The organism is Ruegeria sp. HKCCA0370 (assembly GCF_013033705.1).
Taxonomy (GTDB): domain Bacteria; phylum Pseudomonadota; class Alphaproteobacteria; order Rhodobacterales; family Rhodobacteraceae; genus Ruegeria.
The window spans coordinates 1-114,363 of sequence record NZ_WQEP01000008.1; the positions used below are offsets into that span (position 1 = coordinate 1).

The 114,363-nt window shown below is 56.6% G+C and carries 106 protein-coding genes, 1 tRNA gene, 1 pseudogene and 1 riboswitch (1 of these 109 only partly in view); of the genes and pseudogenes, 49 read left to right on the top strand and 59 right to left on the bottom strand.

Annotated features, from left to right (window positions below; translation table 11 throughout):
- Positions 1-41: 41 nt before the first annotated feature.
- Complete coding sequence (locus GOW31_RS15915) at positions 42-395, bottom strand: hypothetical protein (protein WP_171171362.1); 354 nt, start codon at positions 393-395, stop codon at positions 42-44.
- Between GOW31_RS15915 and GOW31_RS15920 the strand changes: the two genes are divergently transcribed.
- From GOW31_RS15920 to GOW31_RS15935, 4 genes are all read left to right on the top strand, one after another.
- On the top strand, positions 394-633 hold the full coding sequence (locus GOW31_RS15920; protein WP_253282527.1) for a potassium channel family protein: 240 nt from the start codon (positions 394-396) through the stop codon (positions 631-633). The genes GOW31_RS15915 and GOW31_RS15920 overlap by 2 nt on opposite strands.
- A gap of 176 nt (positions 634-809) precedes the next feature.
- Positions 810-1,889 (top strand): AI-2E family transporter, encoded by a 1,080-nt coding sequence (locus GOW31_RS15925; protein WP_152459503.1) that lies wholly within the window; start codon positions 810-812, stop codon positions 1,887-1,889.
- Positions 1,886-2,950: an HlyD family secretion protein gene (locus GOW31_RS15930; protein WP_171116978.1), complete on the top strand. Its 1,065-nt coding sequence runs from the start codon at positions 1,886-1,888 to the stop codon at positions 2,948-2,950. The genes GOW31_RS15925 and GOW31_RS15930 overlap by 4 nt, the downstream gene beginning before the upstream one ends.
- A complete protein-coding gene (locus GOW31_RS15935) occupies positions 2,940-3,947 on the top strand; it encodes a DUF2955 domain-containing protein (protein WP_171171364.1) in 1,008 nt (335 codons plus the stop codon). Before GOW31_RS15930 ends, GOW31_RS15935 begins: the two co-directional genes overlap by 11 nt.
- 308 nt (positions 3,948-4,255) lie before the next feature.
- On the opposite strand, the gene GOW31_RS15940 is transcribed toward GOW31_RS15935, so the two are convergent.
- Positions 4,256-5,281, bottom strand: coding sequence for an AraC family transcriptional regulator (locus GOW31_RS15940; protein ID WP_171171365.1), 1,026 nt, complete (start codon positions 5,279-5,281; stop codon positions 4,256-4,258).
- 184 nt (positions 5,282-5,465) lie between these two features.
- Between GOW31_RS15940 and GOW31_RS15945 the strand changes: the two genes are divergently transcribed.
- From GOW31_RS15945 to GOW31_RS15970, 6 genes are all read left to right on the top strand, one after another.
- Entirely contained in the window at positions 5,466-6,827 is a 1,362-nt protein-coding gene (locus GOW31_RS15945) for an amidohydrolase family protein (RefSeq protein ID WP_171171367.1), read from the top strand.
- A gap of 167 nt (positions 6,828-6,994) precedes the next feature.
- Complete coding sequence (locus GOW31_RS15950; protein WP_171171369.1) at positions 6,995-8,284, top strand: amidohydrolase family protein; 1,290 nt, start codon at positions 6,995-6,997, stop codon at positions 8,282-8,284.
- Positions 8,285-8,350: 66 nt separating this feature from the next.
- Entirely contained in the window at positions 8,351-9,742 is a 1,392-nt protein-coding gene (locus tag GOW31_RS15955; protein ID WP_171171371.1) for an amidohydrolase family protein, read from the top strand.
- 73 nt (positions 9,743-9,815) lie between these two features.
- Positions 9,816-10,577, top strand: a complete 762-nt coding sequence (locus GOW31_RS15960) for a DUF3299 domain-containing protein (RefSeq protein ID WP_171171373.1) — start codon at positions 9,816-9,818, stop codon at positions 10,575-10,577.
- Positions 10,578-10,601: 24 nt separating this feature from the next.
- Positions 10,602-11,003, top strand: coding sequence for a hypothetical protein (locus GOW31_RS15965; protein ID WP_171171375.1), 402 nt, complete (start codon positions 10,602-10,604; stop codon positions 11,001-11,003).
- A 25-nt stretch (positions 11,004-11,028) separates the two neighbouring features.
- Positions 11,029-12,312 (top strand): carbohydrate porin, encoded by a 1,284-nt coding sequence (locus GOW31_RS15970; RefSeq protein WP_171171377.1) that lies wholly within the window; start codon positions 11,029-11,031, stop codon positions 12,310-12,312.
- Positions 12,313-12,802: 490 nt separating this feature from the next.
- Here GOW31_RS15970 and GOW31_RS15975 read toward each other — a convergent pair whose 3' ends face one another.
- Positions 12,803-13,450 (bottom strand): class I SAM-dependent methyltransferase, encoded by a 648-nt coding sequence (locus GOW31_RS15975; RefSeq protein ID WP_171171379.1) that lies wholly within the window; start codon positions 13,448-13,450, stop codon positions 12,803-12,805.
- Between the two features lie 96 nt (positions 13,451-13,546).
- On the opposite strand from GOW31_RS15975, the gene GOW31_RS15980 reads away from it, so the two are divergent.
- On the top strand, positions 13,547-14,446 hold the full coding sequence (locus GOW31_RS15980) for a LysR family transcriptional regulator (RefSeq protein ID WP_171171381.1): 900 nt from the start codon (positions 13,547-13,549) through the stop codon (positions 14,444-14,446).
- A gap of 16 nt (positions 14,447-14,462) precedes the next feature.
- Positions 14,463-14,954 carry an ATP-binding protein gene (locus tag GOW31_RS15985; protein ID WP_171171383.1) on the top strand — a complete coding sequence of 164 codons (492 nt, stop codon included), beginning with the start codon at positions 14,463-14,465 and terminating at the stop codon, positions 14,952-14,954.
- 465 nt (positions 14,955-15,419) lie between these two features.
- On the opposite strand, the gene GOW31_RS22105 is transcribed toward GOW31_RS15985, so the two are convergent.
- A complete protein-coding gene (locus tag GOW31_RS22105) occupies positions 15,420-15,578 on the bottom strand; it encodes a hypothetical protein (protein ID WP_254441739.1) in 159 nt (52 codons plus the stop codon).
- Positions 15,579-15,597: 19 nt separating this feature from the next.
- Between GOW31_RS22105 and GOW31_RS15990 the strand changes: the two genes are divergently transcribed.
- Together GOW31_RS15990 and GOW31_RS15995 are read left to right on the top strand one after the other, a co-directional pair.
- Positions 15,598-17,448 carry a bifunctional 2',3'-cyclic-nucleotide 2'-phosphodiesterase/3'-nucleotidase gene (locus GOW31_RS15990; RefSeq protein WP_254441740.1) on the top strand — a complete coding sequence of 617 codons (1,851 nt, stop codon included), beginning with the start codon at positions 15,598-15,600 and terminating at the stop codon, positions 17,446-17,448.
- Between the two features lie 351 nt (positions 17,449-17,799).
- Positions 17,800-19,743: a DUF3604 domain-containing protein gene (locus GOW31_RS15995; RefSeq protein WP_171171387.1), complete on the top strand. Its 1,944-nt coding sequence runs from the start codon at positions 17,800-17,802 to the stop codon at positions 19,741-19,743.
- Positions 19,744-19,872: 129 nt separating this feature from the next.
- Here GOW31_RS15995 and GOW31_RS16000 read toward each other — a convergent pair whose 3' ends face one another.
- Positions 19,873-20,295, bottom strand: a complete 423-nt coding sequence (locus tag GOW31_RS16000; RefSeq protein WP_171171389.1) for a GFA family protein — start codon at positions 20,293-20,295, stop codon at positions 19,873-19,875.
- A gap of 278 nt (positions 20,296-20,573) precedes the next feature.
- Here GOW31_RS16000 and GOW31_RS16005 point away from each other — a divergent pair, with 278 nt between their 5' ends.
- The 3 genes from GOW31_RS16005 to GOW31_RS16015 all read left to right on the top strand — a co-directional run bounded on the left by GOW31_RS16005 (position 20,574) and on the right by GOW31_RS16015 (position 23,512).
- Entirely contained in the window at positions 20,574-22,136 is a 1,563-nt protein-coding gene (locus GOW31_RS16005; protein ID WP_171171392.1) for an arylsulfatase, read from the top strand.
- A 126-nt stretch (positions 22,137-22,262) separates the two neighbouring features.
- Positions 22,263-22,637 carry a DUF4345 domain-containing protein gene (locus GOW31_RS16010; protein WP_171171393.1) on the top strand — a complete coding sequence of 125 codons (375 nt, stop codon included), beginning with the start codon at positions 22,263-22,265 and terminating at the stop codon, positions 22,635-22,637.
- A 17-nt stretch (positions 22,638-22,654) separates the two neighbouring features.
- A complete protein-coding gene (locus GOW31_RS16015; protein WP_171171395.1) occupies positions 22,655-23,512 on the top strand; it encodes a DUF302 domain-containing protein in 858 nt (285 codons plus the stop codon).
- 141 nt (positions 23,513-23,653) lie between these two features.
- Here GOW31_RS16015 and GOW31_RS16020 read toward each other — a convergent pair whose 3' ends face one another.
- The 4 genes from GOW31_RS16020 to GOW31_RS16035 form a co-directional block, all read right to left on the bottom strand.
- Complete coding sequence (locus GOW31_RS16020) at positions 23,654-24,286, bottom strand: tyrosine-type recombinase/integrase (RefSeq protein WP_171171397.1); 633 nt, start codon at positions 24,284-24,286, stop codon at positions 23,654-23,656.
- A gap of 104 nt (positions 24,287-24,390) precedes the next feature.
- Positions 24,391-25,554, bottom strand: coding sequence for a site-specific integrase (locus tag GOW31_RS16025; protein WP_171171399.1), 1,164 nt, complete (start codon positions 25,552-25,554; stop codon positions 24,391-24,393).
- Positions 25,555-26,203: 649 nt separating this feature from the next.
- Positions 26,204-26,449: a hypothetical protein gene (locus GOW31_RS16030; protein WP_171171401.1), complete on the bottom strand. Its 246-nt coding sequence runs from the start codon at positions 26,447-26,449 to the stop codon at positions 26,204-26,206.
- Between the two features lie 1,065 nt (positions 26,450-27,514).
- Positions 27,515-29,428: a DUF3604 domain-containing protein gene (locus GOW31_RS16035; protein WP_171171403.1), complete on the bottom strand. Its 1,914-nt coding sequence runs from the start codon at positions 29,426-29,428 to the stop codon at positions 27,515-27,517.
- A 271-nt stretch (positions 29,429-29,699) separates the two neighbouring features.
- On the opposite strand from GOW31_RS16035, the gene GOW31_RS16040 reads away from it, so the two are divergent.
- On the top strand, positions 29,700-30,599 hold the full coding sequence (locus GOW31_RS16040; protein WP_254441741.1) for a hypothetical protein: 900 nt from the start codon (positions 29,700-29,702) through the stop codon (positions 30,597-30,599).
- Between the two features lie 198 nt (positions 30,600-30,797).
- Here the strand turns inward: GOW31_RS16040 and GOW31_RS16045 are convergent, their stop codons facing one another.
- From GOW31_RS16045 to gntH, 3 genes are read right to left on the bottom strand one after another with little or no spacing between them, the layout of a single operon-like run.
- Positions 30,798-32,081: a HupE/UreJ family protein gene (locus GOW31_RS16045; protein ID WP_171171404.1), complete on the bottom strand. Its 1,284-nt coding sequence runs from the start codon at positions 32,079-32,081 to the stop codon at positions 30,798-30,800.
- Positions 32,074-33,885, bottom strand: coding sequence for a hypothetical protein (locus GOW31_RS16050; protein WP_171171406.1), 1,812 nt, complete (start codon positions 33,883-33,885; stop codon positions 32,074-32,076). The genes GOW31_RS16045 and GOW31_RS16050 overlap by 8 nt, the downstream gene beginning before the upstream one ends.
- 9 nt (positions 33,886-33,894) lie before the next feature.
- Positions 33,895-35,088, bottom strand: a complete 1,194-nt coding sequence (gntH, locus tag GOW31_RS16055; RefSeq protein WP_171171408.1) for a guanitoxin biosynthesis MBL fold metallo-hydrolase GntH — start codon at positions 35,086-35,088, stop codon at positions 33,895-33,897.
- A 124-nt stretch (positions 35,089-35,212) separates the two neighbouring features.
- Between gntH and GOW31_RS16060 the strand changes: the two genes are divergently transcribed.
- Both GOW31_RS16060 and GOW31_RS16065 read left to right on the top strand, forming a co-directional pair.
- Complete coding sequence (locus GOW31_RS16060; RefSeq protein WP_171171411.1) at positions 35,213-35,782, top strand: TetR/AcrR family transcriptional regulator; 570 nt, start codon at positions 35,213-35,215, stop codon at positions 35,780-35,782.
- A gap of 126 nt (positions 35,783-35,908) precedes the next feature.
- A pseudogene (locus GOW31_RS16065) lies at positions 35,909-36,667 on the top strand (IS5 family transposase).
- A 372-nt stretch (positions 36,668-37,039) separates the two neighbouring features.
- On the opposite strand, the gene GOW31_RS16070 reads toward GOW31_RS16065, so the two are convergent.
- Positions 37,040-37,116: transfer RNA gene (locus GOW31_RS16070), tRNA-Arg, on the bottom strand.
- A 115-nt stretch (positions 37,117-37,231) separates the two neighbouring features.
- On the opposite strand from GOW31_RS16070, the gene GOW31_RS16075 reads away from it, so the two are divergent.
- Positions 37,232-38,257: a LacI family DNA-binding transcriptional regulator gene (locus GOW31_RS16075; RefSeq protein WP_171116833.1), complete on the top strand. Its 1,026-nt coding sequence runs from the start codon at positions 37,232-37,234 to the stop codon at positions 38,255-38,257.
- The gene (locus GOW31_RS16080) at positions 38,254-39,474 is read left to right on the top strand and encodes a winged helix-turn-helix domain-containing protein (RefSeq protein WP_171171413.1); all 1,221 of its coding nucleotides are present in this window, start codon (positions 38,254-38,256) and stop codon (positions 39,472-39,474) included. Before GOW31_RS16075 ends, GOW31_RS16080 begins: the two co-directional genes overlap by 4 nt.
- A 3-nt stretch (positions 39,475-39,477) precedes the next feature.
- Here GOW31_RS16080 and GOW31_RS16085 read toward each other — a convergent pair whose 3' ends face one another.
- A complete protein-coding gene (locus GOW31_RS16085; RefSeq protein WP_171171633.1) occupies positions 39,478-40,176 on the bottom strand; it encodes a fumarylacetoacetate hydrolase family protein in 699 nt (232 codons plus the stop codon).
- Positions 40,177-40,784: 608 nt separating this feature from the next.
- A complete protein-coding gene (hpaR, locus tag GOW31_RS16090; protein WP_170345758.1) occupies positions 40,785-41,219 on the bottom strand; it encodes a homoprotocatechuate degradation operon regulator HpaR in 435 nt (144 codons plus the stop codon).
- A 232-nt stretch (positions 41,220-41,451) separates the two neighbouring features.
- On the opposite strand from hpaR, the gene GOW31_RS16095 reads away from it, so the two are divergent.
- On the top strand, positions 41,452-42,222 hold the full coding sequence (locus GOW31_RS16095; RefSeq protein ID WP_171171415.1) for an aldolase/citrate lyase family protein: 771 nt from the start codon (positions 41,452-41,454) through the stop codon (positions 42,220-42,222).
- Between the two features lie 4 nt (positions 42,223-42,226).
- On the opposite strand, the gene GOW31_RS16100 is transcribed toward GOW31_RS16095, so the two are convergent.
- Positions 42,227-43,369, bottom strand: a complete 1,143-nt coding sequence (locus tag GOW31_RS16100; protein ID WP_171171417.1) for a DUF3095 domain-containing protein — start codon at positions 43,367-43,369, stop codon at positions 42,227-42,229.
- 141 nt (positions 43,370-43,510) lie between these two features.
- Between GOW31_RS16100 and GOW31_RS16105 the strand changes: the two genes are divergently transcribed.
- The 5 genes from GOW31_RS16105 to GOW31_RS16125 all read left to right on the top strand — a co-directional run bounded on the left by GOW31_RS16105 (position 43,511) and on the right by GOW31_RS16125 (position 49,135).
- Complete coding sequence (locus GOW31_RS16105) at positions 43,511-44,683, top strand: MFS transporter (protein WP_171171419.1); 1,173 nt, start codon at positions 43,511-43,513, stop codon at positions 44,681-44,683.
- A gap of 23 nt (positions 44,684-44,706) precedes the next feature.
- The gene (locus GOW31_RS16110) at positions 44,707-45,741 is read left to right on the top strand and encodes a glycosyltransferase family 4 protein (RefSeq protein ID WP_171116821.1); all 1,035 of its coding nucleotides are present in this window, start codon (positions 44,707-44,709) and stop codon (positions 45,739-45,741) included.
- 111 nt (positions 45,742-45,852) lie between these two features.
- A complete protein-coding gene (locus tag GOW31_RS16115; RefSeq protein WP_171116819.1) occupies positions 45,853-46,875 on the top strand; it encodes an aspartate-semialdehyde dehydrogenase in 1,023 nt (340 codons plus the stop codon).
- Between the two features lie 151 nt (positions 46,876-47,026).
- Positions 47,027-47,953, top strand: a complete 927-nt coding sequence (locus GOW31_RS16120) for a DMT family transporter (RefSeq protein WP_171171421.1) — start codon at positions 47,027-47,029, stop codon at positions 47,951-47,953.
- 264 nt (positions 47,954-48,217) lie between these two features.
- Positions 48,218-49,135: an endonuclease/exonuclease/phosphatase family protein gene (locus GOW31_RS16125; RefSeq protein ID WP_171171423.1), complete on the top strand. Its 918-nt coding sequence runs from the start codon at positions 48,218-48,220 to the stop codon at positions 49,133-49,135.
- A 47-nt stretch (positions 49,136-49,182) separates the two neighbouring features.
- Here GOW31_RS16125 and GOW31_RS16130 read toward each other — a convergent pair whose 3' ends face one another.
- Positions 49,183-49,719 carry an SRPBCC family protein gene (locus GOW31_RS16130; RefSeq protein ID WP_171116813.1) on the bottom strand — a complete coding sequence of 179 codons (537 nt, stop codon included), beginning with the start codon at positions 49,717-49,719 and terminating at the stop codon, positions 49,183-49,185.
- A gap of 98 nt (positions 49,720-49,817) precedes the next feature.
- Complete coding sequence (locus tag GOW31_RS16135) at positions 49,818-50,468, bottom strand: carbonic anhydrase (protein WP_152459543.1); 651 nt, start codon at positions 50,466-50,468, stop codon at positions 49,818-49,820.
- A gap of 144 nt (positions 50,469-50,612) precedes the next feature.
- Between GOW31_RS16135 and GOW31_RS16140 the strand changes: the two genes are divergently transcribed.
- From GOW31_RS16140 to GOW31_RS16150, 3 genes are all read left to right on the top strand, one after another.
- Positions 50,613-51,002 carry a hypothetical protein gene (locus GOW31_RS16140; RefSeq protein WP_171171424.1) on the top strand — a complete coding sequence of 130 codons (390 nt, stop codon included), beginning with the start codon at positions 50,613-50,615 and terminating at the stop codon, positions 51,000-51,002.
- Between the two features lie 63 nt (positions 51,003-51,065).
- Positions 51,066-52,448: a M17 family metallopeptidase gene (locus GOW31_RS16145; RefSeq protein ID WP_171171426.1), complete on the top strand. Its 1,383-nt coding sequence runs from the start codon at positions 51,066-51,068 to the stop codon at positions 52,446-52,448.
- Positions 52,445-53,182 (top strand): NlpC/P60 family protein, encoded by a 738-nt coding sequence (locus tag GOW31_RS16150; protein ID WP_171171428.1) that lies wholly within the window; start codon positions 52,445-52,447, stop codon positions 53,180-53,182. The genes GOW31_RS16145 and GOW31_RS16150 overlap by 4 nt, the downstream gene beginning before the upstream one ends.
- Here GOW31_RS16150 and GOW31_RS16155 read toward each other — a convergent pair.
- The 10 genes from GOW31_RS16155 to GOW31_RS16200 all read right to left on the bottom strand — a co-directional run bounded on the left by GOW31_RS16155 (position 53,179) and on the right by GOW31_RS16200 (position 64,125).
- Complete coding sequence (locus tag GOW31_RS16155) at positions 53,179-53,529, bottom strand: DUF2794 domain-containing protein (protein WP_171171430.1); 351 nt, start codon at positions 53,527-53,529, stop codon at positions 53,179-53,181. The genes GOW31_RS16150 and GOW31_RS16155 overlap by 4 nt on opposite strands.
- Positions 53,530-53,602: 73 nt before the next feature.
- Complete coding sequence (locus tag GOW31_RS16160) at positions 53,603-55,267, bottom strand: iron ABC transporter permease (protein WP_171171635.1); 1,665 nt, start codon at positions 55,265-55,267, stop codon at positions 53,603-53,605.
- A 122-nt stretch (positions 55,268-55,389) separates the two neighbouring features.
- Positions 55,390-56,607: a phenylacetate--CoA ligase family protein gene (locus tag GOW31_RS16165; protein ID WP_171171637.1), complete on the bottom strand. Its 1,218-nt coding sequence runs from the start codon at positions 56,605-56,607 to the stop codon at positions 55,390-55,392.
- A 19-nt stretch (positions 56,608-56,626) separates the two neighbouring features.
- A complete protein-coding gene (locus tag GOW31_RS16170; protein ID WP_171171432.1) occupies positions 56,627-57,460 on the bottom strand; it encodes an ABC transporter ATP-binding protein in 834 nt (277 codons plus the stop codon).
- 109 nt (positions 57,461-57,569) lie between these two features.
- Positions 57,570-58,853 (bottom strand): ABC transporter substrate-binding protein, encoded by a 1,284-nt coding sequence (locus GOW31_RS16175; RefSeq protein WP_152459550.1) that lies wholly within the window; start codon positions 58,851-58,853, stop codon positions 57,570-57,572.
- Positions 58,854-58,927: 74 nt separating this feature from the next.
- Positions 58,928-60,004 (bottom strand): branched-chain amino acid ABC transporter permease, encoded by a 1,077-nt coding sequence (locus GOW31_RS16180; RefSeq protein ID WP_152459551.1) that lies wholly within the window; start codon positions 60,002-60,004, stop codon positions 58,928-58,930.
- 3 nt (positions 60,005-60,007) lie between these two features.
- Positions 60,008-60,265, bottom strand: coding sequence for a hypothetical protein (locus tag GOW31_RS16185; protein WP_171171434.1), 258 nt, complete (start codon positions 60,263-60,265; stop codon positions 60,008-60,010).
- A 3-nt stretch (positions 60,266-60,268) separates the two neighbouring features.
- Positions 60,269-61,255, bottom strand: coding sequence for a branched-chain amino acid ABC transporter permease (locus GOW31_RS16190; protein WP_171171436.1), 987 nt, complete (start codon positions 61,253-61,255; stop codon positions 60,269-60,271).
- 29 nt (positions 61,256-61,284) lie between these two features.
- A complete protein-coding gene (locus GOW31_RS16195) occupies positions 61,285-62,103 on the bottom strand; it encodes an ABC transporter ATP-binding protein (RefSeq protein ID WP_171116793.1) in 819 nt (272 codons plus the stop codon).
- 78 nt (positions 62,104-62,181) lie between these two features.
- Positions 62,182-64,125: an AMP-binding protein gene (locus GOW31_RS16200; RefSeq protein WP_171171638.1), complete on the bottom strand. Its 1,944-nt coding sequence runs from the start codon at positions 64,123-64,125 to the stop codon at positions 62,182-62,184.
- A gap of 313 nt (positions 64,126-64,438) precedes the next feature.
- Here GOW31_RS16200 and GOW31_RS16205 point away from each other — a divergent pair, with 313 nt between their 5' ends.
- Positions 64,439-64,867, top strand: coding sequence for a GFA family protein (locus GOW31_RS16205; protein WP_254441742.1), 429 nt, complete (start codon positions 64,439-64,441; stop codon positions 64,865-64,867).
- A 24-nt stretch (positions 64,868-64,891) separates the two neighbouring features.
- On the opposite strand, the gene mutT is transcribed toward GOW31_RS16205, so the two are convergent.
- Genes mutT through GOW31_RS16220 form a run of 3 tightly spaced genes read right to left on the bottom strand, consistent with a single transcriptional unit; the run spans position 64,892 to position 67,368 of the window.
- Positions 64,892-65,290, bottom strand: coding sequence for an 8-oxo-dGTP diphosphatase MutT (mutT, locus tag GOW31_RS16210; RefSeq protein WP_171171438.1), 399 nt, complete (start codon positions 65,288-65,290; stop codon positions 64,892-64,894).
- Positions 65,287-66,513, bottom strand: coding sequence for a bifunctional glutamate N-acetyltransferase/amino-acid acetyltransferase ArgJ (gene argJ, locus GOW31_RS16215; protein WP_171171440.1), 1,227 nt, complete (start codon positions 66,511-66,513; stop codon positions 65,287-65,289). Before argJ ends, mutT begins: the two co-directional genes overlap by 4 nt.
- A gap of 6 nt (positions 66,514-66,519) precedes the next feature.
- Positions 66,520-67,368, bottom strand: a complete 849-nt coding sequence (locus GOW31_RS16220; RefSeq protein WP_171171442.1) for a peptidylprolyl isomerase — start codon at positions 67,366-67,368, stop codon at positions 66,520-66,522.
- Between the two features lie 176 nt (positions 67,369-67,544).
- On the opposite strand from GOW31_RS16220, the gene secA reads away from it, so the two are divergent.
- The 3 genes from secA to GOW31_RS16235 all read left to right on the top strand — a co-directional run bounded on the left by secA (position 67,545) and on the right by GOW31_RS16235 (position 72,860).
- Entirely contained in the window at positions 67,545-70,262 is a 2,718-nt protein-coding gene (secA, locus tag GOW31_RS16225; RefSeq protein ID WP_171171444.1) for a preprotein translocase subunit SecA, read from the top strand.
- Positions 70,263-70,361: 99 nt separating this feature from the next.
- Positions 70,362-71,279: a hypothetical protein gene (locus GOW31_RS16230; RefSeq protein ID WP_171171446.1), complete on the top strand. Its 918-nt coding sequence runs from the start codon at positions 70,362-70,364 to the stop codon at positions 71,277-71,279.
- Positions 71,280-71,303: 24 nt separating this feature from the next.
- The gene (locus tag GOW31_RS16235; protein WP_171171448.1) at positions 71,304-72,860 is read left to right on the top strand and encodes a phosphate ABC transporter substrate-binding/OmpA family protein; all 1,557 of its coding nucleotides are present in this window, start codon (positions 71,304-71,306) and stop codon (positions 72,858-72,860) included.
- A gap of 3 nt (positions 72,861-72,863) precedes the next feature.
- Here GOW31_RS16235 and radC read toward each other — a convergent pair whose 3' ends face one another.
- The 14 genes from radC to dnaK form a co-directional block, all read right to left on the bottom strand.
- Positions 72,864-73,619: a DNA repair protein RadC gene (radC, locus tag GOW31_RS16240; RefSeq protein ID WP_152459563.1), complete on the bottom strand. Its 756-nt coding sequence runs from the start codon at positions 73,617-73,619 to the stop codon at positions 72,864-72,866.
- Between the two features lie 35 nt (positions 73,620-73,654).
- Positions 73,655-74,389: an ABC transporter permease gene (locus GOW31_RS16245; protein WP_171171450.1), complete on the bottom strand. Its 735-nt coding sequence runs from the start codon at positions 74,387-74,389 to the stop codon at positions 73,655-73,657.
- Entirely contained in the window at positions 74,386-75,114 is a 729-nt protein-coding gene (locus GOW31_RS16250) for an ABC transporter ATP-binding protein (RefSeq protein WP_171171452.1), read from the bottom strand. The genes GOW31_RS16245 and GOW31_RS16250 overlap by 4 nt, the downstream gene beginning before the upstream one ends.
- Positions 75,111-75,785 carry a thiaminase II gene (gene tenA, locus GOW31_RS16255; protein ID WP_171171453.1) on the bottom strand — a complete coding sequence of 225 codons (675 nt, stop codon included), beginning with the start codon at positions 75,783-75,785 and terminating at the stop codon, positions 75,111-75,113. Before tenA ends, GOW31_RS16250 begins: the two co-directional genes overlap by 4 nt.
- The gene (locus GOW31_RS16260) at positions 75,782-76,717 is read right to left on the bottom strand and encodes an ABC transporter substrate-binding protein (protein WP_171116773.1); all 936 of its coding nucleotides are present in this window, start codon (positions 76,715-76,717) and stop codon (positions 75,782-75,784) included. The genes tenA and GOW31_RS16260 overlap by 4 nt, the downstream gene beginning before the upstream one ends.
- 20 nt (positions 76,718-76,737) lie before the next feature.
- Entirely contained in the window at positions 76,738-77,703 is a 966-nt protein-coding gene (locus tag GOW31_RS16265; protein WP_171171455.1) for a HesA/MoeB/ThiF family protein, read from the bottom strand.
- Positions 77,700-78,296, bottom strand: a complete 597-nt coding sequence (locus tag GOW31_RS16270; protein ID WP_171171457.1) for a thiamine phosphate synthase — start codon at positions 78,294-78,296, stop codon at positions 77,700-77,702. Before GOW31_RS16270 ends, GOW31_RS16265 begins: the two co-directional genes overlap by 4 nt.
- Positions 78,293-79,057, bottom strand: coding sequence for a thiazole synthase (locus tag GOW31_RS16275; protein WP_171171460.1), 765 nt, complete (start codon positions 79,055-79,057; stop codon positions 78,293-78,295). Before GOW31_RS16275 ends, GOW31_RS16270 begins: the two co-directional genes overlap by 4 nt.
- A gap of 2 nt (positions 79,058-79,059) precedes the next feature.
- A complete protein-coding gene (gene thiS / locus GOW31_RS16280) occupies positions 79,060-79,254 on the bottom strand; it encodes a sulfur carrier protein ThiS (protein ID WP_152459571.1) in 195 nt (64 codons plus the stop codon).
- Positions 79,238-80,215 carry a glycine oxidase ThiO gene (gene thiO, locus GOW31_RS16285; RefSeq protein ID WP_171171462.1) on the bottom strand — a complete coding sequence of 326 codons (978 nt, stop codon included), beginning with the start codon at positions 80,213-80,215 and terminating at the stop codon, positions 79,238-79,240. Before thiO ends, thiS begins: the two co-directional genes overlap by 17 nt.
- Positions 80,212-81,015, bottom strand: coding sequence for a bifunctional hydroxymethylpyrimidine kinase/phosphomethylpyrimidine kinase (gene thiD / locus GOW31_RS16290; RefSeq protein ID WP_171171464.1), 804 nt, complete (start codon positions 81,013-81,015; stop codon positions 80,212-80,214). The genes thiO and thiD overlap by 4 nt, the downstream gene beginning before the upstream one ends.
- Positions 81,016-81,059: 44 nt before the next feature.
- Positions 81,060-81,165: riboswitch (TPP riboswitch) on the bottom strand.
- Positions 81,166-81,403: 238 nt separating this feature from the next.
- Entirely contained in the window at positions 81,404-82,552 is a 1,149-nt protein-coding gene (dnaJ, locus tag GOW31_RS16295) for a molecular chaperone DnaJ (protein WP_171116760.1), read from the bottom strand.
- Positions 82,553-82,555: 3 nt separating this feature from the next.
- Entirely contained in the window at positions 82,556-83,281 is a 726-nt protein-coding gene (locus GOW31_RS16300) for an FkbM family methyltransferase (protein WP_171171466.1), read from the bottom strand.
- Between the two features lie 180 nt (positions 83,282-83,461).
- Positions 83,462-85,369, bottom strand: coding sequence for a molecular chaperone DnaK (gene dnaK / locus GOW31_RS16305; RefSeq protein ID WP_152459576.1), 1,908 nt, complete (start codon positions 85,367-85,369; stop codon positions 83,462-83,464).
- Positions 85,370-85,581: 212 nt separating this feature from the next.
- Here dnaK and GOW31_RS16310 point away from each other — a divergent pair, with 212 nt between their 5' ends.
- Complete coding sequence (locus GOW31_RS16310; protein ID WP_171171469.1) at positions 85,582-86,184, top strand: alpha-ketoglutarate-dependent dioxygenase AlkB; 603 nt, start codon at positions 85,582-85,584, stop codon at positions 86,182-86,184.
- Here the strand turns inward: GOW31_RS16310 and GOW31_RS16315 are convergent.
- Positions 86,181-87,005 (bottom strand): ABC transporter permease, encoded by an 825-nt coding sequence (locus GOW31_RS16315; RefSeq protein WP_152459578.1) that lies wholly within the window; start codon positions 87,003-87,005, stop codon positions 86,181-86,183. The two genes, GOW31_RS16310 and GOW31_RS16315, sit on opposite strands and share 4 nt — an antisense overlap.
- Positions 87,006-87,127: 122 nt before the next feature.
- Between GOW31_RS16315 and cysQ the strand changes: the two genes are divergently transcribed.
- From cysQ to GOW31_RS16350, 7 genes are all read left to right on the top strand, one after another.
- Positions 87,128-87,925 (top strand): 3'(2'),5'-bisphosphate nucleotidase CysQ, encoded by a 798-nt coding sequence (gene cysQ / locus GOW31_RS16320; protein ID WP_171171471.1) that lies wholly within the window; start codon positions 87,128-87,130, stop codon positions 87,923-87,925.
- Positions 87,925-88,725 carry a manno-octulosonate cytidylyltransferase gene (locus GOW31_RS16325; protein ID WP_171171473.1) on the top strand — a complete coding sequence of 267 codons (801 nt, stop codon included), beginning with the start codon at positions 87,925-87,927 and terminating at the stop codon, positions 88,723-88,725. The genes cysQ and GOW31_RS16325 overlap by 1 nt, the downstream gene beginning before the upstream one ends.
- A 70-nt stretch (positions 88,726-88,795) precedes the next feature.
- A complete protein-coding gene (gene galE / locus GOW31_RS16330; RefSeq protein WP_171171475.1) occupies positions 88,796-89,779 on the top strand; it encodes a UDP-glucose 4-epimerase GalE in 984 nt (327 codons plus the stop codon).
- 7 nt (positions 89,780-89,786) lie between these two features.
- Positions 89,787-90,830, top strand: coding sequence for a glycosyltransferase family 2 protein (locus GOW31_RS16335; RefSeq protein ID WP_371813779.1), 1,044 nt, complete (start codon positions 89,787-89,789; stop codon positions 90,828-90,830).
- 184 nt (positions 90,831-91,014) lie between these two features.
- The gene (locus tag GOW31_RS16340) at positions 91,015-92,001 is read left to right on the top strand and encodes a glycosyltransferase family 2 protein (RefSeq protein ID WP_171171479.1); all 987 of its coding nucleotides are present in this window, start codon (positions 91,015-91,017) and stop codon (positions 91,999-92,001) included.
- A complete protein-coding gene (locus GOW31_RS16345) occupies positions 91,998-93,698 on the top strand; it encodes a beta-1,6-N-acetylglucosaminyltransferase (protein WP_171171481.1) in 1,701 nt (566 codons plus the stop codon). The genes GOW31_RS16340 and GOW31_RS16345 overlap by 4 nt, the downstream gene beginning before the upstream one ends.
- 6 nt (positions 93,699-93,704) lie before the next feature.
- Positions 93,705-95,132 (top strand): nodulation protein NodH, encoded by a 1,428-nt coding sequence (locus tag GOW31_RS16350; protein WP_171171483.1) that lies wholly within the window; start codon positions 93,705-93,707, stop codon positions 95,130-95,132.
- A gap of 7 nt (positions 95,133-95,139) precedes the next feature.
- Here the strand turns inward: GOW31_RS16350 and GOW31_RS16355 are convergent, their stop codons facing one another.
- From GOW31_RS16355 to GOW31_RS16390, 8 genes are all read right to left on the bottom strand, one after another.
- On the bottom strand, positions 95,140-95,658 hold the full coding sequence (locus GOW31_RS16355) for a murein L,D-transpeptidase family protein (RefSeq protein ID WP_171116742.1): 519 nt from the start codon (positions 95,656-95,658) through the stop codon (positions 95,140-95,142).
- A gap of 59 nt (positions 95,659-95,717) precedes the next feature.
- Positions 95,718-96,503: an ion transporter gene (locus tag GOW31_RS16360; protein ID WP_171171485.1), complete on the bottom strand. Its 786-nt coding sequence runs from the start codon at positions 96,501-96,503 to the stop codon at positions 95,718-95,720.
- A gap of 21 nt (positions 96,504-96,524) precedes the next feature.
- Entirely contained in the window at positions 96,525-97,754 is a 1,230-nt protein-coding gene (locus GOW31_RS16365; RefSeq protein WP_171171487.1) for a class I SAM-dependent RNA methyltransferase, read from the bottom strand.
- 39 nt (positions 97,755-97,793) lie between these two features.
- Positions 97,794-99,626 carry an ABC transporter ATP-binding protein gene (locus GOW31_RS16370; protein ID WP_171171488.1) on the bottom strand — a complete coding sequence of 611 codons (1,833 nt, stop codon included), beginning with the start codon at positions 99,624-99,626 and terminating at the stop codon, positions 97,794-97,796.
- Positions 99,623-101,461 carry an ABC transporter ATP-binding protein gene (locus GOW31_RS16375; protein WP_171171489.1) on the bottom strand — a complete coding sequence of 613 codons (1,839 nt, stop codon included), beginning with the start codon at positions 101,459-101,461 and terminating at the stop codon, positions 99,623-99,625. Before GOW31_RS16375 ends, GOW31_RS16370 begins: the two co-directional genes overlap by 4 nt.
- 191 nt (positions 101,462-101,652) lie before the next feature.
- Complete coding sequence (locus tag GOW31_RS16380) at positions 101,653-102,807, bottom strand: CCA tRNA nucleotidyltransferase (RefSeq protein WP_171171490.1); 1,155 nt, start codon at positions 102,805-102,807, stop codon at positions 101,653-101,655.
- Complete coding sequence (locus GOW31_RS16385; protein WP_371813780.1) at positions 102,804-103,400, bottom strand: CoA pyrophosphatase; 597 nt, start codon at positions 103,398-103,400, stop codon at positions 102,804-102,806. Before GOW31_RS16385 ends, GOW31_RS16380 begins: the two co-directional genes overlap by 4 nt.
- Positions 103,393-104,379 carry an Hsp33 family molecular chaperone HslO gene (locus GOW31_RS16390; protein ID WP_171171493.1) on the bottom strand — a complete coding sequence of 329 codons (987 nt, stop codon included), beginning with the start codon at positions 104,377-104,379 and terminating at the stop codon, positions 103,393-103,395. The genes GOW31_RS16385 and GOW31_RS16390 overlap by 8 nt, the downstream gene beginning before the upstream one ends.
- A 76-nt stretch (positions 104,380-104,455) precedes the next feature.
- Here GOW31_RS16390 and GOW31_RS16395 point away from each other — a divergent pair, with 76 nt between their 5' ends.
- Positions 104,456-104,899 (top strand): NUDIX hydrolase, encoded by a 444-nt coding sequence (locus GOW31_RS16395; protein WP_152459593.1) that lies wholly within the window; start codon positions 104,456-104,458, stop codon positions 104,897-104,899.
- Here GOW31_RS16395 and GOW31_RS16400 read toward each other — a convergent pair.
- The gene (locus tag GOW31_RS16400) at positions 104,896-106,170 is read right to left on the bottom strand and encodes a PP2C family protein-serine/threonine phosphatase (RefSeq protein WP_171171495.1); all 1,275 of its coding nucleotides are present in this window, start codon (positions 106,168-106,170) and stop codon (positions 104,896-104,898) included. The genes GOW31_RS16395 and GOW31_RS16400 overlap by 4 nt on opposite strands.
- Positions 106,171-106,333: 163 nt before the next feature.
- On the opposite strand from GOW31_RS16400, the gene GOW31_RS16405 reads away from it, so the two are divergent.
- On the top strand, positions 106,334-106,663 hold the full coding sequence (locus GOW31_RS16405; RefSeq protein WP_170345824.1) for an Hpt domain-containing protein: 330 nt from the start codon (positions 106,334-106,336) through the stop codon (positions 106,661-106,663).
- On the opposite strand, the gene ilvA is transcribed toward GOW31_RS16405, so the two are convergent.
- Positions 106,660-107,886: a threonine ammonia-lyase IlvA gene (ilvA, locus tag GOW31_RS16410; protein WP_171171498.1), complete on the bottom strand. Its 1,227-nt coding sequence runs from the start codon at positions 107,884-107,886 to the stop codon at positions 106,660-106,662. The genes GOW31_RS16405 and ilvA overlap by 4 nt on opposite strands.
- A 58-nt stretch (positions 107,887-107,944) precedes the next feature.
- Positions 107,945-108,676, bottom strand: coding sequence for a hypothetical protein (locus tag GOW31_RS16415; protein ID WP_254441743.1), 732 nt, complete (start codon positions 108,674-108,676; stop codon positions 107,945-107,947).
- A gap of 177 nt (positions 108,677-108,853) precedes the next feature.
- On the opposite strand from GOW31_RS16415, the gene GOW31_RS16420 reads away from it, so the two are divergent.
- The 4 genes from GOW31_RS16420 to msrA all read left to right on the top strand — a co-directional run bounded on the left by GOW31_RS16420 (position 108,854) and on the right by msrA (position 111,741).
- Positions 108,854-110,080, top strand: a complete 1,227-nt coding sequence (locus tag GOW31_RS16420; RefSeq protein ID WP_171171502.1) for an argininosuccinate synthase — start codon at positions 108,854-108,856, stop codon at positions 110,078-110,080.
- A 32-nt stretch (positions 110,081-110,112) separates the two neighbouring features.
- Positions 110,113-110,517, top strand: a complete 405-nt coding sequence (locus tag GOW31_RS16425) for a DUF1810 domain-containing protein (protein WP_171117259.1) — start codon at positions 110,113-110,115, stop codon at positions 110,515-110,517.
- Between the two features lie 79 nt (positions 110,518-110,596).
- A complete protein-coding gene (locus tag GOW31_RS16430) occupies positions 110,597-110,878 on the top strand; it encodes an SCP2 sterol-binding domain-containing protein (RefSeq protein ID WP_152459599.1) in 282 nt (93 codons plus the stop codon).
- A gap of 260 nt (positions 110,879-111,138) precedes the next feature.
- Positions 111,139-111,741 (top strand): peptide-methionine (S)-S-oxide reductase MsrA, encoded by a 603-nt coding sequence (msrA, locus tag GOW31_RS16435; RefSeq protein ID WP_371813783.1) that lies wholly within the window; start codon positions 111,139-111,141, stop codon positions 111,739-111,741.
- Here msrA and GOW31_RS16440 read toward each other — a convergent pair.
- The gene (locus GOW31_RS16440) at positions 111,738-112,610 is read right to left on the bottom strand and encodes a ribokinase (RefSeq protein WP_171171506.1); all 873 of its coding nucleotides are present in this window, start codon (positions 112,608-112,610) and stop codon (positions 111,738-111,740) included. The two genes, msrA and GOW31_RS16440, sit on opposite strands and share 4 nt — an antisense overlap.
- A gap of 3 nt (positions 112,611-112,613) precedes the next feature.
- Positions 112,614-114,363, bottom strand: partial view of an NADP-dependent malic enzyme gene (locus GOW31_RS16445; protein ID WP_171171508.1) — the 3' portion only. The gene runs 506 nt beyond the window's last position; 1,750 of the gene's 2,256 nt are visible here — the last part of the coding sequence; its start codon lies off the right edge, out of view; it ends in the stop codon at positions 112,614-112,616.

A 114,363-nucleotide genomic window follows, 5' to 3' on the forward strand; every position in this document is an offset into this window, starting at 1 on the left:
AAATTTAGGAATCACACACGCCGACCATCGTTGTTGGGCCTTTACAAACGGACCCAGCGGACGTCCGCTTTGTCCGCGAAGCAGTCGTTCACGCCGAGTGCACCGAATGACTCTGCCGAGCCCATTGCCGACTTTGCCGGGTGATTAAAAACAGAATTGACTTGAGTAATCCCGAAGCGATTGAGCGAGACATTGGTTAACATTCCTGCCGGACACGCGCGGTGGGAGCGCAACAGGCTTTTTGGAAAAATACGAGAAAATTCAAAAAATCCTATGTAAAAATAAATCCCTTGGTATTCTTTCTTTATGAATTCACTAACGAGAATTACGCGAGGTATAGGCGTCGCCTTTAAAGATGGCAGGGTGAAGGGCCTTCTAGCATTCACTACTGGCATGATCCTCTGGGCGTCGGTGTTTTACCGTTATGTCGAAGGTTGGAGCTGGCTTGACTCTATCTATTTTTCTGTTGTGACAATTTCGACCGTTGGGTTCGGTGACTTTTCTCCTGAAACAGCGGCAGGGAAAATATTTACAATTTTCTACATCATCGTTGGGCTCGGTATCTTCGTGACTGCAGCGACTACGGTGGCAGATACAATCCTGTCCCAGGACGACAAGCAAGAGGACAACTAGTTTTGCCCCGCCGAGCCTCTGCGATTTCATACGCAGGCAATACGTCGACCGAACAGCCCCTCTGAAATCCGGATTTGCGATATACTTCAAATGGTTGCAGGTTTTTTGGTATTTTAAATATACATATTAATTTTTTTGAGTGTAAAGTTTGAACAAACAAATGTTGGAGGGATGGTATGGAAAAGACTCAGGACGCGAAGATTGTCGATCTCGCGATTAGATTGCTGTTTCTCGGGCTATTCCTTTACAGCGCTTTGGTAATGGTGGCCCCGCTGGCAAGCGTGGTCATCTGGGCGACGATCCTGTGCGTCGCACTCTATCCGGTTTTCGATTGGCTGCAGTCCAGGTTGGGCGGAAGAAAGAAGCTTGCGACGACGATACTGGTATTGTTGGGCCTCGTTCTGACCTTGGGACCGGTCGCGACAGCGGTATCCGGAGCAGCCGAACTTGGGTCTGGATTTGCAGAACAAGCTGACAACGGCGAGCTAAAAGTCCCACCGGCACCCGATGGCTTAAAGGAGCTGCCGCTGGTCGGAAACAAAATTGCTGAAGTCTGGGGCTTGTTTGAACGAAACCTTGACGGCGCGCTTGCCAAATACGGCGCGCAGATTCTTGAGATCACCAAATCACTGTTCGGAAAGGTCGTAAGCATAGGGCTTGGGCTCTTGGCGCTGGCCCTGTCCGTCTTGATCATGGGGGCTTTGTTCAGTCCTGGTCCAAGTCTGGTGCAAGGCCTGCAGCGCTTTGCCAACCGTGTCTTTGCGCCCCGTGGCGGTGAGTTCGTTACACTTGCCGGCGCTACGATCCGCAATGTGACAAAGGGTGTGATTGGCGTGGCTGCGATTCAGGCGGTCGTGGTTTGGATATTGTTGGCGCTGTTCGGAATTGGCTCGGCCGCCACGCTGGCGTTTATCTGTTTGATCCTCTCGATTATCCAGATCGGGCCCGGCTTGGTTCTTTTGCCAGTGATTATTTACGCTTGGAGCACCATGTCCGGCGGTGCCGCGTTGATCTTCACAATCCTGGCTATTCCCGTTGCGATAATGGACAGCTTCCTAAGGCCTGTATTCATCTCAAAAGGCCTCGAAACACCAATGCTGGTCATACTCATTGGTGTTCTTGGCGGCATGATGGCCTATGGCTTGATCGGCATTTTTATGGGACCTGTTCTGTTTGCCGTGTTTTATGAGCTGTTCAAGGTCTGGATCGACGCCCCTGCAGAAGCTGAAAGCGCGGCTGAAGGAGCCACGAAATGAGAAAGACGATTTGGACCACTTTGGCCGTCATTCTTGTTTTTCTTATCTGGTATCTTGTCGCTGACCGAAAAACGCCGTTTACCGGGAATGCCAGAGTAAAGGCCATTGCGACCCAGATCGTTCCACAGGTCACGGGAACAGTGACCGAAGTTCTTGTCGAAAACGGACAGATCGTCTCGGCAGGCGATATTCTGGTTCGGATCGACCCCAGGCCCTACGAAATTCAACGCAACAAGGCGGAAGCTGATCTAGAAGCGGCAACGCAGGAGGTGGGTGCATCCTCGGCAGAGGTAAGAGCCGCGCAAGCCAAACTGGCGCGGGCCCAGAGCGATCTGGACACAATACGCATTCAAACAGAGCGTGTTTTTGCGCTGGAAAGAAAGGGATTGATCGCCGTCTCAAAAGCCGACGATGCCCGAGGTCAACTGGCAGAGTCCGAGGCAAATTATGAGAACGCCAAAGCGGATCTTGAAAAAGCAAAGCAGAGGCTGGGTGACGACGGGATCGAAAATCCAAAAATTCAGCGCGCGTTAGCTGCCTTGGCGGATGCAGAGCTAAACCTGGAATGGACTGAACTGCGTGCTCCGGCGACGGGTGTCATATCCAATCTGTTGATCGCACCTGGTACGTATGCACGGTCCGGTCAGGACCTTTTGACGTTCCTGGATGCAACCGACATATGGATAGAGGCGTATTTTACGGAAAACAACCTAGGCCGGGCAGGGGTGGGTTCTCCTGTTGATGTCGTGTTGGATATGCACCCCGGTCAAATTATCCCAGGTGTCATTGAGAGCTTCAGCGCGGCTGTATCCTTGAGCGGTGGCGATGAACCTGGCCAGTTGGCCAGCCCGCCAAGTACCAAGGGGTTTCTGCGCGAACCAGAACGGTTTCCCGTTCGGATCGTGCTGCCGGGATATGAGGCCGGAAACGCCAAAGACGAACTGCGCTTCCAACTCAACGGGCAGGCCGACGTGATCATGTATTTGAGCGACAATTCCCTGCTGAATGTGGTCGGCCGGACCTATATCCGTTTGGTCTCAATACTATCCTATGCCTATTGAAGATCGAAAATCCGTTATCCGGCTTGCGCTGGGTGTGACCGGCGTTTTCGCCTTGGGCTTGTTTCTTGGGTGGCCTTTGGCGGTTGTGGGGGCAGTTTTCACCGCGCTGTTCCTACAAGCGCCCACCGCGCTGCCGTTGGCGGCATTCGCAAAGCTGTTTGTTTTCTCTATAGGATTGATGTTCATCTCATTCCTGTTGTCGTCCGTTTTCGCACCCTATCCCGTGGTATTCCTTATTCTGGTTGCCATCGGGATCATCCTGTCCTTCATGTGGTCAGTTTCAGGGGCCGGTGTTCTACCCGGTGTCATAGCACTCATGGGGGCGTTGATGATCCCGAACCTTGTATTGCAATCGCAGGATCTGGCGCTTGTGCTAGTATTTTGGATACCGATTAACCTGCTATTTGCAGGTTTCGTATCTACGCTGATGTTTGTGCTGATCCCGGCGGAACCTCAAACAGTCGCCCAGAAAAAAGCCGACGCGCCACCAGACTTTGACCGGTACCGGCGGATCGTCAGAATGTCGCTTGTGACGCTTCCATTTGCCATGGTGTTTTTTGTGTCCGGCGCTTCTGCTTTGTTGGTTCTGTTCTTTGTCGCTCTTTTGAGCCAGCAGTTGGCCGCCATGCCGTCGATGGGCAAAGCCGTCGCCAAAGCTATGCTTACGGCAAACCTGCTTGGGGCAGCGGTGTCGATCATTTGTTACGAGGTAAACGTGATCGCACCGGTTATTCTGACGCCCATTTTGTTATGTCTGTTCTTCTGCTTCACCCTGGGAGCGCTTGGGAAATCTCAGGTCGCACTCGCAGCAGCAGCCGGTTCGGCGTTGACAACGGTTCTGATCGTTTACGGTGGGTCGGTTGCGCCGTTTTCGGATGAGGCTGACGTCAAAAGTATCACGCGCGTTTTGCAAGTTGCAGGGGCCGCTTTCTTCGTGATTGTCGCTTATGTCATAGTGGACGAGTTCTGGCCGGAGAGGGAAATGCAAGTTTCATGAGTTGCCTGAAGTAAAGCTTTCAGGCGTCCACTCCAGCATCAAGAAGAATGTGCTTCGAAATCAGTGTTACTATCCAAGCGCGCGTCGACAAATCGGGTTAATCCGTTGCAGATTCAACACTGTTCTTCCGAATTTGGCAAACACGGCGCGCTTTTATTGCGGGCAGAAACACGGTTGCGATCGTATAAACCATCGTCTGCCTAGCCCGCCAAGTAGACACTCAAGCAAAGCTCAGCGAAAGTCGGCAGTGCGGACGAAGCGGCCATTTGGTGAATGTCCGCTTTCTAGAAGTGGGTTTCAGTAGGGGGCTAAGCTTCCCTGTGCGATCGTTTGAAGGCTGCGGGGGACATCCCGGTCCATTTTCGAAATGCTCGCGAGAACGCTGTGGGGTCGGCGTAGCCTAGCCTTCGAGCTGTCTCGGCAACCGACGTATTACCTTCGATGAGAAGGCTTTCAGCGGCATCCTGTCGTAAACGCGCAATCACCTGCGAGGCCGTCAGACCATAGGGTTTCAGCCGGTTGTTAAGTGTTTCGCGATGAAAGCCACAAAGGTCGGCCAAGGCATCGACACCAAACCCCGGTTCGGTCAAATGTACCCGTATCAGTCCTTCCAGTCCTGCAAGAAAATCCAGCGGTGCGGCCAGATCATTGTCCTTGATCCTGAGGTCTGACGGGTTTTCCAATGCCTCCTGCGTCAGTCGGTAGCTTAACCAGTTTGACGGAAACCTGATCGAAAACCCCTGCGGCCCACAATGGATTGCCTTTACGCCATGAAACTGTTCGGGGAGCGCATCCGGATCGCTGACTTGCAGAATGATCTGGTGGGGGTCCCATCTGAAATCCAGAACCCGATGCAACAGGGATATCCAGACGCTGGCCAGAAAAGCGTCTGCCTGCGCCGGTGAAACAGAAACGGCAAAGTTTCGTCTGGCGCGGAAATACGCGTGCTCGTCTTCGACAAGGAGGGATTGGGTGACAGCATTGGATTCCTTGGATACCGCCTGTGTGAACCTTGTGAAGAAGTCTCCGAGAGTCAGAGCGTCCGCCAACATGTTGCCAAGTGGTAGAAACCGAACAAGGTCGACGGACTGACCGACTTTGGCGCAGAACACCGGTGATGTCGCGTCGGCGACAGCCTGAAAAATCTGGTAAACCGTGTCATGGGGAACGAAATTTTGCCGGTCCATCACCTGGGTTTCATTTAGTCCCAGACGATCGAGGACGAACGCCGGTTCGATGCTCACCTTGCGAAGGGCGGCGACAACGGGACCCGCAACGGACGCCCTGACGAGCGGCAGTGTCTTGTCCGATTTCTTGATACGTTCGCCGGTCATCGCGCCTCCTGTTCGTTGAAACTAGGACGGAGGCACCGGAAATTTCTACCGAAAACGCGCCAAACCTTGCAGTTTGCCAAAACTATTTCTCAACCCCTGACAAGGTGTCAGGCAATTTTTTGCCTCATTTTCTAAACTCACATTGGGAATCCAACTTCTTTGATTCGCCGAAAGGAATGCCACCATGATTTCGAAACTGGCCCAAGTTCTGACGGCGACGACCCTCGTTGCAGGTCTTTTGTCTTCAACCCATGCCGTTGCACAGGAAGAAAGCTTTCCCATTCTCTTCACCAACGTGCATGTTTTTGACGGGGTAAACGAAGAGCGGATCGAGAATGCCAATGTGCTGGTGATCGACAACCTGATCGCCGAGGTCTCGACCGAACCTTTGGCCGTGGCAAATGCCCAGATCATCGACGGCGGGGGCCGGACGCTAATGCCCGGACTGATCGACGCGCATGTTCACATGGCCATCACGGAGCCGATTGCAGATTTGAGGGACAACTTCGATTGGATGTACTGGGGAGCGGCGGCCACGGTCGAGGCGGAGAAGATGCTGCTGCGCGGCTTCACGTCTGTCCGTGATGCTGGTGGGCCAGCGATCGGTCTCCAGAAGGCCATCGACCGGGGTAAAGCGGTCGGTCCCCGTATTTACCCGTCCGGCCCCGTGATCTCGCAGACCTCCGGGCATGGCGAGCACAGAAACTACACGGAACCGCATCCCAACTTCGAAGGATCCTCGCCATCGTTCTTCAACCAGCATCTCGAGTTCCTGGCCGACGGTGTTCCGGAGGTTCTGCGCGCAACGCGGGAAGCGCTGCGTCTAGGTGCATCGCAAATCAAGGTCATGGCGGGCGGTGGCGTTTCTTCCAGTACGGACCCACTCCACACCGTGCAATACTTGCCCGAGGAACTGGAGGCGGCAGTGCAGGCGGCGGCGGATTGGGATACCTATGTCCTTGTGCACGTCTACAATGACGAGAGCATTCTGCGGTCCATCGAAGCGGGTGTGGTGAGCATCGACCATGCACAACTGATGACCGAAGTGGCGGCACAAGCGATCAAGGATGCGGATGTCTGGGTCGTTCCGTACTACTCGCTTCTAGGACTGGATGAAGAGGTCGTGACGAAAGTTCTCGGCCCTCTCGCTGCGCCCAAGTTTCTCGCGGTTCAGGCCGGTGCCAGAAACCAGATGAAGTTGTTGAAGGAGTTTGGAATAGAAAAGGTCGCCTTTTCCACCGACATCATCGGCGACCCTGTAGCGCTCACCAAACAGAACGACGAGTTCAAATACCGTCTCGAGCAATGGTCCTCTTACGAAGTGCTTTTGCAGGCGACATCGAAGGCCGGTGAATTGCTGGCCCTGTCGGGTCAACTCAACCCCTATCCCGAGGGGCCGCTCGGCGTGATTTCAGAAGGGGCCTATGCCGACATTCTGCTGGTCGATGGCAACCCCGTCGAAGATGCCCTGATCATGACGGATTACGAGAACAACTTCGATCTGATCATGAAAGACGGCGTGATCTACAAGAATACACTCGACTGAGTGTGGCGCGGGGTGAATTTACCTCGGCGCCCCGCGCACCCAATTGCCCGAGGGAAGGGAAGCCCATGAAACAATTCGTAAAAATCACGGCGGCAGCCAGTGCGTTCGTTGTGGCGGCAAGCGGATCGATTGCACAGGACGCTTTGCCTTAAACCCTTTTCACCAACGTGCACGTATTTGACGGTGTCAACGAGGCGCGGGTCGAAAACGCCAGCGTTCTGGTCGAAGGTAACCTGATCAAGGAGGTCTCAACCGAGGCCATCAACGCGCCGGACGCCACTGTGATTGACGGCGGCGGGCGCACGCTTATGCCAGGGTTGATTGACAGTCACACCCATATCTATGCGACAGGTGTTTTTCAGACTTTCGCCGGGCTGCAAGCCGCCAAATGGGATCAAATCGGTGCCGTCGCGACGGAAAACGCCGCCGACTATCTGTATGACGGGTATACGACAATACGCGACACAGGCGGCATGGGAAGCGGTCTGCGCGAGTTGGTCGACCAAGGCGTGGTAGAGGGGCCTCGCATCTACACGGCTGGTGCTGCGATTGGGCCCACATCTGGGCACGGAGACTGGCGCAACCCGGTGCAACGATCCTTTGAAACAATCCCTGAGGATATGGGCGCTCGCCTCAACATGTCGTATGTCGCGGATGGAATTGACGAAATCCGCAAGGCGTCGCGACTGAATTTTGCGCATGGTGCGAGCTTTCTGAAGCTCATGGCAGGGGGCGGGGTTTCATCAGAAATCGACCCTTTGTGGTCCATTGCCTACAGCGTCGATGAAATCGCCGCAGCGGTTGAAGCGGCATCTTTCTTTGACACGTATGTCACCGTGCATGCCTATACGGACGAAACCGTTACAATGGCACTGGATGCTGGTGTGAAGTCCTTGGAGCACGGCCAGATGGTGTCAGAGGACACTGTCAAACGGATCGCGGATGAAGGTATTTTCTGGTCGTTAAATGTCGCGGGAATGGACCCACAGCTTTTGAGCCATCCGAATTTTTCGATGCCGAGTGTAAAGCCAAAACTTGAATCTTATCTTGAAGGTTCAGAAAACGTCGTCGATTTGATCAAGAAGTACAGGCCGAAGATCGTGCATAACGTCGACACGGTTTTGTCGACGATCTCGTTTGGAAGATCACATCGGGACTTTGAGAAATACTACTTTGCCGAATTGTTCGGAAATCATGCGTTTTTGGTCGCCGCTACCTCGACCGGTGGCGAACTTGCGCAACTCACGGGAAAACGTAATCCCTACCCGAACAAGATAGGTGTCATCGAAGCCGGTGCTTATGCGGATATTCTCCTAGTGGATGGCAACCCACTTGAAGATCTGTCGGTATTGGGTGCCAACCCGGAATGGTTTGATGCCGCTCCCCGTGATCGCGGATTTGAGACCATCCGGTTAATCATGAAAGACGGCGTGATCTACAAGAACACACTCGAGTGAGTGTCGCGCGGGGTGAATTTACCTCGGCATCCCGCGCACCCCGATAGCACAAGGGAAAGGACGCCCATGAAACAGTTCACAAAAGTCACGGCGGCAGCTAGTGCCTTCGCAATGGCGGCGAGCGCCTCGTTCGCACAGGACTCCTTGCCGCAAACTTTGTTCACCAACGTGCACGTGTTTGACGGCGTGAACGAAGAGAGGATCGAAAACGCCAGCGTTTTGATCGAAGGAAACCTGATCAAGGAGGTCTCGACCGGCGCCATCGACGCGCCGGACGCCACCGTGATCGACGGCGGTGGGCGCACGCTGATGCCCGGGTTGATCGACAGCCACGTTCACCTGAACCTGACCGGCCTGTTCACAAGCTTTGGCGGCGCTGAATACGCAAATTGGGATGGTATTGGCGCAATGGCGGCCGCGAACGCGCGCGACTACCTGATGGATGGTTACACAACGGTTCGGGACGCCTGCGGACAGGGCGATGCGATGAAGAAGCTGATCGATCAGGATATCATTGCCGGTCCACGGGTTTACCCAAGCGGCGCGTGCATTGGTCCGCAATCCGGTCACACGGACTGGCGCAGCCCGCGCGCGCGGGCCGAAGGCGGCCCCGTCTCACAGGTTGAAGAACTCAATCTCGCGGTTGTTGCTGACGGCGTGGATGAAATCAGAACCGCCGCGCGCAGAAACCTCAGCTTCGGGGCCACGCAAATCAAACTCACCGTCGGCGGCGGCGTCTCCTCGGAGTTGGATCCGCTTTGGTCCGTCGGATACAGCGTGGAGGAAATCAAGGCCGCGGTCGACGTGGCCGCGTTTTTTGACACGTACGTGTTTGTGCACGCTTACACAGACGAGACTGTCCAATTGGCGCTGGATGCTGGCGTGAAGGTCATCGACCACGGCCAGATGGTCACCGAAGAAACTGTAAAGCGGATGGTCGATGAAGGCATCATCTGGTCGCTCAATACCGCCGGGTTCTCACCGATCCTGTTTGAACATCCCAACTTTGCCCGCGGCACACCGGCGGGAATAAAACTGGAGATCGCCCACGACCAAAGCAAGGATCTCATCGAACTGGTGAAGAAGTACAAACCCAAGATCGTGCACAATGTTGATACAGTCCTGTCAACGCTGGATCAGGGTCGCGCCCATCGCGATTTCGAAAAATACCAGTTTGCCGATTGGTTCGGAAATCACGCCATGCTGGTTTCGGCTACATCAACAGCAGGCGAATTGGCGCAACTCACCGGCCAAAGGAACCCTTATCCGGAGCAATTGGGGGTGATTGAAGCAGGAGCCTACGCAGATATCCTGATCGTTGATGGCAATCCACTGGAAGATCTGTCCGTCTTGGGAGCGCAGCCAAAGTGGTTTGACGCAGAACCCCGTGAAGAAGGTTTTGAAACCATCCGCGTCATCATGAAGGATGGCAAGTTTTACAAGAATACGCTGGATTGAATGATCGTCGAAAACGCCAGCCAACTTTCCGAGTTGGCTGGAAATCACGAAAACCGGAAAGCGAGACCCTGAAATGCGCCACTTCCTTGCTGCCCTTGCAGTCATTTTCGGAGCAAGCCCGCTGTTTGCAGACGTTGAGCAGATCAACTGGGCTGACCTGATCGACCAAAGCGTTCAATCCTACGCTGACCCGTTCCGAGATCTGACACACAATCAAATCGCTGGCTTGCGGCAGGTGGTCAAACTGTCGTCCGAATTGGAAGAAGTTAATCCGCCGGAGAACGCTGCTGCGACGCTGGCCGAGGTCAAGAAAACCCTTTCGGACGAAGGTGTGGACGCCGATTGGCTCATTTCACAAAGGTGGATCGTCGCCGACCGGAGGAAGCTGGCACGGGAAGCCGGAAACCCGGCGAAAGACGGGGTTATCATCAAACTGGGTGGATTTGTCATTCCGGCACCCGCAGCAGAGGACGGCACGCCGATGGCCTATCTGGTTCCGGAGCGTGGGATGTGCAGCCACGTACCGCCACCGCCGCCAAACCAGATGGTGCGTTTGCGTGTGGCCAATGGCTGGATGGCAACGAGGATTTATGAACCTGTTGTTGTGACCGGCCAGATTCACATTCAACAATCGAATGAGCGGATGATGGTGGTCGACGGCTTCGTTTCGATGCAGGCAACGTTCTCAATGGACGTATCGGACGTGCAAACCTTCGATCAACCTTCAGTGCGGCGCTCATTCGCAGTTGAGCATTCCGGAGCAAGAAACGATGGGACGACACGTCTTCCCGACAGACTCAGACGAAACGGTCACTCCCCAATCGAGAAACGATAAGTGAAGTCACAGAAAGGGCGTACAATGAAGTATCTTGTGCTGGGGGCTGTTTTGGTGGGCTCAACGACGTTGGCCACTGCGGAAGACACTCAGAACATGCGCACATTTCTGTTCATCGGCACGTCCAATAGCGCCGCTTGGGAAATGCAGATCGCAAACCCAGGCGATCGCGCGGCTTCCGTAAAAGGTGGCATAGAAGCGCTCGGTGGCGAACTGCTCAGCTACTATTGGGGGCTTGGGAACGGGAAAAACTATATCACCGTTTCACTGCCCAACGATCCCACCTTCATTCAGGCATTCTATGTCAGTCGCCTTGGCGATGGCTTGCTGGATGACTACCAGATGATCGAATTGATGAGCAGTGCGGACATGGCCGAAGCGCTGTCCCGCGTGCCCGAGATCAAAGCGCAGGATGATTTGAAGTAGTGGAATACGAAGCTTGATCAGCGCCATGAGACAACGACCCGATGTGACAGTCGCATTGGCACGGTTTCGGCAAACCGTGCGCATCTGCACAGCGGTGGCGGTCATCGCTTCGGGCGCGTCAGCACAAGAAAACAGCACAATTCGGCAATTGGAGGCGGCAGCCACCGCGTCGCTCGGCGGGCCCGCGTCGGCGCAGGCCCAATTGGAGCAGGACCGGCTCAGGCGACTTGAGGAGTCCAGATCGCCCGGGTTGGATCGGTTTTTCGATCCCTTCGAGCAGTCGCGCGAGGCTTTTGCCGAACGCACCGGGCTGAACCTATCTTTCGACTATCAGGCACTGTACCAAAGGTCGTCGGACAGCCTGAGCGGGACGGACGAGGCGGCATCCGGTCAAGCGCGGATCATTGGCAACTGGGAACACCTCAATCGTGGGGCCGACAATGCGGGCAGCTTTATCTTCATCCTCGAAAACCGTCATCGCTTGGGCACGGATATCGCACCGGGCAGTCTCGCCGGGGAAATCGGATACCTCGGTGTCACGGCCACGACGTTCAGCGACACGGATACTACCTTGTCGGTCGCTTATTGGTCGCAAGCTCTGCCCAGCATAAATGGAGGTTTCGTGGCCGGTCGCATCGACCCCGGGGACTATTCCGATATCCTTGGCTACGTGAACCCGCGCACGACCTTTTCGAACTTTTCGATCCTCTTCAGTCCCGTTCTTCCCATTCCCGATCCCGGCTTTGGCATTGCAGGCGGCGGATACATCACCGACCAGATTTACGCCCTTGGCGTGGTCAGCGATGCGAATGGCTCGCTCACTGATGTCGATTGGTTTCCAGGTGGCTCGGAGTTTTTCACTTATGGTGAAATAGGCTGGACGCCCTCACGCGATCAGAGATACCTCACCAACATCCATTTGGGAGTGTTCCATGTGGATGATCGAGACGATGCTGGTGTGCCCGGTGGCCATGGAGTGATACTCTCGGGAAATTTGACGCTGGACGACAACGTTATGCTCTTTGGCCGTCTTGGATGGTCAGATGGTGAGGCGTCCATTGCCCGCCGCGCAGTTAACGCGGGGGTCATGTGGCGACCCGGTTTTTATGACGACCTGTTTGGGTTTGGCGTTACGGTGGCCGATCCGACCGATCCAAGCCTGGACACGCAAACCACGGTAGAAGCGTTTTACCGACTGGATATTTCCGACAACCTAGCGCTTACGGCTGATGTTCAGTATCTGAATAATCCCGGCTTCTCCGATGACGATCCTCTGGTGTTTGGTCTGAGGTTGAGGTTCAATTTGTAAGACAGAAAAATACGAAACCTCATCCTTATACTTGGTATTCTGTAGGCCGGCTTCCGCTGATTAACCCGCCCGTCAAGTCAATGCAGAGTTGCAGGCTAATTATGATTGGAAGACTTCTCTGACAAAGTCGAAAGCGTTCGTTTTCGAGAAGCTTGTCACAGATATGGCCAGACAGGTTCGCGTTGAAAGCCGAATGTAGCGTAGCGTCCTTTCGAAACCCGACGCTCAAAACCACAATCGTAGCTTGAGCTCAGTGAGAGAAAGGGTCAGGCAGACGTTCGCAACCTATCCTCCAACGGCAAGTTTGGGCTCGGTGCGGACGTTCGCCGAATTGGCGCAATTGACCGCTATGCGGACAATGCTGCCACTCGCAGTCGCATTATTAAATCGGAAACAGACCTTTGTAACATCCGATCACTTGTGAACAGTTTATATAAAACACTGTGATGCAAAGATCATTTCAAAGGACGAAGCTGTACGAACTGGAGCTTCATGTTTTTTGCGCGACAATATAACGACTCTGGAGCATCGAGGCTTGATCAGAAGTATAAAGAACTTCAAAGCCTGCGGACGCAATTTTCCTCTCAAGTGCCGATCCAGACACGAAGTTCACAAATGGGGCTTTCCCAAAAGCCTGCATGATTGGGATTGCGATCCGACTGATCATCGCAAACTGGAAACCACCGCTCTCAGGCGCGCAGACGGTTTTGGATATGAAAAGCCCACCCGGTTTTGTCAGCGCAGCAATGTGCTCGAGCGCTTGGTCCAAATCGGGCAGAAGATGAAGCAAGTTATGCGCCAAGACGGCATCGTAAGAGCCTTCGTCAAGACTGTGCTCAAGAACGTCGGCCACCTTGAAAGTGACATTCTCCAGCCCTTCTTTATCAAGCTTCTCATCGGCAATTTCGATCATGCCCGGAGCGAGATCCGTGGCAGTGACATGGGCGACATGCGGCGCAAGCAGCAGCGCGGTTGAACCCGTCCCGCACCCGATTTCCAGTACGTTGTCCTCGGCATTCAGGTACGACTTCGTCAGCTCGAGTGTTTTCAGATACCCTTCCATGTTGCGGATTGGGTCTGCCGCATACTTTCGCGAGATTTTACTCCAGAATGCAGCATCCTTGGATAAAGCAGCCATTTCATTACTCTCTTACAAGGTTGTTGCCGTATCCTTTACTTCCAAACAATCATTTATGAAATTGCCACAATCCGCAGAAGTGTTATGCATAAATGCATGAACTGGAAAGCCATCAATTTCGACTGGAATCAGGTACGGTCCTTTCTCGCGACAGCCGAAGAGGGCTCGTTTTCCGCAGCGGCGCGCGTTCTTGAGCAAACTCAACCCACTGTCGGCCGGCAAGTTGCCGCGCTGGAAATGGCACTTGGCATCACCCTGTTCGAAAGAGTCGGCAAGTCGCTTAATTTGACGACTGCTGGCGCCGAGCTTTTGTTGCATGTCAGAGAAATGGCGGATGTGGCGAACAGGATTTCACTTACTGCGACAAGTCAGTCGCAAGCTGTTGAAGGTCAAGTCAGGATCACTGCGTCCGATGTGATGTCTGCCTATCAGCTGCCGCCTATACTGAAAAAGATCCGACTTGCAGCACCGCGACTGGAGATAGACATCGTTGCTGCAAATGACATACGAGACATACAGCGACGTGAGGCTGATATCGCCATCCGACATGTACGTCCGACGCAGCCGGATCTGACGGCAAAGCTTGTCGCCGAGGCCACGGCACATTTCTACGCGGCACCTTCGTACCTTGATCAGGTTGGACGGCCAAAAAATGAAGGCGAACTCGCTAAGTTGGACTTTGTCGGATTTGGTGACATTGACACGATGATCGGTTTTCTTGATCCGGCGGGCATTAAGGTCACCCGAAAAAGCTTCCGGGTCGGCTCACAAAGCGGGATTGTATCCTGGGAGTTGGTGCGCCAAGGGTTTGGCATAAGTGTAATGTCGGATGACGTGGCTGCCCTAACACCCGGCGTCGAGCGCGTGCTCCCCGACCATGAGCCGTTTAAGTTCCCGATTTGGCTGGCGACGCACTCCGAGCTACATACCGCACGAAGGATCAGGTTGGTGTTTGATCAATTGGCAGACCAACTTAGCGCAGGGACCATCAGGTAATCCGGGAGTTCGCTCTATGTCACAGGCTATTCCAACGCTCCACTTGTTATGCGGCAAAATTGCTTCTGGAAAATCAACTCTGGCAGCGAGACTTGCGAAAAGTGACGGGGCCATGCTCATTTCAGAAGATGAATGGCTTAGCGCGCTGTTTGGGGATCAAATGAAGTCCCTGCAGGATTATGTAGACTGCGCTTTGAAACTGCGACTGGTCATGGGTCCTCACGTGGCTGCTCTGCTGAAGGCTGGCGTTTCGGTCGTTCTCGATTTTCCAGCGAACACAATTGAAAACAGGGCCTGGATGCGCTACCTGCTGGAAGACACTGCTGCGCAGCACCACCTTCACTTTTTGGATGTGTCAGATGAGGTTTGTCTGCACCGGCTGCACAAGCGCAACAGAGAAGGCGCGCATGCATTTGCAGCGACGGAAGATCAATATCGGCGTATTGCGCGGTATTTCGTGCCACCATCACCCGAAGAGGGTTTTAGCATCATAACTCACCGTCAGTAGCACCAGACTTTCGAAATGTCGCGGCGGAGCTAAATGTTTTTCGGCCGCCTGCTCTGAGTCGACGATTGGCCAAATGTTTACAGTCAGCTTTCACTGGGCCTCAGGTACGGAGATTGCGTGACAACAAAAGATGTATCCCGGTGCGTCCTTCTTAAGTCATGGCAACGGCAACGCGGGCAGCGTCGTTCACGTCGATTATCGGTAGTGTACGTCGCTGGCGGGCATGGGCAACACATCGGCAAATGCCGGCTCCAACAACCATCTCCAGAATAGTTTTGCGCCGACAATACAGCACGGGTGATGGGAAAAGGCACTGATTATTCTTCACATACGTTGTCACACCAGTCCCGGCTTGGTTTCACCTGATCCAATCATTTAGCGACTTCATGGATCTGGTGCATGGGATCGTCCATATCCCCTGAAATAAGTCTGTAAAATGTGTTAGAAGACACTGTCATAAGATCGTTATGCAATACCGGCAACTATTCTTGTTGCCAGCCAACTCGAAAGGTGACCCATGTCTTTTTCCAACCGCTCGTCAATTTCGCGTCGCCAATTTCTTGCAACAACAGCCGGTGCAGCGGCCATCACCTTGCATCCTTTTTCAGTTTTGGCATCCAACAATCAAGCGCATCTGCGCATCATGGAAACAACGGACATCCATGTTCATGTGTTCCCCTATGACTATTATGCCGACAAACCCCGTGACACAGTGGGCTTGTCCCGTACGGCCTCAATCATCAACGAAATTCGCGCTGAGGCGACAAATTCGATCTTGGTCGACAACGGTGACTTTCTTCAAGGGAACCCAATGGGCGACTACATCGCCTATGAGCGTGGCATGAAAGAAGGGGATGCGCACCCCATCATCACCGCGTTCAACACTGTTGGCTATGATGCTGCAACTCTGGGCAATCACGAATTCAACTACGGGCTGGATTTCCTGGAAAAATCACTCGCGGGCGCAGAGTACCCGGTCGTTTTGGCCAATGTTGCAAAGGCACAAGGCGCAACTCCGCGCGACGACAAAACGCTGATTAAACCATATACAATTATCGACCGTGAAATCGAAATGGGTGATGGGACCAAGCACTCAATCAAAATCGGTGTCATAGGTTTTACGCCGCCGCAGATCATGAACTGGGACCGAAAGCATCTGGAAGGCAATGTTCAGGCCCGCGATATCGTCGAAACCGCGCGGGCATACGTGCCAGAGATGAAGGAACAAGGATGTGACCTAATCATCGCCCTTTCACATTCTGGGATCGGGGACGCCAATCATGTGGACGGTATGGAAAACGCCTCAGTCGTTTTGGCGGGTGTTGACGGAATCGACGCTCTGGTCACGGGGCACAATCACCTTGTCTTTCCCTCGCCGACATTTGCGGACCGACCCGGCATTGACGTCGAAAAGGGCACCCTGATGGGTAAACCTGCTGTTATGGGCGGCTTCTGGGGCTCACATCTTGGGTTGTTGGACCTGCTGCTGGAACGGGAAGGAAATGAGTGGCGCGTGGTTACCACCACGTCCGAGGCCCGCGCGATTTCCAAACGCAATGAAGACCGCTCAATCACCGCTTTGGTCGGAGACGATCAGAAGGTTCTCGACTCGGTTGCGAAGGATCACGACGAAACGCTCGCCTATGTCCGTCGAGCCGTTGGCAAAACATCTGCCCCGTTGCACAGCTATTTTGCATTGGTTGCTGATGATCCGTCTGTACAGATCGTTTCGATCGCACAGAAATGGTATGTCGAAGAAATGCTGAAAGGCACCGAGCACGAAGGATTGCCGATCCTGTCAGCGGCGGCGCCGTTCAAGGCGGGTGGTCGCGGGGGCCCGGACTATTACACCGACGTCCCGGTCGGGGATGTTGCTATCAAAAATGTGGCTGATCTGTATCTCTATCCCAACACAGTGCGCGCGGTGCGAGTGAACGGTGTTCAACTGCGTGGTTGGCTGGAGCGTTCGGCCGGTATGTTCAACCAGATCGAGCGAGGCTCAGAGGATGCGGTTCTTCTGAATCCAGAGTTTCCATCCTACAATTTCGATGTGATGGATGGCGTAACATACCAGATCGACCTGTCGCAGCCGTCGCGCTTTGGGCCAAAGGGGGAAGAGGTGAATCCCGATGCGGCTCGAATTGTGAACCTGTCCTTCCAAGGCGAACCGGTCACCGATGACATGGAGTTCATCATCGCCACAAACAATTATCGTGCATCGGGTGGCGGTTCATTCCCCGGCGCATTGGGTGATACAATCGTGTTCGAAGCCCCGGACACTAATCGCGACGTTATCGTGCGCTATATTGTCGAACAGGGAACGATCAACCCAAAAGCGGACGGCAACTGGTCATTTGCTCCTTTAGAGAACACAACCGTGCTATTCGAGACCGGCCCAAAGGCCCGAGACTACATCGCCGATGTCAAAGGCGTTTTAATCGAAGATGCCGGAGATGGTGCAGATGGCTTCGCGGCATTCCGCATCAAGCTCTAGTGCAATCGCATGTGCGTACTTTGAGGAAGTCGGAAGTCAACGAAAGCAGCTACCATCAGGCTTACGCTGAACGCCCGCATGCGACTTTCAAAGGCTATAAGCGGTTAGAAATGAACGTTTGATCTGGGCTCGGAGCCGTCCTCGTTGCGCAGTGCATCAGTGAATGCTCTGCGGGACAAAGCCACTGTTTGGTTCCGCCGTAAACGAGACTAAGACGCGGCGAGGGATTTGGGTAGTTACACACCAATTCAACCAAGTACAGACGCTCTTCGCGGAAACAAAAACGAGGTTGACAGCAAGCATATGAGAATGGTCGCATGAGTTATATTCTGATTAGCTGGGAATATAGCCATGAATGTTCCTTTCAATGCGACCTTATTCTTTTGTCTCTGTTTGTCCTCGACCTCTGCTTGGGCACAGGAAACCGCCGAGGGTGGACAAGTTGGTGAAATGACCATCTCGGGGGCCGACATGCATGCCCCTGCATCAGATGCGTTTTCGCCTTATGCAGGACGCGACTTTCCAACTAGACCTCTTTGGGGCGACACCCACTTGCATACATCGCTCTCACTCGACGCGCGTGCGTTTGGTGTACTTCTTTCGCCTTCAGACGCGTTTCGGTTTGCGCGTGGAGAAGAAGTAACTACTTCTCACGGCCTACGGGCGAAGCTGTCTCGCCCGCTGGATTGGCTCGTTGTTTCAGACCATTCAGACGCGATGGGCGCGATGAACGAGATCGTCGCGGGGAACGCAACTTTGATGGGCGACCCAACGTTACGTGACTGGAACGACAGGTTGAACCAAGGAGGGAATGTTGCCCTTGGAGCGACAATGGAGGTTATCGAGACTTTCGCTGGAATTACCGGTGAAGCTTTGCCGGAGGCGATTTCTAACCGTCGTTTCGTACAGTCAGTTTGGGATGACTTTACGGAAACTGCGGATGCTTATGATCAACCGGGATCGTTTACCGCGTTTATCGGCTACGAATGGACCTCGACGCAAGGTGGCAACAACTTGCACCGCAATGTCATCTATAGGGACGACAGGATTCGGGCGCGGCAAATGTTGCCGTTTACGACTGCCGAGACATTCAATCCGGAAGATCTGTGGGATTGGATGGAAAGATACGAAGAAACGACAGGCGGACGCGTCCTTGCATTGGCGCACAACGGAAATGTTTCTAATGGTTTGATGTTTCCTGTCGAGACAAACCCCGATACCGGCCAACCGCTCACAGGAGATTACGCGGAAAGACGCGCAAAATGGGAGCCACTTTATGAGATCACTCAGATCAAAGGCGACGGCGAGGCCCACCCGTTTCTGAGCCCAAATGACGAGTTTGCAGATTACGAAACGTGGGACGTCGCAAACCTTGGCCCTGTCCCCAAAGAAGACTGGATGTTGCAGTACGAGTATGCTCGCGAGGCTTTAAAAAATGGCCTGAAGCTCGAGGCGCAGCTTGGGACCAACCCTTACAAGTTCGGTGTCGTGGGATCCACAGACAGTCACACGGCTTTGGCGACAGCCCAAGAAGATAACTTTTTCGGTAAGCACTCGGGCGTGGAACCTGAGCCTGGGCGTTGGCAGCATGTTGTCGGCGAGTTTGAAGCGACCAAAATTCTGGGCTGGCAGATGGCTGCCTCCGGTTATGCGGCCGTTTGGGCCGAGGAAAATACGCGAGCATCTATTTTCGACGCGATGGAACGCAAGGAAGTATATGGTACAACAGGTAGTCGGATCACGGTACGTTTCTTCGGGGGATGGGATTTCGAAGAAAACGACGCTCAATCGCGGCTTCCTGCGAAGATTGGTTATGACAAAGGCGTACCCATGGGGGCAGATCTACCGAAAGCGCCCGGTGATGCCTTAGCGCCAAATTTTCTCGTTGCTGCACTCAAGGATCCGTACTCGGGTAATCTGGATCGTATTCAGATAGTCAAGGGCTGGCTAACAGAAGACGGAGAGACGCAAGAAAAGGTTTTTGATGTCGTCTGGTCCGGCGATCGGGATCTCGGTGCGGATGGCAAGCTGCCGCCTGTCGGCAATACCGTGAACGTCGAAACCGGTACGTTCACGAACTCAATCGGATCGCCAGAATTGATAACCGTCTGGTCTGATCCCGAATTTGATCCGGAACAAAAGGCTCTTTACTACGCGCGCGTGCTAGAAATCCCCACACCGCGATGGACGGTTTACGAAGCTATTAGGTTCGGCGACGAACTACCTGAAGAAGTACCGACATCCACACAAGAACGGGCTTATACTTCGCCCATTTGGTACACTCCGGAGGGATAACACTTCACCGTAAACGCGCTGATGTTTCATGGCTAAGATGGGTTCGTTTTAGTCGTTCGCCCGAATATCGCGAGCGATCGCTATGCGGACAAAGCCGCCATATGGAACATTAGCTGGGTTCTAAACCTGCTAATATCCGGCTGGGTCGTTAGGGGAGTGCAGTAATGTGCCTTCAAACGCGTCGAGATCATCAGTCATTTGCAACCAAGGCAACCTGCTTTGATTGTTGAAGTGAAAAGTCGGTTGGAATTCTTCCGGGTTTTCGAGCGATCCAGCATAGAGGTGCATACCACCCGGATAGTGATCGGCTTCAAATCCAATGGGTGACCCACACGTCCCACAAAAGTGCCTGAAAACGCCTTTGGAACTTTCGTAAGTGCTGGGTTTATCACCAGTCCACTCAGAGTTCTCTATCGGCACACCAAGCCACGCAACCACCGGCGCCGCACAATTCCGACGGCAGTCATCACAGTGGCAATAGCATGCCCATGTTTGGTCACCCTTGTAGACCCAGCTTGTTTTTTTACACAAACATTGCCCACGCGTCGCCATTCGATTTTCCTCTAAACCTCAGGAAACATAGAACGCCGACTGAATTTGAGATGGATATATTTGGACGTTTCATCAGCAGAAAACGTCGAAGCTCAGGGTCAATTCGAGCTTGCTGCAGACGTTCGGCAGAATTCAGTAAACGTCTGCTGCGCGGACTCGGTGACAGAAGAAATTTGTTGCACCAAGGTGCAGTGCCCTGAAAGTTAACAAATTTGACTATTCCTCCAAGCCGATGTTTTTCCTATCGTTGGCAAGAAATAGCGTGTCGGGAGGTCTTAATGAATAAGCTTATCTCAGTAGCGGGTGCGGTCTGCTTTGCTTTCACTGGAGCTTGGGCCGACGAGCATGCCCGGCCCAACATTCTTGTCATCATGGCAGATGACGTGGGTTGGGCGAGCGTCGGCGTTTACCATGGGGGTGTCAAAAGCATCGAGACGCCGAACTTGGATCGCCTTTCGTCTGAGGGTGCTCGTCTCACAGATTATTATGCCGAGCCAAGTTGTACTGCCGGTCGATCAGCTTTCATGACCGGACAGCTACCTATTCGGACTGGTATGCACACGGTAGGGTTGCCGGGGGATCCGATAGGGTTAAACCCAGATGATCCGACGCTACCGATGTTCTTAAAAAAGTTGGGATACACGACGGGCCAGTTCGGTAAAAACCACTTGGGCGATCTCAACGAGTTCCTGCCGACTACAAAAGGTTTCGACGAGTATTGGGGTTGGCTCTATCACTTGAACGCCATGGAATATACGTCTGATCCGGATTGGCCAGACGACCCAGAATTCAACGCGCAATTCGCGCCTCGCAACATCATTCATTCGTTCGCAACAGAGGAAGAAGACGAAACAGTCGATCCGCGATTTGGAAAAGTCGGGAAGCAGCGCATCATTGATGACGGGCCTGCGCCTCCGGAGCGCCAAAAGACTTTGGATGACGAAGTGACATCTTACACGAAGGACTTCATTTCTCGTGCAGTAGAGTCGGACACTCCGTTTTTTGTCTGGATGGCTCCTGCCCGTGCACACGTCTGGACCCACCTTAGCCCCGAATACGAAGCTATGTTAGGCAATGGGCGTGGACTTCAGGATGTTGTCATGAAGGAGTTGGACAATAACGTTGGTAACGTTCTCAGCCACCTTGAGGATTTAGGAGTGGCCGATAATACCATAGTGATGTTCACCGCCGATAACGGCCCGGAAACACTGACGTGGCCCGATGGTGGTACGACACCGTTTCATGGGGAAAAGGGTACTACCTGGGAAGGTGGATTTAGGGTTCCTGCGATTATTCGCTGGCCAGGCAAAATACCTGAAGGGCAGGTTTTGAACGGCATATTCAGCGGCATGGACTGGATGCCAACCTTTGTGGCTGCGGCCGGAGGTCCCACAGACCTAAGAGAAAAACTCCTAGAAGGCTATGAAGGGTACAAAGTGCACCTCGATGGCTACAACCAACTATCTTACCTCACTGGTGAGGATGAAGAGAGCAATCGCCGCGAGCTGATTTACTATCAGGGTACGGACCTCCAAGCCGTACGCTACAACGATTGGAAGGCGCATTTTGTCGTTCAAAACCACGGCTGGTCAGGACCGAAGGAAGAATTGGTCGCTCCCTTGCTCTTCAACCTTCGCCGCGATCCTTACGAGAAAGCAGCGGAGGAAAGCGGGATGTACGTCCGCTGGATGGGCGAGAAAATGTGGGCATTCGGTCCAGCCGCCCGACTAGTGCAGGCACATCTCGCAACCTTCGAGGAGTTCCCTCCGCGCGGGAAGCCGGTCGCCAATCAAGACCATGTTGAAGAACAAACATCAACCGAAGGCGGCATCTCTCAGTAGAGAAAGCGAGGCAACCAATACGCCTTTCTCACCGCAGCGTGGGCATCCGGCTCGGATCATCGGATGCCCAAAAAAACGATTAGGAATTTCGCTACAAAGCGAAACCTCTGCGAGAAGGAGTCATTCATGAGTGCCAGATTAGTCCTTCTGCTTGCTGCCGTCGGCCTCGTGCCAATTGCGTTATCATACGGCCTGATGCCGGGTAGTTCGATCCCAGTTTTGCTGGGATTTCCGGTGGAAGGAACGAACCAAACCCACGTGTTCCGAGCGATTATGGGTCTTTACCTAGCAAACGCGTTGTTTTGGTTGGCGGCCGCTTCGAAACCAGAATTACAACGCCCTGCGCTGTGGGTTCTATTTTTGTTTATGTCAGGACTAGCCGTTGGACGCATACTAAGCATTCTGATCGATGGAGTTCCGAACGGGATACTTCTCTTTTACCTTGCGGCCGAGGTAGCTTTTGCGGCTCTAGCGGCGGTTTCCCTGAAAAAAGTACGGTGAAATAGGAAGTAGAAAAAATGGTGAGGTTTGGCTTTGTTTTCTCGATGATTGCAACTCTATCACTTTCGACATCTGCTTTTGCACAATCTTCATCTGCCCAGACTGCGGTGGACGAAAACTTCTTAGGGCTTGAGACTGCCGTTGCCGAAGCGGGAGCTACTCCAATCGCATCGATAGATCATGCGCGCCTGGCCAAGGCCGAAGGCGTAGAAATGCCAGCATCTCGCGTACTCATTTTCTCTGTTCCAGAGATAAACACGCCCATTCTGAAAGGGAACGTGCGCGCAGGACTGGACCTTCCTTTTCGAGTTCTTTCATTCGATCAGGATGGCCGTCCGCAGATCGCATACACAGACTCTCAGTTTCTCAAAGTTCGGCATGGTCTGATCAACACCCAAGCGTTGAATGCATTCGAGAACAAGTTGCTCGATGTCCTGAACGACTTGGATGCAGCACCAGCGCCGACCAAAGGATTAATCACAAACTATGGCATCATCGAATTGCGATCTGAGCTCAGCGTGTCAGAGGCAGTGGAACGTCTCAAGACAGCCGTGATGGGACAGGACGATACTGTCTGGTTTGGGGAAATCGATTTTGCGACCGAAGCGTCCCAAGTGGGGGTGGAACTGCCGGATGCTGTTCTCTTGCTATTCGGCGGACCAGCGCCCGGTGGTGTGGCTATGGCGGACTTTCCGGCAATTGGTTTGGATGCCTTTTGCCAAAAACTATTGGTTTACGCGAATGAAGAAGGCGGCTCCGTAGTCATTTTCAATGACATCGCGGCTTTGGCGGAGTTGCACTACGGTTCTTCAGCCGAACCTCATCACGGTTTGAACAAACGGCTTACCGCAACATTTCGCACGGCAATTGAGTAGCTGCTGTTTGGAAAACGCAAAAAACCTTTGCCGATTGGCCATCTTTTCGTCGTTCGCTTTGGGCTCGAAGCGGAATATTAACGGGAGATTCCGATAGTCTGCTTGGGAGCGGCGAGCGGACGATCCCGCCCGCCTAAAAGGTTAAAGATCGATGCGTTCGGCAATACTAAGCGCGTCTTCAAGCTCGACGCCAAGGTAACGCACCGTACTGTCCACTTTGCTGTGACCGAGCAGAAGTTGAACGGCACGTAGGTTTCCGGTCTTTCTGTATATCAAAGCCGCTTTGGTGCGCCTAAGCGAATGCGTGCCGTAGCTGGACGGATCGAGACCAATTGCTGACACCCATTCCCGGACAAGCCTAGCGTATTGCCGGGTCGAAAGATGCGGCAAAGCATGCATACGACTTGGAAACAGATACCGTTGTCCATGCATATATTGAGAAGAGACCCATTGCGACACGACTTCACGTGTATTCTCCGTCACTTCAAATTGCACTGGCTTCGCAGTTTTACGTTGAACAACGGATACCCGATCGCGAATAGAATTGCCGACGGCGAGATCGTTAACCCTCAGGCGGACGAGATCGCACCCGCGCAACTTGCTATCGATGGCAAGATTGAACAATGCTAGGTCTCTCAGCTTGTTTGCAAGTTCGAGCCGAGCGCGAATGGCCCAGACTTGCTTTGACTGCAATGGCCGCTTCTGTCCGACTAGTCTGCCTTTGTTCCAAGGCGGACGACGCGTTGTGACAACGGGAAGTAGAGATTTGGACATCTTATATCTCCGTCCATTCCCTTCCGTCCCAAACATCGACACTGTGCCGACAGCTGCAGTCTAATTGCCGCTCGCGTGTCTTCAGCACAGGAAATTCTCAGGTTTCAGGAACTGCCACCGCTGATCTTCTTACCCATCACATCCGCTGCCTGCCGCAACGGGTCATCTGCGAGATGCGCGTAGCGTTGCGTGGTAGACGGGTTCGTGTGTCCAAGCAATCGACCAACTATAGGCAGACTCAGACCGCTGGAAACGAGATGCGACGCATGCGTATGCCGATTGTCGTGGATACGGTAGTCTTGAAGGCCTGCTGATGTGGTGACCGAGCTCCAAAATTTCTTCAGATCTTTGTACGGTTGGTCCGGAGAGCGTCCCGGAAACAACCAACGACTTTCAGGAGATGCCCCTGCTTTCATTGCCGCAAGCAAATCACAGGTTGCTGACGAAATCGGCAGGTGCTCTCGTCGCTTTTGCTTTGTGTGGTGCGACGGCTTTGTCCAGACCGCGCGGTCCAAATCGAAGTCTTCCCATTTTGCCTTCAGCACTTCGCCGATCCGTGCGCCTGTCAGGAGCTGCAGGCGAATAGCGTTCGCTGCAACCTGATTTGGATGCTCTGACAAAGCCACCAAAAGTCTTTGCAGCTCACCGTCTGACAACCAGCGGTCCCGCTTTTCCTCGGGGAACTTTTCTATGCCGCGCGCCGGATTGTCAGAACGCTGACCCCAGCGCACAGACAGTTCAAACATTTTCGACATAAGCGCCAGAGTGCGATTGGCTTGATAGGGCGTATCACGCATTTGATTGTGAAGCTTCTGAACATGCTGATGCGTCACTTCAATGACTTTAAGATCCCCAAGCTTGGGGAGAATGTATCTGTCCAGCATTGACCGATCATTCCGAACGCTACCTGGGCGTTTCTTCGGTTCCGCATGTTCGGTCATGTATTGCGTGGCAAGTGAGTTCACCGTTGGTGAATGCCTTAGGCTTTGAGCATCGGCGACAGGATCTGCGCCACGTACCACGTCAGCAAGAAGCGCGCGTGCTATTTCGCGGGCGGCGCCCAAAGACAAGGTCGGCCCATATCGCCCAAGTGTCTTGCGTTTCGACCGACCGGTTTGTTTGTTGCGATATTGAACTAAGAAGCTTTTGACGCCGGTCGTTTTCACGCGAAGTCCAAAACCCGGCAGACCGTCGTCCCAATATATCGTGTCCCGGTTTGTAGCTGAAAGGCGATCGACACTTGATTTTGTTAATTTGACGTTGGGCATATTGGTCTCGGACGGCTTGGGTAAGCACAAGGTAAGCAAAGTGCGGAGAATTGGGAAGGGTCTTATAGAAACCCCTGCACGCTGAAACTTTTGTTATTTAATAGAATATACTGTCCAATCGAATTGGCTATAATGCTATCGAAAATGGGCTAATAAGACTTTTAATCAGTGGGTCGCAGGTTCGAATCCTGCACGGCTCACCACTTTTTTCAAAGAGTTAGCAAGAATAGGCGAGATTTTCTCACGCCTACAGCAACCACCAAGCAACCACGCGGCATAGATTGACGAAGAAACGTGTACAAAACCGTTTTGTTGAATGTGTAGTCTTGTTCTTTCAAGTAAACACTTAAGGCATTGCTATTTTGACTATTTTTGACCACGCGAAGAGTTTTTCTAAACCAACAACGCACAGATCAGCGTTTTATTGTCGCGTGCAAATACGAACACCCTAGAACATCTCACGTTGCAGGCAAGTTGTCGCGCTGGTGTCGACTTGAAGCGAAAGGTTGGGTCTTGCTTAATGATGGGTTGGTTACCTTGAAGGTGGCACTTTGCAAACTCAGCATTGAAGTAACGCACCAATGGCTGCTAAGTGAGCAAACTTCCCACGCGGACGCAGTTCAAAAGTAGGTGGGTCCTCGTCGGCAGTTTACGCTTTGAACCGGAATTTGTTCTTGGCTTCATGCAGTTTCTTTGCGGCTCGCTGAGGATCCGCCTTAATGCTCTCTGCGAGCTTGCCTCTAACACTGTCGATAGAATCACTCAGTTCATTTTCCTGAATGCCTTCAAGTGCGGCCAATGTAACTCCAAGACCTGCCAATTGCGTCGTTATCAACCTAATATGCTGATAGCGATGCGCGCGCTTAACGCTTGTGGTGTCGATCTGGCTGCGCATTTCCAGTAGGTCATCCTCGGATGATCCAGCAACCAAGCCCTACATTGTATGGTTAGACCACCGCGCGTGGTTTCCATCGTCAAGATCAGGCTCGCAGTATCGTACCTTCTTTAAAGCCTCGGCAATGGCATCGCCGAACAAGGCATCGAACTGGGACCACGTCCTGATCTGCCAACGATCTATGGCAAGCTGTTCCCCGCAACGCGCCACACGCAGCTTTGAGACGCATCAGAAGGGTCAAATGGGGGTGTAAATACGGACATCGTCCAAGCCCGCCGACTTACGTATGCGCCGCCGCGATTTTTACAGGTCATTTCGCGGTCCACTGTCAGAAGCGCTTAATTTTATACATGGATTTCCCGGTTGACGAGGCAATTCCATCAGGATGTCATGGGCTTCTCTCGGTAGAGGAATGCGGCGGCGTCCGGTCTTGCTGCCCTGCAATTCCAGATGGTGCGACTAACATAGCCCCAGCGCAGCGTCAGAATCTCGCTGATGCGACACCCGGTGTAAATCAGCAGCAATAGTGCCGACACTCCGTCCCGCTTCCGGCGATAAATCTGAATGCCAGAAGACCAAAAGCATCTAGTCGGACACTAGGAAGACGTGACGCTCATGGTTGTTAGGTCATTGAAAATCAGGAAGTGGTATAGGGTAGTTGTGACCGAAGGGTCGTGACAATGCGTGATCTGGTCTTTGAGAATCGATTCCCCGACTGAATCACCGGCGTGGTTGCGGTCACGCGACGACGGCAATTTGGTAGAAAGAAGTCATCCAACAGAATTGGTCAGATGACTGCAACGAGCCCGAAGTAAACGGATGCTGCGCTCCGCACAAACGACGGCAACGCGCAAAAAGTTGATCTTGCAAAGAACAGCGTGCGGCCACTGCCGGCGTTACCAGCGAGCAGACGCGGTGGCATCAGAACGGGTTTGATTTGTACTGCAACAGAGCCAGAAGGTGTCCTCACGCTTTGGACGTTTCCGAGCCATTGGAACTGGTTGCCGACGTGTTCCGTGGGAATCGAAATTGCTCAAAACCAGCTTTGTCGCAATACTAGCTTCACTATTCAGCGCTGAACCAGATCGGCGATGTGTAAGCACGGTCCTGGACTTCTGCGGGAACCGCCTCGGGCAGCGGTATATCGTAGAAAGCTGCGTCTATGGTCGTCCATCGCGGCTTTGGAATTTCGATCACTCTTACATAGTAAAACGCGTTGTTGTTCGCGTCAAAATCTGGGTCTTGCCAATAACCGGCGAGTTCCACGGAACCGATTGAGTTGCTGTATGTCGCGCTTCCAATGTCTACCGTCGAGCCTACTGGTTCGTGTGCACGGCCATCCTCTCCAATCTCTCGGCCATCGGAGACGGCCACGTCGAAGACCCGCTCATGAGTTTCGCCACTCTCGTCGATCCAGCCTTTGATAATTTGGACTCGGTCGAGGTTCGCGCCGTCTGGGTCGCGCAGCGCCCGGATCAGGAATCTGGGAGAAACCCCATCCGGCGCGTTCCTAAGGTCTCCGCCCATCGGTACGCCGTTCTTATACCCGTTGGAAACAAAATCCGAGGCGTACAGATCATCGACATCAAAACTCCAGCCGCCAAAGACCCGGACTCGCATTCGCGGCCCGGTCGTAGCGTAGGCCTCTTTACGCTTGATTGCTCCGTGGACTTCCTCGCGGGTGTTTTCGCGCGCCCAAACAGCGGTGAGGCCTGCAGCCGATTCTTGCGCCGTAAGGATACGCAATGCCGGGTCTTCGGCCGGGATTACATCAAAGTTGTGACGGTTCGCTGAAGGCTCTGTGTGTTGGTACTTACCAAAGTAGTTGTCTTCCCGCGTGGTCGGGAGCGCGGTGTGCGTGTCCGTCGTGCCGTAGAAGCCGAACTTGAATGGGTTAACGCCTGTCTCCCGCTGAACTTCGAGCCCGACCTTCAAGGCAGAGCGCCCATACTCGTAGCGCAACATTTCAGGGGTCTTTGCGACGGTGCCCGAGATATTCGCAACGTCCCAGGTTTCGAAATCCGCAAACTCATCATCAGGTGACAGGAATGGGTGCGTTTCCTCGTCCCCCTTGATCTGGGTTACCTCATGCATCGGCTCCCAACGAACGCGTTTGGCGGCGTATTCCGCGTCCATAGGTGTGCCGTCGAATTTCGTAGGCGCGAACATTATTCCATTGGATATATTTCCGTTATGGGGAACAGATACTGCGCTTCCACCCGTCTCTTCTTCGTACGCAGCCAGATAGTCCCACAACGGCTCAGGGTCTTCGCTTTCAAAATAGGTAAATGGGCGGGTTCGACCGGTCTTATCGGCGCCGTCTCCGAAGATCACCACCCGGTGGAGATTGTTACCTCTCGGAGTTGATGTCCACTCGTACCCAGCCAATGATGTGAAGACGCCGGGTTCGTAGTATTCGTCGACCGTTTCCACGATTTTTTGCCAAAGGTCACCGTCCAAATCCAATCCAGCGGTCGGGTCTCGCCCTTCGATTGATGCGATTTCGATGATATCAGCGAACGCCTCCATCCGACCTTCTTGCCCGGAATTGAACCTTTCGTAGGTCAAACGACCCCACTCGTCAGCCAAAAGCCGAGGGTCAGCTGCTCGAACGGCGGTCGCAAGTCCCAACATTTCCGCGTGTTCAGTAATCGCGAGGAAATCGAGGGGCCTAATGAGTTGAACAGGTTGTCCGGTGTTTGAAGTTATCCTCTCACCGCGGGCCACGCGGAAGGCGTCGTGGACGTTCAGAGAAGTCCCAACAAGCCCTGCGTCGAATGAGATTTCAGTGTGGAAGTGAAGATCACCAAATAGAACCTGATCAGGATAAGATCGGTCGACAAACGGAGAGTAGGTCTGTGCAGGAACCACCTTATCTGGAGGTACTTCGCCTTCAAAGCCAACTGCTTGCGTTCCTAATGAAAGCGCCAAGGCGGTTGCAGCATGCAACATAATCGTGGGTTCAAAATGAGTTTTCATGACTGCCCCCCAGACAAAAAACCAAAGTAAAAGTGTATGATAAAACATGCATAAAATCAAATATTCAAGTGAGTGGGGTCCGCCGCCCCCCATCCGCGCGCGTGGACCTGTCCAAGACTCGTTTTTGAAGGACCGCTTTGGGCTGATTGCGGTACTTTGGAGCAAGAATGCAGATGGATGCAGAGTCCGCATATCAGACTTGAAAGCACTTGAACCGCTGGTTCAGGAGTGGCAACCCGAAAGGGAACCAGCGTCACTTAGGAAACGTCATATGAAAAACCTTATTCTAACGTGCTGCTTTGGAACTATTTCCCTATGTTTCACAGCGTTTCCGTTGACTGCACAGCCGCGGCTAGGTTGGGCGTATCAGGTTGATGGGCTTGCCGCTTTTCAAGGGGATGCGGATTTGAGCGGCGGTGGCGAGTTCTCTGCAAGTCGAACATTTCTTCGTGCGACCGCACTCTACAACCTGGACGGAGGAAATTCAGTTGGGCTTTCCACCAGCTTTGGCAAACTGGATTATCGCTTCAGTCAATCGAACAACCAGCCATGGGAAAACATCCGTGACCTCCGCGTCGCTGTTCCTGTGCGGCTTCGAGTGAGTGATACAGCAACTTTTTTTGTGTCGCCACAGATCAGATGGGACTATCAAAGCGGGGCCTCCTCATCTGAAGGAAGAACCCATGGTATTTTTGCAGGAATTGCTTGGCAACTGAGCGAGCGCTTGACGATAGGTCCGGCCTTTGGCGCGTTTTCTCAATTTGACGAAAGCGGTACAGATTTTTTTCCAGCCCTGCTGATCGACTGGGACATAAACGATCGCTGGAACTTGAATACTGGCTCTGGTGTCGGAGCGACGCAAGGTCCCGGACTGACACTGAGTTACGCATTGAATGACACCTTGGACATTTCGTTGACCGCGCGATCGGAAAGGATTCGATTCAGGTTGGATGGGGATGGCCTTGCCCCGAATGGTGTGGGTGAGGATAAGAGTATCCCTGTAGTTCTTTCTGTTGGGTACAACCCGAACCCTGGGGTTTCATTAAGTGTCTTTGCTGGCGCAGAATTTGACGGCCGCCTGACGCTAGATGATGCGAATGGATTGGAAATTAGTCGTCAGAGTTATGAAACAGCGCCATTGGTTGGGCTGGCGTTCAGAGTCAGGTTCTGACCACAGCATTGAGCCAGTTTGCCAGTTGTGTGCGGAGTTTTCTCGCGGCTGAGTTTACGCGTCTAATTTGTCCACATAGGGGGCGTTCATCCCAAGTGCAGCGAACGACTGCAACGAGCCTAATCTGTCTTATGCTTCGGAACAGCCGAAGTCCGCATGTCTTAGGCGACCATCACGGCACGCGCCTTCGCAATGACCCTAAGCCAACGTGGAATAAACCTCGGCAACTCGCTGAACGGTCCAAAAGCAGGCGATAGCCGCACACCCACCGGCTAAACCCACTCGCAGGGACATCCACAAACTGGAGTTCACGCGCCGACACATTATCAAGGCAGGCCAGATTGCAAGAATAATGGCAACTTGGCCAAGCTCGACGCCAAGGTTGAAAGCAAGCAGGCTTTGCCAGATGTTTGGGGATGTAACCTGCAATATCTTGTGCAACACAAAACTGAATCCAAGACCATGCAGGAGGCCAATCAGTGTCGTCAGAAGCACCATCGTGACCTCAGAACGCGCGTTGTCCTTGAAACTCATAAACGCTGCGACGGCTGCAAATATGATGGAAAGCGCGATCCCGGTTTCGACGGCAGGAACAAACCACGCGCCCGATGGCACAAACCCGAAGAACCCCAGAGACAGCGTCACGCTATGCCCAACGGTAAAACCGGTTGCACGCAGCAATAGTGCCCTGAGTGTCTGCGCTCCGATGACCAAACACACAACAAACAAAACATGATCCAACCCTTCGAGGATATGTCGTATGCCTTCCCAGACGAAACTGAGGAATCCTCCATACCCCTTCTTCTGAACCACCAATGGTTCAGTCATCAGGCCCCGAGATCGGAATATCTGAGGCGTGTCAGACGCGTAGTCGAGAATGAGGTTGGCCGTTTGGTCCTGATCCGGCAAGCCGGGGTCTAGCACGTTAGAAATGCTGTACGATTGGATCGGGCCGTCAGTGTCATAATACAGGACGAGATCGACAATCGTATCACCAACAAAAAGCGGTGGCATTAAGGCCGTTTCGGTGTCCACGGCCTGTTGAGCTTCGGCCAAAGTTGCAAATCCGGGCTCATTTCCAACGCGATGCAAGCGAACGGACTTAACTGTTCCTCTCAAGCGCTGATTGTCGACCAACAGATGCAACGCACCTTCCGCGAATTGCCCCAGCCCATTGGGATCGCTCATGAAAGCCTGCAAGTCGACAAAGTGGACTAACTGACCGTCGCTCATGGCATTGGTCGTGAATGGTGCAGCTTCCGGCAAGGCATCACCATTCTGATCACCGACCTTATCTGCAACAAGATAAGGCATGGGCGTACGCATGTAGACACGCAGACCGCCTTCGGAATGCTCGACATGCGAAATTCGAACGTTGAGGTTAAGCAAAAAATGCGCCGAGGCTGACAGCGTCAGTGACAAAAACACACCGACAAACAGAGTGCCGAAAGTAAAAACCTTTGATCTTAAATACTTATGCATTTGGATCGCGAGCCTCGATTACAGTTAATCCATCCAGCTTCCATTGCCCTGACTCAGGTATGACCTCGGCCAGCACTCGGAACGTAACCGCGCGTATATGGGCGTGCCCCCAATGACCACCTTGGGCTTTCACTGTCCATTTTGCCAGAGTTCTGAATCCACCCGGTTTAAGGGTCGGGTCAACGCGCTCTACTTTCAGGGCACTAATATCTGTAACTGTAGCAAGACTGCCTCCTGGCGTTCGGATCACGAGACCACGCTCTACCTCTGTTGCGATGTCGCCCAGAGATGCCGCCGTTACAATGTGGGCCAGCTCTGCCTTTCTTGCTGCCGGCGAAGTTTCCAGGGTCACCGTGTTCAAGTTTTTGACCATCGAGCGCAGTATGTCTTCCGCAACCTGCTGCTCAGGGGGTTCGGGCTTATTCCAGGGTAATTCCGGCAAATATCCCGAAAATACAAACGTTGCCGAAGCAGCGGCAATCATAGTAACGCAACTGGCACACTTTGCGACTTTGTCCCTGGTTAGCAGGAGAAAACCGAGTGAGACGGCGCTGATAATCCCGGCGATCAACGCCAAAGCCGGGTCCTGCCGTTTCTGCTGCTCAACTGGAATCTGAGTAACAGATGCTCTTTGGTACTGGAGCAGGTGGTTCTGCCAGTGAAACTGCGGGTCAGCAGATGAAACAGCCCCAAAAAACGGCCCTGCGATATCGTTTGAAATCGTTGCGACGCGGGAAATCTCCTCGTCAAACATATCCCATGTGACTGTCACCTGATTGGGAAGGTCTGCCGATGAGAAAGACAGGATAGCCCCGATAAACGCATTGTTCACGGACACTTCCTTTCCAGGCTCGACAACCTGATAACCCTGCGATGTCAGCTCCAGGAGCTTTGCTGTAGCGTTCGACGGTTGCACTAATTTGCCATCAATTGTCACCGGGTTACGAGAAGCCAGGAAGGACGCCGCTTGGTTTACGATCATGGCGCTACGCTGTGGCGAAAGTGTTTGACCGACTTCGGTAGTTTCACCAATCCAAGGCGCCAGTTCACGCAAGCGGATCAGCGTCTCATGCCGAACTTCACGAGGTTCGATGTAGAGAAAGGTGGATGTCCCGTCCTGCGCTTGTCGATTTAGGCTTTCAGCAGAAAAACGGCTATCCCACGGATCAGGCCAGTGAATCCTTAACTCTGCCGGCTTTGACAAGAAGCTGAAATCGGTGACCGGAACCTGTCGGTCAAAAACCTGCATCCCGATAGTCGCCAGTGGTTCACCATCCCGCGATGGAGGCATTATAGTCAGCTCGTTGGGAACTGTGTTTTGAAACGCAAAGAACACTTTGACGAACAGAACACGCGGATCTTTTGGCGGGCTGGGAACAATTTGACCCGAGAATGGATTCCGCTGACCTGCAAGTGGCGAGGCCCGGTCGATGCGTGTTCGGTATTCTAAATTTCTGATTTCAGCGTTTAGGGGCTGATTGTCCCTTCCAACAATCGATAACGCCCGACTTTCGGCTTGGGCAAAACCTTGATTGGTCTCTTTTTCAGCCTCCGGCTTACTCTCGACGAAATCCGATGACCAACCGATTGGCAACATATCAGTAAACAACGGAATATCTTCGATATAGATCTCAAGGTCGACGTAGACCCCATCGTCTTTGATATGAAGAACAGCGATGTTGGGGGCGACTTCTGATCCGTTAGTCAGAACGACATCCGCCGAAACGGCGCGTGCACCTGAGGCCATCAGGCTCAGCATCAGAAATAGTCGGCACAGATACTGCCAAATTGGAATTTTGTTCACCCCTGAACTTTAATTTTCCGGCATTGGCGGTGGCGTGTAACCCTCCCATTTTCCCGCTTTGACTTTGTCGGACGGCTCTTTTTCTTTTGAACGTTGGGCAGTGATGTACTCGTCGCTCACAGCAGGTGGCAACGCATAGTCATCAACACTCGCTTCCCGAACAACGATCTGGTCTTTGGTTACGTTGATCACCTGAAGATCCCGCGCCAGCGTAAGCGGTCCATCGTAAGTCGAACGGACACCTTCCAAGATCGCCTGATAATTTTCGGGTGAAAGAACAGAGTGATACCCCAGCGCCATGCGCGGTTCGACCGCAGACATCACCTTGCCAAAGGCCGCAGGTTCGGTATGAACGCGCGTGGCTACATAGGTCGCCTGTTTCATGTCCCAGCCAAAATACGGGGCCAAAGCGTCAGGTGGCAGAAAAGCCTCGTGAGAAGCGATATCCGCCCCTTTGGCATATTCTACATACCATTTGTTTGGGTAAGTATCTCCGCCAAAGACGTATTTCAGTCCATTCCATTCCAGAGAATAACTCACCGAGCCATCTAGGCTGTGGATAGCTGGCCAGGAACGGATAGTTACGTCGTTCTCCTGATAAACGATCTCGTTTTCCTGCATGTAATCGAATTCGGTAACTTCAAGCTTGGCACCATCATCCGGCAGCGCCCCCGTACGTGTGGCCAGATCCCAAGCATAGGCTTTTGACATGCCTTCTACATAGGCTTTGGTGCCCAGTTCATCCTCTGATCCGGACGGGCCGAAGACGCGGAGCGGAGTATATCTGCCCGAAAGCCAACTGCCAACATGAAACCCCATGAAGTCTCCAACGTGGTCGACATGCAAATGACTGAAAAAGACCTTATCGACCTTCGCAAAATCCGGTCTCAATGAAAACAAGTTTCCAGTTGCACCCGTGCCCACGTCAAACAAGAAAACGTCTCCATTGCCTAGTTCAACATAAAATGAAATCGAAACGGCAGCTTTGGTTTGGTTGGGCATCCCCGTCCCCAATGCAGTGATACGCATCTCATCCGCGCCAAGGATTTCAGTGTTGGGAAAGTATGACGCGGGATAAACACCATTTTCAATTGCAGAAGCAGTTCGACCAGTCGGCAGCACGTTTTGCGCTGAAGCGGTGCCAGCCAACGACAAACCCAATGCCAATAGTGCGCCAGTCGTGGAATTCATAATGCTATTCATTGATCCCCCCTTTTCTGCGTGGCGTTTCGGAGAGCACGATGTCGTGAACTCCCAGTCAACCATAGACTTCTCTACGGTAAGTCCATAGACTGCTCTATGTCAAACAAAGAATGCTGTAATCTGAATGTCAGAAACTATCACCCGAGCCTCACCCAAAAACGCCGCGACCAAAGAAGACTGGATATTGCTGGCTTACAAAGTCCTGAACGAGGGCGGCGTTTCCGCGATAAAAATCGTACCAATGGCAAAGCGACTGAACCTGACAAGCGGTAGCTTTTATTGGCATTTCAAAAACGTCCGTGAGCTTTTGGATGAGGTTCTCAGATATTGGGAGCAGGAACTGACTGACAAAGTGATCGCACAGGCAAAGACATTTGGCGGCCCCCCGGAAGACCGAATTCTTCTTCTTATGAAAAAGGTCATTGAAGAGGACGCCGCATTGCCTGATCACGCTGTCTCAGTCTGGGCGAATACCGATGAGAAGGCGAAAGAATCGTATCAAAGAACCATCGGCAAACGCTTCCAATTTGCCGCCTGGATGTTTGAACAGGCCGGTTTCTCGAATGAGGAAGCGAAAGCGCGTGGAAGACTCATGGTCACGTCGCTAATGGGAGACTCTTCGACTGGTCTGAAGGCGCAAGGCGATTGGGAAAAGGTCATCGAACGGGAACACGCAATTCTTGTCGGAAAGTAGAAAAAAAGTCAGGATACTAGCCAGATTAGGATGCTTGCTGGAAACGGAACACTAGTTTTACCAGCCTCATGACCCATTGGATTAAGTTATGCGGCGTGATTCACGGTTCGAAAACGAGCGATTAACATGTCTGATCACTTCTGACTAACGGACACGCAGATGGCGCGTCTTGAGCCTTTCTTCCCGCAGTCCCACGGGAAACCTCGCGTCGATGACAAGCGTGTTTTGAGTGGGATTATATTCATTAATCGAAACGGGTTAAGATGGCGTGATGCACCCAAGGAATACGAGCCACACAAGACCTTGTACAACTGTTGGAAGCGGTGGAGTGATAAGGGCATCTTCGCGGAAATGATGATGGGCCTGTCCGCCGATCACGGCGAAGAAAAGACCGTGGTGATTGATGCGACCTATCTGAAGGCGCACCGCATGGCATCCAGCCTCGGGGTCAAAAAAGGGGGCGAGGACGACTGATACACTGCCTGGCAGGCGCATCTACAGGATGCTGCCGAGAGGGGACGCACCAAAGGCGGCATGAACACGAAGCTAAATGCCATCTGTGACAGCCAGGGGCGCCCGTTGAACTTCTTTATGACCGCCGGTCAGGTCAGTGATGATACCGGTGCAAAGGCCCTGCTAAACGGTCTGCCGGACGTGGAGTGGCTGCCTGGAGATCGTGGATATGATGCCGATTGGTTCAGAGAAGCGTTACAAGACAAAGGGATAAAGGCCTGCACACCTGGTCGAAGACAGCGAAAGAAGCCCATCCGATACGACAAGCGACGCTACAAACGTCGCAACCGTATTGAGATCATGTTCGGCAGGCTGAAAGATTGGTGGTGAGTTGCAACACGATACGCCCGCTGCCCGAAGGCTTTCCCGTAAGCAATCGCACACGCAGCTATCGTCATATATTGCTTATGAGCCCTGAGGCTAGCGCTTGTAATTCCAACTCTCGAACCTTGCGAAGTTCCACCTCGCGTAACTTAGTCGTGCCGTGACTTTGTGCTAAAAACCTCCAAGGCTTCTTGTAATTTTTCGACCAAAAGGTTTGCCCGTCTCTGGATCAGTGGTGCCCTTTAGAACTTTGGGCGTAGACATCCTAACCCGCCAAGCTGTACCGGGTCCGCTTGGTTGCTCAAGGTTCCTATCATTACTCATGGCCTACTTTTCGTGTTTTAAATTCGTCGTGTAAGTCCACCACCCCCGTGACACCACGCACGCCAAATGATCACTAAAATAGAGACTTACAAAAACTGGCGACCCCGGCAGGATTCGAACCTGCAACCTGCCCCTTAGGAGGGGGCTGCTCTATCCAGTTGAGCCACGGGGCCGCGCCCCGCCTTCTGTAACCGGGAATTTCCGTGTTGTCATCGCCTTTGCACAATTGTTGTACACACCGACCTGTTCGCGCTAGCATCGGACAAAACAACTACGCAGGTGCCTCCCGTGAACAGTGAAACCAAACGCCCGCTTACCCTTCGTGATGTGTCCGAGGCTTCCGGTGTCTCAGAGATGACGGTGAGCCGGGTTCTGCGTAACAGGGGGGATGTGTCCGACGCCACCCGCACCCGCGTTCTGGCCGCTGCAAAAGAGCTGGGATATGTCCCCAACAAGATCGCGGGCGCGCTGGCATCCAGCCGGGTCAACCTGGTCGCGGTAATCATCCCCTCGCTTTCGAATATGGTGTTTCCCGAGGTGATGACCGGCATCAATCAGGTGCTGGAAGATACCGAACTGCAACCCGTGGTTGGCGTGACGGATTATCTGCCCGAGAAAGAGGAAAAAGTGCTGTACGAGATGCTCTCGTGGCGACCCTCGGGCGTGATCATTGCCGGGCTGGAACACACTGACGCGGCCCGCGCCATGCTGGATTCGGCGGGCATTCCGGTGGTCGAGATCATGGATACCGACGGCAAACCTGTCGACGCGATGGTGGGCATCTCGCATCGCCGCGCCGGGCGCGAGATGGCGCAGGCGATTCTGAAGGCCGGGTATCAACATATCGGCTTCATGGGCACCAAGATGCCATTGGATCACCGTGCCCGAAAACGCTTTGAAGGGTTTACCGAAGTGCTGGGCAAACACGGGATCGAGATCGAAGATCGCGAGTTCTATTCCGGTGGCTCTGCCCTGGCCAAGGGGCGCGAGATGACACAGGCCATGCTTGATCGGTCGCCCGATCTGGATTTTCTTTACTATTCCAACGACATGATCGGCGCCGGTGGTCTGTTGTACCTGCTGGAGCAAGGCGTGGATATTCCGGGGCAGATCGGTCTGGCCGGGTTCAACAACGTGGAACTTTTGCAGGGTCTTCCGCGCAAATTGGCGACGATGGATGCCTGTCGTCTGGATATAGGACGTCAGGCCGCGCAGATCATCGCTGAACGCCTGAAGGACCCGGAGTCCGAAATCGAGACACGGGTCACGCTGACCCCCAAGATCAGCTATGGCGATACCCTGAAACGACGATGAATGCGCCCCTGAAGCGGCTCGACAACCGGACGGCCCGCGCCGTTTTTCTGGATCGCCATGCTTTGGCCGAACAACCCGCGGGCGCGGCCAAGGGCGCCGAGCTTCTGGACCTTGTCCAGCGGTTGGGATTCGTGCAGCTTGACAGCATCAACACGGTTGCCCGCGCTCATGACATGATCCTGTTTTCCCGACGGCCTGCGTATCGAAGCGCCAACCTGAAAAGGCTATATGAAAGGGAAAAAGCGCTGTTCGAACACTGGACACATGATGCGGCCGTGATCCCGATGTCGTTCTATCCGCACTGGCACCTGCGCTTTCAGCGTGATGCGGATCTCTTGAAGGCGCGCTGGAAGAACTGGCGGCGGGATGGGTTCGAGCAACAGTTCGAGACTGTCTTGCAACACATCCGCGACCACGGGCCCGTGTGTTCGTCAGACGTTGGCAAGGATGAAAAGAAAGGCTCGGGCGGTTGGTGGGACTGGCACCCGTCAAAAACCGCATTGGAGTTTCTGTGGCGTTCCGGGGCCCTGACCGTTGTGGGCCGCGACGGGTTTCAGAAACGTTATGATCTGACCGAACGTGTGATCGAAACCCACCTGTGCCCCGGGACCATGGCCTGTGATGCGACGGCAACCGTGGATTGGCTGTGCAACGCAGCGCTGGACCGGTTGGGGTTTGCCACGTCCGGAGAGCTGGCCGCGTTCTGGGGCACGGTCACCGCCGCCGAAGCCAAAGACTGGTGTGCCACGGCGTTGGCTCAAGGAAATATCGAAGAGATCGAGGTCACTTGCGCCGATGGACGCCTGCGCAAAACCTTTGCCCGCCCTGATTTGATGGATCGGGCAACCGACTTGCCGCAACCGCCCGGTCGGATTCGCGTGCTCAGCCCGTTTGATCCCATGCTTCGGGACAGAAACCGGGCCGAGCGGCTGTTTGGCTTTCACTATCGCATCGAAGTTTTCGTTCCCGAAGCCAGGCGCACATATGGGTATTACGTCTTCCCCTTGCTTGAAGGCGATCGATTGATCGGCCGGATCGACATGAAGGCGCATCGGGATCGCGACCTGCTGCATGTCAAAGCGCTCTGGCCCGAACGCGGGGTGCGCTGGTCTAACGCCCGCAGCCGACGCCTGAACGCCGAGCTGGACCGGGTGCGCCGGCTGGCAGGCGTAACCCAGGTGGAATTTGCAAGGGGCTGGCTGAAAGACCCTAAATAGGGCCTATTCCGCGTCCGTCAGGGTCAGTTTGATCGGCTCCAGCCCGTCAATCTCTCCTGTTATGATGTCGCCGGCCACAACCGGGCCTACGCCGGCCGGTGTACCTGTCAGGATCAGATCGCCGGGGCGCAGATGGTAGAAACCGGACAGATGGCTGACGATTTCATCGATCTTCCAGATGAGCTCTTCCAGGGTAGCGTCCTGACGTAGTTCGCCGTTCACGCTCAGCCGGATATGTTTGCCATCGTCCGGCGACCAGTCCGCGGCAGGGGTCAGCGGCGCGAAGACTGCTCCGTTTTCGACGTCCTTACCCAGATCCCAAGGCCGCTGTTTGTCCCGCTCGCGGAGTTGCAGATCGCGGCGTGTCATGTCGAGTGCACAGCCATAGGCATAAACCGCATCCCAAGCCTGCGCACTCGAGGCACGAATTACCGGTTTTCCGATTGCCAGCGCCAGCTCCATTTCGTGATGGTAATTCTTCGTCCCCGCCGGGTACGGAACCGTCGCGCCGGACAGGATTGCGTTTGGCGCGGATTTGGTGAAATAGAAGGGCGCATCGCGATCCACCTCATTCCCCATCTCTGCTGCATGCGCGGCATAGTTTCGCCCGACGCAGAAAATGCGCCCGACAGGGTACCCGGCCGTCTCGCCAACGACAGGAATGGTTATAGGATCGGGAAGGGAAAACAGGCTGTTTGACATCGTGGTTCCTGAATTTTTCATCGCTGCCATCTTACGCCCGCCAGAGCTGCCAGCAAGCCGGGATTGCACGCTGGATTTCGCCAATATCCAAGAGTTGTTTCAGCGCGAACCTGCTCAATTCTGACCTGAACGCCCAGTGCCGTTCCAATGCTGTTTCACATCCGTCTTTATTGATGCACCGGAACTTGGACAGATCGGAAATTAACTTGGCTCTGGCGCAAGTCGGGCTAGGTTTTAAATAGGAATTGCGGGGCGCATCTATCTTGAGGTGTGCGATGGCAGCAAATCACCGCACATGCGGGAACATTCGGCCAGAATGACGCCAAGTCATCCCTTGCGGGCCAGGTTTTCCTTAGGCAATTGCCCAAGACTGTTTCGGAGAGCATAGGTGCGCGGCCTTTCCCCCAAAGGCCAAAAGGCCCTAATCAGAGCCACATTTCCGGCTCGCCATATACTCCGATGCGCAGGCCGGACCGTCAGGCAAGGCGTGACGCAACCGGCCTCAGGCCAGGCCTAACCCAAATCCAAGTCTGGCCACCCCGTCGGAGATCGCCCCTAAAATCTCCGGCGGGGTCTTTGCATATGACACCCATGTTCGGCGACCGGCATCAGGTATCCAGGTCGTTCAACTCGTTCAGAAGATCCAGCAACAATTCGTGTTTTTCCGGCCCCAGGCGGGAACGAATGCGTTCCGCCTGCGCCATACTGGCGGGCTGATTGGCGTGAATAATCTGAACGCCACGCTCGCCGATCTCGACAATCTGGCGACGCCGGTCAGCCGGGTGGCATCGTCGGGAGATCAGGCCGCGATGCTCCAGTTTTTGCAGTATCCGTGTCAGGCTTGGCAGTAACAGACAGGCGCGTTCGGCAATATGCGTCGGTTCCTGCGGGCCTTCTTCGTTCAATACGCGCAACACGCGCCACTGCTGTTCGGTGACACCGGCGTCGGCCAGCATTGCTCGGATGGGTCCCATAACCTTTTCCCGCGCCCGCAAAAGCGCAATGGGCAAAGATCGCGACGTCAGTGGGAGGTCGTCGGTCATGCCAAAATTATCGCCGAAATCCGTGATTTACGCAAGGGAACCCTCGGCTTTCGGTTTGAAGCACAAGAGCCGCCGGGACGCCGCCGCCCTTGCGTGACGCGCCTTTGCCGCCGTCGATCCGATGACGCCAAATTGCATTAAAACTGGACAATTTCGCGCCACGGAAGAAGATGTGGAAACGGCCGCTTTCGCGACCACGTGGCGCTGAAGGTTTTGCAACAAAGGAAACAGTATGGCTGCGCAGCAGAACGCGTTCAAACAGGCTCTGAAAAAGGGAACAATGCAGATCGGGTGCTGGATGAGCTTTGCGGAGCCCATAGCGGCCGAGATGATGGGAACCGCCGGTTTTGATTGGCTGGTAATCGATGGAGAGCATGCCGCAAACGATATCCGGTCGATCCGGGACCAGCTTCTGGCGCTTGCGGCAAGCGACTCTCATGCGGTTGTGCGGGTTCCCGTGGGTGAGACCTGGCTGATCAAGATGGTTCTGGATGCGGGTGCTCAGACCGTTCTGGTTCCGATCGTGGAAAGCGCCGAGCAGGCGCAAGAGCTGGTTCGGGCCTGCCGTTATCCCCCTGCCGGTGTCCGCGGCGTGGGCGCGATGGCATCGCGGGCGACGATGTACGGATCGGTCGGAGATTATATTCAGACCGCAGATCAGGAGATTTGCCTGTTGTTGCAGGTGGAAACCCGCGCCGGAATTGCTGCTCTGGACGACATTCTGGATGTTGAAGGCGTGGATGGCGTATTCATAGGCCCTGCTGATCTGTCGACCGATATGGGCCATCAGGGCAACAGCGCGGCACCCGAGGTGCGAGCGGTTATCCGGGATGCACTGGCCCGAATCAAGGCCGCAGGCAAAGCGCCGGGCATTCTGGCCACAAATGACGAGACCCGTCAGGCATATCTGGATATGGGCGCACAGTTCTTGGCGGTTGGCATTGATGTGATGCTGCTGACGCAAACGGCACGTGATCTCGCCGCACGATGGAAAGCCGACTGAACGTTCAACGGACCATGGCCGCTGCGGCTTGGGCGTATCCGCCCGAAGCACCGTCGACGAAATGCACATGATCGTCCCGTGTGGCCGACGGGACGAAACAGGTCATCATCGCCTCGTCCTGCACGTGCAGACCGTATCGGATTTTGCCGCGCCCGCGCGCTTCTTTCAGCAAGTGTTCGATCTGTCGCAAAGTGGCCGGGTCACAATCCAACGTCATCTTCAGGCCATCATCGAACTTGCGGAAATCGGCATTGCTGCTGACCATCATCCTGTAATGTTCGGGTTCAAACTGTCCCAGCTTCTTGCCTGTTTTGAACAATATCGCGATCAGCAGGTTCTGAAACAGAAGAACGAGCTTGTGCAGAAACAAATTCCGCCCGTTGCGCGAAACATGCGCGTCAATGTCGAGGCCGGGGGGCGGCCACGTCATGGGCGGACCATTCGTCGGCACCGGATGACCTGCGCGCTCCAGCTCTTCTGACGCGGACAGAACCGATTGCGCAAGGTCGGCAAAGTCGCGTTCAGTTGCCGACGCAGTGGGTTCAACAACCAGTGACACGATCTGACCGTGCCGCGCCGGGCTGTTGGACCATCTGCATGACAGGCCTGTCAGGTCCGGCTGCGCACCCGGTTCGGCAGGCGCGATCATATGATGACCCGCTTTCATCTCTGCTTCGGCCCAGGCCAAGCCTCCGCCAGAGAACATGGCATAATCCACCCCGGAAGAGGGCGCAAAACGAGCGACGCGCAAGTCCCTGCCTGCTTTTCGGATATCCGCCACCGACACCAGCGCCGCACGCAACGGCATGGAAAACTCTTCTTCCGCCCAGCGCCGCATGGCTGACAGAGTATCCCGCGCTGCTTCAATTTCGCTGGGGGGGATCGCAAACGCCGCCCCGTCGCCGCCAAAGACATAGGGAAACAACTTGCCGCCCATCGCGTTTATCATCGCCGAGATAACAGCAGCCCCCACGGTGTTGACGGTTTTGTATCGTCCCCGCGCGATCTCGCCGGTTGAATCGACTATGTCGGCAACCCCCAGAAACCAGTCGTCGGGCACCGGCGAAAACTGCGCCGGGTCCGCCAGACGGGTGAAATCCCTCAGCAGGGGCAGGTTTTCGTAAAATGCGGAATGGAGGTCTTTCATTTTCCCCCTCGAAATCAAACTTCTGGCAATGATAGCCGGAATGCGGCCCGAGTCCTCGTTTTGAAACATAGTACACATGCTTGTGCGTTGCATCATTGCGTGCCAAGCATTCCTTTCGGATGAGCGAAAAAGAGGCGGGATATGCAGGCGGGTTTGGTGGTTTTGTGCCTGGGCTATGTGCTCAGCCAGTTTTTCCGTGCATTTCTGGCTGTGCTCAGCCTGGATCTTGAACGCGATATCGGCGCTACACCCGAAGATCTGGCCTTTGCATCCGGCCTTTGGTTTCTGGTGTTCGCTGCAATGCAAATCCCGGTCGGCTGGGCGCTGGACAAGGTTGGGCCCAGGCTGACCGCAGCCGCGCTTCTTCTGGTTGGCGGTGCAGGAGGATCCGCAATTTTTGCGGTCGCGACCTCACCGTTGCATGTCAGTGTTGCCATGGGCCTGATCGGGGTTGGGTGCTCTCCGGTTCTGATGGCTTCCTATTTCATCTTTGCCCGCGAATACCCGCCTGCGAAATTCGCGACGCTGGCCGCCGTCATGCTGGGTGTTGGCTCGGTGGGCAATCTCGTGGCCTCTTATCCGACTGCGCTTGCGGTCGAATGGATGGGATGGCGCGCCACCATGGTTGGGCTGGCCGTGATATCTGCTGCGATTGCTTTGGGTATTTGGCTGAGCCTGCGTGACCCAGCAAAGGTTGATACGGAACACAAGGGTTCACTTCTGGACCTGTTGAAAGAGCCTGCACTGTGGCTGATCATGCCTTTGATGCTGGTGGCCTATGCGCCCTCTGCCGCGCTGCGCGGGCTATGGGCCGGGCCGTATCTGAACGATGTCTTCGGGCTCAGCACCACCCAGATCGGCACCGCGACTCTGGTCATGGGGTCTGCGATGATCGTCGGTACCTTTGTCTACGGACCGCTGGATCGCGTCTTCGGCACTCGGAAATGGGTTATCTTCACGGGCAACGCGCTGGGTGTCGTGGCGCTGACCCTGCTTTGCGTTTGGATCGACCATGCCACATGGCTGTCCGTTCTGCTGTTGGCTATCATAGGGTTCACCGGGGCCAGTTTTCCGGTCATCATGGCCCATGGTCGGGCCTTCGTTCCCGCCCATCTGGTGGGCCGAGGCGTAACCCTGTTGAACCTTTTCGGAATCGGAGGGGTCGGCATCGCCCAATTTGTCACCGGGCGCGTCCACGCGGCCACGGTAGACATCAGCCCCTCTGCACCCTACACAGCGACATTCGGCTTTTTTGCCATCTCGCTTGCCATTGGCTGCGTGATCTATCTATTCAGCCGGGACAGCGTCGACTGACGCTAACCCCGTCAGGAGAGCCCATGTCTGACCCGCGCGTCATTGCCCCCAATCTCAAACGCAGGCTTTCGGGCGTGACGGCAACGATTGCGCGGCTGGTGCCGTTGCAGGTGCAATGGATCGACATTGCAGCCACTGGTCCGGGCCTGCCTGCCGATATCCCGCATATCCCGCTTGGCCGCCTACCCTTTCTGTCGCGCAAAACCCTGCGCGTCTGGCACGCCCGCCGCAATACCGAGATGCTGTTGGGTCTGTTCCTGCGCAACATCCTGCGGCTGCGGCTGAAACTGGTGTTCACCAGCGCGTCGCAACGGGCGCATACGGGCTATACCAAATGGCTGATCGACAAGATGGATGCCGTGGTCGCAACCTCGCGCAAAACCGCCGGGTATCTGGATCGGGATGCACAGGTGATCATGCATGGCATCAACCTACAGGACTTTACCTCGCCCGAGGATAAAACGGCCGTTCGCACCCGGTTGGGCCTGCCTGATGGCCTGCTGCTGGGCTGTTATGGCCGCATCCGCCACCAGAAGGGTACTGACGCCTTTGTGGATGCAATGATCGACCTATGTGGCCGCTTTGACGATGTGCATGGCATCGTCATGGGCCGCGCCACGGAACAACACACCACCTTTCTGTCCGAATTGAAAGACAAGGTCGCGGTGGCGGGCCTGTCCGACCGTATCCTCTTCATGCCCGAGGTTACAGTCGACCAGATCGCCGAATGGTATCAGGTTCTGGACCTCTTCATCGCACCCCAGCGGTGGGAAGGCTTCGGCCTGACCCCGTTGGAGGCGATGGCCTGCGGCGTACCCGTCGTGGCCACCGATGTCGGTGCGTTCTCTGAGATCGTCACCGACCCGTCATTGGGCCATGTAGTGGAGCCCGGCGATGTCCCGGCATTGGCCGATGCCGCCGCCCGGATGCTGGAAAACCGCGATTCCCTAGCGCAATCCGGCCTCGCCGCCCGCACCCATGTCGAGCAGAATTTCGACATCCATCGCGAAGCAAAGACCCTTGTCGCCCTCTACGAACGGCTTTTGACCGACACCTGAGGCGATGCGCCGCGTCAAATCGGTGTCATCAGACGAAATCTGACCCGAAAACCCTTTTTTCTTTGCTGCAACGCGGCTATGAACGCGCGTCCTTAACTTTGGAGACATGAAATGGGCTATCGCGTCGTTGTCGCCGGCGCCACGGGTAACGTGGGCCGCGAAATGCTGAACATTCTGGCGGAACGCCAGTTCCCCGTCGATGAACTTGCCGTGCTGGCAAGCCGTCGTTCGCTGGGTACGGAAGTAAGCTTTGGCGACAAGACACTGACCACCCAGGACATCGACACCTTCGATTTCACCGGCTGGGACATGGCCCTGTTCGCCATCGGCTCGGACGCAACCAAGACCTATGCCCCCAAGGCGGCTGCGGCTGGCTGTGTGGTGATCGACAACTCGTCGCTGTATCGCTATGACCCCGAGATCCCTCTGATCGTGCCGGAATGTAACCCGCAGGCGATCCACGACTACAAGAACAAGAACATCATCGCCAACCCGAACTGTTCGACCGCGCAGATGGTGGTGGCACTCAAGCCGCTGCATGATCGCGCCAGGATCAAGCGCGTCGTGGTGTCGACCTATCAGTCGGTGTCGGGCGCGGGCAAGGAAGGCATGGATGAACTTTGGGATCAGACCAAGGCGGTTTATAACCCCACCACAGACGTGCCGCCGAAGAAATTCCAGAAGCAGATCGCCTTCAACGTCATCCCGCAGATCGACGTCTTCATGGAAGACGGCTCGACCAAGGAAGAATGGAAGATGGTTGTCGAGACCAAGAAGATCGTCGATCCGTCGATCAAGGTCACCGCGACCTGTGTCCGCGTGCCGGTTTTCGTCGGCCATTCCGAGGCTGTGAACATCGAGTTCGAGGAATTCCTGGACGAAGACGAAGCCCGCGACATCCTGCGCGAAGCACCGGGCATCATGGTGATCGACAAGCGCGAAGCGGGTGGCTACGTCTCGCCCGTCGAATGCGCGGGCGATTTCGCCACGTTCATCAGCCGTATCCGCCAGGATTCGACCATCGAGAACGGTCTGAACCTGTGGTGCGTCAGCGACAACCTGCGCAAGGGCGCCGCCCTGAACGCGGTGCAGATCGCGGAACTTCTGGGCCGCGAGGTTCTGAAAAAGGGCTGACATCCCGATTTTCGTCAAAGCTTGAAAACCAGGAAACCCGCTGATTGTTCAGCGGGTTTTTTTGCGTTTTCCTATAGCCGGTTTACAGACGACGTGACGGTTCGGTCAGGTTGCTGATGCCAACGGAAATACTGCATGGTAGGTGTCAAAGATGGGCCGGCCAACATCAACCAAGCACGATCCAATACCCTACGCCCTTGCCGGGGCGGGAGTGTTCTTTGCATCCATCTGTTTTGGCTTTGTACCCTATTTCAGCCGAGGTCTCATTGACCAGGGACTCGCGCCCTACGCAGTTGCGTTTTATCGGTACATTTTGACGGCGATCCTATTGTTGCCCACCCTTTTTAAGCATCGTTCAAACCGGCGGGAATTAGTCTGGGGTATGGCTGCGGGGGCAGTCATGGGGCTTGGGTGGGTCGGATATGTTACCGCACTTGAAACAGTGCCGGCATCAACGGTGGGTGTTCTTTACATGACCTACCCGGTGTTTACGATCATCATCGCTTGGGCGATATTCGCCGATCCGCCGACGCGGCGCAGCCTTGTTGCGGCCGGTTTGATTGTTCTTGCGGCAGGCATTGCAGGGTCTCCGGCATCCGTACCGATTGACCAAATTCCAACGTTGCTTGTCTCTTTGGCTGCACCTTTCGGATTTGGCTTCGGCATATGCGTGCTTGTACACCGTCTTTCGCGAATTGCTCCTTTGGCCAGGATAGCGTCGGTTTCGTTGGGATCGGTCGTCGGGCTAACCCCTTTGATTATCTCTTCGGAAATTGACGAAGTCCTGCCAGCAGGCGGCAGTGACTGGTTTCTGATCGTCGGGATCGGTCTTATGACGGCACTGGTTCCCCAGCTGATTTACACCGTCTGTTCCCCTGTCATCGGGGCATCGCGCACGGCCGTTATCGGCAGCATTGAACTGCCGACAATGTTTGCCGTGGGCGTTTTTGCTTTCGGTGAAACAATCACAGGTGCGCAAGCAGTGGCCTGTGCCTTGGTTTTGAGCGCCATCGCACTTGCACAAAGTCGCGCAACACGAACCGTTACCACCGTGATCAGCAGTCAACGTCACAGGTGAGTCCGCGCCCGAGGTGGCCCGTCAATGCGCTCAGCAGAACCGGCTCGGATCACCTCTCCCACCAAACCGGCACCTTCCGGTCCATCACCTGCATCCATCATGGCTGCGCTATGAACCTCGATTAGGGTACAGTCTTGCGCGCGGTGAAAATCGCCAACCTGTTGACAAAACCAGAGCCGCTTGCCACCTAAAACTGAACCTTGTTCGTGGCGGATGCCGGAAGTCCGAATAATAGTGTCTCGTGCAGGGAAAAAGAGGCAGGGCATGCACATTTCGACCAGACGCAGGATTGCCAGAACCCTGACCATCGGATGCACATGCATTCTGATGATACTGGTCGTCATTGGCTTTACGGGGCAGGTTTTTGCCGTAGGAGATTCAATCGCTCTGCTCCGGCCTCAGGCTGGTGTTTTGCTTCTCCCCTGCGCGGTAATTCTTCTTTTCATGCGCGCCAGATATCTTGCATTGGCCACCTTGCTCTTTTCCGGGGTGGCCATCGGGTCCATCGCGGCCAGCGTTGCCGCGCCCTCGGACGATTGCGACGACTCCTGCCTGACGCTGTACCAGAAGAACCTCATGAGCAAAGCCTGGCCCCGGTATTCGCTGGCCGATGATATCCTTGAATCAGACGCTCAGATCGTGACATTGCAGGAAGTCTCCAGCCACAATCGCAAGTACATGAGCAATCTGTTCGAACATTACCCCGAACAGGCGATCTGTGAATTCCGTCCTGAACAAAACGTCGCCATCCTGACGACCTTGCCGATTGTCGAGAGCTCGGAATTCTGTCTGCAAGGTTATGGGCTTGTGGGGTTACAGGTCAAAGCGCCCGGCGGTGACTTGGTCTGGGTTGTTTCAGTTCATCTGAACTGGCCATTTCCTTACGACCAGTCCAGGCAAAGCCAGGTGATTGCCGACCGCATCAGCCAGCTTGAAGGACCGGTTCTGATTGCCGGGGATTTCAATATGGTCCCCTGGGGCGAAAGCGTCAGACGGATCGGAGCAGCCGCAAACAACCAAAGTTTTGGAACCGTCCTGAACACCCACAACCTCGGCAGTTGGAAAATCCCATTGCCGATAGACAACCTGTTGTTCCCCAAAGGCACAACCGGAACGGTTGAGCTGCGCCCCTTCATGGGATCCGATCACCTGGGAAAGCTTGCCCGGTTTCGACTGGGCTAGGACTTCGGTCAAGCACGCCGACGCATGCTTCCATACAAACAAGCGGCCTAGCTTTGGTTTTCAACCAGTGCTTTCAGATTGGTCAGACCACGGTCATAGTCCTCGCCCACCCACGTATCCATCATCAACCCCATCCAGCGGGACATGGGGTTCAGGCCCAGATCCGAGTCAAACCCCCAGGTCACTCTGGTTCCCGCCCCGTCAGGCTCAAGGATGAAGGACGCTGTGGCAGTACCCATCGGGCCAAAATCCAGCGCCGTTTTGACCCGTTGGTTTTCCACGCTTTCGACGATTTCCTGTGATCCCGTACCGACCTGCGGGTGATCCGACGCCCAGTTCAGAGTGTTTCCGACCCCGGCGGCAGGGCCGGAATAAGTCAATTTGGTTTCGGGGTCCCGGTGCAGCCACGGAGACCACTTTTCGGTTTCCTGCATCGAATTCACGTAAGGAAAGATGGCGCTTGGCGGCGCGTCGATCGCGATGCTACGCGAAACTTCCGCCTTTCCCGGCAACAGATAGGAAACCGCGACCAGAACCAGAATACAAACGACCAATCCAGCGAAGATGCGCTTGATGACTTTCATGGCAGGCTCCGATTTTCATTTGTAATGAGTGGAGTATACCAAAAACAGCCCTGAATCCGAGCCGCCATTGCTGTTTCGGATCTCCAGCTCTGCCGCTATCAAACCGGGACGAACTTTTTTTGGTAAGGATCATAGCTTTCAAGCCCGCCTGCGCCGATATCCGTCCACAAGCCGTGCAAGCTCAGCGCGCCTTGATCAACGGCTGACGAGACGAAGGGGAAGGTCATCAGGTTTTCCAGCGAAGCGACAACCGATTGACGTTCGAACTGCCGGGCCTGTTCGACACCGTCCTCGATATCCGCGACCAGTTCGAATTTCGGCTTCAGAATATCCATCCAGCGGCCAACAAAGCTGTCCTTGGCATCCAGCTGCGGCGCCTGCCCCTTGCACATGTCGATGCAGCCCTGCACGCCGCCGCATTGCGAATGCCCCAGCACGATCAAATGAGCGACCTTGAGCGCCGTTACGGCATATTCGATGGCGGCGCTGGTGCCGTGGTGGTCCCCGTCCGGAGCATAGGGCGGCACCAGGTTGGCGATATTGCGGTGAATAAAGAAATCGCCCTGGTCAGCGCCGAACATGGACGTGACGTGAACCCGGCTGTCGCAGCAGGATATGACCATGGCGCGGGGGCGTTGCCCTTCATCGGCGAGACGGCGATACCAAACCTGGTTTTCCGAATATGTTGTGGCCTTCCATCCGTGATACCGTTTTACAAGGTAGCTCGGCAGAGGTTTGGCAAATTCCATTTCAATGTCCCCGTTCTTGTCGCTGACGGATGATCTAAACCGAATTCAAAGAAAATTCGAGCCATTATCCAGTTTCCCTGCAAGGTTTTGCAAAGGAATTTTCTGCCAGGATCAACACCGCGCCGTGGGGGCGTTTGAACTAGGGTGAATGTGGTGGAAAAGATTATCACGCTTGAACACAAGGAATCCGTCCGTCTGGACTCGGATCAATTAAGCGGGCTGTACCGGCAACTTGGCGACAAGAATGCGCTGGATGTTCTGTGTCGCACGGTCGAAGAGCTTGCCGTGCGCCTGTCAAACTGCGAACGCTACTGGCGTCGGCGCGAATGGGCGGACCTGCGCAAATGCGCCAGGTCACTGGTCGCTATATCCGAACAGATCGGGATGACGGCCCTGGCCCAGGTGGCGGGTGACGTGGCCTACACCGTCGATGCCGGTGACGCCGTTGCGGCGGGCGCGACGCTTGGGCGTTTGATCCGCGTGGGCGAACGATCGTTGACCGCCGTCTGGGACCAGCAGGACCTTTCCGTCTGACAGGGGTTGCGGGCAGATCATGCGCGGCTAGTCTGTGCGCAGAAACCATCAGCCGAGACGCCCATGACCCTGTCCTTCGCCCCATCCTCTGACCCGTCCATACCGCTTCATGTGATTGCGCAGCCGGATTTGGACAGTTGGTTGCAGGACCAGCCGGATACCGTCCGGGCCTGGGTTGCCGCAAACGGGTTTACAGGTGCGATGGGGCAGACCCTGCTGGTGCCAGGCGCGCATGGCGCGGTTGATTTTGTGCTGGCCGGGTATGGAACAGAAGACAAGCGCGCGCGAAAAAGGTTCCCATTGGCCGCCGCAGCCATGGCATTGCCCGAAGGAACCTATTATATCGCTTCCGGCATTCCCGCTGATCGTCTGGAGATGGAGTGTTTGGGCTGGTTGATGACAGGCTACGCCTTCGACCGCTACGCGTCTCAATCCGCTGGAACTGCGGCGCTGGTTGCGCCCGAAGGTGTCGACGCCAACCGTATCGAAACGATGGCCAATGCCGAAGTTCTGACCCGCGATCTGTTGAATACGCCAGCCTCGGATATGGGTCCTGAGCAGTTGCAGCAGGCGGCCGAGGCTCTGGCCGGCGAATTCGGTGCCGCGTGCAGCGTGTTCAGCGGCGCGGCCTTGCTGGAACAGAATTTTCCCATGATCCACACCGTAGGGCGCGCCGCCGAACAGGCCCCCCGGCTGATCGAGCTGAATTGGGGCAGCGGCGGCCCCAAGCTGACTCTGGTCGGCAAGGGGGTGTGTTTCGATACGGGCGGATTGAACCTGAAACCGGGCGCATCCATGGGTCTGATGAAGAAAGACATGGGTGGCGCGGCCAATGTGTTGGGGTTGGCGCGGATGATCATGCAGCTGGGTTTTCCCCTGCAATTGAGGGTCCTGATACCGGCGGTCGAAAACGCGCTTGCCGGAAATGCCTTCCGCCCAGGGGACATCCTGACCTCTCGCAAGGGACTGACGGTCGAGATCAACAATACGGATGCCGAAGGGCGTCTGGTGCTTGCTGATGCGCTGGCGCTGGCGGCTGAAGGAGAGCCCGATCTGGTGATCTCGATGGCGACGCTGACCGGGGCCGCCCGTGTGGCTGTGGGCCCCGATCTGGCACCGTTCTACACCGATGATCAGCGCTGCGCGTCTGCCCTGTCGCATGCCGCAGAGGCTTCGGCTGATCCGGTCTGGCGCATGCCGTTCCACACGCCCTATGAAGCGATGATTGAACCCGGCATCGCCGATCTGGACAACGCGCCGTCGGGCGGGTTTGCAGGGTCGATCACAGCCGCCCTGTTTCTGCGCAGGTTCGTGGGCGCATGCCGCTACATCCATTTCGACATCTATTCCTGGCAGCCCAGCAAAGAACCGGGGCGCGCCAAGGGCGGTCTGGGTCAGGGGCCGCGTGCCGTGCTGACGGCGTTGTCGGAGATATTGGAACTGTGACACGCCATCGAATTTCCGCACCCGTTGTCGATTTGCTGCGCAGCCCAGACGGGCCACGTGACCGGCAATTGTTGTTCGGTGATACGGTTCGGATCGACGAAACAAAGAGCGGGTGGAACAGAGTCATCGCAGACAAAGACGGGTATACCGGCTGGTTGCGATCAGATCAGCTGACGGCGGATGCGCCTGCGACGCATTGGATCACGGCGCCTGCAACGCATGCCTACCAGGAAGCGGATTTCAAAAGCCGCGATCTGGTGTCGCTGAGTTTCGGAAGCAAAATCCAAGCCAGGACCGAGACGGACCGGTTTGTTGAAACCGAACTGGGATATATCCCAAAGGTACACACGGCGCCGATGACCGCAAAGCCTGACGACCCGGTCGAAGTGGCCCAGCTGTTTCTGGGCACACCCTATTTGTGGGGTGGCAACAGCCGGTTCGGCATCGATTGTTCCGGGTTGGTGCAGGCGGCGCTTTTGGCTTGTGGCCTGCCGTGCCCCGGCGACAGCGGCGATCAGGAACGCGCTTTGGGCAAAACCGTGATCGAAGGAGCCCCTGCGCAACGGGGTGATCTGTTGTTCTGGAAAGGGCACGTGGCCTGGGTTTCGGGCCAAAACATGCTTTTGCATGCGAACGCCAGTCATATGGCGGTGGTATTCGAACCAATGGATCAGGCGATCCGCCGCATATTGGATCAGGGTGACGGGCCCGTCACGGCCCACATAAGGCTCTAATCCGGGTTTACGGCCCGGATCAGCTTGCGTTCCAGCACCCGCAGGACTGCCTGCAGATCGTGGCCGCGTTTCAGGATGCGGCCATCCATACCTATGACGGAATACATTCCCTGCCGGGACCTCAGGCGCGGGTGTTTTTCGACGCGGTAGATCGGATGTTCTGCGGTGCGCCGAAAAATTGAGAACACCGCCATGTCGCGCAGGTTGGAAATACCGTAGTCGCGCCATTCTCCGGCGGCGACCATCCGACCATAAACGGATAGGATTTGAGACATCTCATGCCGGTCGAAAGCCACGGGCATCTGCGCTGCGCTTGCCGAGAACCGGCTGGGAGGCTGCATATTCATACCTCCAGCCTTGCCGGAAATCGTGTTTGAATCAAGCCTGATGCGCAGTTGTCCTACAATTGCGACACAAGTGTTACCGTCGGCCGACCTGACGGCAGATCAGGATTACAGGCAACAGACCTACCGCCAGAATGACCAGCGAAGGCACGGCGGCGCCCTCCAGCCTCTCGTCCGAGGCCAGCCGATACGCCTGCACCGCCAATGTGTCGAAATTGAATGGGCGCATGATCAGCGTGGCGGGAAGCTCTTTCATCACGTCTACGAACACGATCAGCAGGGCCGTCAGCAGAGAGGGGGTCAGAATCGGCAGGTGAACCCGTCGCAATGTTCCCAAAGGCGTCTGACCCAGTGAACGGGCTGCGGCATCCATATTCGCATGTACAGTGCTTTGGCCCCCCTCATAGGCGCTAAGCGCGGCAGCCAGGAAACGCACCATGTAAGCAGCGACCAGCAGCCAGATCGAACCTGTCACCAACAGCCCCGTGGACACGTCGAAGGTCTGTCGCATCCAGACGTCCAGCGCGTTGTCAAAACTCGCAAAGGGGACGATCAAACCAACTGCAATGACGCCACCGGGAACGGCATATCCCAGACGCGCCATATATGCGGTCGCAGACGAAGCGCGCCCGGGCCTCAGGCGTTGAAAGAACCCGACACTGATCGCTGCAAAGACGGTGATGACCGCCGCCGTACCAGCAAGAATCAACGAGTTCTGGATGAAGCCGATATAACGCTGCGACAGCAGGTTCTGTTCGGAGTCCAGGCCCATCTCGACCAGAATGACGGCGGGCAGCAAAAAACCGAAAAGAACGGGTATTGCACACAGCAGAAATGCCCCGCAGGCGCGCAGACCCGTCAGATTTGCCGCCGGTTGCGCCACATGCTGTTTCCCCGCCTGATAGTATTTTGCCTTGCCACGCTGGGTGCGCTCGGCCACGGCCATGATCAGGGCAAAGACCAGCAGGCACAGGGCCAGTTGCGCCGCTGCCGTACGATCGGCCATGGAAAACCAGCTTGTGTAGATCCCGGTGGCAAAGGTCTGCACACCGAAATACGACACGGTTCCGAAATCTGCGATGGTCTCCATGACGGCCAGCAGAACGCCGCCTGCAATGGCGGGTCGCGCCATCGGCAGTGACACGCGCCGAAAAGCCAGCCATGGATTGTTGCCCAGAGCCCGCGCCGCCAGAAACGCGGTTGCGCTTTGTTGCAGGAACGCAGCCCGCGCAAGCAGATAGACATAAGGATAAAGCACAAGGATCAACATGACCGCCGCACCCTCGGTCGAGCGGATTTCCGGGAACCAATAATCGCGCGGGCCCCACCCCGTTACATCACGCAGCGTGCTTTGAACGATGCCCGGGTGATCCAGAATGAAAGTGTAGGCATAGGCCAGAACATACGCCGGAAAGGCCAGCGGAAGGACCAGTGCGATCTCTAGAAACCGCACGCCGGGAAAACGGGTCATCGTTACCAGCCAGGCCGCCCCGGTGCCGATGCTGAACGTGCCGGCCGCGACCAGGACCACAAGAATCAGGGTCGTCGCGATATAGCCGGGCAGCACAGTCTCCATCAGGTGCGAGATCGTGTCCGTTCCCCCGGTTACAGCCGCCAGGACCACGGCGATCATCGGCAAAAGGCATGCGGCAGCCACGACATAGGCGATCCCCGCCAGCAGTCGGGTACCGCGTACACCGCGATTGCGCGATCCATTCTGTGAAAACTCGATTTCGGCCATCATCCCGGCTTGTGATTGGCAAAGGCGAAGGGTTCGCCTTTAATCGACCAAAAAGCTCGGAAACACCAGTGCATCGGTCAACAAATCTGCGGCACAAACTGCCGCAGATCTGAAAAACACCGCTATTCGTAGACGCGCTGATCCTCGATCACCACCCCGTCCTTGGGAAGGGATCCGGGTGCCACGACCTCGATCGCACCTTTCAGTTTCAACACTTCGGCCACTGACTTGGCGTATGCCGGGTCGTCACCGCGTGGGCTTTCGATCCGGACAGTCATCGTGTCCATCTCACCCTGGCGGGCTGCGATGACGCGGGCTTTGACAATTTCCTCATGCTTGTCGACCAGGGCCGCAACCTGTTCCGGGCGTACGAACATTCCCTTGATCTTGGTGGTCTGATCGGCGCGACCCATCCAGCCTTTGATCCGGGTGTTGGTCCGGCCACAGGGCGAGACACCCGGCATGACGGCAGAAAGATCCCCGGTCGCAAAGCGGATCAGCGGGTAGTCCGGGTTGAGAGAGGTCACGACAACTTCGCCCACCTCGCCCGGCTCTACCGGCGTTCCGGTTCCGGGCGTCACGATTTCGACGATCACGTGTTCGTCGATGATCATCCCTTCCATCGCGGCGCTTTCATAGGCGATGTTACCCAGATCCGCCGTCGCATAGCATTGCAGGCACGAAATACCGCGATCCGCATATTCCTGCCGCAGGGACGGGAACAGCGCGCCACCACCAACAGCGGCCTTGGAGAAATTCAGCGAAACGCCCATCTCGTCGGCCTTGTCCAGGATGACCTTTAGATAATCAGGAGTGCCCGCATAGGCGGTGCAGCCAACGTCACGCGCGGCTGTCACCTGCAGTTCGGTCTGCCCGGTTCCCGCCGGCAAAACGGCAGCACCAACTGCGCGGGCACCGTTTTCAAAGATCATGCCAGCCGGCGTCAGGTGATAGCCAAAGCAGTTCTGAACAATATCGCCAGCTGCAACACCAGCGGCATGCAGGAACCGGCCCATACGCCACCAGTCGTGATCGGTGCTGCCCGGTTCATAGATCGGCCCGGGGGACTGGAACACGTGATGAAAGTGGCGCGCAGGCTTCACGGTGAAACCACCAAAAGGGGGGCGCTCCGCCTGCGCGCGGATCAGGTCCGACTTGCGCAGCACCGGCAGCATCGGCAAATCATCTGCCGAAATCACCTTGTTAGTGTCTGAATCAGAAAAATGTGCAGCAAACCCGGGTGCAGATGCAGCACGCTTGATCTGCTCTACCAGAGCTGCAGCCTGATCCGAAGCGCGTTCGTCCGCCGAGCGTGTTTCGAGTGCGTCGAAATAGGTCATCGCGATATCCTCCATCCGCTCACAGCCACCTCTTGCGGCGACGATAGGACCGCACATCGCGAAAACTCTTGCGGCCTTCGTCAGACATGCCGAGGTAGAATTCTTTGACATCCGGATTCTCGCGCAGTTCTGCGGCCGGGCCATCCATCACAACGCGCCCGGATTCCAAAATGTATCCGTAATGCGCGAACCGAAGGGCAACATTTGTGTTCTGCTCGGCCAACAGGAAGGAAACGCCCTCTTTCTCGTTGAGATCCTTCACGATACCGAAAATTTCTTCGACCAACTGCGGCGCCAGTCCCATCGAAGGTTCGTCCAGCAGGATTGTCTCGGGGCGCGACATCAGTGCCCGGCCCATGGCGACCATCTGCTGTTCACCACCCGACGTATAGCCTGCCTGCGAGCGGCGGCGCTCTTTCAGGCGGGGAAAGTAATTGTAGACCAGCTCCAGATCCTGCTGGATCGCTGCGCTGCCGTCCTTGCGGGTATACGCGCCCGTCAGCAGGTTTTCTTCAACCGTCAGGTGTTCGAAACAGTGACGGCCTTCCATCACCTGAATCACGCCTTTTTCAACCAATACGGCGGGGTCGCTTTCGTGTACGCTTTGGCCACGATACTTGATCGTGCCTTTCGTGACCTCGCCGCGTTCTGAATGCAGCAGGTTAGAGACTGCTTTGAGCGTGGTCGTCTTGCCCGCGCCATTGCCCCCCAGCAAGGCCGTGATACCGCCCTTGGGCACAGTCAGGCTTACGCCCTTCAGCACGAGGATCACGTGGTTGTAGATCACCTCGATATTGTTGACCTCAAGCAGGGTTTCCGCCTGCACGTCAGTGGTTTGTGCCGCATCAAGCATCAGCGCGTGTCCTCATGCCTGTCCCCTTCGGGACTGTTCGTGAGGAGCGGCGGCAAACCGCCGCTCCGGTTGTCTGCACCGCCCCGGAATGTCCGGGGCGATCAGTTTATCATTCACAACGCGGAGAGATGTTGTTTTCAGCCGCATATGCGCCCGAGTCTTCTTCGATCAGCGCGCTGATCACCTCGACATCGGTCGGTTTGAAATCCTGAACCGGGTTCCAGGTTCCTGCTGCCGCATCCCACTGAACGACGCCCACAAGACCGGGTCCGCCATGGTTTTCACAGCTTACCGCGAATTCGGGTCCAAAACCTGCCATGCCCAGACCTTCCATCTTGGCATTGGTGATCTCCAGCGCTTCCATTCCGTCACGCATCATCGATGCGTCGATATCGGCGGTTCCGTGCATCTCCTGTGCGGTCTTCACGGCTTCGGCTGCCAACATCGCGGCATAGAGACCACGGTTGTACTGAACCGTTCCCAGCTGATCACCTGCGCCGGCGGCTTTACCGGCATCCACAACGTATTTCTTCAGATCGTCGTAGACCGGATAGTCCATACCCAGGCCGGTGAAGGTCAACGCTTTATAGCCATTGGCTTTTTCACCTGCCGGCTCAACGTCAAATTCCGCGCCCGACCACCAGACGCCGATGAAATTTTCCATCGGGAAGCGGATGTTGGCGGCTTCCTGAACCGCGACCTGGTTCATGACGCCCCAGCCCCACATGATGACATAGTCAGGCTTTTCACGGCGGATCTGCAACCACTGCGACTTTTGCTCCTGACCGGGATGGTCAACGGGCAGCAGGGTCAGTTCATAGCCATGCTTTTCGGCCAGGGTTTCAAGTGTGCGGATCGGTTCTTTGCCGTAGGCAGAGTTGTGATAGACCAGCGCAATCTTCTTGCCGCTCAGATCTCCGCCATTTTCATCCAGCAGATAGTTGATCGCGCCGGATGCACCGTTCCAATAGTTGGCCGGATAGTTGAACACATGGCTGAACACCTTGCCGTTGGCAGCCGAGGTCCGGCCATAGCCCATCGTGTGCAGCGGGATGCCGTCTGCCGTTACTTTCGGGATCAGCTGATAGGTGATGCCGGTCGACAGAGGCTGATAGACCAGGGCGCCTTCACCCTTGGTCGATTCATAGCATTCCACACCTTTTTCGGTGTTATAGCCGGTTTCGCACTCGATAACCTTGGCCGGAACGCCACCGATACCGCCATCGCGTTCGTTCAGCAGGGTGAAATAGTCCGCATAGCCATCCGCGAACGGAATGCCGCCCGCTGCGTATGGGCCAGTCCGGTAGCTGAGCGATGGGAACACCAGGTCGGCCATGACCGGACCTGCGGCCATCACGGCGCCCAGCGCCAGGGTTGCCAGTTTCTTGTTCATCGGGTGTGTCCTCCCTTGATTGATCCGATGTTGAGTTTCGGGCTTCGCACCCGTCTTTTCCTTGGGCCTGCCCCTTAGTGCGGGAACGGCCAGAGTCTGAGTTTCTCTTTCGCCACGCGCCACAGCTGTGCCAGCCCGTGTGGTTCTAGGATCAGGAACATGATGATCAGCGCACCCACGATCACCAAGTTAAGATGCGCGACGATGTCAGTGGGCCAGCCCAGCAAATCAACGCCAACAAGTTTCAGAACCACCGGCAGCAACACCAGGAAAGCGGCCCCGGCAAAGGATCCAAAAATAGACCCTAATCCGCCGATAATGACCATGAACAGAACCAGGAACGATTTCTGGATCCCGAACACCTCGCCAACCTCAACCGCGCCCAGATAGACCGCGAAAAACAGCGCGCCCGCGATACCCACAAAGAACGAGCTTACGGCAAAGGCGGTCAGTTTCGCCTTGAGAGGGTTCACCCCGATGATCTCGGCGGCGATGTCCATGTCGCGGATCGCCATCCATGTCCGCCCTGTCGTACCACGTGTCAGGTTGCGCGCAACGATGGCGCAGGCGGTCAGGAAAATCAGACAGAACAGATAGGTGGCCCAAGCCGATGCATTCGGACCGGTGATGATGATGCCGAACACATCCCGTTCCGGCGCGTTGATCTGCCCCGAAGCCGAGTAGTTGTAGAACCACGGCACCCGGTTGAACAGCCAGACCAGAAAGAACTGCGCCGCCAGCGTCGCCACCGCAAGATAAAACCCCTTGATCCGCAAGGATGGCAAGCCGAACAGCACGCCCACGATGGCAGTGATGCCACCGGCCAGGATCACGTGGATGAACATCGACACGTCTGGAAAGGCGGTCATCAGCTTGTAGCAGGCATAGGCCCCAACGGCCATGAACCCCCCGGTACCCAGGCTGACCTGCCCGCAATACCCCACAAGAATGTTCAGCCCAATGGCCGCGATCGCATAGATCAGGAAGGGCAGCAGAAGTGCGTTGGCCCAATAGTCGTTGATGATGAACGGGATGATCCCGAAGGCCACCGCCAGCACCACATAGTACCGATACCGATCGAACTTGATCGGGAAAGTCTGGCTGTCATCCACGTAGGAGGTTTTGAAATCTCCGGCCTCACGATAGAACATGTCTTACTTTCCCCATTGTTCCTGCGCCCGGTTCCGGGCTTCGGCGTCCAGTTGATTGGACCTTTTGGCATATCCGCTCGCCTCCGAGGCGCGCACCAGCTTCAAGTAGGCCAGAACCCCCATGATCAGCCCTGCAAAGGCCAGGATCGCTGCAATCGTCAGTTGGCCTTCGGTCAGATCGTCTGATGTGAGGGCGATGTAGCCAAAGGCCCAGAACCCCGCCCATGCGATCACGTTGATGATGGCGATCAGTTTGGTCATGCCCTACACCCTCTCGATGATCTTTTCTCCGAACAGGCCCTGCGGACGGAACACCAGGAAGATCAGCGCCAGCACATAGGCAAACCAGTTCTCGGTTGCGCCACCGACCAGCGGGCCGATTGCGAATTCGAACAGCTTTTCACCCACGCCGATGATCAGACCGCCGACAATGGCACCGGGGATCGAGGTGAACCCGCCCAACATCAGCACCGGCAGCGCCTTGAGTGCGATCAGCGACAGTGAAAACTGGACCCCCGATTTGGTGCCCCACATGATGCCCGCGACCAGAGCAACGAACCCGGCCACCGACCAGACCATGACCCAGATGAAGTTGAGCGATATGCCCACCGACAGCGCCGCCTGATGGTCATCCGCCACCGCGCGCATGGCCCGGCCCTGCTTGGTGTACTGGCTGAACGCCACCAGAGCGGCCACCAACAGCGCCGCAATGATCGTTGCCACGATGTCCAGATTGTCGATGAAGAAGCCGTAGTCGAAGATGTTATAGGTGGTCTCGTCAATCCACAGATTGATGCCCTGCGGCAGACCCACATCCAGCGTCTTGATTTCAGACCCCCACATCAGGTCGGCCACGCCTTCAAGGAAGTACGCCAGACCAATGGTCGCCATAAACAGAATGATCGGTTCCTGCCCCACCAGATGGCGCATGACGAACCGCTGCACGGCCCAGGCCAGCAACACCATCACACCCATCGTCAGAATGATCGCAAACAACGCTGGCACATTCCACCCGAAATAATGGATATGGGTGCCGAAAGTCGCGTTGATCAGATGCGCAAACGGCACCTGCCCATTCATGATCCCGACCAGCGTCATGGCCGCGAACAGGGCCATAACCCCTTGGGCGTAATTGAAAATACCGGACGCCTTGTAGATCAGCACAAAGCCCAGCGCGACCAGCGCATAGAGCACCCCGGCCATCAGACCGTTGAGGATGACCTCCATCGCGAAGATAAGTTGTTCAGGCATGCCAGCCCCTCTCTAATTCTGCCCAGAGCTTAATCATGGCTGACCCCCAGATAGGCGTCGATGACTTCCTGGTTGTTGCGCACCTCATCGGGTGTGCCGTCGCCGATCTTCTTGCCGTAATCCATCACGACCACCCGGTCGCTGAGATCCATCACAACGCCCATATCGTGCTCGATCAGGGCGATGGTGGTGCCGAATTCGTCATTCACGTCCAGGATAAACCGGCTCATGTCCTCTTTTTCTTCGACGTTCATGCCTGCCATAGGCTCATCCAGCAGCAATAGTTTGGGTTCCGCCGCCAACGCCCGCGCCAGTTCGACGCGTTTTTTCAGGCCATACGGCAAGCGCGACACAGGCGTTTTACGAATGTGCTGAATCTCAAGGAAGTCGATGATCTTCTCGACCGCCTCGCGGTTTTGCACCTCTTCCGCTTCGGCCTTGCCGCGCCAGATCGCCTGCTGGAGGATGTTGGTCTTCATGAAGTTCAGACGACCTGTCATCACGTTGTCCAGAACGCTCATACCCTCGAACAGGGCGATGTTCTGGAACGTCCGCGCGATTCCCTGCTGGGCGACTTCAAAAGGCCGCATCGGCGGGCGCCTGGACCCATGGAACCAGACCTCGCCTTCCTGCGGAACATAGAAGCCCGAGATCACGTTCAGCATCGAGGATTTCCCGGCGCCGTTCGGCCCGATGATGGCGCGGATCTCGCCCTCGCGGATATCGAACGAGATATCCTTGATCGCCACCACACCGCCAAAACGCAGGGTGATGTTCTTCATTTCCATCACCACACCGCCGATCTTGCGACCGTCTTCGGTGACATATCCTTCGGAATTATCCAGCATCGGTCACTCCCTGACTTGCGCGAAAACGGGACGGCGGGCGGGGCGATGACCGCAGGTCGAGCGGCGCTCGTACGGCCCTCATTCTGCGGCAACCTTGTGTTGGGCGACGGGAACAACCGGCGCGTCAACGATCTCCAGCGTCGCCGAGATCGATCCCTTGCGACCATCCTCATAGGTCACCTCGGTCGTGGTCGAAACCGCCTTGGACCCGTCATAAAGCGCGGCAATGATGTCGCTGAACTTGTCCTCGACAAACCCGCGCCGCACCTTGCGGGTCCGGGTCATCTCGCCATCATCGGCATCCAGTTCCTTGTGCAGCACCACAAAGCGGTGCACCTGACAACCCGATAGCATCTCGTCAGCGGCGACCGACTTGTTCACCTCTTCCACATGGGCCTTGATCGTCTCTAACACGCGCGGATGTCCCGCCAGTTCCTGATACGAGGCATAGGCCACGTTGTTGCGTTCGGCCCAGTTGCCGACCGCGGTCAGATCGATATTGAGGAAGGCCACGCAACGATCCTTGCCATTGCCGAACAGCACCGCCTCCAGAATATCCGGATAGAACTTCAGCTTGTTCTCGACATATTTCGGCGCGAACATCGACCCGTCTGCCATCTTGCCCACGTCCTTGGCGCGGTCGATGATCCGCAGATGACCCGAGCTTTCCTCGATGAACCCCGCGTCGCCCGTGGCCACCCAGCCTTCAGGGTCCTTGGTCGATGCGGTCGAGTCCGGGTTCTTGAAATATTCGACGAACACACCGGGCGAGCGGTAATGTATCTCGCCCTTGTCGTCGATCCTGATCTCGACATCGGGGGCCGGGACGCCAACGGTGTCGGCGCGCACCTCGCCGTCGGGCTGGACGGTGATGAACACGGTCGCCTCGGTTTGGCCGTACAACTGTTTCAGGTTGATGCCTAAAGAGCGATAGAAATCAAAGATCTCCGGCCCGATCGCCTCACCCGCCGTATAACCCACCCGAAAGCGCCCATATCCCAGCGTGTCTTTGAGCGGCCCGTAAACCAACAGATTGCCCAGCGCATATTTCACCTTGTCGCCCAAGCTCACCGGCTTGCCATCCAGCAACCGGCCGCCGACCTTCTTGGCATGCGCCATGAAGTAGTGGAACATGCGCTGCTTGAGCTTGCTGGCATCCACCATTCGGATCATCACATTGGTCAGCTGGGTCTCGAAGACCCGCGGCGGCGCGAAGAAATAGGTCGGCCCGATCTCGCGCAGGTCGGTCATCATCGTGTCGCCGCTTTCGGGGCAGTTCACGCAGAACCCGCACCAATAAGCCTGACCGATGGAAAAGATGAAATCCCCGACCCAGGCCATCGGCAGATAGGACAGGATGTCCTCGTTGCGGGTCAGGTGGTCGAATTCGGCTGAGTTCTTGGCACTTTCGATCACGTTGCGGTTTGACAGCACCACGCCCTTGGGCTTGCCCGTGGTACCCGAGGTATAAAGCATCACGCAGGTGTCGTCATAGGTGATCTCGCCGATGCGCCTGTCCAGTTCGGCGTCGAAACGCGCATGACCGGCGCTGCCCTCGGCCTTGATGTCGTCAAGGGCATTCATCTGGCTGTGGTCGTATTTCCGCATACCGCGCTTGTCGGTATAGAGGATGTGTTTGACCTGATGCAGGTTTTCTTGAATCTCGATGACCTTGTCGACCTGTTCCTGATCGCCGCAGACGACATATTTCGCCCCGCAATGCTCCAGCACATAGGCCATCTCTTCGGCAACCGCGTCTTGATAGAGAGGAACCGGAATGGCACCGACCATCTGCGCCGCAACCATTGACCAGTAATGTGCCGGGCGGTTGCGCCCGATTACGGCGATGTGGTCGCCCTTTTCAACGCCAAGTTCAAGAAATCCAAGCGCCAGCGCGCGGATCTCGGCGGCCGTTTCCGCCCAGGTCCAGCATTGCCAGATCCCGAATTCCTTTTCGCGGTAAGCCGGGGCATCCCCGAACTGCGTCGCATTGCGATGTAGCAGCGCCGGAAGGGAGTGCATCCCTTCGGCGCCCGACTGCGTCTGAGCCAATTCTATCTCTCCTCCCCATCCGGCCCCGGTTCGGGCCGGAACGGCGTCGCCGGGTCAGACCGGAACGCTGTTGCCCCGATTAAGGACAAGGAGGACGATCAGCGTCAACTTTTTCGTGATGTTTTCTCAATTCTTACGAATTGTAACAATGGAGGGGTGATCGTCTGATCCTGTTTCAAACCGCATATTCTAGTCGTGTTTTGTACTTTAACTGTCCGCTTTCAAACAGTCTTGGGCCAATGGGCGTGCCAATACAAATTGGCAAATGAACAAGGAGCTTGACATGACAACGCGAGGCAATTGCCTGTGCAAAAACACGAAATGGGAGTTTATCGGGGATGTGACATGGGCGTGCTACTGCCATTGCGATGATTGCCGTCGAAACTGTGCCGCACCCATAGTTGCATGGTTGGGTGTTCCACTTCGGAACTTCAAATGGACTGCCCAAGCACCCAAAACACTGGAAAGCTCAAAAGGTGTATTTCGGCATTTCTGCCGCGATTGTGGTTCTCCAGTTGGTTTTGAAGCAGACCATTACCCTGGCGGGATGCATTTATATGCCGCTTCAATGGAACACCCAGAGGACTTTGTTCCGACCTTCCACGTCAACTACCAAAGCAAACTTCCATGGCTGCGTATCGAAGACGATCTGAAGAAGTACGAGGGCACACTGCTTCACGCCCCAGAGGATTTGAGTGCTTATGACGATTAGGCCGATTCAGGGTCTAAGTAACGCCTAAAGCCAATCCCGTAAAATCGGAATCAGCGGCACATCGGCAGCCGGCATCGGATAGTTCCGCAAGTCATTCGCGCGCACCCATTTCAGCGCCTGACCCTCTTTCGACTGCGGGATGCCGTCCCATTTGCGGCAGGCAAACAGCGGCATCAGCAGGTGGAAATCGTCATAGCTGTGGCTGGCAAAGGTCAGCGGCGCAAGGCACGAGGCCCAGGTATCAATGCCCAGTTCCTCGTGCAATTCGCGGATCAGGGCGGCCTCGGGGGTTTCGCCGGGCTCGATCTTGCCGCCGGGGAATTCCCACAGTCCGGCCATGGATTTGCCTTCGGGACGTTGGGCCAGCAGCACGCGGCCCTCGATGTCGATCAGGGCGACAGCAGAGACTAACACGGTTTTCACGAGCGATAATCCGCGTTGATCTCGATATAGCCGTGGGTCAGATCACAGGTCCAGACGGTGGATTTCCCCTCGCCCAGCCCCAGATCGACCGCAATCACGAGGTCCTGACCTTTCATATAGGCGGCGGCGTCTTCCTCGCGATAATCCGGGCTGACCCAGCCGTTCTCGGCCACAAGAATATCACCGAAGGAAATGCTGAGCTTGTCGCGATCGGCCGCCGCGCCCGACTTGCCGATGGCCATGACAATACGGCCCCAGTTCGGATCCTCACCGGCGATGGCGGTTTTCACCAGAGGGGAGTTGGCGATGGCCAGACCGTGGGTCTTGGCATCAGCGTCCGAGGCGGCTCCGGTCACGCGGATTTCCACGAATTTCGTGGCGCCTTCCCCGTCACGCACCACTTGTTGCGCAAGGTCCAGCATCACCGTTTCCAAAGCCCTTGCAAAAGCGGCATCGCCGGTGGCATCAACGCCCGAAGATCCGGTCGCACACAGAAGCAGACTGTCCGATGTCGAGGTGTCGCTGTCCACAGTGATGCAGTTGAAGGTGCGATCTGTCTGGCCACTCAGCATTTCCTGCAACGCCGATTGCTCAACCCGTGCGTCGGTGAAGATATAGACCAGCATCGTCGCCATGTCTGGCGCGATCATTCCAGAACCCTTAGCAATCCCTGCAATAGAGACTGTTTTGCCACCGATTTCGACCTGTGCGCTCGCCCCTTTCGGGAACGTGTCCGTCGTCATGATCGCCCGCGCGGCGTCTTCGATTGCATGGCGGCTGAGGCCGGATTTCAACGCCTCAAGCTGCGAGATGATGCGATCATGCGGCAGCGGTTCACCGATGACACCGGTGGATGAGGTAAAGACCCGTTCGACCGGGACACCGGTCGATTTGGAAACGGCCTGCGTCACCTCGGCAACCGATGTCTGGCCATAATGCCCGGTAAAGGCGTTGGCGTTGCCCGAGTTCACAAGGATCGCCGCAGGTCCATCGCTGGGGCCGCCGATTTTCTCCTGACAATCCAGAACCGGTGCCGCGCGGGTGGCAGAGCGGGTGAAGACACCCGCCACCGACGTGCCCGGATCAAGAACAGCCAGCATGACATCCGTGCGACCCTGATAGCGCACACCTGCTTCGACGGTGGCAAAACGCACACCGTCAATCGCAGGCAGTTCAGGGAAAGACGCCGGCGCCAGCGGCGAAACCTTCGTGATCGTGGCCACTGGTCTTTACTCCTGAATCAGGTCCAGCTGGCGCATGATCTCGGGGCCTGCGCCTTCCAGCGCGGGGCGTTCGATCTGTGCCTGCTGCGTCAACTCGTCGATCCGCGCCTGAATGGCATCTTGCTGGATCGTTTGGGCCAGCTCATCGCGCACCGCGTCCAGTTCGGGGGCTTCGGTTTTGCGCTTGTCGTTCAGCTTGACCAGATGCCAGCCAAATTGTGTTTGCACCGGAGCCGACACCTGCCCTTTTTCAAGCGCGATCACTGCTGCCTCGAATTCAGGTACCATCTGGCCTTTTCCGAACCATCCCAGCGCGCCACCATTCGGGCCGGACGGACCGGTCGAGTTCTCGCGGGCAAGTTCCGCAAAGTCGGCGCCATCATCAAGCTGTGCCTTGAGCGCTTTGGCTTCTTCTTCCGATTCCACCAGAATATGGCTGGCGTCGAACTCGTCTTCACCCGCAAAATCATTGAAACGCGCATCGTAAGCGGCCCGAATGGCTTCCTCTGTGACGACATCGTTGGTCAGGGCCGCCACCGTCTGAACCGCCTGAAGCGACCGCTTTTCATTGTCGAGTGTCAGCGCGTTTTGCTTGTTCAGGCCATCCTGTTGCTGTCCCAGCAATTGCTGCTGGATCAGCTGTTCCAGAACGAAATCGAACAGCACGTCGTCTTCCGCCTGCTGATATTGCGGTGGCAGAGAAGCGACGGTGGCGATCACGTGACCCAATGTGATCTCATCCCCGTTTACCCGAGCGACAACGGTCGACGCATCCGGCTGGGTTTCGGCGGCCAGCGGCAGGGCCATCACGGCGGCCAGGGCCAGCGATGGCAGAAAAGTGAGACCTTTGGGCATTGAATCATCCTATTTTCTTGCCGCGACAGGGCGCGGCGTTGACACTCTGGAACCTGCCGCTTACATCGCTTTGAAGCCTTGGACAGGGCCGCCTTTCACCCCCCGTATCTATGGGTTGCGCGCAAGGTGGGCAAGCCTGTCGCAACCACGAAAAGAACAGATCCTCTGGAGTGAACATGCTGGGACTCGGAACGCTCGCCAAAAAGGTGTTCGGAACACCGAACGACCGCAAGATCAAGGCGACCCGCCCTCTGGTCGAAAAGATCAATGCGCTGGAGCCAGAGTTTGAAAAGCTTTCAGATCAAGGTCTGATCGACAAGACCGAGGACCTGCGCAAGCGCGCACTGGATGGCGAAAGCCTGGACGACCTGCTGCCCGAGGCCTTTGCCAACGTACGCGAGGGCGCCAAGCGCGCACTTGGCCTGCGGGCCTTTGACGTGCAGCTGATGGGCGGCATTTTCCTGCATCAGGGCAACATCTCGGAAATGAAGACGGGCGAAGGCAAGACTCTGGTCGCCACCTTCCCGGCCTATTTGAACGCGCTGACCGGCAAGGGCGTGCATGTCGTCACGGTGAACGAATATCTGGCCAAACGTGACGCGGAATGGATGGGCAAGGTGTTTGCGGCCGTAGGCATGACAACTGATGTGATCTGGTCCGGCCAGCCCGACGCGGAAAAACTGGCCGCGTATTCCTGTGACATCACGTATGCCACCAACAATGAGCTGGGCTTCGACTATCTGCGCGACAATATGAAGGCGGATCTGGAGCAGGTTTACCAGAAACATCACAACTTTGCGATTGTGGACGAGGTCGACTCGATCCTGATCGATGAAGCGCGGACGCCGCTGATCATCTCGGGTCCTGCGCAGGACCGGTCGGATTTGTACACCGCCATTGATGCCCTTATCCCGACGCTGAGCGATGATCATTACACCCTGGACGAAAAATCGCGCAATGTGACCTTTACCGATGAAGGCAACGAATTTCTTGAGGCACAGCTGCTTCAGGCCGGCCTGATTCCCGAAGGCCATTCCCTGTATGATCCGGAAAGCACCACCGTCGTGCATCACGTCAACCAGGCGCTGCGTGCACACAAGCTGTTCCAGCGCGACAAGGATTACATCGTGCGCGACGGCAACGTCGTTCTGATCGATGAATTCACCGGCCGCATGATGCCGGGGCGTCGCCTGTCCGAAGGTCTGCATCAGGCGATCGAAGCCAAGGAAAAGGTTCAGATCCAGCCGGAAAACGTCACATTGGCAAGCGTGACATTCCAGAACTATTTCCGCCTGTACGACAAACTGAGCGGCATGACCGGCACCGCGTTGACCGAAGCCGAAGAATTTGCCGAGATCTACGGTCTGGGCGTGGTCGAAGTTCCGACCAACCTGCCGATTGCCCGTATCGACGAAGATGATCAGGTCTATCGTACGGCCGCCGAAAAATACAATGCGATGATCGCCGAGACGAAAAAGGCGCAGGAAAAGGGCCAGCCGGTTCTGCTGGGGACCACGTCGATCGAGAAATCCGAACTGCTCAGCCAGATGCTGACCAAGGAAGGTATCAAGCACAACGTTCTGAACGCTCGCCAGCACGAACAAGAGGCACAGATCGTTGCCGATGCCGGTCGTCTGGGCGCGGTAACCATCGCCACCAACATGGCCGGTCGCGGCACCGACATTCAGCTTGGCGGCAATGTCGAGATGAAGGTGCTGAAAGCGATTGCCGAGAATCCAGACGCGGATCCGTCCGAGCTGCGGGCCGCCGAAGAAGCACGCCACGCCGAAGAAAAAGAAAAGGTTCTGGCTGCTGGCGGTCTTTACGTCATGGCGTCGGAACGCCACGAAAGCCGCCGGATCGACAACCAGCTGCGCGGTCGTTCCGGCCGTCAGGGCGACCCGGGCCGAACGGTATTTTACCTGAGCCTCGAGGATGACCTGATGCGCATCTTCGGCTCGGAACGGCTGGACAAGGTATTGACCACGCTGGGCATGAAAGAAGGCGAGGCGATCATTCACCCCTGGGTGAACAAGTCGCTGGAACGCGCGCAGTCCAAGGTCGAAGGACGCAACTTTGACATGCGTAAGAACGTTCTGAAGTTCGACGACGTGATGAACGACCAGCGGAAGGTGATCTTTAGCCAGCGCCGCGAAATCATGTCTGCGAACGACCTGTCCGAGATCGTCTCGGATATGCGCGAACAGGTGATTGACGACCTGATTGACGAATACATGCCACCGAAATCCTATGCTGATCAGTGGGATACTGAGGGTCTGCACGAGGCAATAAAGGACAAGCTGAACATGGACGTCCCGGTTCAGGACTGGGCCGCCGAAGAAGGCGTGGATGACGAGCAGGTGCGCGAACGTCTGATCAAGGCCGCGGATGAGATGATGGCCCAGAAGGCCGTCGCCTTTGGCCCTGAAAACATGCGCAACATCGAAAAACAGGTTCTGCTTCAGACCATCGACAGCAAATGGCGCGAGCATCTGCTGACCCTGGAACATCTGCGCTCGGTCGTTGGGTTCCGCGGTTATGCCCAGCGCGATCCTCTGAACGAATACAAGACCGAAAGCTTTCAGCTGTTCGAAAGCATGCTGGATTCCCTGCGCGAGACCGTGACTCAGCAATTGTCACGCGTACGTCCGCTGACCGAAGAAGAACAGAAAGAAATGCTGGCGCAGATGGCCGGGCAGCAGGCTCAGGCGCAGGAGGCCGTGGACAAGGCCGCGAAACAGGCCGAAGTTAAGGCCGAGGCTGCGGCTTCGGGTGATGCGCTTCCGGGGTTCGACGAAAGCGACCCATCGACCTGGGGCAACCCGTCGCGAAATGATCCGTGCCCGTGTGGCTCGGGCAAGAAGTTCAAACACTGCCATGGCCGACTGACCTAACGTCACCCGTCGAATCCACAATGTGTTCGTCTCGCGGCCACAAATTGGCCGCGATTCGTGGCGAATGTGCGATTTGCTCCTTCAACTGGGGAGGGTGTCTTGTTTGTAGTTCGAAACTACGTAACCATGTGCGGCACGGTCGCTTGTGCTTTGGGCATAGGCTATCTGATGCAAAACGGACCAACCGCGCAGCCGGCGAACGCGGGGGATAGTGTTGATGTTGCCTCGGCATCTCAGCAATCCTCGGTTCTGTCGGGGTTGGATGCTATCGTACTGACTTCGGCTTCGGCGTCTGACGCAGATTCCGGGGCGGCAGCGCCCGAATCTCGCGCGGTTCCGTCAGCCCCGAAAACGACGGATTGCAACATCAGCGCGCGCGCCGTTGCCGTCCCCGGCGCCATGGCACAGCTGTCGCTGCGGGCACCCTGCCACCGAAACGAACGCGTTGAAATTCATCACAGCGGCCTGACGGTCAGCCAGAACACCGACGATTCCGGCGCCTTGGACATGACCATCCCGGCACTGTCGGAATACGCGATTTTCCTGATTTCGTTCGAAGATGAAACGGGTACGGTCGCCACCACTCACGTGACCGACATTGCCGAATATGACCGCGTCGTCCTGCAATGGCAGGGTGAAACCGAGTTGCAGATTCACGCGCTGGAATTCGGGGCAAGCTATGGCAGCAGCGGCCACGTGTGGGATGATTCCTCGGCAAATGGAGCAGGAGAGGTTCTGCGCCTGGGCCAGACGGGTCTGGGTCGTGCCAAGAATATCGAAGTATATTCCTTTCCGACGGGCGCGTCGGATCGGTCCGGCAGCATCGACCTGACGGTCGAAGCCGAAGTGACGGAATCCAACTGTGGGCAAACGCTGAATGTGCAGGCGCTGGAACTTCTGTCAGACAGCCGCCTGCGGTCGCGCGACATGTCCCTGACCCTGCCGGATTGTTCACAGGCCGGTGAGTTTCTGGTGTTGAATAATCTGCTCTCAGACCTGACAATTGCGGCAAAGTAATCCGCAGGCAGGCTCGACTCTCTTATGACTTTCTTTCGTGCGGCTGTGACCGCGCTGTTTACCGTTGCAGGTGCGACCTGTGCAATGGCGCAGGACATCACGCTGACGTCTCATGACGGCAAGGTCGAAGTAACAGGCAACCTGCTGGGCTTTGACGGCGAATTCTACCGCGTGGATACGCAGTTCGGTGAGTTGACCGTTGATGGCTCGGGCGTCACCTGCGACGGACCTGCGTGCCCCAGCCTGACGGATTTCGTAGCCGAGTTGCGGTTTTCCGGATCGTCTGTCATGGCCGAAACGGTCTTGCCCGCCCTGATCATCGGGTTTGCGCGGCAGGAAGGCTTGACCGCAACGCCTGCCCGCGTGGATTCGGACTCCTTCGTCTATGAGCTTTTTCAGTCAGGCCGTGACGCCCCGTTGGCGCGGTTCTACTTTGACGTCGGGACCACGGATCGTGGTTTCACCAAACTGATCGAGGATCAGACAGATATCGTGATGGCCCTGCGCGAAGTACGCGAGGCAGAGCGGGATGCAGCCGATGCCGCGGGGCTGGGTGATTTGAAACGGGCCCGGCGATCCAGGGTTGTTGCATTGGACGCCATGGTTCCGGTGGTGGCACCCGATAGTGTGATGCGTCAGATTTCGCTGGCCGATTTGGCGCGCATTCTGTCAGGTGAAGTAAAGAACTGGGTGGACCTGGGCGGGCCGGATGCTCCGATCGCATTGCATGTGCCGGATCCGGGATCGGGGCTGGCGCAGGCTGTCGGGGATCAGGTATTGAAGACCGCTGGTGTGGAACTGACCGATACCGCTATCCGTCACATTCGAACGAGCGATCTGACCAAGGCCGTGGCCAGGGACCCGTTTTCCATCGGAATCGCCAGCAAGGCGACAGCCGGCGATACCCGAGCCCTGCCGTTGACCGGAGGGTGTGGGCATCCGCTGGCCGCCACCCGTCAATCGATCAAGACTGAAGATTATCCGCTGAATCTGCCGATGTTCCTGTATCTGCCCGAACGCCGCCTGCCACGGATCGCACGGCAGTTTCTGGCCTTTAGCCTAAGCCCCGGGGCCCAGATGGCCGTTCGTGACGCAGGTTACGTGGATCAATCGCCCGAAACCTTGCCGGTTGGCGTGCAGGGCGACCGGCTTGCCAATGCCATCGCCACCGGAGGGCCCGAAGTTGGGCTGGACGAGCTTCAGCGCATGATCGAAACCCTGCGCCCGCTGTCGCGCCTGTCCCTGTCGGTTCGGTTCGAACCCGGATCATCCCGTCCGGATGCGCAGTCACGTTCCAATATTCAACAACTGGCACATATGCTTGACGCCGGGACATTGAAGGCGCGCAAGCTGGTGTTTGCCGGTTTCAGCGACGGGGATGGCGGGGCCACCGCCAACGCCCGCATTGCCCTGCGACGTGCACAGACGGTACGAAACGCGGTTCTGGCCGCGGCCGAGACATCGATATCAGACAGTATCGAGGTGGTCGCGGAAGGGTTTGGCGAAGCAATGCCGATGGCCTGTGACGACACCGAGTGGGGCCGCAAGGTCAACCGCCGGGTTGAAATCTGGGTGCAGTGAAGCTCACAGATACCCTTCGGACCGAAAGCTCAACTCGGTCGATTTTCCAATGATCAGGTGGTCGTGTAGGGTCAGGCCCAAGGCCGAACAGGCATCCTGAATACGGTTGGTCATGTCGATATCCGACTGCGAAGGCGTCGGATCACCCGACGGGTGGTTGTGCACCAGAATCAGGGCCGAGGCATTCAGTTCCAGCGCTCGTTTGGCAACCTCGCGCGGGTAAACCGGCACGTGATCCACGGTGCCTTTGGCCTGTTCCTCATCCGCGATCATTACGTTCTTGCGATCGAGATAGAACACGCGAAACTGTTCGATCTCTCGATGCGCCATGGTGGTGTGGCAATAATCCAGCAGCGCATCCCAGCCCGAGATCACATGCCGCTGCATCACCCGGGCGCGGGCCATCCGATGGGCGCAGGCCTCAAGAATTTTCAGGTCGGTAACCACGGTATCGCCAACGCCCTTGATCTGGCGCAGCCGTTCCTCGGGCGCGGTCAGGACACGATTGAAATCACCAAAAGTGTCCATCAACGCCCGCGCCAGTGGCTTCACATCCTGCCGGGGAATGGATCGGAACAGGACCAGTTCAAGCAGTTCGTAATCCGGCATCGCCGCCGATCCGCCGGTCATGAACCGTTCGCGCAGCCGCTTGCGGTGGTCTTTTATGTAGGAGGGTAGCCGACCAGAGGGCAGCGGCTGCGCCGGGGCTTCGTCCGTATCAAACAGCATCGGGGCTTCGGCAAAGGCGTCCTGTGTCATGAGCGCACCCTGACCCAGAATCGGTTTCTGATTGGTTAACGCACCTCACCCGCCATGCGTGCCGTGGCCCGGCGGACAATCATGTGCAGAAGAATCGAGAATACGCCCAGGGTCAGCATCGCGGCAAACATGAGATCGGTCTTGGCACGTCCATTGGCCAGCAGCATCAGGTATCCCAACCCCTGCGACGAGCCGACCCATTCGCCGATCACCGCTCCGATCGGGGCATAGACCGCCGCCAGCCGCATCCCCGACGCCAGCGACGGCAGAGCGGCCGGAATACGGATATGCCACAATACGGCGCGCTTGCTGGCCTGCATCGTTCGGGACAGATCCAGATACCCCGAAGGGGTGCGCATAAGCCCGTCAAAAAAGGATGAGGTGATCGGGAAATAGATGATCAACACCGCCATGGCGACCTTGGACCACAGCCCATAGCCCAACCACAGCGTCAGCAACGGCGCCAATGCGAATACCGGCAGAGCTTGCGTAAACACGAGCATCGGCTGCACCAGCACCCGCGCCGCCCGCGAATTCGCCAGTTGCAACGCAGTAACGACACCCAGCAGCGTTCCGCATGCCAGACCGATCACCACTTCGATCGCGGTGATCCAGGTATGCTCTGCGATCACCCAGCGGTTCTGCCACCAGGTTTCGGCCACGACGGCGGGTCCGGGCAGGATGAACTTCGGCAACCCGGTCAGGGTCACGATGCCCTGCCAGATCAGCAAGGCAAACAAAGTTGCGGCCAATGCAGAAAAATACTTCATGCCGCGCCCTCGCGGAGAAGACGCAGCAAGGCACCCTGGGTTTCCAATGTCTCCAGATCATCCACGCGGCGCGGGGCCGGGGCCCGGGGCGGTTCGCACTGCGTCAATCCGTGTTCCGTCATCACCACGATGGATTGCCCCAGACGCGCGGCCTCTGCGGGATCATGGGTCACAAGAAGGACGGTTCGACCGTGCAATGCTTCGGCGGCCAGATCCTGCATGTCAGCGCGGGTGCGGGCATCAAGGGCCGAAAAGGGCTCGTCCAGCAAAACAACGGGGCGATCTTCCATCAGCGTCCGGGCCAGGGCGACACGCTGACGTTGCCCGCCGGACAACGCGCTAGGCTTCTTGTTCATGTGATCCTGCAACCGCATACGCTTGATCAGGCGGTCGCGTCGATCAAGATCCACGGTTTCCCCGCGCAGACGCGCACCCAGCGAGACATTCTGCGCGACAGTTGCCCAAGGCAAAAGAAGATCGTCCTGCGCCATGTATGCGACACGCTCAGCCACAGGCAAGCCATCACTGGCCGTGATCCGCCCGGCGAAGACAGCCCCGGTCTCGAGCCCCGCAATCAACCTCAGAACCGTGGTTTTTCCCACGCCCGAACCGCCCAGCAGGCATGTCCACGCCCCGGCCCCTAGGGTCAGGGACAACGGCGCAAACAGGGTCGCGCCGTCGATCGTGGCAGTGCCGTTGATGGTCAGTTCGGGCGCAGGTGTCATGGCGTCAAACCCATCTGCCAGAAGTCGACTTCAAGCTCTGTCGCCTTGCGGAAGGTCTTGCACAGTCTATCCCAGCGTGGCGACCCTTGAAAATCAGCCCCAATACGTCTTGTTAGAGCCTGATCCAGCAACTCGCCAACCGCCACACATGCGCCTTGGTAATCCTCGCCGGCATAAGTGTCGATCCAGCCGCGATATGCCTCGGACGTTGCCTCGGCGGATAGGCGCGTACCGATCTCACCATACCCCATGACGCAAGGAACAAGGGCCGCCAGCAGGTCCAGAAGATCTCCGCTGTAGCCTGCTTCCAGGACAAACCGGGTATAGGCCAGATTCTCGTGCCTCTCTGGCGTGGCAAACAACTCTGCCTGCGAGATACCTTCTGCCTCGCAGATACCGATATGCAGTTTCATCTCTTCGCTGATCAAACCGTTCACAGTTCGCGATGCGGCAAGCATTTCTTCATGCGTTTCTGATTTCACCACGGCCAGCGCCCAGGCGCGTGAGAAGTGGATCAGAAACACGTAATCCTGCCGCAGATAGTGCAGAAACGCCTCGCGTGGCAGCGTTCCGTCTTTCATGCCCTTTACGAAGGCGTGGCGGGTATAATCCCGCCACGGCTCCGCCGCAGCATCGCGCATCAGCGCAAAGGCTTTGCCATAATTGCTCATTGCGCGGTCACGTCGATGGTGATGTCACTGACCGGAAGGACGCTGTCGATCATCCCGCTTTCGTTCAGGAAGGTTTCGAACCGGGCGTAACGACCGGCATCAAAACCTGCCGGGCGCAGCGCAAAGCGCGGCAGTGTATCGACCCAGGCGCGGGCATTCAGCTCGTCCTGAAGTTCCGGCGAGGTCGCCGCGAAGATTTCCCAGCTTTTTTCCGGATTGTTGACGATATATTGGGTCGCTTTTTCAGTCGCGGCGAGGAACCGGGCGATCTTGTCCTTGTCCATCGTTTCAGGATTGGCGACATAGATCAGTTCATCGTAGGACGGAACGCCCTCTTCCTCGATATAGAAGCAAGTGCCGGGACGACCTTCGATATCCATCTGGTTCAGTTCGAAGTTGCGATATGCGCCAATCACCGCATCCACCTGACCGGTCATCAGCGACGGCGAGAGGGAAAAGTTGACATTGATCAGCTCGACATCGCCCAGCGCAACATCATATTTGCCCAGAACGGTGCCAAGGATGGCTTCTTCGACCCCCGCGACCGAGAAGCCGATTTTTTTACCCTTGAGGTCAGCAGGCGACTTGATCGGCCCGTCTTCCAGCACCAGAAGGCAGTTCAGCGGCGTCGCAACCAATGTGCCGACGCGCTTCAGCGGCAGGCCCTCGTGAATCTGCAAGTGCAATTGCGGCTGGTAAGACACCGCCAGGTCGGCTTGGCCGGCAGCCACCAAACGGGGCGGGGCGGACGGGTCGGCGGGCGGAACGATCTCGACCTCAAGCCCTTGTTCGGCAAAGTAGCCGTTTTCCTGCGCCACGATGATGGGACCATGGTCAGGGTTGATGAACCAGTCCAGCAGGACGGTCATTTTGTCTTCGGCCCATGCCGGCCCGGCGGCCAGAAGGGCGATGGCTGTCATCAGCTTTTTCATGTCTCGCGTTTCCCTTTTCTTCACGAGGTTGAGGCCGCGACGAGGACAATCTCGCCCGGCCAATCTGGTTGAATCTGTTCGGCGGCACGCCATGCCCGCAAACCGGTGGCACAGCAAAGAGCCAGCCTTTTTCCTTTGTTAGGATCTATTCTTCGCAAATTATCCGGTGAAATGCGCGTCGCGTTCGAATGGATGGGAACAGGGGCTTCCTGCGAACTGCGCAGCTCGATGATCTGATCCGTGTCTTTCAGCTGGCTTGCGGACAGAAAGCGAAAGCAGTTGCCGGGCTCGGGTGCGTCATCAAAGCGAAACCCGGTGCTGCGCAGGGTTCTTGCATCGTATTGAACCAACTGCCCAAGGGGCGAGGGATCAAGTCCAAGGATCAAGCTGAGCGCCATCTGCGCCTGCATCGCCCCCATCACGCCAACCACGGGGCCCAAAACCCCCGCAGTGGCGCAACTGGCGCCACTGTCCGGTGCATCGGGAAACACAGCGCGCAGCGACGGGCCCCCGCCGCAGAACCCGCCCACATAACCCGAAAGCCCCAGCACCGAGGCGCTGATCAAAGGCTTGCCCTGCGCCAGACACGTGTCCGACAGGATGTAGCTGGCTGCGTAGCTGTCGGCACAATCCAGAATGATATCGGCTTGCGACACCGAGCCAGGCGCATTTTCACTGGTCAGAGCCTGATTCAGACCGATGACATCAGTTTCACCATTCAGCGCGCGGCAGCGCGCCTCGGCGGTTTCCGCCTTGGAGTGCCCGCAATCGGCCTCGGAGAAAAACGTTTGACGGTGCAGGTTGGACAGATCGACGGTATCACCGTCCATGACCGTAATCCGCCCCACCCCGGCCCCTGTTAAAAGTGGCAGAACCGGTGCAGCCAGACCGCCCGCACCGACGACCAGAACACGGGCCGCCGACAGGCGTGCCTGCCCCTGCGCCCCGACTTCGGGCAAAAGCGTCTGGCGGGCATATCGGCTCATCGTGTGACCTCGATCCACGCGCGCACCCGTGCTTCGGGGTCGGGGTTCAGTGTGATATCCGTGACCGCCGAGACGATGTCCGCCCCGGCCTTCAGCACACCGGTCGCGCGCTCGACACTCATCCCGCCAATACCGACCAAGGGAATATCACCAACCCGCGCCTTCCATTCCGTTACGCGGGGCAGGCCCTGCTGATGCCATTTCATCTTTTTCAGAATGGTGGGGTAGACCGGGCCCAATGCCACGTAATCGGGATCCATGGCCAGCACACGCTCAAGCTCATCATCGTCATGGGTGGAAACGCCCAGTTTCAGACCCGCTTTTCGGATGGCTTTCAGGTCGGCGTCGTCCAGATCTTCCTGCCCCAGATGGATCCAGTCGCAGCCCAGATCGATCGCGTGTTGCCAATAGTCATTGACCACCAGAACCGCCCCATGGTCGCGGCACAATTCGCGTGAGACGGCAATCTGGTCGCGCACCGCATCGTCTGGCTGATCCTTTATGCGCAGCTGCACCAGTTTGACACCCAGCGGCAGCATCCGCCGCAACCAGTCCGAGTGATCAAAGATCGGATAGAAACGGTCCAGCGTCATAACAGAAAGGCCTTTCCAACAACAGGGGTAGAGGGTTCCGCCATGTCGCGCGGCTCGATCGGGTCGGCCTGATGGGCCAATTGCCCGGCAAGGGTTGCCTGCGCCATTGCCTTGGCCATCAGAACCGGATCTCCGGCACGGGCCACAGCGGTGTTGAGCAGAACCGCGTCAAAGCCCAGCTCCATCGCGCGGGCCGCGTGGCTGGGCAAACCGATACCGGCATCCACCACCAGGGGAATGTCAGGAAATTCGGCCCGCATCGCACGCAGGGCGTATTCGTTGTTCAGCCCTCGTCCTGACCCGATCGGTGCGCCCCAGGGCATGAGCACCTCGCATCCCGCTTCCAACAGGCGTTCGCCCACGATCAGATCATCGGTGGTGTAGGGAAACACCTCGAACCCATCCTCGGTCAGAATGCGGGCGGCTTCTACCAGTTGGAAAACGTCCGGTTGCAGACTGTCCGTATGTCCGATGAGTTCCAGCTTGATCCATCGGGTCTCGAACACTTCGCGGGCCATATGGGCGGTCGTGACGGCCTCTTTCACCGTATGGCAACCGGCCGTATTGGGCAGGATCAGAACTCCCAATTCGCGGATCATGTTCCAAAAGGTCTGGCCTGCACCCGCTTCGCGCCGCAAGGATACAGTGGCAACGCCTGCACCGCTTTCGCGAAACGCCTGTTCCAGAATGGCCGGGCTTGGATATTGCGCCGTGCCCAGCATCAGCGGGTTGGGCAGTTCAGTGCCGTAAAACGTCTTCATCTTCAGCCCCCCTGCATCGGTGCGACGACCTCGACCCGGTCGCCTTCGGCCAGCTTGTGAGCGACGCGCAGACTTGAGGGCACGAAATCTTCGTTCACGGCGGTGGCCACACGGCCCGAGAAACCGCATTCATCCAACAATTCCGACAGGGTTTCGGCGCGCACCTCGCGCGTCTCGCCGTTAAGCACGATCTTCATCGACCATCTCCGAATGTGTGTTGTTCAGCGCCAGATCTGCAACACCCCGCGCCAGCGCCGGTGCCAGCAGATATCCGTGGCGATAGAGCCCGTTGGCATAGATCGTCCGGCCCAAACGCCGGATGCGCGGCAAGTTGTCGGGAAAGGCGGGGCGCAGATCGACGCCTATCTCCAACACTTCGGCTTCGCCAAAAGCCGGGTTCACGGCATAGGCCGCGCTGAGCAATTCCAGCATCGAACGGGCGGTAATGCGGCTGCTGTCCTCGGATTCGATCATGGTCGCACCCAACATATAGACACCGCCGCCGCGCGGAACGATATAAAGCGGCATCCGCGGGTGCAGCAAACGAACCGGGCGCGTCAGTTCCACGTCAGGGCATCGTATGACCAGCATCTCACCCTTCACGCCGCGCAGATCATGCAGGTATTCGCGGGCGTGAAGGCCACGGCAGTCAATTGCTTTTTCCAACTGAGCGGGCGCCAGCTTCCGGTGGAACGCGACACCCTGGCTTTGCAATTGACGACACAGATCTTGCAGCGCCTGACGCGGATCAACATGGGCTTCGCGTTCGAAGAACAGGCCTTGGCCAAACCCTGCCAGATCAGGCTCTAATTCAGATATTTCTGCCCGTTCGACCTTGGTGAACTCTTTTGTCCGACGCGCAAATCGGCGCAGGTCCGGCACATCACGGGCACTTGCGACAACAAGCGTTCCCCGACGGGTCACTTTGGTACGTTGGGCCCACCATTCAATCGCTGACTGCCCAAGGCGCAGCACCGGTTCTTCCGCGTTTTCATATTCGCACCAAGGTGCCAGCATTCCCCCGGCCCACCACGAACACCCATGCGGGCCCGGTGGCCCGCCGGGGTCGAATATCTGCACTTTTGCACCGCGCGACACCAGTTCGCTGGCAACGGCAAGACCGGCAACCCCTGCCCCTATGACAGACCAAAGCGTCACGAGGGCCAAACCCGGTGGAAATGATGCACCGGGCCGTGCCCAGCGCCGACATTCAACTCATCCGCGCGCGCGATGGCCCCTTGCAGATAGTCATGCGCCTGCGCAACCGCGTCCCTCAGGGTCAGCCCCGTGGCCAAACCGGCGGTGATGGATGACGACAGGGTGCATCCTGTTCCATGGGTGTTTTTCGTATCCTGACGCGGGGCCTGAAACTCGGCAATGACACCCGACCGATCGATCAGCAAATCGTGGCAGATTTCACCTGACCCGTGTCCGCCTTTCATCACGACTGCACCCGCACCCAAGGCGCACAATGCCCGGCCCTGTTCAGCCATCTGCTCACGCGTTTCTGCCGCTGGCATGTTCAGCAGGCACGCCGCCTCAGGCAGATTCGGCGTAAGAACCGTCGCCGTTGGCAACAACACATCGCGCAGCGTCCGGACCGCCTCTTGCGCCAACAAAGCGTCGCCGGATTTGGCGATCATGACCGGATCAAGAACCACGGGACCCTCGAAAGCCGCCAGCCCCCTGGCGACCGTATGAATGATCTCAGGTGTGCCAAGCATGCCGATTTTGACGGCCCTGACGTCAAGATCGTTCAGAACCGCGTCGATTTGAGCGGAAATCACATCCAGCGGAATCCCATGCACCGCGGTGACAGCTTGCGTGTTCTGCGCGGTAACGGCGGTGATGACACTTGCGCCAAAAACACCCAGCGCCGACATTGCCTTCAGGTCAGCCTGAATTCCCGCGCCGCCGCCACTGTCGGATCCTGCTATGGTCAGGGCAATTGCCGCCATGTCGTTGCTCCATCTTCTATGGGCAACGGAGTAGAGAAAACGTCTGTGTTCAAGAGACCGTTCCCTACGCCGGAATTGCCCGGATCAGGTTCGATGGGTTAACGCGGTTGCGTCTCTCAGCCCTGTCAAAGGGCACCCCAACGGTTGAGGCGGACAATCTCAGGGTCGAGGGCCGGAATCAAGACTCAATTTTCCAGATATATTGCCACTTTCAGCTTTCTGCTAAGGCCAAAACTGCATGTAAATGACAGAGGCATGCGAGGCTCTGCCTCGCGCTCCGGGATATTTTGGGCCAGATGAAGAACGGGTCCCATGCTTCATCTGGCTGCAAATATCCCGGGGGAGTCGCCCGAAGGGCGGCGGGAGCAGAGCCCCCGTTCCTGGTCGTTCAGCCTTTCATACCGTCCCAGAAAGACTTGACAGACGAGAAAAAGCTTTTTGATTCCGGATGGTTGTCTTCACCCAGATCATCAAACTCGCGCAGCAATTCTTTCTGACGGCTGGTCAGGTTGACCGGGGTTTCCACGGCCAGCTCAATGAACATGTCACCCACACCACCGCCGCGCAACGCAGGCATGCCTTTGCCGCGCAGACGCATTTGCCGACCCGACTGACTTCCGGCCGGAATCTGAACGCGGCCGCGACCGCCATCGATGGTCGGAACCTCGATCGATCCGCCCAGCGCCGCCTTGGCCATGCTGACCGGCACGCGGCAGTAGAGGTTCACGCTGTCGCGTTCGAACAGTTTGTGCTCGGCCACTTCGACGAAAATATACAGATCGCCCGGAGGGCCGCCGCGCATTCCCGCCTCACCTTCGCCTGCCAGACGAATTCGCGTACCGGTTTCGACACCGGCAGGAATGTTCACCGACAAAGCGCGGTCTTTTTCGACCCTGCCGGCCCCCTGACAGGATTTACAGGGGTTCTTGATGATCTGACCCAGCCCCGAACAGGTGGGGCAAGTCCGTTCCACCGTAAAGAAGCCCTGTTGTGCCCGCACTTTCCCCATGCCCGAACAGGTGGGGCAGGATGTGGGTTCAACGCCACCTTCAGCCCCGGTACCTTCGCAGGACGAACACGCCACGGCCGTTGGCACGTTGATGGTTTTTTGCAGGCCCGAGTAGGCTTCTTCCAGCGTCACACGCAGGTTGAAGCGCAGGTCCGAGCCGCGCGCGGCGCGACGCCCGCCGCCACTCCTTTGACCACCCATGAAATCGCCGAACAGGTCGTCAAATACATCCGAAAATGCGCTGGAGAAGTCGCCTTGACCGCCAAAGCCGCCACCGGGGCGGCCACCGCCGCCCATGCCGTTTTCAAATGCGGCATGGCCAAAGCGATCGTAAGCTGCCTTCTTTTCGGCATCACGCAGAACGTCGTAAGCCTCGTTGGCTTCCTTGAACTGCGCCTCGGCATCCGGGTTGTCCTTGTTGCGGTCTGGGTGCAGCTCTTTGGCTTTCCTGCGAAAACCCTTCTTGATCTCATCCGACGAAGCGCCCTTGGACACGCCGAGCACTTCGTAATAGTCGCGCTTTGACATTTGTTATTCCTTCGTGCCGCCGGACGCGGTGCTTTCATTGAGCCTGTACACGCCGTTGGTGTTGTTTGCAAAACTGGCCACGTAACCTGCCTTATTCAAGACCTCGTCAAGCCCGTCATCCGAATGCTTGATTTCTATCAGCAGCACTTCGGGCCAAATCTCCCGCGGTGCGTCTTCGAAAAAAGCGCGCAATACGCGGGTTTCCTGACCTTCGATATCCATTTTCATGGCATCAACCTTGGTCAGCCCGGCATCGCGTATCGCGTCCAACAACGGAATCGCCTGAACGCACAGATCGCCCGACTCGGCAACTTTGGCATGACCCCGATCGCCAAGGTTCGCGGATTCGAACCACACCTCACCCGGTTTGTTGGACAAGGCCTTGTCGCAATGGATGACCTCACTGGCTTGATTGGCAGCCAGATTGGCACCAAGGCGAGCCTTGTTGACCGGATCCGGTTCAACAACCAGTGTTTTCAGGTTGCGCCCCAACTTCTGCGCAACTGATCTGACCCACAGGGTGTACAGCCCGACATTTTCACCGGCGTCGACAAAGACATAATCGCCAGAGCCCTGCGACATATGGTTGGCCAGCGATTGACGCTCATCCAGATCAAAGAACTGCGAGCCGGTTATGACGCGACGTTCGGCCCAGTTGTCAGATGGGTACAATCGGCATTTCTGTCCGCCAAACACCTCAACATCGTAAGGCTCTCGCTGAGAGGCCATTACTATCCTGCGAATTCCGGACGACATCCATTGACGCGGCATGCCCTCAGACCACCGGCGCAATATTTCCATCCGATGTGAGAGAGCGTAGGTGCCAAAAGAAGGTTTCGGAGACGCGTGCTGCATGGTCAAGACCGTTCCGGCAGGCCCGAACCAGGCCTGCCGGAACCGATTAACGCGTTAGGCGCGCTTGTCGTCGTCGAGGTCTTCGAACTCGGCGTCGACGATGTCATCGTCGCCTGGTGCAGCGTCTGCGGCAGCAGGTTCCTCTTCGCCTTCTTCGGCTTGCGCCTTATAGATGGCTTCGCCCAACTTCATCGCGGCTTCGGTGACGTTCTGGATGCCCGACTTGATCTTGTCGGCATTTTCGGTTTCCAGCTCGTCCTTCAACGCGGCGATCGCCAACTCGATGGCTTCGATCGTGGTCGGGTCGACCTTGTCGGAATGCTCTTCCATCGACTTTTCGGTCGAATGGATGAGGCTTTCCGCCTGGTTCTTCGCCTCGATCAGCTCGCGGCGTTCCTTGTCGGCTTCCGCGTTCTCTTCGGCGTCCTTGACCATCTTTTCGATATCCTCGTCGGACAGTCCGCCCGATGCCTGGATGGTGATCTTCTGTTCTTTGCCAGTGCCTTTGTCTTTGGCCGAAACCGAGACGATGCCGTTGGCGTCGATGTCAAAAGTCACCTCGATCTGAGGCATGCCGCGCGGTGCCGGCGGGATGTCTTCAAGGTTGAACTGACCCAGGATCTTGTTGTCCGCAGCCATTTCACGCTCACCCTGGAACACGCGGATGGTCACGGCGTTCTGGTTGTCCTCGGCGGTCGAGAAGACCTGAGACTTCTTGGTCGGGATCGTGGTGTTGCGGTCGATCAGGCGGGTGAACACGCCACCCAGCGTTTCGATACCCAGCGACAGCGGGGTCACGTCCAGCAGAACCACGTCTTTGACGTCGCCCTGAAGAACACCGGCCTGGATGGCGGCGCCCATGGCAACCACTTCGTCCGGGTTCACGCCCTTGTGCGGCTCTTTGCCGAAGAACTTGGTGACCTCTTCGATCACTTTCGGCATCCGGGTCATACCACCGACCAGAACAACTTCGTCCACGTCAGCAGCCGACAGACCCGCGTCTTTCAGAGCGGCCTGGCAGGGCTTCAGCGACTTCTTGATCAGGTCCGACACCAGCGATTCCAGCTTGGCACGGGTCAGTTTCATGACCATGTGCAGCGGCTGACCGTTGGCGCCCATCGAGATGAAGGGTTGGTTGATCTCGGTCTGCGAGGTCGAGGACAGTTCGATCTTGGCTTTTTCCGCGGCTTCTTTCAGACGCTGCAGGGCCATCTTGTCCTGAGACAGATCGACACCGTGTTCCTTTTTGAACTCATCCGCCAGGTAGTTGACGATGCGCATGTCAAAGTCTTCACCACCCAGGAAGGTGTCACCATTGGTCGATTTGACCTCGAACAGGCCATCGTCGATTTCCAGGATTGTCACGTCGAAAGTACCACCACCAAGGTCATAGACCGCGATGGTTTGGGTTTCTTCCTTGTCCAGACCATAGGCCAGCGCAGCAGCTGTCGGTTCGTTGATGATCCGCAGAACTTCCAGACCGGCGATTTTACCGGCATCTTTGGTGGCCTGACGCTGGGCGTCGTTGAAATATGCCGGAACGGTGATGACCGCCTGGGTGACATCTTCGCCCAGATAGCTCTCGGCGGTTTCCTTCATCTTGCCCAGAATGAAAGCGGAAATCTGGCTGGGGGAGTATTTTTCACCGCGGGCTTCAACCCACGCGTCACCATTGCCGCCATTCACGATGGAATACGGCACCATTTTCTTGTCTTTTTCTACTTCGGCATCATCCACGCGACGACCGATCAGACGTTTGACGCCGAAGATCGTGTTGTCGGGGTTGGTGACCGCCTGACGTTTTGCAGGCTGACCGACCAGTCGCTCATCTTCGGTGAAGGCGACGATCGAAGGCGTGGTCCGCGCCCCTTCGGCGTTTTCGATGACCTTCGGCTGCGAGCCCTCCATAATGGCTACGCAGGAGTTCGTGGTTCCGAGGTCAATCCCGATTACTTTTCCCATTTTTGCAATCCCTTTCTCTTCAAGGCGATGTCCCGAGGGTCGGACCCTTTATGGCATCCCACCCCCGATCTGATGTGCGCGACAGCACTACCATCGCGCGTCCCGGCGTATATAAGGGCGAGGCAAGAGGCCTGCAAGCACCGTAGAGTGCAGGTTTTCGGGAATTTGAGGTCTTTTTTGGCAAGAAATTGGAAAGGTTTGGGGTTTCCGGAATGACGCGGGTGGTCTTGCGAGGGTTCGAAATCAGGAAAGGCTATATTGACCCTGCTGCCCAGGCACGGCTGATCGCGGCCCTTCGACCGATTCTGAAAGCGGCACCCTTGTTTCGACCCGTCACGCCGTCGGGCAAAGAGATGTCGGTGCGCATGACCTCGGCCGGGGATCTGGGGTGGGTGACCGACAAGGCAGGCTATCGCTATCAGGATAAGCACCCGAAAGGCGGGGTCTGGCCTGAAATCCCCCCGGTCATTCTTGATATCTGGCACGATCTGGTCAGCACCGAGCGCGCGCCGGATTGCTGTTTGATCAACTACTACGGGGAAGGCGCCAAAATGGGCCTGCATCAGGACAAGGACGAGGCAGATTTTTCCTGGCCCGTTCTGTCGGTTTCCCTGGGCGATGACGCCTTGTTCCGAATTGGGAACACAACCCGTGGCGGCAAGACCGAGTCGATCTGGCTTGGCTCGGGCGACGTGGTGATCATGGGCGGTCCGGCACGATTGGCCTATCACGGAATCGACCGGATCAGATACGGATCATCCCGACTGTTGCCAAAAGGCGGACGGATCAACTTGACGCTGCGGGTCGCATGTTAGCGGCGCGCGTTCCAGCTTTGCGAAACATGCTGGCGCGTGAAAAACTCAGCCATCAAACCGATCATCAACAAGGCTATCCCGACCCATAGCGCGTATTCCCAACTTGTGTTTCGCGGAAAGTAGTTTCGGAAGATGAAGCCCCGGCACTGGTCGATAATATGAAACAGCGGGTTCCAGGCGAACATCATCAGCAATCCGCCGCCCAGTGTGTTTGCAACGAACATCTTTCCCGAAAACACCATGTTCAGGCGACGGTAGATATTGGTGAGCATTCCCACAGTCGTCGGAAACCATGGTTTCATCGCCATGAACACCAAACCCACCGCGCATCCGGTAAACCAGGCCATTATCAGCATCGCGAAAGCACCGCCGGGATCCTGCACCTCGATCGGGGCGACCGCGACACTGTAGATGAACAGGATCACGAACATGGCCAGCAGTTGCTTGTAAAGAATACCGAGCGCCGCAGACAGGATCGTCACCATCACATTCATCGGCGAATGGAGCATCATCGGATTGTTCGCGGACCCAACCCCTGAAATCGCACCTATCGATTGGATGTGCAGCATGAAGGGAAACACGCCGGACAGAACATACAGCAAAAATTCGCCCCTGATTTTCGGAATTCCGCCCCGGCCCATCAGTGACATGAGCAGGTAGAAAGTGGTTCCCATCACCACAAGCTGCAAGACATTGATCAGGATGGCGACTATTGCATTCGGATGTTGCGAGCGCACCTTTCGCACGGTGGCATGGAACACCAGCTCAGCCGTCGTGAAAGCGCCGCCCAGCAGCGTTTGGTTGCGCTTGAAATAGAACATTCAAAGGGTCTTTTCTGCTTCGTCGCCTCTAAACTGGCATGAATATCTTGCCGTTCCGTAACCGCCGCATCATAAGTCGATCGCGATTTTGGATCAACAAACCACAGGAACGGAGCTTTTTTGTGACCTACGACGCGCTTATTCCCGTCATCCGGCGACTGGCTCTGGAGGCAGGCGACAAGATCATGGAATTCTACGAGGCGGATGATTTCGATGTCAAAGTCAAATCCGACTCCAGCCCTGTGACCGAGGCAGACGAAGCCGCTGACGCATTGATTTCGGCAGGCTTGCGTGCGGCATTCCCGGATATTCTTCTGGTCACCGAAGAACAGGCCGCTTCGCATTCGGAAAAAGGCGATACTTTCCTCATTGTTGATCCGCTGGACGGCACCAAGGAATTCATCAACCGTCGCGGCGACTTTACCGTCAACATCGCGCTTGTTGAAAACGGAGTGCCAACCCGGGGAGTGGTCTATGCCCCGGCGCGGGGTCGTATGTTCTTCACGCTGGCTGATGGCCGCGCGGTCGAGGAAACAGGCGCTTTCGACAAAAACGAGACCGGTCCTTTGACACCCATATCAGTCTCTGAACCGGATAATTCCGGGCTTTTGGTCGTGGCGTCGAAGTCCCACAGGGATCAGGCCACCGAGGACTACATCAACAAATATCACGTGAAGGACAGCAAAAGCGCGGGGTCGTCACTCAAGTTCTGTCTGGTTGCCACGGGCGAGGCGGACATCTATCCGCGTGTCGGGCGCACGATGGAATGGGATACGGCGGCAGGCCATGCGGTACTGGCCGGAGCCGGTGGCCGGATTGTGCGTTTTGACGACCATACTCCGTTGGTTTATGGCAAGGATGGCTATGCAAATCCGTTCTTTATTGCTTACGCTCCGGGTGTTGAGTTGAAGGAAGCCTGATGTCTGTTCTGATTGCCATTCCCGCCCGTTACGCCTCGACCCGCTATCCCGGCAAGCCGCTGGTTCCCCTGACCGGCGCAAAAGGCGAGTCCATGACACTGATCGAACGGTCCTGGCGTGCAGCCAGGTCAGTCTCGGGTGTCGACCGTGTTGTTGTCGCGACGGATGATGAGCGCATTCGCGACGTGTCCGAGGGCTTTGGGGCCGAGGTCGTGATGACCTCGGAAACCTGTCAGAACGGCACCGAACGATGCGCCGAGGCACATGCGGTTCTGGGTGGCGGGTATGAAATCATCGTCAACCTGCAAGGCGACGCTCCGCTGACCCCGCATTGGTTTGTCGAAGATCTGGTTTCCGGCCTGCGCGCCGCGCCGGATGCCGGTGTTGCGACCCCTGTCCTGCGCTGCGACGGCAGTGCGTTGAACAGTCTTCTGAACGACCGCAAGCATGGTCGTGTCGGTGGCACGACGGCAGTGTTCGGACGCGATCACAGTGCGATGTACTTCTCGAAAGAGGTCGTCCCCTTCACGTCCCAGACATACGCTGGCGATGAAGCGACACCCGTGTTTCATCATGTCGGCGTTTACGCCTATCGGCCCGATGCCCTTGCAGCGTATCCGGGCTGGCCAGCCGGGCCTCTGGAACAGCTGGAAGGCCTGGAGCAGCTCAGGTTCATGGAAAACGGGCGCAAGGTTCTGTGCGTCGAGGTCGAGGCAAGGGGCCGTCAGTTCTGGGAGCTGAACAACCCGCAGGACGTGCCCAAGATTGAAGAGATGATGGCAGCCATGGGGCTGGAGTGACGTCTTTTCCCCATGACTCTGACGGCGCCTTTGGCGAAACTGTTCCTCAACCAGCCCCGATGGATATGCCATGAAGACAATTCTTGTCACCGGTGGCGCCGGGTATATCGGCTCACATGCCTGCAAGGCGCTTGCGCAGGCAGGTTATCTTCCCGTGACCTACGACAACCTGATCACGGGTTGGCAGGATGCGGTGCAATTTGGCCCTTTTGAACACGGCGATCTTTTGGATCGGGACCGCCTGGATGAGGTGTTCGCGAAACACAAACCAGATGCACTGATGCATTTCGCGGCGCTCAGCCAGGTTGGCGATGCTATGCGTAAGCCCGGCATGTATTGGTCGAACAATGTCACGGGTTCACTGAATCTGATTGAAGCAGCCGTTGCGGCCGGTTGTCTGGATTTCGTATTTTCGTCCACATGTGCCACATATGGTGAGCACGACAATGTGGTTCTTGATGAATCCACGGCACAGTATCCCCTGAACGCCTACGGGGCATCAAAACGAGCGATCGAAGATATCCTCAAAGATTTCGAGGCGGCTCATGGGCTGCGCCATGTCATTTTCCGGTATTTCAACGTTGCAGGTGCAGACCCCGAAGGCGAGGTGGGCGAGTTTCACCGCCCCGAAACCCATCTGATCCCGCTGATGTTGGACGCGATTGACGGCAAGCGGGACGGTCTGACCGTCTTTGGCACAGATTATGATACGCCCGACGGCACCTGTATCCGCGACTATGTACATGTTTGCGATCTGGTAGATGCGCATATTCTGGGGCTGGGCTGGCTGGAACAGGGCAAAGGCAGCCGTGTCTTCAATCTAGGCACCGGGTCCGGGTTTTCCGTTCTTGAGGTGATCGAGCAATCCAGGTCCGTCACCAACCGTCCCGTTCCGTATACAGTAGGCCCTCGTCGGGCAGGAGATTGCACCAAGCTGGTATCTGGTTCTGTGCGGGCTGAAAATGAACTTGGCTGGAAGCCCAAAAGATCCACGTTAGAGACGATGATCGCAGATGCCTGGCGCTGGCACCAGAACGGCCACTACGAAAAATGAGGACCCGGTGACATCCAGCACTGCTTTGACACTTCCCCGGATCGGATGGGCACGGAAGTACAGGTTGCGCTGGAAACGCCGGCGGCTGCTCTGGAGGTCGCTGCGCAGCCGACATCAGTTGACCTGCCAGAAGGATCAGACATCCCGAATCCAGCGGGGTGACATATTGGCCTTTGTCACCTTGCGCAATGAAATCATTCGCCTGCCCTGGTTCTTTCGTCACTATCGCGCCTTGGGCGTCGATCATTTTCTGATCGTCGACAACGGCAGCGACGATGGATCATCCGAGTATCTGCAAGATCAACCGGATGTCTCGGTGTGGAGAACCCATTCCAGCTATCGTGGATCGCGGTTTGGCCTGGACTGGCTGACCTGGTTGCAGATGCGCTATGGCCACCGCCACTGGTGCCTGATGGTGGATGCGGATGAACTGCTGGTCTATGCCCACTGCGACACCCGGTCCCTGCATGACCTGACAACCTGGCTGGACCGGCACGGGAAGATCGGGTTCGGGACGCTGATGCTGGACCTCTATCCCAAGGGCCCCTTGGGTGATGCGGCTTATGACCCGGACACCGACCCCACAAATCTGCTGTGCTGGTTTGATGCAGGACCGTATCGCGCGCAGCGGCAAAGCCCGATGGGCAATCTGTGGGTGCAGGGTGGCGCGCGGGAACGGATGTTCTTTACGCAAACGCGGCAAAGATCGCCCACGCTGAACAAGATCCCGCTGATGCGCTGGTCGCGGCGCTATGCCTACGTGAACTCATGCCATTCCGCCCTGCCGCGCCGCCTGAACGAAACCTATGATGGACCGGGCGGCGATACCCCGTCAGGCGTGTTGCTGCACACGAAGTTCCTGCCGGACGTTATCGAGAAATCCAACACCGAAAAGCAGCGACGCCAACATTTTCATGATCCGGACCAATTCGGGCCATACTACGATGGGATAATCAACCAGCCGGACATGTGGACCCCACATTCGGTGCGCTACACCGGGTGGAGCCAGCTGGAACAGTTGGGTCTGATGAACGGCGGAGGCTGGGATTGAAAACGAAAACAAGGGCATCAACCGCACGTTTACAGTTTGCGGGTTTTAAAGACGTTGCTTCAGAAGATGCAAAGATGGCATAAACCGGTAATGCCATGTCGTGCCAACGGTCACGGCTGGTTCGGGGAAAGCTCGCGTTTTAAAAAGGTTGGGCAGTCACGTGAGCCTGTTTGAATCCTACAAAATGAGATTGCGGCGCAAGCGCCGTATTCTGCGCTGCCTCAGACGACGCCGCGAGCTCAAGCCAGTCAGCAACAACACACAGGCTATACGGCGTGATGATATCCTGCTGATGAGCGTTGTGCGGAACGAGAAAATTCGCCTGCCCTTCTTTCTTGAATATTATCGCAAACTGGGCATCAACCATTTTCTGTTTGTCGACAACAACAGCGATGATGGCAGTTTTGAATTTTTGAAAGAACAGGCTGACGTTTCGATCTGGCGGACGACGACCAGCTACAAACGGGCAAGCTATGGTCTGGACTGGTCGAACTATCTGTTGCGCAAATACGCGCACGATCACTGGGTGCTGAGCGTCGATCCGGACGAATTCTTCATCTATCCGTTCTGCGACACCCGTCCAATCCGAGCCTTGACGGACTGGCTGGATGGCAGTGCCGTGCGCAGTTTTGGCACGATGCTGATCGACATGTACCCCGAAGGTCCGGTGGACGCCGACCCCTATGCCGAAGGTCAGAACCCGTTCGAAATCGCGCGCTGGTTCGATCCCGGGAATTACATGATCACCAAGAACCCCGAGTACAAGAACCTTTGGATTCAAGGGGGCCCACGGGCGCGCGTGTTCTTTCAGGACAACCCCTCCAAAGCACCGGCGCTGAACAAGATTCCGCTGGTAAAATGGAACCGGCGCTATGTTTATGTCAGCTCGACCCATTCGCTTTTACCACGCGGGCTCAACCAGGTTTACGACGAATGGGGCGGCGAAAAGGCCAGCGGGTCACTGCTTCATGCCAAGTTGATCAATACTCTTGGGGAAAAAGCCCGCGAGGAATTGCTGCGTGGCCAGCATTACCGGGGCTCGGGCGAATACAAGGCCTATGCCACTCAGCTTGAGGACAAGCCTGTTTTCTGGTGCGAGTGGTCGGAGGCCTATATCAACTGGCGACAGCTTGAGATCCTGGGCCTCATGTCGAAAGGAAACTGGGCATGAGCGGTCTAGGTATTGTCATGTTGGTTCATACCTCACTGGACCGTGCCGAGCAGGTCGCGCGCCACTGGACAGCAGCGGGATGCCCGGTGGTCATCCATGTCGATCGCAAGGTGCCAGACACTGTCTATTCCCGGTTTGTTGCGTCCTGTTCGAACAATCCATCGATCGTGTTTTCAAACCGACATCGGTGCGATTGGGGGGGCTGGGGTATCGTTGCCGCCTCGCAAAGCGCGTCCGAGTTGATGCTGGAGCGTTTCCCCGAAGTTCGGCATGTATTTCTTGCCTCGGGGGCCTGCCTGCCATTGCGACCGGTTCAGGAACTGATCGATTACCTGTCTGACCGGCCGCGTGTCGATTTCATCGAAAGCGCGACGACATCCGATGTCAGCTGGACCATCGGCGGGCTGGATCATGAACGGTTCACCTTGCGGTTTCCGTTTTCGTGGCGCAAGCATCGCAAACTATTCGACACATATGTAAAACTTCAGCGTCTGATAGGGTTTCGCAGGAAAATCCCCGACGGCCTGGTTCCGCATATGGGAAGCCAGTGGTGGTGCCTGACCCGCCAAACGCTGTCGGCAATCCTTCAAGACCCCAGGCGCAAGCTGTATGACAAGTATTTCCGTCATGTCTGGATTCCGGATGAAAGCTATTTCCAGACGCTTGCGCGGTTGTATTCCACGCATATTGAAAGCAGGTCCCTGACCCTATCCAAATTCGATTACCAGGGCCGCCCGCACATCTTTTATGACGATCATCTGCAATTGCTGCGTCGATCGGATTGTTTTGTCGCCCGAAAAATCTGGCCCCGCGCAGAGCGATTGTACCAGGCATTCCTGACAGATCAGGCCGGGGCGATGAAACCGGCGGAACCCAATCCGGGCAAGATAGATCGCGTATTTTCCAAAGCGGTGGAACGGCGAACTCGTGGGCGCGACGGGCTGTATATGCAAAGCCGTTTTCCCCGCCATGGCAGTGAAAACGGTCTGACATCGTCACAATATTCCGTATTCCAAGGCTTTTCGGAATTGTTCGAGGATTTCGAACCTTGGTTGGCCGCAACCACCGGAGCCAGAGTCCACGGGCATCTATTCGGGCCGGAACGCGCCGAATTTTCGCAAGGAGAAGCCATAACAAATGGTGCCCTCAGCGACAGTGCGGCGCTGCGGGACTATAACCCGACCGCCTTTCTGTCGAACCTGATCTGGAATACGCGCGGTGAACGCCAGTGTTTCCAGTTCAGCCCGCGGGACACTCAGGAAATCAACTGGTTTCTGGCGCGGGACAAGAACGCTCAGATTTCGGTCATCACCGGCGCTTGGGCGATCCCATTGTTCCGATCCAATATGAACTTCTCGGAAATCCGGAGTGAAGCGGCGCGCCTGCAACAGATTGAAACCAAGCAGCTGGAGGTGCTGACATCGGTCTGGACCAAGGCGCGGATGCGCAGTTGGACGCTGGCCGACTTCATTGAATCTCCGATGGATGCCTTGCAGGGTATTCTAGAAGAAATCGGCATGCAGCAGACCAGCCATCTGACCGAAGTGCCAACCATGGTCGATCTGTCCGGATTCGGGAAGTTCCTGCAAAACCTCAAGAATCAGGGAATGCACCCATATCTGATGGGTGATTTCCCGGCGGACGATGTGTTCGGCCGCCAGGAAAAGCCATATCGAAAACCGTATCTGGTGCAGTGATTGCCCATGTCAGCCCATTTTGATTACTTCGTGATTCTGGCCGCCATGCGCACAGGTTCGAACCTGCTTGAGGCCAACCTGAACGCGCTGGAAGGGGTCACCTGTCACGGAGAGGCGTTCAATCCGCATTTTGCGGGCAGCCTGAAATCCGATCGTCTGCTTGGCCTTTCGCTGGAAGACCGGGATGCGGACCCCATGAGAATGCTCAAGGCCATCAAATCAGCACCGGGTGACATCAATGGCTTCCGATATTTCGAAGACCATGACCCACGTATCCTGAAATCCATGCTGAACGACCCGCGCTGTGCCAAGATCATTCTGACCCGCAACCCATTGGACAGTTACCTGTCGCTGAAAATAGCACAGAAAACGCAGCAGTGGCTGCTGAAGAATGTGAAACGCCGCGTCGACGCGCAGGTTGACTTCGACGCCGACGAATTTTCGGATTACCTGAACCAGCTGCAAGACCATCAGCTTATGGTGCAACGGCACCTGCAAAAGACAGGCCAAACCGGGTTCTTCATTCACTATGACGACCTGACCGAGCTGGAGGTCATAAACGGGCTGGCTGTATGGCTGGGGGTTGAGGGGCGGCTGACCCGACTGGATGATACCCTGAAACCGCAAAACCCGGCGCCGGCATTGTCGAAGGTCACCAATCCTGATGAAATGAAACAAGCCCTGTGCGATCAGGATCGGTTCGGATTGCATCGGTCAACAAGCTTTGAGCCGCAGCGCGGCGCGGCTGTACCGCTTTATGTTGCCGCTGCAAGGTCTCCTTTGATGTATTTGCCCATTCGGGGCGGAATAGAGCCTGTTATCGTGCAATGGCTGGCTGATCTGGACGGATGTCAGACCGACAAGCTGATCACGGATCGAAACCGCAAACAGGTCCGCTCATGGAAACAGGGCCATCCCGGACATCGGCAATTCACTGTTCTGCGTCACCCTCTGGCGCGGGCACATACGGCGTTTTGCAGTCACATTCTGAATACCGGACCAGGCAGCTACAAGATGGTGCGGAATTATCTTCGCAACCGGCTTAAGCTGCCGATCCCGGGGCAAGTGCGGGACAACAATTATTCTGCCGAACAACACCGCGAAGCTTTTTCGGGCTTTCTGGACTTTCTGCGCCTTAACCTCAACGGGCAGACACCGGTCCGTGTGGACGGAACGTGGTGCAGCCAGTCCAGGACGTTGGAGGGAATCGCATCCTTCACGATGCCAGATCTGATTCTGAGAGAAGAGGATCTGATGACGGCCTTGCCGGATCTGGCGCGTAGCATGGGGCATTCAAACCCGCCTCAGCCTGGCTCCTGCGCACCGGATGAACCATACGCTTTGGACCAGATCTACGACAAAAACCTCGAAGCGCTGGCGGTTGACGCCTATCAGCGCGACTATGAAGCATTCGGATTCAGTGACTGGCGCTAAAAACGTCCTAAGGGCGCAGGGTTATCAGCGTACCTTTGTTAACCATCGCATAAATCTCTTCGATTTCGTCATTCTTGACCGCGATGCATCCAGCTGTCCAATCCCGCTTCTTTTTTGCGCGTCTCCGCTCAGAACGCAGATTGGGTTCACCGTGGATGAAAATATCCCCACCCGGATCAACACCCGCAGCCTTGGCTTTGGCGACATCCTGCGAGTTGGGATAAGAAATGCCCAGAGACAGATGATACCGGCTTCTGGGGTTGCGACGGTCAATCAGATAGGTGCCCTCGGGCGTTCTGCCGTCACCGCGCTGGTTCTTTGTTCCATTCGGCGCAAACCCCAAATCGACGTCATATTCCCTGAGGATCTTTTCGTTGTGCAACAAGTAAAGTTTGCGCGTGCCCTTGTTGACCACCAAAGAGGTCACCTCGGGTCCGTTATAAGTCAGAAATCTTGGGCCGCTAGAGGCACAAGCCGAAAGGCTCAGCGTTGCCAACGCGCCTAAACCGAATACTCGACGATCCATGTTTCACTGCCTGCTCTGCTTTTTTTCGATCATTATGCCAAAAATGGGAAAAACTGAAATCAATTTTTGATGTTCGACTGCTCGGCCAGTCGACGTTCGATGCTTTCCAGCCGTTCCAGAACCTCATCGCGATAGGCATCGGTTTTAACCTCATCCTCGGCATGATGGGCATCCTGCATCGAATTGACGATCAGACCCACCAACAGGTTCACCACCGCAAAGGTCGTGACCATGATGAATGGAACAAAGAAGACCCAGGCATAGGGATAGACCTCCATCACCGGGCGCACGATGCCCATCGACCAGCTTTCCAACGTCATGATCTGGAACAGCGTATAAGCAGACAGGCCCAGATCGCCGAACCAATCCGGGAACGATGCTGAAAACAGCTTGGTCGAGATTACCGCACCGATATAGAACAGAATTGCCATCAGCAGAAACACGCTGGCCATGCCGGGAAGGGCCGAGATGAACCCTTCGACCACGCGACGCAGACGAGGCGCCACGGAAATCACGCGCAACACCCGCAGAATTCGCAGGGCGCGCAGCACCGACAGACCTCCGGCGCTGGGAACCAGGGCAATTCCAACGATCAGGAAATCGAATATGTTCCAGCCATTTGTGAAGAACCTACGCCCGGTGGCAATCAGTTTCATGGAAATTTCAGCCACAAAGATCGCCAGGCAAAGCCTGTCCAGCGCCACGATCAAGGGGCCGGCCAGTTCCATCAGGGTCGGCGATGTCTCCATCCCCAAAAGAATGGCATTGAAAATGATCACGGCCGTTATGAACCGCCCGAAAACGGGCGCTTCGACAATATTCAGCAAACGCTGTTTGGACCCCATGTGTCAGTTTCCCCGGTAAGATCAAGATGTTGCGTTCAGAACAAACCGCGCAGCAAGTTCCGTGTGTGTTGACCATCGAAATTGGTCAACGACCTGTACCCATTCAAGGGTGTAACCCGCGTTAACCAGCGTTTTCGCATCACGCGCAAAGGTGACGGGATTGCACGAGACATAGGCGATCACCGGGCGTTGCGCCTGTGCAATCTCATCTACCTGAGCTTCGGCACCGGCACGAGGCGGATCCAGAACAATGGCGTCGAAAGATTTCAGCTCGTCCGGCATCAGCGGGCGGCGGAACAGGTCACGGGCCTCGGTCGTTACGCGTTTCAGCCCTTGTGCCCTGCGCCAGCCCTGATCCAGCGCCTCGATCATGGCGGCCTCGCCTTCAACCGCGTGAACTTCGGCGTTTTTCGCCAACGGCAAAGAGAACGTTCCGCTGCCCGCAAACAGGTCAACGATACGTTTCGCACCCCGTGTAGCCTCGGAAACTGCCTTTGACAGAGCCTTTTCTCCGTCCTTTGTTGCTTGCAAGAAAGCTCCGGGGGGTGGCGTGACTCCGGCTGCTCCAAAGCCCTGAACCGGCGCATGCCGCATGGCAATAACCTCGTCATCCCAGCTGAGCCGGGCCAGCCCATGTTTCTCGGTCGCCTGCGCCAACGCCAGTTCCAAGGGGCCGTCCAGCGGTTTGCCCCCTGTTACGGCCACATCCAGACCAGCTTCGGACAGTGTGAGCGTGACAGCCAGAACGCCCTTGCGGCTTGCGCCCAGGTTGGCCAGCGCCTTGGCCACCGGAATGGCCGCGATCAAGGCCGGGTCAAGCAACCGGCAATCGGGTATCTCGGTGATCGTGTCGGATGCACGACCGTGAAACCCCGCCAACGTGCCCTTTTTCGTGCGCCTTACGGCAATCGTAGCCCGCCGACGTGACCGTTCGGTCGATGTGTGTATCGGGCGCAAGGGTGCTTCGAGATCCTGCGCCATCAGCGCCTTGCGGACGATTTGCATTTTCCAGTCGGCCACAAATGCATCGGATGCGTGCTGCAACTGGCAGCCACCACAAGCTTTGTAATGGCGGCAAGGGGCTTTGACACGGTGTTCGGACGGTGTCTCGACCCGGATATCGGTCACTTGCTGACCGACAAGGGTGCCGCTGACGATCTCGCCGGGAAGGGTACGAGGGGCGTAAACAGGGCCATCGGCAATACCGTCGCCCTGATGTCCAAGCCGTGTGATTGTGAATTGCTGCGTCATGAGAGGCCTGATAGCCGGGCTTTCGCAGCAAAAAAACCCTTATTCCGCAGCTTCCGCCTGAATGAACCCGCCCGACTGGCGATGCCAGAACCGCGCATACAGCCCACCCAGGTCCAGCAGCGCCTCATGCGTTCCGGTTTCGACGATCCGGCCCTCGTCCAAAACAACAATCCGGTCCATTTCGCTGAGTGTCGACAGCCGGTGCGCAATTGCCAACACTGTTTTGCCTTGCATCACCCGATGCAGCGCGGTCTGAATCGAAGCTTCAACCTCGGAATCCAGCGCCGATGTCGCTTCGTCGAGAACCAGAATTGGGGCATCTTTCAGAATGGCGCGCGCCAGAGCGATCCGCTGTCGTTGCCCGCCGCTGAGTTTCACACCCCGTTCACCCAGATGAGCATCATAGCCTTTTCGACCATGAGCATCTTCAAGACTCAGGATGAAATCATGCGCTTCGGCCTTTTTTGCGGCCTCAATCATCTCGGCCTCTGAGGCGTCTGGCCGGCCATACAGAATGTTTTCACGAGCAGACCGGTTGAACATCGCCGTTTCCTGCGTGACCATACCTATCTGTCGGCGCAGGCTGTCCTGCGTTACCTGTGACACGTCCTGGCCATCGATACGAATGGCGCCACTTTCCCTGTCATAGAGCCTGAGCAACAGTGAGACGAGCGTGGATTTCCCCGCCCCGGATGCTCCGACAATGCCCAGCTTTTCGCTCGGGTTGACGGTTAGGCTCAAATCCGTGACGCCACCGATATCGCGACCGTAAGCAAAGCTGGCGCCTTCGAAAGAAATCGACCCTTCGGTCACGTCAAGGTCCTTCGCCCCGCGCATATCTTCGACCCGGTCGCGCTTGGCCAGCGTTTTCATCCCGTTTTCGATTTCACCGACATTGGCATACAGCCCCATCAAGGTGAAACTGACCCAACCGGTCATCTGAGCAATACGGATCGAAACCGCCCCGGCAGCCACGATATCCCCGGCGGTCGCCATGCCGCCCTGCCACAGCCACAAGGTCGCGCCCAGCAGCAAGACAGGAAGGACACCGGCCAGTGTCATGAGGATAAACCGGAAACTTGCCGACAACTTGCCGAAATCCAGCGATTTTTCACGCAGATCCACCATCGATTCACGCGCCGCCTGATCTTCGAATTCCGAGTGGGCGAACAGCTTCACGGTTTTGATGTTGGTGATCGTATCGACCACCTGCCCGGACACCATCGCCCGCGCCCCGGCCCGCGCGGCGGAACGTTTGCGGATGCGCGGCAGGTACCAGCGCACCAGCATGAAATACACAGCCAGCCATGCCGCGAAGGGCAGCATCACCAAAGGATGAATAGACCCTAACAAAAGCAATGACCCCACCAGAGACGCCAGGGCAAACACAATCGCGCTGATCGTTTCCGACACGACCGAAGCCATGGCGTTCGATGTCTGCATCTGCTTTTGCGCGATCCGACCGGCGAAATCATCGTCGAAATAGGTCACCGACTGACCCAAGGTCCAACGGTTCAGCTTGGCCAGAACCAAAGGTGTGATGTTTGGCATGACAATGTAGTTGTTCGACAAGGATGACAGGCCAAACAGGATCGGGCGAAGCAACATGAAGAAGGCGACCGCACCGAGGATCATCCACATATTGGCAGCGGTCAGAAAATTCTCGGGCCCGCTGGCGGTCGCTACATCAATCACGCGGCCCAGTATCCAAGCCGTGACCGCCTCCATCGCGCCTGCAATGGCCGAGAAGAACGCCGCAACAAACAGCATTGGCCACGCCCCGGACAGGCTCCAGCGGATGAACGCCCCCAACGTCTGCGGTGGGGGCGTTTCGATGTTCCTGAACGGATAGATGAGGTCGGCAATCCTCATTCAGCAGCCTCCGGGTTCATGAAACCACCAGATTGCCGCGCCCAGAATTGGGCGTAAAGGCCACCTTGCGCCAGAAGATCGGAATGCGTGCCTTCCTCGACGATACGGCCTGCATCCATCACCAGAATGCGATCCATCTGCGCGATGGTACTGAGCCTGTGGGCAATGGCGATCACGGTTTTTCCTTGCATCATGCCGTAGAGGGTTTCCTGAATTGACGCTTCGACCTCGGAATCTAGGGCGGATGTCGCCTCATCCAACAACAAGATCGGCGCATCCTTCAGGATCACCCGCGCCAGCGTCACACGCTGCCGCTGGCCACCTGACAGCTTCACCCCCCGTTCACCGACATGCGCGTCGTACCCGGTCCGACCCTGCGGATCTTGCAAATCGAGGATGAACTCATGTGCTTCGGCCTGTTTGGCGGCGGCGATCATCTGCGCCTCGGACGCATCTGGCCGGCCATAAAGGATGTTGTCGCGGACCGAGCGATGCAGCAAGGCGCTGTCTTGTTGAACCATACCGATATGGCTGCGCAGGCTGTCCTGGGTGACATGCGCAATGTTCTGACCGTCAATACAAATCGCACCGCGTTCGACGTCGTAGAACCGCAACAGCAGCTTTACCAGGGTCGATTTGCCAGCACCGGAACGACCGATCAAACCAATCTTTTCGCCGGGCTGGACGGTCAGGTTTATATGGTCCAAACCGCCCGCCTCGCGACCATAGTGATGCGAGAGGTCGCGGATCTGGATCTCACCTTTGGTAAGCCGCAAGGGTTTCGCGTCAGGCGCATCAAGCAAGTCGATGGGCTGGGCAATGGTCTCCATCCCCTCGGACACGATACCAAGTTGACGGAAAAAGCTGGTCAGGGCCCACATGATCCATCCGGTCATGGCATTCAGGCGAAGGGTCAAGGCCGTAGCCGCCGCAACAACACCGACCGAAGCGCTGCCTTGCATCCACAAGGCAATCGCCCAGCCCACAACACCCACGATCAGCATACCGTTCAACGTGACCAGAACGGCATCCATAATAGTGAAAATCCGCATTTCGATCTGAAATGTCCGACGGGTTTCCTCGATCGCCTCGCGGGCATAGTCCAGCTCTTGCGGGCCATGGGCAAACATTTTGACCGAATGGATGTTGGTATAGCTGTCCACCACCCGCCCCGTGACCGTCGAACGCGCATCCGAGGCCGCTTTTGACGCCGGACCAACACGCTGAACGGTCCAGCGCACCAGCATGGCGTAGAATCCGAACCAGATCAGCAGCGGGATCAACAAACGCGGATCCGCCGCATACAGCAGGATCGCCGCACCGATCAAATAGGCCAACGAAAAGGAAATCGCGTCAAAAACCTGAAAGACCACTTCACCCGCCGCTGGAGGTGTCTGCATGATCCGGTTTGCAATCCGCCCGGCAAAGTCGTTTTCGAACCAGCCAACCGACTGACGCAACACGTGTTTGTGCGCACGCCAACGGATCAGCGTACCAAAGTTCGGCAAAATCGTATTGTTCAGCAGAAGTACGTCGACCAAATGCAGAAGCGGACGCAACAGCAACACAAAGGCTGCCATCAACAACAATTCCGTTCCGTGATTTTGCCAGACCTCTGCCGGCGTGCCGCCCAACAGATCCACTACGCGACCCATGTAGTAGATCAGCCCGATTTCAACACCCGCGACGATTATGGAAACCAGCGCCGCCCAGAAAAATACCCGGAAAAAGGGCCGCGAATAATCCAGCATGAAGGGCCACAACCGCGTCGGCGGTGCGTCAGCCTCACGGTAGGCAACAAAAGGGTCAACAAGGTTTTCGAAATAGCGAAACATGGAAAGTGCTCCGATTGAGCAGGAAAATAGACGTGCGAAGAAAGATGGCGCCTGAACACCACCCTTTACGGGGCAGGTGTCCCAGCTTTAGCCGAACCAGATCCCGTAATACATTCGCATTCCTCCATCCATGTGACAGGCGCAACTAAGCACAAAGGATCCGAGATGTCATCCCCTTTTGAGACTTCGCGCTAATGTGCCAACAACTCTTCGCGTGACAGCGAAAAACCGGATGCGATCCAGCGTTTTTCCAGCTCGGCCAGCTTCTTGCCCAGCGCCGGGCCGGTGAAGTTGGGGATCAGATCTCTGGCCTGGACAGGGAAACGCGCTGCTGCGCCTGCATGCAGATCGCGCCGCAAATCTTCGGACCAGGGTTGTTCCAGAAAGGCGCAGCGCAAAAGCGTCTCGTGCAATCCCCCTTCATCGCCATAGCGGTATCCCAGTTCAGCAATACTGGTTGTGGACTGTGCTTCTTCACGCATCCTGATCAGGCGTTGCAACTGCGAACGGCTCAACCGCAATGTCGCGGCATCATCGGGCGAGGCAATGGCTGCCAGACGACGCACCGGATCGGCATCGGCACCAGCCGCCTGTTCCAGCGCGATCAAAGGGGCCAAAGACCGATCGTCCGCCCCCGGCAACACCTGGGCCAAAACACCGGTACTGCGCATGGTCGCAACGGCAGGGGCCGGATCAGGCGATGCCAGCAATTTCAGCAGCTCTGCCCCGATCCGCTCGCGCGACAATGACTCCAGCCCGTCAAGATTGGCGCCGATGGCGGCCAGGGCATCGGGGTCGAAACCGCCATCCGGATCCCCGTACCAGGCGTGAAAACGGAAGTAGCGAAGCGAGCGGAGATAGTCTTCGCGAATGCGGTTCTCGGCGGTTCCAATGAACCGCACCAACCGGGCCTCGAGGTCGGGAAGACCACCCAGAGGGTCCAGCACGGTGCCATCGGGTTGGGCATAGAGCGCGTTCATGGTGAAATCCCGTCGCGCCGCGTCTTCTTCGACATGATCGGCAAATGCCACCACCGCGCGACGGCCATCGGTTTCCACGTCACGGCGGAAGGTGGTGACCTCGTGCGGGATGCCCGCGCTGACCACCGTGATCGTACCATGCTCGATGCCGGTCGGAATGGCCCTGAGCCCGGCGGCCTGCGCCAGCTCGACGATCTGCCCGGGCCTTGCATCGGTGGCGATGTCGATATCCGACACTGGAGCACCAAGCAGCGCGTTGCGCACGCATCCACCCACGAAAAGCGCCTGAGCCCCGGATGAGGTCAGGGCCGAACAGACCTTTTGCGTCGCTGGTTCACTGATCCAAGCTTCGTCAATCAGCATCATTCATTCACCCGTGCAGCAAGCCCGCGCAATATGCGGGCGGTCGCGCCCCAAATGTAATAGGGGCCGTACGGAACTGCGTAGTATCTGCGTCTCTGGCCGCGCCATCGGCGCGACTCGACCAGATAATTCTCAGGATTCAAAAGATGGGCAAGGGGGGTCGAGAAAACTTCGTCCACTTCGCCGGGTTCAGGCACGGGTTGGAACCTGTCCCGCAAAACTGCGACAACCGGTGTTACTGTGAACGAGGTCACGGTCTCATGCGTCGGCAGAAATCCCAGGATCTCGGGCATTTCAGGGGGCAGGCCGATCTCTTCCTCAGCTTCCCGCAGAGCCGCAGCCGTAACATCAGCATCGGTTTCGTCCTGTTTGCCACCGGGAAAGGCGATCTGGCCCGGGTGATGCTTCAGCGCGGATGAGCGTTTGGTCAGGATGACCTGCGGTGTGTCATCAGCCAGGGAAATGGCCACCAGAACACCGGCGGGTCGCAACCGTCGTCCGGGCGGCAGAACGGTATCCGGGTTCAGGTCAAAGTCGCTGGACCCGTGACCGGGGCGGCGCAGGGCCGCCCGGATCTTTTCAACCGGGTCATTCACCTTTGGTGTCTTCGGCGTCGAACCCGACAGTGGCCGGGTCCAATACATAGTGAGCCCCGCAGAACTGACAATCTGCGGTGACCTCGCCCTCGGGCGTGGTCATCTTTTCGATATCCTTGGCCGAATAGATCGACAGGCTCTGTCGCACACGATCCTCGGAACAGGTACAGCCAAATTGCACAGATTGCGCATCATAGACACGCGGCTGTTCCTCGTGAAACAGGCGAACCAGAAGGTCGGTCGGCGCAACAGAGGGGCCGATCATCTCCAAATCCTCGACGGTATCCAGCAGGATATTGACGCGACCCCAGTTTTCACCTTCTTCGCCATCGACCAGATCGGCAGCGGTCAGGATGTCACCGGTCCCTTCACCCGACGCGGCAAAGGGCGACGCTTTGGGCATGTGTTGCAGCATGATGCCGCCTGCACGCCAATGCTCGCCCACGCCCGGCTCGGTCGATTTGCCGAAGCTCAGCGAAAACCGCGTCGGCAGCTGTTCGGATTGCGCAAAATACGACTCGGCGCAGGCGCTCAGCGATCCACCGGCCAGCGGAGTGATGCCCTGATACGGCTGCGTGCCCTCTCCCTGATCGATCATGATGGCAAAGTACCCTTCGCCCACCTGATCGAAAGGCGCAGAATTGGAAAGCCGGTCCCGGTCAAAGCTGGCATAAGCCCGTATCTGGGCGGGCTGGCCCTCTTCCTGCGGCGCATAATAGTCGGTTGCGATCATGCGCACCGCCCCTTTGGACTGTACCTGCAACGACAGTTTCCAGCGCAACGCAACCGTTTGGCCGATCAACGCGGTCAGCAAGGCCATCTCGGCCACAAGCGCCTCGACCTGCTCGGGATAGTCATGCTGTTTCAGGATACCATCCAGCACGCCATCCAGACGGGCCACGCGGCCGCGCATGTCGGATGCATCAAGTTGAAAGGGCAGGACGGTATCGTCCCACGCGATTTTTGTTCCAAGAGACATGGGGTTTCCTTACACGCCACGGGTTGGCATACCGGCACCATATAGGTCGTACAGATCGGGTTGAAAGGGGCCATACATGATCAGGCGGTTCGGTGAAACCCCCGAGACGGGGCGGAAATACACCCGAAGGGTTGGCGTATATGCCCTTTTGCCACGTGGCGGTCAATTGCTGTTGACCTGTCAGACCGAACCGGGCCCGGATCTGCAATTGCCGGGTGGAGGCATCGATCCGGGCGAATCACCGATTTCGGCCTTGCATCGCGAAGTCTATGAAGAAACCGGGTGGCACGTTGCCAACCCGCGTCGCATCGGCGCTTTTCGCCGGTTCACCTATATGCCCGAATACGATCTGTGGGCCGAAAAGGTCTGCCTGATCTACCGCGCCCGTCCCGTACGCCGCAAAGGCCCGCCGAGCGAGGCATTCCACGAAGCACTGTGGATGGAAGCCGCCGATGCCGTTGAATTGCTGGGCAATGACGGTGACCGGCACTTTGCGGAAATGCATCTCAGTTCGCTCTAAGGCCCGTTATATTCAAAGAAAACGGCGGATACGTCATCCCCAATGCCATCTTTGGGCGAAATCTCCTGGGTCAATCGCCAGAACATGTCGTCCAGAAACTCCGACCCGCCCTTTTCAGAAATGCACTGCTGGGCCATCTGTCGCAAACCGTCTTCCTCCAGCAAACCGCCTTCGGCAAGCTGACATTCGGTAAATCCGTCCGAATACACCAACAGTTTGTCGCCGGGTTTCATGTGAATCTCGATTTGCTGAAAACTCGAATCTTCGATCAGCCCGATCGGCAACCCGCCATCGCCCAGAAATTCAGTGCTGCCATCCTGCCGCAGCAGAAGCGGATGCGGATGCCCGGCCTGCACCATTTTGAGATGCCCGTTTCGAAGATCCACAATGGCGTAGGCCATCGTGAAATATTCCTCGATCCCTTCATCCGCCATCAATCGGGAATTGAGCATGCTTGCGACGTCTTCCGGAGGCAGCAGTGCATAGAATTTGTTGAACCTCTTTTCCATTGCGACATTTTGATCGAAATGCTTGCTGGAAAGATAACCGCCCAGACGCGCCGTCATCATGGCCGAGGTGATGCCATGCCCTGATACATCTATGCTGTAGAACCCCAGCCGATTAACCCCGGGCGAGAACATGCCAACAAGGTCCCCACCGATATGGCCGCAGGGTTTCAACAACAGGCTGACCCGGGATTTTCCAAAGCTCCGCGTAAATTCCGGGACCAGCGATTCCTGGATTTTTCGGGCCTGAATGAGGTCCTTGTCGATCGCGTCATGCGCCAGCCTGAGTTCTTCCAGCGCGGATTCGATCAGGCGGTTTTTCTGTGAAAGCTCGCGCTGCATGTCCAGAATGCGCGCGCCAGCGGATATGCGCGCCCGCAATTCATCCGCCTCAAGGGGTTTGATCAGAAAATCGTCTGCCCCGGCATCCAGTCCGCGCGCAACCTCCTGCTTTTCACTTTTGGAAGTCAGAAGGATGAAATAACAATATTGATCGGTATCCAGGGCGCGAAACGCATTGCAGAACTCAAGCCCGCTCATCCCCGGCATGACCCAATCGCTGAGAACAAGATCGGGCGGATCGTCCAGACAATGCGCCAGGGCGGCATCGCCCGTATCGGCCTCAACCACCTCAAAGCCCCATTTTCTGAGCGATGCGACCAGGATGCGCCGCTGCAGACGGCTGTCATCAACCACCAGCACCTTACGGATCGCGCCGAAATCCAGATCTGATCTGGTTTCCTCAAGACTCGCCCTTGGTACCATTTACCCTCTGACCTGATGCGTTCATTCACACAGGGCGATCCTAGTAGCGACGGTTTTAACATCCGGTGAAGACCGAAGGCCGCAATCCCGCTGGGCTGTTAACCCGGTTTTTACTGGTGTTGCCTATTCCTGAAAACGCATGTTCAACGGCAGGTGACGCAGTATGATCCACTGGGGCAGAGTCCGACAATTGCGGGACGAGGTTGGCCCGGATGAGTTTGATGAGGTGGTCGACATCTTTCTGGAAGAAGTGCAGGAGGTCATCGCCCGCTTGCATCAGGATACAAGCCGGTCCGAACTGGAACAGAATCTGCATTTCCTGAAGGGCAGCGCGCTCAGTCTTGGATTCGACCAGTTCTCGAAACTCTGTCAGGACGGCGAACGGCAGGCGGCCGCGGGTCAGGGCGAGGATGTCGATCTGCCCGCTATTCTGGCCGTATTTGACAGCTCGAAACAGAAATTCGAGGCTGAGCTGCGCCAGAATCTGGATTAAATCACGAACTGCGCCAGCGTTTCGTCTTCGGTTATATCGGTGTAGGTGAACCCTGCCTCATCCAGATGCGCAAACAGACGCATGAAGTTCTCAGGCTTGCGGGTTTCAATCCCGATCAGGACCGAACCGAAATTGCGGGCCGATTTTTTCATGTATTCAAAGCGGGCGATATCGTCCTCGGGGCCGAGAATACCCAGAAACTCTTTCAACGCGCCGGGGCGCTGCGGCAGGCGCAGGATGAAATACTTCTTCACTCCGGAATAGCGTTGGGCGCGTTCTTTGACCTCGGGCAGGCGTTCGAAATCGAAATTGCCACCGGATGTCACGCAGACCACGGTCTTGCCCCGCACAAAGCTTTGAATATCGCCCACCGCTTCGATCGCCAGCGCGCCCGCGGGTTCCAGAACGATGCCTTCGACATTCAGCATCTCAATCATAGTTGTGCAGATGCGGTCTTCGGACAGAACCAGAACATCCGACAGGTGGCGAGACTTCAGTAATTCAAACGGTTTCTCACCGATCCGTCCAACCGCAGCGCCATCGACGAAGGTATCCACATGATCCAGCGACACAGGATGCCCCGCAGCCAGTGCAGCGCGCAGACAGGCACCTCCGGCCGGTTCGACAAACAGACAATGGCTGCGATCCCCGAACCATGTGGCCACGCCCGAGGACATGCCGCCGCCGCCAACCGGCAAAACGACGTGATCCGGCACACCGCCCATTTGCTCTTCGATCTCGACCGCCAGTGAGGCCTGGCCTTCAATGACATCAGCGTCATCGAAGGGTGACAGGAAATACCCGCCCTGCTGCGCGCACCATGCTTGCGCGGCGGCCAGAGTATCGTCGAAATAGTCGCCAGTCAGGTGGATCTCGATATTGTCGCCGCCGAAAATGCGGGTCTTTTGAATTTTCTGCTGCGGCGTCGTCACCGGCATGAAGATCACTCCGCGCACGTCCAGATGCTTGCACATGAACGCCACGCCCTGCGCGTGGTTGCCAGCACTGGCACAGACGAACAGGTCCTGCCCCTGCTGCTTGCGCATGGCATTGAACGCACCACGGATCTTGTAGGAGCGCACCGGGCTGAGGTCTTCGCGCTTAAGCCAGATATCGGCCCCATAACGGTCTGACAAATGGGCATTCCGCTGCAACGGTGTTGCCGGAAACACGGTGCGCATCGCCTGTTCGGCAGCGCCGGCGCGGGTCATGAAATCAGTCATGTCGATTTCCCTGCCCCATCATCGCGATAAGGGCAAGGAATACATATGTGTACGCCGCTCAGGTCAGTTCACGTTTTTCGATGAAGATTCCGTACATCGTGGTCAGGATACTGACATTGATCATCGGCAGAATGAGCGTGCCAAAGAACACGGTCAGCAATACGCCAAGCACCGGTATTATTGCCAGAAGGGTGAAAGCCAGCTGCACCAGAATCTGGAACAGGAGGGCGACGAGTAGCAGCAACAAGATTGCACCGCTGACCCCGGACGTGTTGTTCCATGCCTCACCGATCGGTATGGGATTTCCTATCGCCGCCGCGGGCAGAATAATTGACAGGCGATAGAAGCACACGACCAGAAAAACGGTGTAAACAATCACCAGAATGGTCGAAAGCACCGCAAGGCTTTCGCCTAGTGCAGCAGCGACCAGACCCATGGGGATATACGCGATCACCATCAAAATCCCCAACATCAGAAAACGACCGAAATAGGCAAGAATCCTGTCGAAGCGGAATGTCGGGAGTATTCCCGTGGGATACTCTTCCATCAGGATGAAGCGGTGCCATGACACCGCAATCCAGAACATCGTGACGGACATTACCGCCAGCAAAACGACCACAAAAACAAAGGCTGAACCTGCAGTTGCACCTGACGGCAACGCGCCTGCGTTGTCTTCAAGCGCCTCAAGCGGAATACCAAGCGCCAAGAACACGCCCACGATGATGATCGTCGCAATAAGAGCAGGGCCAACCGTAATCTGCAGCACCTGCTTGATGTTTCCAAATACCATCCGCACAGAATGCAAGAAAATCTGCCATCCCAACATTTGAAACCGCCCCTTCAACCAATGCTTGTTATTCTCTGCACCCGTTTCACCCCAATTCAGGTACTGCGTCAATCCTCACAACTTGCCCCCGCGCGTAAAACCCGCTAGGGGCCAATCGTCTTACGCATAAGGGGAAGTCAGATGTCCGCGCCCAAGAAAGTTGTTCTGGCCTATTCCGGTGGCCTTGATACCTCGATCATCCTGAAATGGTTGCAGACCGAATATGGTTGTGAAGTTGTAACCTTCACCGCCGATTTGGGTCAGGGTGAAGAGCTGGAGCCCGCCCGCAAAAAGGCCGAGCTGCTGGGGATCAAGCCCGAGAACATCTATATCGAGGATATCCGCGAGGAATTCGTGCGCGATTTCGTCTTCCCGATGTTCCGGGCCAACGCGCAGTACGAAGGTCTGTACCTGCTGGGCACGTCTATCGCACGCCCCCTGATTTCGAAACGTCTGGTCGAAATCGCCGAAGCCACCGGCGCTGACGCCGTGGCGCATGGTGCGACCGGCAAGGGCAACGATCAGGTGCGGTTCGAACTGGCGGCCTATGCGCTGAACCCCGACATCAAAGTGATTGCACCCTGGCGCGAGTGGGATCTGACAAGCCGCACCAAGCTGCTGGAATTCGCCGAACAGAACCAGATTCCGATCGCCAAGGACAAGCGCGGCGAGGCCCCCTTCTCGGTCGATGCCAACCTGCTGCACACCTCGTCCGAGGGCAAGGTTCTGGAAGACCCCGCCGATATGGCGCCCGACTATGTCTATCAGCGCACCGTCCACCCCGAGGACGCGCCGAACGAGCCCGAATTCATCGAGATCGGCTTTGAAAAAGGCGACGCGGTCAGCATCAATGGCGAAGCGATGAGCCCGGCTACAATCCTGACCAAGCTGAACGAATACGGCGGCAAACACGGCATTGGTCGTCTAGACCTGGTCGAAGGTCGTTTCGTTGGCATGAAATCGCGTGGCATCTATGAAACTCCCGGCGGCACCATCCTGCTGGAAGCGCACCGCGGTATCGAATCCATCACCATGGACCGCGGCGCGATGCACCTGAAAGACCAGCTGATGCCGCAGTATGCCGAGCTGATCTATAACGGCTTCTGGTACTCGCCTGAACGTGAAATGCTGCAAGCCGCCATCGACAAGAGCCAGGAACACGTCACCGGCACCGTCCGCGTGAAGCTGTACAAGGGTCTAGCCTCGACCGTGGGCCGCTGGTCGGATCACTCGCTGTATTCCGAAGCGCATGTGACCTTCGAAGAAGACGCGGGTGCCTATGATCAGAAAGACGCCGCGGGCTTCATCCAACTGAACGCGCTGCGGCTGAAACTGCTGGCCGCGCGCGACAAGCGGTTGTCCAAGTGACCGAAGATGACGGTCTGAACGACGAACTGGAAATGTTCATCGAAGCGCAGGACACGGTCTGGGCCGATGTCCTGCGCGAACTGGAACAGGGGCAGAAGACCAGCCACTGGATGTGGTTCGTGTTTCCGCAACTGGCCGAGCTGGGCCAGTCCCATATGGCGCAGCTTTACGGCATCGAAGATCTGGATGAAGCCACGCGCTATCTGAACCACCCGGTACTGCGCCACCGTCTGACGCAAGCGGCCTCGTTGATGTTGCTGCATCAGGGGCGCGCCGCCAGCGACATTCTGGGTGGGGTTGACGCGAAAAAGCTTCGCTCTTCGATGACATTGTTTTCCTTGGTGGCAGATGCTCCGGCCGAGTTTCAGGCAATTCTTGACGCTTTCTACGATGGCGAGCCTTGCGCGCGAACCGTTCAGAGCCTTGGCGCATCGTGATCGGAAGTTCCAGTCGGGTCAGCCTTGCCTGTTCGATACCTGACGTTTTACGCATTCGGAAACTGCGAAAGGAACCCGGATGCTTCAGCATATCGCCGACGAAATTCAAAAAGGCCTGAACGGCAAAACCTTTGACGGCTCATTGAAATTCGATTGTGGCGAGGACGGCGTGATTGTTCTGGCCGACAGTCAGGCATCGACACAGGACCAGGAAACGGATTGCACGATCCGCATCTCGCAGGACAACCTGACCAAGCTTCTGACCGGAAAACTGAACCCGATGACAGGTGTCGCTTTGGGCAAGCTCAAAATCTCGGGCAATATGGGCGTTGCGATGAAACTGGGGCAGCTTCTGGGTTAAGCCGAAGGCAGGTTCACCGCGGAATTCCACCTCGCCGGGGCGCCCTATCCAACCGCCAAGACGGCCCGGCGCAAGGTGTTCCACCGACATCCGCCGCCGATAAACTTGCCTCACCAGCCCGTGACATCAGATGTCAGGCAATTGAATGTCATTCGGGTTCGGGTCACCTTGGTGCCGAAAGGAGACCCGACATGTCACGAACCGCTTTTCTGGAAGCCTTCAAACCGGCCATTCTGTTCACCCTGATCACGTTGGCTGCGATGTTACGCGCTCTGCCCGCCCCCGCGGCAGGGGCCGAAACGCTGACAGTTGCGGGAGGCTGTTTCTGGTGTGTCGAGTCCGATTTTGAATCGGTACCGGGCGTTGTCGGGGCCGTGTCGGGATATACCGGCGGCAAATCGGCCAACCCCGCCTATGATCAGGTCTCCAAAGGTGGCACTGGTCATTATGAAGCGGTTCAGATCACTTTCGATCCGGCCCGGGTGTCACGTGAAAGGCTTCTGAACATGTTCTTCCGCTCGGTTGACCCCACGGATGCCGGTGGTCAGTTCTGCGACCGGGGCGACAGCTATCGAACCGCAATTTTCGTCTCTAACCCGGGCGAAAAGGCGTTAGCGGAAAAGGCGAAGAAAGACGCAGAGCGGGCATTGGGCCAAAAGGTGGTCACCCCGATCCTGAACGCGGGCACGTTTTACCCTGCCGAGGCCTATCATCAGGATTACTACAAAGGGAACAAGCTGATCTTTACCCGCTTTGGGCCCAAACGTCAGCAAAACGCCTATAAAGCATATCGCAAAGCCTGTGGCCGTGACGCGCGTGTCAAACAGCTTTGGGGTTCAGATGCACCTTTTGTCGGTTCTTAATCGAAGGTCGCGTCGCGCACTTCTCTCAGATCGGGAATGACATCCGCAGTCCCGTGCCGCGTGACCATCAGGGCAGCGGCGCGGTTCGCTTGCAGAATGGCCTGTTCCATCGGCATTCCCCGATCCATTCCAGCCAGTACGTAGCCGGTAAAAGTATCACCTGCCCCGGTGGTATCCACGGCCTGCACCTTGTGGGCCGAAAATTCCACCGGGTCATTGCCCTGCTGCAAATACCGTGCCCCTTTTGCGCCCAGCGTGACAATGACATGCCGCACGGGCAGGTCAGCCGCACCCATCCCGGTTTCCTGCCGCAACTGTTCGGCCTCGATCTCGTTCAGGATCAGGAAATCCAGATAGGGCAGAACCGCCTGAACCGCCTGTGCCTGAAACGGCGCGGCGGCATAACACACGGTCAATCCAAGTTTGCGCCCGAATTGCGCGGCTTCGACCTGTGCGTTGGTTTCATTCTGCAAGATCAGCAGATCACCGGTGCTTGCCGATGACAGCGCCTGCCCCAGATGGCTGACATCCAAGGCGTGGTTGGCCCCCGGATAGAGGATGATCAGGTTCTCACCCTCGGCGTCCACCGCAATGATCGCGTGCCCGGTCGGCAGATCCACCTCAGAGATATAGCGTGTGTCCACACCATATTCCGTCAGTCGATCCTTCGCCCAGCGCCCATCATGCCCAACGGCGCCGATATGGCTGACGCGTGATCCGGCCCGCGCAGCCGCCACTGACATATTGGCACCTTTTCCGCCAAGGAACCGGTCCAGCCCGTGGGCGGCCAGAGTTTCCCCTGGCGCAGGCAGATGCGGCAGGTCATAGACCATATCCGCGTTGATCGAGCCGAGGTTCCAGATTGTCATGGCTTATCCGATGTCGCACGAGGCCAGAATGGCCATGTTCAGAATATCGTTCGCGGTTGAGACGGTCGAGCAAATCTGAATCGGCTTGTCGACGCCCGACAGGATCGGCCCGATCACGGTGGCACCGCCCATTTCCTGCATCAGCTTGGTCGAAATCGACGCTGAGTGTCGTGCGGGGACGATCAGGATGTTCGCAGGCCCAGTCAGGCGTGAAAACGGATAAGCCGCTTGCTGATCCACGTTCAGGGCAACATCCACTGTCATTTCGCCCTCATACTCGAAATCGACACCGCGCTGGTCCAGAACCGCCGGCGCTCGGTGCATCTTCTCGGCACGTTCCGAAACCGGGTATCCAAATGTCGAGAAGCTGACAAAAGCAACCCGGGGCTCCAGACCCATATGTCGGGCCACTGCTGCGGAACGCTCGGCAATGTTGGCCAAATCGTTTTCATCCGGCCATTCATGCACCAGTGTATCACCGATCAGAACGATCCGGCCTTTATGCAGAAGTGCCGTCACACCGGCAGCACCATGGGCGGCATCGGCATCGAACACATGATTGATACGATCAATTACGTGTGCCGATTTTCGTGTTGCACCTGTGACCAACCCGTCTCCGTGGCCATGGGCAAGCATCAGGGATGAGAACACATGGCGGTCCCGCGCGGCCAGTCGGTGAATATCCTTGCGGTCAAAGCCTTTACGCTGCAAACGCTCATAGAGGAAATTCGAATACGTCTCGAGATGCGCGGTGTTGGCAGCGTTCACAACCTCGATTTCCCGCACAGCATCGCCAAGACCAGTGGCTTCCAGTTTGTCTTTAACATCATCTGCCCGACCGACCACGAGCGCCTTACCAAAGCCTGAACGTTGGTACATGACGGCGGCACGCAGCACGCGGGGATCATCGCCCTCGGCAAAAATCATGCGGCTTTGCGCCTGTCGCGCCCGGGCGTTCAGCCCGCGCAGGATGCTTGCGGTCGGGTCCATCCGGGACTTCAGGCTCAGCTCATACGCATCCATGTCGATGATCGGACGGCGGGCTGCGCCGGTATTCATCCCCGCCTTGGCAACAGCGGGCGGAATACGGTGGATCAGGCGCGGATCAAACGGCGTGGGAATGATGTAGTCGCGCCCGAAGGTCAGCGATTTGCCATAAGCCATCGCGACCTCATCCGGCACGTCTTCGCGCGCCAGATTGGCCAGTGCATGGGCACAGGCGATCTTCATCTCGTCATTGATGGCACGCGCGTGAATGTCCAGCGCGCCGCGGAACAAATAGGGAAAGCCCAGAACGTTGTTGACCTGGTTGGGATAGTCGCTGCGCCCGGTCGCCACGATGGCGTCCACGCGGACCTCGTGCGCCTCTTCCGGGGTGATTTCCGGATCGGGGTTGGCCATAGCAAAGATCACCGGATTATCGGCCATGCTTGCGACCATCTCCTGCGTGACCGCGCCCTTGACCGAAACACCAAGAAAGACGTCCGCGCCCTTCATGGCCTCTTCCAGAGTACGCAGATCCGTGGTGATCGCATGGGCCGACTTCCACTGGTTCATGCCCTCGGTCCGGCCCTGGTAGATCACGCCCTTGGTGTCGCAGACGATGCAGTTTTCGTGCCGCGCGCCCATCGCCTTGAGCAATTCGATACAGGCGATCCCCGCCGCCCCGGCCCCGTTCAGAACGATCTTCACATCCTCGATCTTCTTGCCCGAGATATGCAGCGCGTTGATCAGCCCGGCCGCACAGATCACG

What these genes read in the sequence shown, in the direction of transcription:
- GOW31_RS16185 (WP_171171434.1), bottom strand. Translation starts at nt 60,265, where the DNA reads ATGACCAAACTGATCGCCATCATCAACGTGATCGCATGGGCGGGGTTC.
- GOW31_RS16170 (WP_171171432.1), bottom strand. Translation starts at nt 57,460, where the DNA reads ATGCTTGATGCGGCACAAACCACTGACGTGCAGGCGGAAACCCTGCTT.
- galE (WP_171171475.1), top strand. Translation starts at nt 88,796, where the DNA reads ATGAAGACAATTCTTGTCACCGGTGGCGCCGGGTATATCGGCTCACAT.
- GOW31_RS16120 (WP_171171421.1), top strand. Translation starts at nt 47,027, where the DNA reads ATGGGCCGGCCAACATCAACCAAGCACGATCCAATACCCTACGCCCTT.
- GOW31_RS16350 (WP_171171483.1), top strand. Translation starts at nt 93,705, where the DNA reads ATGTCAGCCCATTTTGATTACTTCGTGATTCTGGCCGCCATGCGCACA.
- GOW31_RS15970 (WP_171171377.1), top strand. Translation starts at nt 11,029, where the DNA reads ATGAGACAACGACCCGATGTGACAGTCGCATTGGCACGGTTTCGGCAA.
- GOW31_RS16100 (WP_171171417.1), bottom strand. Translation starts at nt 43,369, where the DNA reads ATGAAAGACCTCCATTCCGCATTTTACGAAAACCTGCCCCTGCTGAGG.
- tenA (WP_171171453.1), bottom strand. Translation starts at nt 75,785, where the DNA reads ATGAGCAATTATGGCAAAGCCTTTGCGCTGATGCGCGATGCTGCGGCG.
- dnaK (WP_152459576.1), bottom strand. Translation starts at nt 85,369, where the DNA reads ATGGGAAAAGTAATCGGGATTGACCTCGGAACCACGAACTCCTGCGTA.
- GOW31_RS15930 (WP_171116978.1), top strand. Translation starts at nt 1,886, where the DNA reads ATGAGAAAGACGATTTGGACCACTTTGGCCGTCATTCTTGTTTTTCTT.
- GOW31_RS16145 (WP_171171426.1), top strand. Translation starts at nt 51,066, where the DNA reads ATGACCCTGTCCTTCGCCCCATCCTCTGACCCGTCCATACCGCTTCAT.
- GOW31_RS16175 (WP_152459550.1), bottom strand. Translation starts at nt 58,853, where the DNA reads ATGAACAAGAAACTGGCAACCCTGGCGCTGGGCGCCGTGATGGCCGCA.
- GOW31_RS16360 (WP_171171485.1), bottom strand. Translation starts at nt 96,503, where the DNA reads ATGGGGTCCAAACAGCGTTTGCTGAATATTGTCGAAGCGCCCGTTTTC.
- GOW31_RS16300 (WP_171171466.1), bottom strand. Translation starts at nt 83,281, where the DNA reads ATGGCCTCTCAGCGAGAGCCTTACGATGTTGAGGTGTTTGGCGGACAG.
- GOW31_RS15925 (WP_152459503.1), top strand. Translation starts at nt 810, where the DNA reads ATGGAAAAGACTCAGGACGCGAAGATTGTCGATCTCGCGATTAGATTG.
- GOW31_RS16110 (WP_171116821.1), top strand. Translation starts at nt 44,707, where the DNA reads ATGTCTGACCCGCGCGTCATTGCCCCCAATCTCAAACGCAGGCTTTCG.
- dnaJ (WP_171116760.1), bottom strand. Translation starts at nt 82,552, where the DNA reads ATGTCAAAGCGCGACTATTACGAAGTGCTCGGCGTGTCCAAGGGCGCT.
- secA (WP_171171444.1), top strand. Translation starts at nt 67,545, where the DNA reads ATGCTGGGACTCGGAACGCTCGCCAAAAAGGTGTTCGGAACACCGAAC.
- GOW31_RS15920 (WP_253282527.1), top strand. Translation starts at nt 394, where the DNA reads ATGATCCTCTGGGCGTCGGTGTTTTACCGTTATGTCGAAGGTTGGAGC.
- GOW31_RS16405 (WP_170345824.1), top strand. Translation starts at nt 106,334, where the DNA reads ATGATCCACTGGGGCAGAGTCCGACAATTGCGGGACGAGGTTGGCCCG.
- GOW31_RS16440 (WP_171171506.1), bottom strand. Translation starts at nt 112,610, where the DNA reads ATGACAATCTGGAACCTCGGCTCGATCAACGCGGATATGGTCTATGAC.
- GOW31_RS15960 (WP_171171373.1), top strand. Translation starts at nt 9,816, where the DNA reads ATGCGCCACTTCCTTGCTGCCCTTGCAGTCATTTTCGGAGCAAGCCCG.
- GOW31_RS16005 (WP_171171392.1), top strand. Translation starts at nt 20,574, where the DNA reads ATGAATAAGCTTATCTCAGTAGCGGGTGCGGTCTGCTTTGCTTTCACT.
- GOW31_RS16400 (WP_171171495.1), bottom strand. Translation starts at nt 106,170, where the DNA reads ATGGTACCAAGGGCGAGTCTTGAGGAAACCAGATCAGATCTGGATTTC.
- GOW31_RS16165 (WP_171171637.1), bottom strand. Translation starts at nt 56,607, where the DNA reads ATGACCTATTTCGACGCACTCGAAACACGCTCGGCGGACGAACGCGCT.
- GOW31_RS16040 (WP_254441741.1), top strand. Translation starts at nt 29,700, where the DNA reads ATGAAAAACCTTATTCTAACGTGCTGCTTTGGAACTATTTCCCTATGT.
- GOW31_RS16365 (WP_171171487.1), bottom strand. Translation starts at nt 97,754, where the DNA reads ATGACGCAGCAATTCACAATCACACGGCTTGGACATCAGGGCGACGGT.
- thiS (WP_152459571.1), bottom strand. Translation starts at nt 79,254, where the DNA reads ATGAAGATCGTGCTTAACGGCGAGACGCGCGAGGTGCGCGCCGAAACC.
- GOW31_RS16430 (WP_152459599.1), top strand. Translation starts at nt 110,597, where the DNA reads ATGCTTCAGCATATCGCCGACGAAATTCAAAAAGGCCTGAACGGCAAA.
- GOW31_RS16235 (WP_171171448.1), top strand. Translation starts at nt 71,304, where the DNA reads ATGACTTTCTTTCGTGCGGCTGTGACCGCGCTGTTTACCGTTGCAGGT.
- GOW31_RS16095 (WP_171171415.1), top strand. Translation starts at nt 41,452, where the DNA reads ATGGCTGCGCAGCAGAACGCGTTCAAACAGGCTCTGAAAAAGGGAACA.
- GOW31_RS16250 (WP_171171452.1), bottom strand. Translation starts at nt 75,114, where the DNA reads ATGACACCTGCGCCCGAACTGACCATCAACGGCACTGCCACGATCGAC.
- GOW31_RS15990 (WP_254441740.1), top strand. Translation starts at nt 15,598, where the DNA reads ATGGAAACAACGGACATCCATGTTCATGTGTTCCCCTATGACTATTAT.
- GOW31_RS16425 (WP_171117259.1), top strand. Translation starts at nt 110,113, where the DNA reads ATGTTCATCGAAGCGCAGGACACGGTCTGGGCCGATGTCCTGCGCGAA.
- GOW31_RS16420 (WP_171171502.1), top strand. Translation starts at nt 108,854, where the DNA reads ATGTCCGCGCCCAAGAAAGTTGTTCTGGCCTATTCCGGTGGCCTTGAT.
- GOW31_RS15955 (WP_171171371.1), top strand. Translation starts at nt 8,351, where the DNA reads ATGAAACAGTTCACAAAAGTCACGGCGGCAGCTAGTGCCTTCGCAATG.
- GOW31_RS15995 (WP_171171387.1), top strand. Translation starts at nt 17,800, where the DNA reads ATGAATGTTCCTTTCAATGCGACCTTATTCTTTTGTCTCTGTTTGTCC.
- GOW31_RS16195 (WP_171116793.1), bottom strand. Translation starts at nt 62,103, where the DNA reads ATGCTGGATAATTCCGAAGGATATGTCACCGAAGACGGTCGCAAGATC.
- GOW31_RS16220 (WP_171171442.1), bottom strand. Translation starts at nt 67,368, where the DNA reads ATGCCCAAAGGTCTCACTTTTCTGCCATCGCTGGCCCTGGCCGCCGTG.
- GOW31_RS16000 (WP_171171389.1), bottom strand. Translation starts at nt 20,295, where the DNA reads ATGGCGACGCGTGGGCAATGTTTGTGTAAAAAAACAAGCTGGGTCTAC.
- GOW31_RS16395 (WP_152459593.1), top strand. Translation starts at nt 104,456, where the DNA reads ATGATCAGGCGGTTCGGTGAAACCCCCGAGACGGGGCGGAAATACACC.
- GOW31_RS16260 (WP_171116773.1), bottom strand. Translation starts at nt 76,717, where the DNA reads ATGAAAAAGCTGATGACAGCCATCGCCCTTCTGGCCGCCGGGCCGGCA.
- GOW31_RS16245 (WP_171171450.1), bottom strand. Translation starts at nt 74,389, where the DNA reads ATGAAGTATTTTTCTGCATTGGCCGCAACTTTGTTTGCCTTGCTGATC.
- GOW31_RS16180 (WP_152459551.1), bottom strand. Translation starts at nt 60,004, where the DNA reads ATGTTCTATCGTGAGGCCGGAGATTTCAAAACCTCCTACGTGGATGAC.
- gntH (WP_171171408.1), bottom strand. Translation starts at nt 35,088, where the DNA reads ATGAATAGCATTATGAATTCCACGACTGGCGCACTATTGGCATTGGGT.
- GOW31_RS16205 (WP_254441742.1), top strand. Translation starts at nt 64,439, where the DNA reads ATGACAACGCGAGGCAATTGCCTGTGCAAAAACACGAAATGGGAGTTT.
- GOW31_RS15985 (WP_171171383.1), top strand. Translation starts at nt 14,463, where the DNA reads ATGTCACAGGCTATTCCAACGCTCCACTTGTTATGCGGCAAAATTGCT.
- GOW31_RS16015 (WP_171171395.1), top strand. Translation starts at nt 22,655, where the DNA reads ATGGTGAGGTTTGGCTTTGTTTTCTCGATGATTGCAACTCTATCACTT.
- GOW31_RS16415 (WP_254441743.1), bottom strand. Translation starts at nt 108,676, where the DNA reads ATGGTATTTGGAAACATCAAGCAGGTGCTGCAGATTACGGTTGGCCCT.
- GOW31_RS16190 (WP_171171436.1), bottom strand. Translation starts at nt 61,255, where the DNA reads ATGCCTGAACAACTTATCTTCGCGATGGAGGTCATCCTCAACGGTCTG.
- GOW31_RS15965 (WP_171171375.1), top strand. Translation starts at nt 10,602, where the DNA reads ATGAAGTATCTTGTGCTGGGGGCTGTTTTGGTGGGCTCAACGACGTTG.
- GOW31_RS16115 (WP_171116819.1), top strand. Translation starts at nt 45,853, where the DNA reads ATGGGCTATCGCGTCGTTGTCGCCGGCGCCACGGGTAACGTGGGCCGC.
- GOW31_RS15935 (WP_171171364.1), top strand. Translation starts at nt 2,940, where the DNA reads ATGCCTATTGAAGATCGAAAATCCGTTATCCGGCTTGCGCTGGGTGTG.
- ilvA (WP_171171498.1), bottom strand. Translation starts at nt 107,886, where the DNA reads ATGACTGATTTCATGACCCGCGCCGGCGCTGCCGAACAGGCGATGCGC.
- GOW31_RS16010 (WP_171171393.1), top strand. Translation starts at nt 22,263, where the DNA reads ATGAGTGCCAGATTAGTCCTTCTGCTTGCTGCCGTCGGCCTCGTGCCA.
- GOW31_RS16325 (WP_171171473.1), top strand. Translation starts at nt 87,925, where the DNA reads ATGTCTGTTCTGATTGCCATTCCCGCCCGTTACGCCTCGACCCGCTAT.
- GOW31_RS16380 (WP_171171490.1), bottom strand. Translation starts at nt 102,807, where the DNA reads ATGATGCTGATTGACGAAGCTTGGATCAGTGAACCAGCGACGCAAAAG.
- GOW31_RS16125 (WP_171171423.1), top strand. Translation starts at nt 48,218, where the DNA reads ATGCACATTTCGACCAGACGCAGGATTGCCAGAACCCTGACCATCGGA.
- hpaR (WP_170345758.1), bottom strand. Translation starts at nt 41,219, where the DNA reads ATGACCGACGACCTCCCACTGACGTCGCGATCTTTGCCCATTGCGCTT.
- GOW31_RS16355 (WP_171116742.1), bottom strand. Translation starts at nt 95,658, where the DNA reads ATGGATCGTCGAGTATTCGGTTTAGGCGCGTTGGCAACGCTGAGCCTT.
- GOW31_RS16025 (WP_171171399.1), bottom strand. Translation starts at nt 25,554, where the DNA reads ATGCCCAACGTCAAATTAACAAAATCAAGTGTCGATCGCCTTTCAGCT.
- GOW31_RS16130 (WP_171116813.1), bottom strand. Translation starts at nt 49,719, where the DNA reads ATGAAAGTCATCAAGCGCATCTTCGCTGGATTGGTCGTTTGTATTCTG.
- GOW31_RS16200 (WP_171171638.1), bottom strand. Translation starts at nt 64,125, where the DNA reads ATGCACTCCCTTCCGGCGCTGCTACATCGCAATGCGACGCAGTTCGGG.
- GOW31_RS16020 (WP_171171397.1), bottom strand. Translation starts at nt 24,286, where the DNA reads ATGTCCAAATCTCTACTTCCCGTTGTCACAACGCGTCGTCCGCCTTGG.
- GOW31_RS15915 (WP_171171362.1), bottom strand. Translation starts at nt 395, where the DNA reads ATGCCAGTAGTGAATGCTAGAAGGCCCTTCACCCTGCCATCTTTAAAG.
- GOW31_RS15945 (WP_171171367.1), top strand. Translation starts at nt 5,466, where the DNA reads ATGATTTCGAAACTGGCCCAAGTTCTGACGGCGACGACCCTCGTTGCA.
- GOW31_RS16045 (WP_171171404.1), bottom strand. Translation starts at nt 32,081, where the DNA reads ATGCATAAGTATTTAAGATCAAAGGTTTTTACTTTCGGCACTCTGTTT.
- GOW31_RS16160 (WP_171171635.1), bottom strand. Translation starts at nt 55,267, where the DNA reads ATGGCCGAAATCGAGTTTTCACAGAATGGATCGCGCAATCGCGGTGTA.
- GOW31_RS16315 (WP_152459578.1), bottom strand. Translation starts at nt 87,005, where the DNA reads ATGTTCTATTTCAAGCGCAACCAAACGCTGCTGGGCGGCGCTTTCACG.
- GOW31_RS16060 (WP_171171411.1), top strand. Translation starts at nt 35,213, where the DNA reads ATGTCAGAAACTATCACCCGAGCCTCACCCAAAAACGCCGCGACCAAA.
- GOW31_RS16270 (WP_171171457.1), bottom strand. Translation starts at nt 78,296, where the DNA reads ATGACGCTGGACCGTTTCTATCCGATCTTTGATCACTCGGACTGGTTG.
- GOW31_RS16035 (WP_171171403.1), bottom strand. Translation starts at nt 29,428, where the DNA reads ATGAAAACTCATTTTGAACCCACGATTATGTTGCATGCTGCAACCGCC.
- GOW31_RS15940 (WP_171171365.1), bottom strand. Translation starts at nt 5,281, where the DNA reads ATGACCGGCGAACGTATCAAGAAATCGGACAAGACACTGCCGCTCGTC.
- GOW31_RS16375 (WP_171171489.1), bottom strand. Translation starts at nt 101,461, where the DNA reads ATGTTTCGCTATTTCGAAAACCTTGTTGACCCTTTTGTTGCCTACCGT.
- GOW31_RS16030 (WP_171171401.1), bottom strand. Translation starts at nt 26,449, where the DNA reads ATGCGCAGCCAGATCGACACCACAAGCGTTAAGCGCGCGCATCGCTAT.
- thiD (WP_171171464.1), bottom strand. Translation starts at nt 81,015, where the DNA reads ATGGCGGCAATTGCCCTGACCATAGCAGGATCCGACAGTGGCGGCGGC.
- radC (WP_152459563.1), bottom strand. Translation starts at nt 73,619, where the DNA reads ATGACACAGGACGCCTTTGCCGAAGCCCCGATGCTGTTTGATACGGAC.
- GOW31_RS16340 (WP_171171479.1), top strand. Translation starts at nt 91,015, where the DNA reads ATGAGATTGCGGCGCAAGCGCCGTATTCTGCGCTGCCTCAGACGACGC.
- GOW31_RS15975 (WP_171171379.1), bottom strand. Translation starts at nt 13,450, where the DNA reads ATGGCTGCTTTATCCAAGGATGCTGCATTCTGGAGTAAAATCTCGCGA.
- GOW31_RS16135 (WP_152459543.1), bottom strand. Translation starts at nt 50,468, where the DNA reads ATGGAATTTGCCAAACCTCTGCCGAGCTACCTTGTAAAACGGTATCAC.
- GOW31_RS16155 (WP_171171430.1), bottom strand. Translation starts at nt 53,529, where the DNA reads ATGAATATGCAGCCTCCCAGCCGGTTCTCGGCAAGCGCAGCGCAGATG.
- GOW31_RS16105 (WP_171171419.1), top strand. Translation starts at nt 43,511, where the DNA reads ATGCAGGCGGGTTTGGTGGTTTTGTGCCTGGGCTATGTGCTCAGCCAG.
- GOW31_RS16265 (WP_171171455.1), bottom strand. Translation starts at nt 77,703, where the DNA reads ATGAGCCGATATGCCCGCCAGACGCTTTTGCCCGAAGTCGGGGCGCAG.
- GOW31_RS16310 (WP_171171469.1), top strand. Translation starts at nt 85,582, where the DNA reads ATGACGCGGGTGGTCTTGCGAGGGTTCGAAATCAGGAAAGGCTATATT.
- GOW31_RS16085 (WP_171171633.1), bottom strand. Translation starts at nt 40,176, where the DNA reads ATGTCAAACAGCCTGTTTTCCCTTCCCGATCCTATAACCATTCCTGTC.
- msrA (WP_371813783.1), top strand. Translation starts at nt 111,139, where the DNA reads ATGTTACGCGCTCTGCCCGCCCCCGCGGCAGGGGCCGAAACGCTGACA.
- GOW31_RS16080 (WP_171171413.1), top strand. Translation starts at nt 38,254, where the DNA reads ATGAATGCGCCCCTGAAGCGGCTCGACAACCGGACGGCCCGCGCCGTT.
- GOW31_RS15980 (WP_171171381.1), top strand. Translation starts at nt 13,547, where the DNA reads ATGAACTGGAAAGCCATCAATTTCGACTGGAATCAGGTACGGTCCTTT.
- GOW31_RS16390 (WP_171171493.1), bottom strand. Translation starts at nt 104,379, where the DNA reads ATGTCTCTTGGAACAAAAATCGCGTGGGACGATACCGTCCTGCCCTTT.
- GOW31_RS16345 (WP_171171481.1), top strand. Translation starts at nt 91,998, where the DNA reads ATGAGCGGTCTAGGTATTGTCATGTTGGTTCATACCTCACTGGACCGT.
- GOW31_RS16370 (WP_171171488.1), bottom strand. Translation starts at nt 99,626, where the DNA reads ATGAGGATTGCCGACCTCATCTATCCGTTCAGGAACATCGAAACGCCC.
- GOW31_RS16275 (WP_171171460.1), bottom strand. Translation starts at nt 79,057, where the DNA reads ATGAAGACGTTTTACGGCACTGAACTGCCCAACCCGCTGATGCTGGGC.